Source organism: Paenibacillus sp. S-38, from assembly GCF_049942825.1.
Classification (GTDB): Bacteria; Bacillota; Bacilli; order Paenibacillales; family NBRC-103111; genus Paenibacillus_G.
Genome location: NZ_CP187970.1, coordinates 7,117,723 through 7,233,065, shown reverse-complemented (window position 1 = coordinate 7,233,065; position 115,343 = coordinate 7,117,723). Strand labels below are relative to the sequence as shown.

Sequence of the window (115,343 nt, the reverse complement as noted above, 5' to 3'; positions counted from 1 at the left end):
ACGGCCGTCCGGCCGTTGTCGAGTATACGGATGTGCCGCCCGAGCTGATGTATGAGCGGGACAGCCGGAGCCGGTATGTGTATGGGCTCGGCAATATCTCGATCCACCTGTTCCGCACGGATTTCATCGAAGCCCAGGCGGAGACGGACCTGCCGTACCATGCGGCCCACAAAAAGATCCGGACGCTGGACAGCGCCGGAGAGCCTTACACCCCGCAGGAGCCCAACGCGTACAAGTTCGAGCGGTTTATTTTCGACTTTTTCCCTCTTATGGAGGAGATGACGGTGCTGCGGATGGCCCGGGAGCGGGAGTTCGCCCCGGTGAAGAACAAGGAGGGGGCCGATAGCCCGGCCACGGCCCGGGAGCTCGTGCTTGCGCTGCATCAGCGCTGGCTGCTGGACGCGGGAGTTCAGCCATCCCGGCTGGAAGGACGGGAGATCGAGATTTCCCCGCTCGACTCTTACGGCGGCGAGGGACTGACGGAGGACGTGCTGAGGAAGTACGGCTTGTAATATTTTTGGCGGATTCGGGTAATGGTACAGGGGTCCGTTTTCTGGAAAGCCCAATGATGATAGAGATAGGAGAGAAGCTCATGAATACATTTACATTTCACAATCCGACGAAGCTGATCTTCGGCAAAGGCACGCTGGAGCAGCTCCGCACGCAGGTGCCGCAGGGCAGCACGGTGCTGCTCGTCTATGGCGGAGGCAGCATCAAACGCAATGGTGTCTATGATGGCGTCCTCGGACACCTGAAGGAGCTGGGGGCGAAGGTGCACGAGCTGAGCGGTGTGGAGCCGAATCCGCGGCTGACCACGGTGCACCGGGGCGTGGAGATCTGCCGCAGCGAAGGTGTGAATTTCATCCTTGCCGTAGGCGGAGGGAGCGTCATCGATTGCACGAAGGCGATTGCAGTCGGGGCGAAATACGAGGGCGACGTCTGGGAGATCATCACCCGCAAGGCGGCGGCTCATGATGCGCTGCCGTTCGGTACCGTGCTCACGCTGGCCGCGACCGGCTCCGAGATGAACTCGGGCTCGGTCATCACGAACTGGGAGACGAAAGAGAAGTTCGGCTGGGGCTCCCCGCATACCTTCCCGCGGTTCTCGATTCTCGATCCGGAGTTCACCTTCTCCGTGCCGCGGGACCAGACGGTGTACGGCATGGTCGACATCATGTCGCACGTGTTCGAGACCTACTTCAACCACACGGGCAACAGTCCGGTACAGGACGGCTTCTGCGAGACGATCCTGCGCACGGTGATCCATACGGCGCCAAAGCTGCTTCAGGATCTGGCGAGCTTCGAACACCGTGAGACGATCCTCTACAGCGGCACGATGGCGCTGAACGGCGTACTGGCCATGGGCGTCCGCGGCGACTGGGCGACGCACAATATCGAGCACGCGGTCAGCGCGGTGTACGACATCCCGCACGGCGGCGGCCTCGCCATCCTGTTCCCGAACTGGATGGAGCATGTGCTGGACAGCGGCGTAGGCCGGTTCAAGCAGATGGCGGTCAACGTCTTCGGCGTCGATCCGTCCGGCAAATCCGACCGCGAGGCGGCGCTCGAGGGCATCGCGGCGCTGCGCGCGTTCTGGACCTCCATCGGCGCCCCGAGCCGCCTCGCCGATTACAAGATCGGCGACGACCGTCTCGAGGAGATGGCCGACAAGGCGATGGTGTACGGGCCGTTCGGCCACTTCCAGAAGCTGGACCGCGAGGACGTACTGGCGATCTACCGCAGGTCGCTGTAAGCTCAAGGGAGCTGCCGCCAGCGGGGCAGTACAGCAGCGGGAGAGCCTTTCGGGGCCGCAAGGGCGGGAGTATCAAGGCTGGGCTGGAGGGCAGAAGGCTAGAGGCTGGAAGGCTGAGGTGCAGCAGTGCTGGAGACGGAAGGCTGAGATGCCGCAGCGCTGGAGGGCAGAGGGCTAGAGGCAGAAGGCTGAGATGCCGCAGCGTCAGAGGGCAGAAGGCTGGAGGAGTGGGAGCATACTTCCCCGTCTCTGTTTCACAGCAGGGCGGCATGTGTCACGTCATCTCTTGAGTGTCGCAACCAAGGGTATAAGGGCAGAAGGGCTGCAGGACAAAAGGCTAGATGGCGTGGGGGACGGGTACACCCTTCAGTCCACAGCAGAGCGGCAAAGTTTTCACGGCATCTCTCGAGCGTCGCCGTCAAGGATTGGGGGCTGCTTGAACGGGCTGCAAACCGCCGGCGTTTGTCCTGATCCAGGATCCTACCCTGAGCCCGCCTTAGTAGGCATACGTGAACACTTGCGTTCTCTTCAGGAGGCTGTCGCGGGAAGAACGCGCTGGTCGTAAAGAGGAAATGGCTTTTTAGCGGAACTCAGGTTCCTTATCCGGCTCAGGGAAAGGCCTGATTTACAGATAGCGGAACTGAGGTTCGCTATTTGGACTGATCGGGGGGCTTGGGGGTGAATTCAAGACCGATAAGACATCTGAGTTCCGTTATATCTCGGGAAATGCCGGGAAATACTCGGATAAGGCATTGGAGTTCCGTTATTTTTTAGAAGAGTTCCCCCTGAGGATGTTGGATGGTTTGCCTAAAAGCTGCCATGGGCCGAACGCTCTTCAGACTTGGCATACATGGGATCAAGCACCTCTGCTAACAGGCAGGGGTGTTTGACGTGCCGCCGGACCTCGGGGGATACGTCTTATATGATACCGCAGACTGGGAGGTGTTAGTTACTGCTGGTTGTGGCCGCCGGAGTGCAGATCCGTGCGGAGACAGCCGGGGGCTTGTGCCAGTGGCCACCGGACAACCGAAGCAGTTAGGCCGCGGCGGCCTCCCCATTCCCAAGAATACTGCAGGGCAGTGTTCCTGTGCTTCACACCGTCCGGAGGTTAGAATGGGTGCGGGCTTCCTGGCGGCTCCCCATACAGAAGGGGATGGCTTGGCATACACTACTGTGTACCTACAATGACCAGCAAAGGAGAATGCGATATGCCGACAAAGAACATTCAGGGTTGTCCGATGCCGCGCCCGATCACTTTGCAGCAGAGGCTTCGACTGTTACTGGGAAAGAAGGTCACCGTGTTTTCTCCCGGCTTCCCCAAGCTGACACGTACGGTTGGGGTGCTGACCGCCGTTTCCCAGAGGAATTTTAAGGTAGGCCGCCGGGTATTCGATTTTGACACGTCGTTTTACATCGTCCACGGACGGAGGACCAGCCAGCGGCTGCCGTATGAAGTGGTGGCCACGGCTGAGGACATCGGCAGTCTTACCGGCAAGCTGCTCTTCGTGGGGCGGGGCTTCGTGGAATTCATCCAGGTTCCGGGGCGCCGCGTTCCGACGATCTTCCCGCTGAACCAGTTTACAAGCGTCACCTGCAGTAAAGAAGGGGAAGAATAAGCGGCAGCGCAGTAGATCGGGACAAGATTCAGTTCATACAGCGGCACCCCCGGGGAACATGGCTCCGGGGGTGTTTGGCGTCATACGGAGGCCGGGGTCTGCGCCCCCTGAGGCAGCCGCTTGACGACCTTGTACATGCCGGGCACCGCGACAAAACCAAGCCGGTCCCGGTTGATCCGCAGCATCGGGGCGTTCAACGAATCGTTATGGGTGCGCATATAAGCTGCCCCGCGTTCCAGAGCATGCTGGATCGTGCGGACCTTCAGCGCCAGGGCGATGCCCTTCCCGCGGTAGGCGCGGCGGACGGCCGTGTATTCGTGATACATGCTGGAGGTGGCTTCAAAATGAACCAGGCTCGCCACCCCGGCAAACGTGTCGCCGTCCAGAGCGATAAAGATCTGAGCAGGGCTTGCACCCGGCAGGTCCAGTGTCCATTTGCGCCATTCGCTGCGACTGAAATAATCGCCGCTGAACCCGGGGATGTCGAAAGCGGTCTCACGGTACAGCTCGTAGAGCCGGGCTTCGGCTTCGTCTCCCGGCAGGTCTGCCAAAGTAACGACATGCAGGCCATGATCGCTCAGGCGCCGCAGGGCAGGAAGGCGCGGCTCCAGATCAAACGCCGGAAGCTCGAGCACGGATTCGAACGAATGACGCTCGATCTCGTAATGCCGGGCGAGGGCGAAGCGCAGCGAGGCTTCGCTTTGCTCACGGATCTCGTAATTGATCTTGGAGGCGCCGACCTCGTAGGCCCACTGCTCGAACCGGTCGTACAGGTGCTGTCCGGCTCCTTGGCTGCGGTGGTCCGGGGAGACGATGAGCAGATTGTTGAGCTCGCCGGGGGCCGTCCACGGGGCTCGCCAGGAGATGCCGTAAGCGACAGGCACATCCTGCTCATCGACGGCGACGAGTCGATATCGGTCGTGGCCGGTGAGCCGGCCCTGGTCGTCCCGGCCGAGATTGCCGTGGGCAGGGATTTTGGAATCTTCCAGTGCGAGGTTCTCCGCTGTGGTCGGTTCGGAGAAAGCGTGGCTGAGCAGCTCGGCAATGGCCGGGTAATCCTGCGGAAGACGCAGCTTGCGGATCGAATATTTCATGGATACACCTCGGTTTTGGGATGGGGATCATAAAATAGAAAAAGAAATATGGACGATATTACCAATATTTCCATCTTACCACATGCACGCCGGCAGGTCATGGGGGAGATTGGTTATACCTTTTTTGTGCAGGATGTGGAGTGCTCCGGTCATAGCTGCCAGATGACATACCCGAGCCAGCCGAACAGGCAGCAGACCGGAAGAATGGGCAGCGAAGCAGCCCAGAGCGGCGCTTTTCGCAGCAGCAGCCAGGCCGCACCGATATAGCCCATGGGGAACAGCAGGCCCCACCCGAGGAACCTTGGAGTCATGGCCAAGTAAAGACAGGTCGGGACGATGCACAGCGCGGCGGCATACAGCAGGGCAGGGGAGCGCAGGACGAGACCGGACAGGGCCAGCGGGACGGATAAAATGACCAACGGCCAAGTGAACAGGGTCAGCATCATCGTAACACCTCCAAATCAAAAGTGGGAGACCCGAGCCTGGGCGGCACAGGATAATCTCTACAGAGCCTGCGGCAGCAAGCCTGCAGCAGGGATTGACGACGATGAAGATAGAGCTACTGAGGAGACTTCGGTCGGTATGAGCCACTCCACTCTCCAAGAAAGCGCCGGATAGGAGGCCTATCGTACTACATAATAGACGATGGCAAAGAGGGAAAGGAAACGTTTGCCAAGCCCTGTGGGGGGTAATAAATACGGAAACCTTGCGGAGGTGAAAACCATGGAACAGCGAACATTCGGCAGAACGGATATGAAGGTGTCGGTGCTTGGTTTTGGCGGAGCGACGATTGGGCTGGAGGATACGCCTCCAGATGAGGTGAAGAAGCTGCTGAACACGGCACTGGAGCTGGGCGTCAATGTGATCGATACGTCGGCGAGCTACTTGAGCAGCGAGGAGCTGATCGGACAAGCCGTCTCTCACCGGCGGCAGGACTATTACCTGTTCAGCAAGTGCGGCGAAGGCACTTCGGTCGGTCTGGAGTATCCGGATTGGGACCCGAGGAACGTCCGGCCCAGTGTGGAACGCAGCCTGAAGCGTCTGCAGACGGATTATCTGGATCTGATTCTGATCCACAGCTGTACCGAAGCGGTGCTGCGTCAGGGGGGACTCGTGGAGGAGGTCAAAAAGCTGAAGCGCGACGGCCTCGTCCGCTATATCGGCTACAGCGGCGACAGCACGGATATGCTGTATGCGCTGGAGCTTGGGTTCTTCGACGCGATCGAGACGTCGGTGAACTTCGCGGACCAGGAGGCTCTCGAGATGACGCTGGGACGTGCGGCCCGGGATGGGCTGGGCGTGATAGCGAAGCGTCCGGTGGCTAACGTCGCCTGGAGCCGGGGGAAGGAGGAGCCGAACAACCCGGACGAGTACAGGGAACGGCTGGACAAGCTGAACTACCCGTTCCTCGAGAAGTCGCCGGAGGAGATCTTGGAGACGGCATTGCGCTTCACCCTGTCGGTACCGGGCGTGCACACGGCCATTGTCGGGACAACGAAGGAAGAGCATCTGCGCAGCAATATCGAGATGGCGGCCCAAGGCCCGCTCCCTGAGGCAAAGATGCGCGAGATCCGGGAGCGCTGGCAGTCCGTGCGGGAGCCGGCGTGGGCGGGCTTGAAGTAAGCCGACAGGCAGTGCGGGGGTGACGGACGAAGGCTGTATGAAATGTGCTGAAAACATCACGGCCTGCCGGTAGTTCTCCCCGGCAGGCCGTTTTTGCTGAAATCAAAAAAGGAACTTCGGTGCGCTATTCATCGAAATCAGAGTCGCATGAAGTAAGTAGAGGAACTCTGATTTCCTATCTTCCGGATCAGGCAGCCTGCGTCACCCTACAGAAGCGCCTTGTAGAACCTGCCGCACCATGGATAAGCTTTTCCGGCAGGCCGCTTTCTACCGGCAGCTTCCAGCAACAAGCAGCATGCGGTCTGATTGCCGGCCTACGCCAAAATGGCCTGCGCCAGCAGCTCGTAGGAGCGCAGCCGCTGCTCATAGTGCGGGACCGGGGTGACGACGAGGAACTCGTCCACACTGTACTCCGCCGCCATGGCCTCGAGCCGGGCCTTCACCTGCTGCGGCGTGCCGGCCAGGAGCCTGCGCTCCTCCGCCGGATCGGGCTCGCCCCCAGGCGCAAGGCCCGCCGGCAGAGGAGCGGCCTGCTGAGCCTTCGCATCCTCCGCCCCAGCGCTCACCGCCCCAGCGTCCGCTAGGCCTCCGCCGGCCTCCGCCCCAGCGCCGGCTCCCGCCGAGCCGCTTCCGCCGCGAGCGGTCTCCCCGGCCCCGGGCCGGAACGCCCGCTGCCCTTCGGCGGCCAGACGCCGGGCCTCGGCCTCGGTCTCGGCGCAGACTACGCCTACGGCCACAATCGCCTGCGGCCGGGGAGCACGCTCCGAGGGCCGGTAGGCCTGCCGGTACGCGGCCAGCGTCTCAGCTGCATCCTGGTCGCTCATGAACTGGCCGAAGACATAGCCGGTCCCGTGTTCCGCGGCGAGCTCCGCGCTCTTGCGGTTCGTGCCGAGCAGCCAGACCTCCGGCGGGATGCCGGGCATCGGCCGCGCCGTGACCGGCTCGTTCTCCACGCGGAAGGTGCCTTGGAGCAGCTGAAGCAGGCTGCGGAGGGTGTCCGGAAGCTGCCGGACACCCTCCAGGAAGTTGCCGCTCAGCGCAATCGCCGCGTGGGCGGACCCGCCGGGAGCCCGGCCGAGACCGAGATCGATGCGCCCCGGGTAGAGGGCGGCGAGCATGTTGAACGTCTCGGCGACCTTCATCGCTTTGTAATGCGGCAGGAGGAGCGCGCCGGTGCCGAGGCGGATCGTCTGCGTCTGTGCGCCGATATGTGCAAGAAGCACCTCGGGCGCCGTGCAGGCGAGGCCCGGCAGGTCGTGATGCTCGGCCGCCCAATAGCGGTGGCAGCCAAGCGCTTCGGCCGTCCGTGCGAGCCGCAGGGCTTGCCCAAGTGCCCCGGCATTATCGGTACCCTGCAATACAGGGACAAGATCAAGAACGCTGAGCTTCATCGTTTATCCCCCGGAATTTTGATCCCCCAGATCGTATCCTTCTTGTGCCGCGACGCTTCCTCCAGGGCGGGCAGCCGCGGGTCCTGCGGGTAATGCTGCTGCAGGAAGACCGTGAACGCCCCCGTAAAGTCGATCTCCTGATTGAGCTGATTATAATCCGACGGGTAGCTCTCCAGCAGCGGCAGCCACCGGTCCCACTCACCGAGTTCTCCGGCGGAAGCTTGTCCTTCCCGCACCCGTCCGGTCAGCCGCCGGAGCTCTCTCGTCGCCTCCCCGAGACGTCCCGTTCCGCGGTACACCCGGTTGACGATATATAACACGAGGCACAGGGCTGCAAAAGCCAGCCAAATGAGCGTATCCTTCATGAAGTTCACCTTGCGCTTTCCCATAGTCGTGATCCGCTTCCAGTATATCACGTTTGCCGTAGCGGAACCCATCCTCCCCATGCATATCCCGGTATTCCTATGTCTCTTCACTGCGATGAAGCAAATCTGCGTTAAATCATGTTCTTGCGCCATTCGGCCTGGACGGGGTACAATCCTTTCAAATCATTCCCAAAAGGCAATGAAGGAAAGAGTAAGCGGACCGGATTTCATGACAGGGACGGCGTGCCGGAGACTGAGAGCACCCGATCGAAGCCCGCCGCCGAAGTTCACTCCCGAGCCGGTTCCTGAAGCGTCCGCCCCGAATTCCCTCAAGCGGCCGACGTCTAGGGTCTCCCGTATGCCCTGCGTTAAAGGGACCAAAGTGAGAAGAACGCGGGCTCCCCCGCCCATTTGGCGGCAGATCGGCGCTTCTTCTAATAAGGGTGGTACCACGGCTCCTCGTCCCTTGCGGCGGGGGGCTTTTTGTGTTTTTCCATATTCATATTTAAAGTGGCAAAGGAGAGGTACGACGAATGGGACAAGCAAGGCTGGATGAACTCAGAGGAAGATTGGACGAAATCAACGGGGTGCTGCTGGAGCTGCTGTCGGAGCGGGCGAGGCTTGCTCAGGAGATCGGGCAGGAGAAGGAGCTGCAGGGCGTGCCGAAGTTTGATCCCGTACGCGAAAAAGCCATGCTCGAGGATCTCGTCTCCCGCAATCAGGGGCCGTTCTCCCATGAAACGGTGCGCCATCTGTTCAAGCAGATTTTCCAGGCTTCGCTGAGTCTGCAGCAGACCGATCATAAGAAGCAGCTGCTCGTCTCTCGCAAGAAGCAAAAAGAAGACACCATCGTCGAGCTGGCCGGCGTGTCCATAGGAGGCGGCCGTCCGGTTATGGTGGCGGGGCCGTGCTCGGTCGAGAGCTACGAGCAGGTGCGCCAGGTGGCTGCCGCCCTGAAGGAAGCGGGGGTCACGGTCATGCGGGGAGGGGCGTTCAAGCCGAGAACGTCACCGTATGATTTTCAGGGGCTCGGCATCGAAGGGCTCAAGATTCTGAAGGAAGTGGCATCGGAGTTCGGCCTGAAGACGATCAGCGAGATCGTGGACCCGGCGCATGTCGGGCTGGCGTCCGAATACATCGACGTCATCCAGATCGGCGCACGCAACATGCAGAATTTCGAGCTGCTGAAGGCGGCCGGCGAGGTGCGCACGCCGATCCTGCTCAAGCGCGGCCTTGCTGCGACGATCGATGAGTTCCTGCATGCGGCGGAATACATCCTGGCCGGCGGCAATACGCAGGTGATGCTCATCGAACGGGGGATCCGCACGTATGAGAGAGCGACCCGCAATACGCTCGATATCTCGGCCGTGCCGATCTTGAAGCAGGAGAGCCACCTGCCGGTGCTCGTCGACGTCACGCATTCCACGGGCCGCAAGGACATTCTCGCGCCGTGCGCCAAAGCGGCCATCGCAGCCGGCGCCGACGGCATTATGGTGGAGGTCCACCCGGACCCGGCCACCGCGCTGTCCGATGCGGCGCAGCAGCTGAACATTGAGGAGTTCCACCGGTTCTATGCGGAAGTCACGCGGGCGGGTTGGGGCATGTAACGACAAAAGACGCTTTAGACCCAAGCAGTACAGAAAGCCCGTTCCGCCATCATGGCAGGACGGGCTTTCTGCTGTTAGGATGGCAAGCGCTGGGATCGCACATAACAGAGCGCATACCCCGCCAGAGCCAGCACGAAAAACGATGTGGCCAGCAGATGGAAATAGACCAGCGACAAGGCCGTCAGCAGCAGGCAGGCGACAGCGTTGAACAGTGCGGCCGCGCGCAGGGCAGGAAGAGGGAGGGAGCGGGAGACGAGCAGGTTCAGGGTGCCCAGCAGGATGAGGAGACAGCCCATGGTCAGACTGAAGCCGTCATAGAACTTCAGCAGACTGTGTGTACCGATCAGATCGATCTTATACTCCTTCATGCTTTGATACACCGGGCTGCTCTGCCGGCGGACCACGTTCAGCATGGAGCCGGATACAAACACCGCGTTGTGGAGCAGCCCGAGCAGGATGACCAGCCACGAAGCCAGGGTATACCATCGCTGGGCATGGGGGGCCGGACGGACGTGCGAAGCTGGGGTCAGCATAAAAAATCACCGTCTCTTTCCTTCATTAAATAGAGAAAATCAACTAGAGAAAATCGATTGGTCAGGGAGACCCTGACATGCGAGTGTGCGTTCCTGTACAGGGGTTCAGTCCTCGATGGGAATCGTGCCGTCGGTTCCGTGCGCATCCCGGTGCTTCCCCGGTCCTTGGGCTGCAGCCCCTTGTCCCCCCGGCCTCTCCTGCGTCCTCTCGATCGCTTCGTCGATCAGCGAGCGGATGCCGAGCAGGGCTTCCCTTCGCGCCGAGCGGAAGTGGGAGCGGGTCTGCTCCGGAATCGCTTCGTTCAGCACTTCTTCCTGCAGCTCCATCAGCGTATCGAGCAGGCGGGCGGTTAGCGGTGTTTTTGCCATTGTACCAAGCCTCCTTCCTCTAGGATTCATCTCCAGCCCGTTCTCCGAAGCGGATCGAGAGCTTGCCGTCCACGAAGCGGGCGCCGGCAATCGGGCAGCCGAGCAGCATGCGGGGGAGCAGCACCTTGCGCTTATAGGGGCCGGCCTGGATTGTCAGCTCGTCACCCTTCTGGCTGAGCTGCAGCTCCTCCTTGGCGGCGAAGGGCAGGGTAATGTCGAGATGGCGCTCCCCGTTCTCAATGCGCAGCTCCTGAATATTGCCCTGGTACAGCACCTCGCGGGGATTGTGCTCCGCGAAGGCGGCGTCGCCGACCCGGCGGAGCATCTCCAGTCCATGCACCTCGGAGGGCATCAGCGGAATCCGCAGAATGGGCAGCGGGGCGAAGCAGGCGCGGATCTCCTCCTCGTACTTCCCGTGCACTTCGCGCCAGGCGGCCCAGTAGCCCGTGCCGGCTTCCTCGGGAAGGACCCGGTTGACGATGACGGCATCGGTGCGGAAGCCGAAAAGATTCAGGTACGTGAAGGTGCGACGGGCTTCGGCCACGACCATCTTCTCGGGGTTCATAACGATGCGGACCGTCGTCGTCTCCGGCTGGAGAAGAAGCTCCTGAAGCTCTTCGAGCTCGCGGACGAAGGCTTCGATGGAGTCCATGACCTGGTCGCTCGGCAGCTCCAGGTTTCCGCGGGTGACCGCCTTGGCGACCGGCCGCACGAGTTTGACCAGCCGGCGCTCGTAGGGGAAGATCTTGTCGATCCACCAGCCGAGGAGCTGCGGGTAGCTCAGCAGCCGGATCGTCTCGCCGGTAGGGGCGCAGTCGACGATGAGGCAGTCGTACCGGCCGCTCTGCGCATGCTCCTTGATCCGCAGGAGGCTGAAGAGCTCCTCCATGCCGGGGAAGACGAGCATCTCCTCCGTCGTAATGTCGCTGAGCTTCGCCCACTGCAGCATGCCCTGCAGCCAGCTCTGAACCGAACCCCAGCGCTTCTCAGTCTCCCGCAGGGAGTCGATCTCCTGCGCCCACAGGCACTCGGCCACCAGGGCGGGTTCACTGCCGAGCGGGATGCCGAACGAGTCGGAGAGGCTGTGCGCCGCATCCGTGCTCATGACGAGGGTCCTGCAGCCCTGCGAGGCCAGCTTCAGACCTGTGGCTGCGGCCGCGCTGGTTTTGCCGACGCCGCCTTTGCCGGTATAGATGAGAATGCGCATATGATCCGCTCCTTTGATATTATTACGATTTCGTACTAATTGAGCAAAAAAAGAGGCCGGCTCTCAGTCCTCTATGCTGATTTTCCGAAAAGCCGGCTTCTCCGCTTCGGTCTGCTCCCGGGTACCGTCCTGCAGCGCTTTGGCGATCTTGAGGAACAGCGTGAAGAACTGTTCGGTCTCTCCGGGGGTCAGGACCTCTTCGATCCGCTTCAGATAGGCGGCCATCGTTGCCTTGGCCTGGGACGCCATCTCCCGGCCTTCCGCGGTCAGATCCACCAGCGTAATCCGCTGGTCGACGGGCGATGGCCGGCGGGCGATGAGGCCTTTTTTCTCCAGACGTTTGGCCAGCGAGGTCAGCGTACTGAGCGGCGCTCCCAGCTGGACCGCCAGCTCGGACATCGTCAGCTCTCCGCGCAGCAGAAGCAGCAGCAGGGCGGTCAGCTCGGAGCGGTTGACTTTCTTCTCGAGGTCGGCGGCATCGGCGAACAGGCTTAAGGGACGCAGGCCATTCCTTAGAAAAAGCTCCAGCAGCTGATCCATGATGTGTTCCTCCAGTGGCTACGAAATGGAAATATGAACTGCCATCAGATTACTACGAAATCGTACTATTGACAAGGGGGATTTGGAAAATGGGTGGATGTGGCGATGATGCGTTGAATAAGCTGGGACAGGATGCGGTGTCTCTGGGCCGCGGTCCTCTTGGATTTTAAGGCCGGACATGGTATTTTGGTGGGGTGCCCCTGCGTCAGACGGAGGAGTTACGATTCTAACGAAATAAGGAGTTTCCTGCCATGGCCTATAACCGCCGTCTAGAGACGGATCAGGATTTTCAGGAAGCCCTGGAGCGGCAGGTGCCGATCCGGGTATTCAAGGACGATCATGTCATTGATGCGGGAGGCTGTGTCATCCGCTTCGACGATACGACGGTCGTCATCCAGTCCGGCGTCTCCGAGCTGGCCTATCATCCGCGGAAGGGCTGCGAATTTTTCGGTATGAAAAAGCGGTAGGACTTCTGTACTGCAGCCCGCCCCCCTTGGACAAGCTGCGATCCGGCATACCGGGACTGCAGCTTGTTTGAATATGCATAAGGGGGCGCCCGCAGACTTTCAATCCAGGCATGTGTCTTTTATATAAACGATGCACCGGCCTTAAAGCGGGTGGCGAAGTTCGGGTGATCCCGCACCTGCTTTTGTTTCAAAATCCGCCCGGAGGCTGAAGTAAGAGAAGCGGGAACGCGTCTGGTATTATGGAACGGCTTGCAGATGGGGGATTGGAAGATGTTACAATGGAATCGAGTAGGTAAAATGGACTATATTCTCGTTGCTTTCTGGGTCGAAGGGCGGTAGTATTATGGAGAAAACACCATCGATCCGACCACCCGAAGGGCATGATGACCATATGTTTGAAACGGCCTTGCTTTACCGCAAGCTGACGCCCTCGTTCCTGCGTCCGGCTGTATGGTTTCTTGTTTTTTTTACTCCGTTCTATTGGGTGATGCTCCTTCTGGTGCCTGCGTCCCTGAAGGGAACGGCAGCCGATATCCTCAGCCCGCTTGGGGCGGCCGGCGCCCTGTGGATTATTTGGAAAGGAATGAAGTCCAAGGGTCCGGGGGAGCGCAGGCGCTGGCAGTTCTTTTTTATCGGAAGCTGCATTTACCTCGTCCTCGAGTGCCTATGGAGGGGGACCGATCTGCTGGTCTGGAAGGGCCACAGCCCTATCTCTTCTGTCTACGATGTTCTCTATGTGTTCATTCCCTTATGTTATTTTGTCGGCATTATTTATTCCCTGAATCGACCCGGCCGTTCCGACGTTTTGCGGGTCTTGTTCGATCTTGTCATTATTATGGCTGTTGCCTGTACGCTGGAGTGGCAATTTCTGCTGGCTCCGTACCTGACGGGGGCCTCCGATTCCGAGAAGGGGTCCATGATACTATCTTTCCTGTATCCGGTGCTGGCAGCCGGCGGCTGGATCGGGTGTCTGCTGTTCTATCTGCGCTATCGCGAGCACAGCCGCAGGAATGTCGGGGAGCTGTGCGCCATAGGAGCCGTCGGATGCTGGACTGCGGCGAATCATCTCTATTTTATCCAGAATATACAGGGCAATTATGCATCAGGAAGCTGGGTCGATCCGCTCTGGTCGCTCGGACTTCATCTGCTTGCCCTGGCCTCGATCCTGCCGGATTCACCGCGGACCTCCCCCGCCAAAGCCCGCCCCAAGACCCAACGGATCGAGCACCGGCTGCAAACGCTGCTGCCTTACCTGGCCGCCGGCACCTTGATCTGCTTCGTCCTCTTCGAATTCAAGCGGTGGCAGCCGCTGACGATTGGCATGATGGTTACCACTCTGCTGGTGCTGGCCCGTCAGGTGGTGGTGATTGTAAGCTACGAGAAGCTCCTCGGCGTCGTCTCCCGTTCGCACGACGAGCTGGAGCGGCTGCACCGCGAGAATCTGTATCATAAGGAACAGCTGGAGCGGACGATCGGGCAGCTGAACGAGCTGAACGCTTCCCGCGAAGCGGAGGCCCGCACGGACTTCCTGACGGGGCTGAGCAACCGCCGCAGCATTAACGAATGGCTGCACAGGCATGCGGCAGCCCAGCGCAGGCTGAGTGTGGTGCTGCTCGACGTCGATCATTTCAAAAGGATCAACGATACGTATGGCCACGATACGGGGGATGTCGTGCTTGCCGAGATCAGCCGCCTGCTTAGGGACTCCGCCGGACCGGCGGATCTGGTGGGCCGCTTCGGCGGAGAAGAGTTCATCGTGCTGCTTCCAGATGCGGGACCCGAGCAGACCGCAGTCTTCGCCGAGCGGCTCCGCCAGCGGGTTGCCGGGCATTCGTTCCAATACATCCCGGGCGGCCCGGAACGGGTGACGGTATCCATCGGCATTACCGTATGGAACGGGGAGAAGGATGATATTCCGGCGATGCTGAAGCGTGCCGACCGTAGCTTATACATGGCCAAGCGTCAGGGGCGCAATACGGTCGTCAGCATGTAAGAAGAGGCTGTCCGGGAAGGTTCCGGGCAGCCTCTTCTGTTTGGTGCAAAGGGATCGATGCGGGGCGTGCAGGGCTGGGAGCGCCAAGCCTGCGGATGCAGGGTGCAATGCTCGGCGGGCAGCCGTTCATTCCGCAGCGGAGCGGGGGCCCCCCGGCCCTGCAGCCTGCGCGCTTACTTGGAGAACATCTTCTCCGCCTCGTCAAGCGACATCTTGCTGCCGAGAGCGGAGTAATCGAGCCACGGCTGCTCGGGAATCAGATACACGTGGCCTGCCTTCACGGCCTTGAGCCCCTGCCACAGCGGGTTGCTCTGCAGCTGTTCGAACACTTTCTTGGCGTCATCCTCCACGTTGACGATCACAAAGATCGCATCGGGGTTATAATCCGGCAGCACTTCCTGCGAGATGACTTCGTAAGCCTTATTGATCTTCTCGACGCCTTGGGCAGGCTTCAGTCCGAGGTCCTTGAAGAGCAGCGGCCCCAGCGGGCGGGCCATGCCCATGACGCGCAGCTCCTTGGCCGAGATGCGGATGGCCATAGCCGTGCCGCCCCCGATTTTTGTCTGGATCAAGGCGCGGACCTTCTCCGCCTGTTTCTCATACGCGGCGATGAAAGCCTCCGCCTGGGCTTCGCGGTGCACGCTCTTCCCGATGAGCTTCAGGTGATCCCGCCAGGTGCCCTCGTCGAGCGAGATGACTTCGGTCTTGGCGATTTTCTCATAGCTCGAGAGGTCTTTGCCGGCGAACGCTTCATCCGCATAGATGGTCTCGGGCTTCAGGGCCAGCAGAGCTTCCATATCCGGCTCTGCGGCTACGCCGAGCTTCTTCGTGTCCTTCAGACGGTCAGCCACATGGGGCAGGAAATCCTTGGCTTTGCCCCCAAGGACCGAGCCGGCGGGCGTAATGCCAAGGGCCAGCAGGTTGTTCGTCAGGTGGATGGACAGGGAGGCGACCCGCGGCTGTGCGGCAGCCGTCTGCTCTGCAGCGGCCTTCGGCTGAGGGGCTTCCGCCGGCTGGGCCGCTGGGGTGCCGCAGGCGGCCAGTCCGAGCAGGGAGAGGATGGTGAGCATCAAAGCAGGCTTTTTCATAGACATCGGATTCGGGTCTCCTTCTGTATGACTGTATTCTAGTGGGAAAGCCTCCAAGCTTTCCTTATTTGGTGCGTGTGAGCAGGTATAGAAAATAGGGCGCACCGACGGCGGCAACCACCACTCCTGCCGGGATGGAGCTGGGCAGGAACAGCGTGCGGCCCGCCGTGTCGGCTGCTGTGAGAACCGTCATGCCGATAAGGCCGGCCAGCGGCAGCAGGTGCTGGTGCGAGTTCCCGGCAAGTCTGCGCGCCAGCTGGGGAGCGAGCAGGCCGAGGAAGCCGATCCCGCCGGCCATCGCCACGCTTGCGCTGGACAGGGCGACGGCCGCAAGCAGCAGCAGGATGCGCTGCCGGTTCACCGGCAGTCCGATCCCGGCCGCTACCTCGTCGCCAAGCGAGAAGGCATTCAGGGCCCGGGCCTGCAGCAGTGTATACGGCACGAATACGGCGATCCAGGGGAGCAGCGCGGCCGCATGCTCCGGGGCGCGGCCCCATACGCTGCCGGCCAGCCAACGGGAGGCGAAAGCATATGTATCCTCATCGAGCTGAAGCGAGAGGAAGAGCGTCAGTGCGCTGAAGCCGGCGGCGACGGCGATGCCCGTGAGGATCAGCCGGATCGGAGTCATGCCGAGCCGGCGGTCGTAGGCCAGCAGCAGGATGAGCCCTGCGCTCAGCACGGCGCCTCCGAACGCGAATAAAGGAATGAGCAGCGACACCGGTCCCTTCATGGAGGCGAAGAACGAGACGAAGATCATGAGTCCGAACCCCGCCCCGGCGTTCAGTCCCAGAATGCCGGGGTCCGCCAGCGCGTTGCGCGAGAGACCCTGCAGGATCGCCCCGGAGATCCCGAGGCCTATACCGGCCATCGCCGTGACAAGGATGCGGGGCAGCCGGTATTCGAACAGGACCAGGTTCTCGTCCGGGCTGCCGAAACCAAGCAGCGTGCGAAGAACGCTCAGAGGAGGGATGCTCATCGATCCGGTATTCAGGGAGAGGAGCACGACACAGGCGCCAAGGGCGGCCAGCGCCGCACCGGCAGTCCAGGCCCGCCTCCCTTTGGCCGTGAATGAGACCATGCTAGAGACCGCTCCTTTCTTTGCGGGCGAGATACAGGAAGAACGGAACGCCGATCATCGCCACCATGACCCCGAGCGCCAGCTCCCGGGGCGGGTTCACCGTCCGGGCGGCGAGATCCGCCAGCACGAGCAGCAGGGCGCCGAGCAGTGCGGAGAGCGGCAGGAGGCGCCGGTAATCACCGCCGGTCAGCTTGCGCGCCATATGCGGGATGACCAGTCCGACGAAGCCGACGGGGCCGACGGCGGACACGGAAGCGCCGGCGAGCAGCACCGCCGTGCCGATGGCAAGCACCCGAACGCGGCCGGTCTTGATCCCAAGGCCCGACGCGGTTTCCTCTCCCAGGGAGAGGAGGGAGACGGAGCGGGCGAGAGGGATGGTGAAGACGAGGGCGGCGAGAATCACGGGGGCCAGCAGCCGCAGATGCATCCACTTGATGCCTGCGGCGCCTCCCGCATACCAGAACGCCAGATCCTGGCTCAGTTCATAATAGATGGCGATCCCCTCGCACAGGGAGCCGAGCAGGGCGGCCACTACTGAACCTGCGACCGTCAGCCGCAGCGGAGTCAGTCCCCCGGGAACCGAGGAGGCCAGCAGATAGATGACGAGGGTGCTGCACACGGCCCCCCCGAAGGCAAGTGCGATCATGCCGGCATACGGGAGATTCGGGAAGAAGGCGAAGCTGAGCGCCACCGCCAGCATGGCCCCCGAATTGATGCCGAGTATCCCCGGATCGGCCAGGGAGTTGCGGGTGACGCCCTGCATAAGCGCACCGGCCACCGCGAAGGCGGCGCCCAGCAGCGCGGCGCCGAGCACACGGGGCAGGCGCAGCTCGTGGATAATCTGATGGGCCGGAAGCGCCCGATCATACGAGACAACCGCATCCCATACCGCAGCGAAGGTCATCTCCTTGGCTCCGAAAGAGACCGCAAAGAACAGGGACAAGAGGAGTCCGAGCAGGGCGGCAGTGAAGACCAGGCTGTGCAGGGTCCGGGATAGGCGGATGCGGCCGGCGGCAGAGAAGGAGGAGCTGTTCATATCGCAGGCCCCTTTGGCTATGTATTAACGATAATAATTCTCATTATCAATTACCGATTATAAGGGGGGATATCTTCCATTGCAATATCCAATTGTCGAAGAACCGGATCATTTTCATAGGTAAGTAGAATGATAGCCCTGAAACAGGCGGAAACTACCAGGTATAAAGTCCTATTTTCTCTATTGCCAAGCCTACGGTGCTGTGATAGATTTTAGTAGCTATGGAAACTTGAAGCGGGGAGAATCAGCGTAAGATGAAGACAACAAAGAGTTGGGGTACGAAAGTAATGCATGCTTCCGCAGCGGCGCTGCTCCTGGCAGCTCTGGCGGGACCTTCGGCCGTGTTTGCCGAGACGGCGGCAGCGGCCAAGACCGGCAATGCGGCGGTCATCGAGAAGACGACGTCCTCGGTCGTCGCCATCATCGGTAAGCCGGGCGAAGGCAAAAAGGTGGAGAGCCGCTATCAGCTCGCGCATGGAACGGGAGTCATTGTGCGCAGCGAGGGGTACATTCTGACCAATGCGCATGTCGTCAAGGATATGCGCAATATCACCGTCGTGACCTCGGACGGGAAGTCCTATGCGGGCCGCACCACGCATTACGACGAAGAGAGCGATCTGGCCCTCGTCAAGATTGAGGCAGCCGGACTGACGCCGGCTACCTTCGCCTCGGCGTCCGACATTCAGGTAGGGGAGCAGGTCATGGCGATCGGCACGCCGCTTTCGTTTGCTCTGCGCAATTCGGTAACATCGGGGATTGTGAGCGGGATGGAGCGCTCGGTTCACTCGTCCTACAGCCTGATCCAGACGGACGCGGCGATCAACCCCGGCAACAGCGGCGGAGCCCTCGTCAACATGAAGGGTGAGGTGATCGGGATCAACACCCTGAAGTATGTGGAATACGGGGTGGACAGCCTGGGCTTCGCGATTCCGGTGGATACGGTGCAGCATGTGCTCGAGCATTTCTTCAAGTACGGCAAGGTGAAGCGTCCTTATCTCGGGGTGGAGCTCAGCGAGAGCTGGGAAGCGGTCGTTGGCATTCCTTCCGGCAGCGGGCTGGAGGTAACGTATGTGGAGGCCGATTCGCCGGCGGCGAAGGCGGGACTCAAGAAGGGCGATATCGTGCAGTCCATCGGCCAGACCGGCGTTCACACGCTGGTCGGCTACAACGAAGCACTGAAGAAGTATCTGCCGGAGGAGAAGATTGGTCTTACGCTGCTCTCCGGAGGCCAGTCGAAGACCGTCGAGGTTGTGCTCGGCGAGGTGAAGACGGCTGACGTCAAGCTCGTCCAAGATGCTGCCGGTTCGTATATCGACTCGGACCAGGGCAAGACGCGGATCGGGGACAGCCACTACGGCTGGTCCATGAGATATCCGGCCGGTCTGATCCAGATGAACCAGTCCGATGAAGGCTCCGTGACTTTCCGGGATGCGAAGGAAGAGTATGCCATCAGCGTTCGCGTCGAAGAGAACCAGAGCACGGATCTGTCTCCTTACGGCCTGCTCCGCAAGCTGGACGGCGAAGCCGAAACCGTGCTGGAGAAGCGCTATGTGGAGGAGGGCTCCCAGCCTTACGCCAAGCTGGTGGGCAAGACCGACGGGGAGTATTATTACCAGGCCAGGGCCTTCCATAAGGGGGACAAAGTGTATTACCTCACCCTGGTGGTTTCGGAAGAGGCGAATTACCAGAACAACGCGAAGCGCAGCTCCTATGAAGACCTGCTTGATACGTTCACGCTGGCCTTCGACAAACAGGACAAGGCGCTCAAGGATATTTCCTCCTATGAAGACAAGAATACGATCGCGACGGAATACGGGCTCTCCTTTGACCTTCCTGCGGATTGGGAAGAGAACTATGGGGAAGGAATGAGCTATTCCCACAGTGAAGCGGGCGTGGATCTTTCCGTACGGGTGAGCTCCGCCGCGTCGGGCGATACGGTCAAAGACTGGGCGCTCCGGGACGAGGAACGGTTCAAGCAGCGGTTCGTGGAAGAGTACCGCGAGGTCGAAGCTCCGGTGGAGACCACCGTGGACGGCGTGCCGGCCCTGAGCCAGAAGTTCTCCTATACGATGGGTGACGAATGGCAGCATGCGGTCGTTCTGTACATCTTCAAAGACAAGTACAAGTACGAGCTGCAGTTCGAGTATACCGAAGGGGATGACCAGGAGGCTGCGGAGAAGACGATCGCGGACCTTACCGCCTCGGTTCATTTCCCGAAGGACAGCATGAACGCATCCATCGGCTTTATCCAGGATGAGAACGAGCTTCTGAAGGATACGGATACGGTGACCGTCACCAGCGAGAAGTATGGGTATTCCATTGTTGTACCGGAAGATTGGACCACCTCCAGCCGGGAGGATTTTGACGGCCGGTACGCCGAGTATCTCAGCAAGCTGGGCCTGGGCCGTTCGTTCTTCTTCTACGGCGGCAGCATCAAGCTTACGGCCGTGGAGGACGGCAAGCTGGCGGAGACGGTCAGCACCATAGAGCAGGAGCACCAGACGAATCACGGGATCGATGCGGATTACGTATATACCGTAAGCGATGAGTCGATCTCCGGTCTGCCGGTGAAGAAGTTCGCCCTGCAGTATATAAGCAGGGATATTCCTTACACGCTCAATCAATATGTGTTCGAGAAAAGCGGAGTGGTGTACACTCTCGAAGTGCGGGTCAATGAAGCGGTGAAGACGGATGCGCTGTGGGCGCAGATCCAGAAGGCCGTCGGCTCGATCACGTTCCAGGACACGAAGAAGTAAGCGGCGTCTCTGCCGTTAAGCCCCCATCGCTCACAGAGCGGCGGGGGCTTTCTATATTCCGTGAACCGCCGGGCTGTTCCGTGAATGCGTCCTACTTCATTTTATCCAGTGCCACATGGAAACAGGGTCATGAGCAGCCTTTGTTGAAAATAAGAATATAGATCTCACGAGACCGCAGGTCCCAAGGGGAATTGGTCACCTCTACAGGATGAAGCGGCAGGCCTGAAGATTATTCCAGACGGGAACGCGCGGGACCTTAGGAACGCCCACCAGGAGGCAATCCTGATAGATGGAGAATGCCTTCGAAACCGCCAAAAGCCGTTCCTCCCAGGGGGAGGAACGGCTTGGCTGAACCACTGTTGCGGACAACGATGGTTATCGGCGGTTGCGGTTGATGAGCTCTTCGTCGGTATCGACGAGATCGCCCTTCACCCGGGTCTCGCCCGTGCTGTCGATCACGGCTTCTTCCCGCTTCACCGTATCGGATACTTGGCGGTTTTCTGTGACTTCCCGCTTGCCGATCGCGACCTCACCGGTAACGACCGGCTTCTTGGTGACTTCCACGCGCTCTTCCGTCACCGGAATGCGGATGACTTCATCCTCGCCGAGCGGAGTGTTGTCCGTGCGGCCGTCCGTGACGTCACGGCGCTCGATGTACACTTCCTCGCGGCTCACCGGCACGTTGATCGTCTGCTGCTCCTCGATGACTTCCTTACGCACGCTGACTTCACCGGACTGCACGCGCTGTTTGTCCACCTGCAGACGCTCTTCACGCAGACGCAGCTCGCGCTCTTCTTCGGTTTCGTTCAGAGGGGCGTTCAGGTTCGAGCGGTTCAGGTCCGCCGTGGCCGTACCGTCAAGAGACTGGCCGTAGACGCTGACATTCGCGGTATCCGCATTGCCGACATACGGACGGTCCACTTCACCGTCGAGGCGGTCTACCGCGTCGGCCGTCTTATCGGCGGCGCTGCCTACCGCATCCTTCGTTTTCTCCCAGCCGCGCTCGATCGCATCGCCTGCACGGTCGGCGGTACGACCAATCGCATCACCGGCGCGCTCCAGGGCGCTGTCGCTGTCCGCACGGTAGGCATAGTCCGTGCCGTAGCGTTCAGCGTTCAGCGAGTTGTTGGAACGGAACGTACCGAAGGCGTGCTCGTCACGTACGGCGTCGGACTCTACGAGCACCAGGATCTTGCCTTCCTGGACGTAGGCGTCGTAGTCACGCGCTTCGTCTTCCGGGATTCCGAGGCCGATCAGGCCGCCCACGATCCCGCCGGCACCGGCACCCACCGCTGCGCCCGTCAGCGCCGCCGCGATAGGGCCGGCTGCGATAATCGGACCTACGCCCGGAATCGCCAGTGCCCCAATCCCCGCCAGCAGGCCGGTTACTCCGCCGAGCATCCCGCCGGCTGCGGCACCTGTAGCGACGCCTTCCTCCGCTTTCGAACCCGTCTCGTCCTCGATCAGGTCGAGTCCGCCGCGGTTTTTGCCGACAACGGAGATATCGTCCGCACTGTACCCTTGGTCCTTCAGCTGGTCAATGACGCGAATCGCTTCTTCTTCCGTATTGAATACCCCGACAATTTGCTTGCTCATTTGAATAACCTCCCATACCGTCAATTGGATTGTGGGGCCCCTCATCCAGCAGCCCTCTCACGATTACGCTATGTATTTACCCCTGCTTGTCCCGCCTCAAACAAAGACCGGAGGGCGGAGGCATAACCGTTCTATTGACGTAATATAAAATAGACAAGATAATGAAAGCAGTTCATGATATGGAAAAAGGAGGCTGTCTCATCTCATGCAGCAGCAAACGTTAACGTATTCGGACCGGGGGAGCTTGGGTCTTATTCTCCGCATGTTCTCCGTGTCCCTGCTCGTGTCCTTCGTGGGCACCCTGCTCGGCGCGGTCTTCGTGCCGCCGGCCCTGGTGCCGGCCTTCATTGTGGCCGAGCTGGTGATGCTCGTGGCCGCATTCGTCCTCCGGATGAGGGGCAGACACATCGGCTACGGGTTCCTCTATAGCTTCACCGCCATCTCGGGTGTAGCTCTGTATCCGGTCATCATGCATTATGGCGGCGTCCTTGGCGCCAACATCGTGTCCGGCGCCTTCTTCGCCACCACGGTGATCTTCGGCGCTCTGGCCTGGTACGCGTACCGTTCGAAGAGCAGCTTCTCGTTCCTCGGCGGCTTCCTGTTTGCCGGCACGATCGGCCTGATCCTGATGAGCGTGATCGCCATCTTCGTTCCGATGGGTCCTGCGGTCAATCTGGTCTGGTCGACGCTGGGCATTCTGATCTTCAGCGGATGGGTGCTCTATGACGTAGCCCAGTACCGTGACGGAGTGGAGCCGGAGGAAGTGCCGCTGGCCGCACTGAACATGTACCTCAATTTCATCAACCTGTTCCTCTACATTCTGCGCTTCCTTGCGGCGATTGCCGGCTGGAACCGGGATTAAGCGGGAATCCATATCAGGCATGCGGCGGTCCTTCGGAGTAATCCGGGGGACCGCTTTTTTGGTATAGAGCTGTGGCGACGCGGCTGCTGCCGTCCCATCCGATGTAGTCCCGTCCGATGGGCGAAAAACCAGTCCGGCCGCCTCGCGCCTGTGCTTCCCCGGCCGCTTCGTCATCTTCCTCATTTGCAGATGTTCAGGTATTCCCTTTCGTGTGAGCTGGAAGCCCGTTTTTTTGCATCCAAAAGCAGCCGAAGCGGTTTCCGGATGGATCCACCCTGGGGTACAATGGGGGAACAAGGAGGGATACGGAGATGAGGATAGGGGAGCTGTCGAGAATAACCGGGGCCAGTACCCGTTCGATCCGGCACTATGAGAAGAAGAACATTCTCGCATCCGTGCGCCAAGGCAATGATTACCGGGAGTTCGATGCATCCGCGGTGGAACGGATCCGGATCATCCAGCTTTACCTCGGGCTGGGCCTGACGGCGGAGCAGATCGAGAATATACTCCGGGGCGAGAACAGTGGACCGGAGGAGTACGAATTCTGTGAGGAGATGCTGGAGCTGTACAGGCGGAAGGCGGAGCAGATTCAGGAGCAGATCCTGGCCCTGGATGTGGTGAGGCAGCGGTTGGACCGCCAGATCGAATCGATGCTGGACCGAAAAAGAGCCAGGGAAAGAGAAGACGAGAGGGCTGGAGCGCAGCAAACCTCACCGGCCTGATGTCTTTTGATGACCAAAGAGCCCCCGATCCGGCAAGGATGGGGGCAGGCTGCAGGGCGGAGAGCTGGCGATGCCGATCCGTACGACGGGGTTCCGCCGAAGCGTTGGTTTAGGGCGTTCCCTCCGGAATGGAATGTTCGGAAGGCTGCGGCAAGAAAGCGGCGTTCTGTAAAGATGTCTTCTCCAGGAGAGCGGCCAGGCGTGAAAAATCATCCTTTCCATACCCTCTGTCAACGGCCGTCCGGACCCAGGCTCCGGCTGCTTTCATCACGCCGGCATCGATACCGTGGTCTGCCGAGGCTTCGATGATGTGGTCCATTCCCGCTGCGGCGGAGCTCAGGTTGGATTTGTCGCCAGGATGGTGCCCCACCTCCAAGTGAGCGGCCATGTATTCCATAATGTCCGGCAGAATGGAGGCGATGCCCTTGGCGTATGCCGCGAACTCCCGCGGGGCGATCTGCTCGGCGCGGGCCAGGGCCAGAGCATGGGTATATCCGCTCATCGCCGTCCAGAAGACATCGAGCAGGGCCACATCATAGGCGGCGGCCCGGCCGGGGTCAGACCCGAGATACGTAGCGGTGCCGCCAATAGCCGCAAGTGACGGCCGGGAAGTCTCATACAGGGCTTCCGGACCGCTGTACAGCACGACCGCTGCGGGCGTGCCGATGGTCGGCGTAGGGGTCATGATCGCCCCGTCGAGATAATCGATTCCCTTTCCGGCCGCCCAGGCGGCCATCGTCCGGGCGCGCGAGGGGGTGTCGGCCGTCAGGTTCACGAAGGTGCGGCCGGCCATCGCCCGAGCGGCCGGTCCGAGCAGGGTGCGGACAACGTGATAGTCCAGAACGCAGACGACCACGAGCGGGCTGGCCGAGACGGCGGCGTGGATGCTGTCCGCGAGGGAGGCCCCCAGCTCCAGGAGCGCACCCGCCTTCCCGGCCGTCCGGTTCCACACCGTGACGCGGTGGCCGCTGCGGAGGAAGGCGCCGGCCAGCGCCCGGCCCATGGGTCCGAGGCCGATCACGGTGACGGGCGGACGCTCCTCATGGTTCTGTTCAGCCTGCAGCTGATCGTTGCTCAGCATTGCAATCATCTCCTTATCGGTGGGATGATTCCTATTCTAGAGATTGACACTAGTGCCAAGGTCAATACCGAATTTGACCGGCGCTGTGCCGGCCCCGAAGGAGGATGACGAATGCCGGACTGGTCCTATCAATCCTTGTTCCGCCCGCTTCTGTTCCGTCTGCCTTCCCTTGCGGCCCGTGATCTTACGCTGGGGGCGATGGGCCTGCTCAGCCGGATCCCGGGCGGTACGTTCGTGATCAAGACGCTCGGCCATATGGAATCGCATCCCATCCTCGAAGGGGAACTGTGCGGCGTTCCCGTGAATTATCCCGTCGGGCTCAGCGGCTCGCTGGATGTGCACGGGGGAGCACAGAAGGCGCTGGCACAGTTCGGCTTCGGCTTCATGGAGGTCGGGCCGGTCACCGTGAGAGAGATCCGGGCGAGCCGTCCGGTGGGCCGGGATGCCGGAGGGGAGACGCTGCTCTATCCGGAGCCGGCCGTAAACGTTGGGCTGGAGCGTCTGCTGCACCGGCTGGCCCGGGGGGAGGGGCATTCCCTGCCCCGCTTCTTCCGGCTTCGGCCCCTGCCCGGCGCTTCCCCGGCGGAGGCGGCCGCGCAGCTGAAGGAGATGGCGGCGAAGCTGGCCCCCTACGCGGCCGGCTTCCACATCGATGTGCTGACCCCGGAGGTGAGGGACAGCTGGACGCTGGAAGAGGCGGCCGGGGTCCTGCAGGCGGTGCGGGAAGCTGGGACCGCCTCGCCGGAGCAGGGCGGCCGCCCGATGCTGTTCTACCTGCCGCTGGACTTCACGGCGTCCGGCTTCGCGGCGCTGCTGCCCTTCCTGCGGCAGCAGGCCTGGGACGGCCTGGTGGTCGGCGAGGCCATCCACACGGCCGAAGGGGAGGCCCGCATCGGCCGCGGAGGCCTGGGGCCCGCGCTGGTGCAGCTGAAGCGGGTCCGCAGCGCGCTTGGCCCCGGAATGCCGCTGGTCGCCGCTGCGGGAATTCACCAGCCGCAGGATGCGCTGGATGCCGTGGAGGCCGGAGCCGATGCGGTGCTGCTGCACAGCGGGCTCGTCTTCTCGGGCCCGGGCCTGCCCAAGCGGATCAACGAGGCGCTGATCTTCGAGAAAGTGCGGGGGACGCAGCCTCCCCCGTCGCCTTCCTTCTGGGCGCACTGGGGCTGGATGTGCCTGCTCGCGCTGGGCATGATCATCGGCGGGGTGCTGGCCTGGATCATCGCGGCCACGACCGTCGTGCTGCCGTATGATATCGGCTTTCTCGGCATGGACCCGGCGCTGCTTGACCTGGCGAACGGCGGCATCCTGCGCTTCATGTCCCATGACCGGGTCACCCTGGCGGGGACGATGATCTCGATCGGTATCGTCTACTTTCAGCTCGCTTACCACGGCCTGCGGCACGGGCAGCACTGGACGCGTACGGCACTGATGACCTCCGGGCTGGTCGGATTCAGCTCCTTCTTCCTGTATCTCGGCTACGGCTACTTCGATCCGCTTCATGCGCTCGCCGCGGCAGTGCTCCTGCCGATGTTCGTGCTGTCGATGCGCGCGCCGGCGGATCTGCCGTCTTACGAGCCGGTGAACCGGCTGAACAGCCCGGAGTGGCAGCTGGCCCAGCTCGGGCAGCTGCTGTTCGTCGTGCTGGGCTTCGCCCTGGCCGCGGGCGGGGTCATGATTGCCGGCATCGGCGTTACCCGGGTGTTCGTTCCGACGGACCTCGAGTACTTGTGTGCAACCCCGGAGATGCTGGCCGCGATCAACGAGCGGCTGATTCCGCTCATCGCCCATGACCGGGCGGGCTTCGGGGGCGCGCTGTTCTCCGATGCGCTGGCCGTGCTGATCATCGCCCTGTGGGGCATCGGTGAAGGCCGGCGCTGGGTGTGGTGGACGCTGGCGTTCGGCGGACTGCCGGCTTTCCTGGCGGGCTTCAGCGTCCATTATACGATCGGTTACACGAGCTTCATCCACCTGCTGCCGGCCTATTTTGCCTTCGTGCTGTATGCGGCTGGGCTGGTGCTGCTTTATCCCTATATGATGGGGCGGGCGGCCGCCCGGCAGGAATGAGGTATTGTGAGGGAGCCTTCGGCGGGCCACCCGGCGGCTTGGCTGCAGGCGAATCCTCGGGGAGGCGCCCCTGCGGCCGGCGCTAGGATATTTCAGCCGCAGGCTCTATAATTGAAAGCGTGCATCATTTACGGACAATAGGATGGGGCACAGCCTTAAGGTACGCTGCCGCCTCATCCCCCGGGGAGAGGAAGTTGGACTTGGAGACGAACAAAACGGAGCTGCTCATACAGATCATCTCAGAGGGCGGAGCGTACAAGTCCCTGTATCACAATCATCCCGATGCCATCTATGTCATGGATACGGCCGGCAGGTATATCGACGCGAACCCTTCGATGGAGCGGATTACGGGCTATACGCTGGACGAGTTCATCGGGCTACCCACCTGCAGACTGCTCAGCGAGCAAAAGCTCGAGAAGCGGGTGCGGTACTTTGCGGAGGCTTTGGACGGGCGCTCAAGCACCTTTGAGATTGATTTTTATCGCAAAGACGGCGTCGTCATCGACCTGCAGGTGACCTATGTGCCGATCACCGCAGGGGATCAGGTCGTCGGGGTCTATGGGCTGGCCAAGGACATTACAGGACAGCTGGAGATGGAGCGAAGGTGGAGGGAATCGGAGGAGCTCTACCGCCTCATCTCGGAGAATGCGCAGGACATCATCTCCTACAGTACGCCGGACGGAGGCTGCCGCTACATCTCTCCATCGGTTGAGCGGCAGCTGGGATACCGGCCGGAAGAGCTGATCGGCACACAGCTGAGGGATCTGTACCATCCGGAGGATGCCGAGCAGATTACCAAGCAGACCGGGGAGAGCAGCTTGCTGAACACCGGGCGTGTGCGGCATAAGGACGGGTACTATGTCTGGTTCGAGACCACCGTCAAGCTGATCCGTGATGCCGGGGGCCGGGTAGACAAGGTGCTCAGCATCGGCCGTAATGTCAGCGAGCGCAAACGGGCGGAGGAGGAGCTTCGCCGCAGCGGGGAAAGCCTCGCCCAGGCCCAGGAGGTAGCGAAGCTTGGGTACTGGAGCTTGGACCTGGAGTCAAGGAACTTCTTCTGTTCGGACTACCTGAGGGATATGTACGGTCTGTCGCCCGGAGAGGCCGCTTCAGGGTACAAGGTATTCCTTGAGCATATCCATCCGGAGGACCGCCCCGGATTCGAAGAAGAGGTCCGGTGTTCAAGGGAAGGGTCTCCTTCCGGGATGGAGTACCGGATCTGCCTGGGGGACGGTACGGTGAAGTTCGTCCACTCGAAGTGGAGCACCATACGGGATGGGCAGGGGCATGAGGTGAGGCGCATCGGAACCGTCCAGGATATCACGGAACGCCGGCGGATGGAGGAGCGGGTGCGTGAGAGCGAAAGACGCTACCGGCTGCTCTCGGAGCATTCGATGGACCTGATTTCCCTGCACGCGGCCGATGAAAGGGCGCCCTACCTGTACGCCTCTCCTTCATCGCTCACTCTGCTGGGCTACGAGCCGCAGGAGCTTGTGGGCACCAGCGCTTACGATTACTTTCACCCGGACGACGCGCCGCTTGTGAACGATTATCTCTCCGCGAACCTCCAGGCACAGGGCATCTATACGGTAACGTACCGGATTCGGCACAAGAGAGGACATTACGTCTGGTTTGAAAGTACAGGCAAATATACTTACGATGAGGCGACGGGAGCGGGCCTGGAGATTATCGCGGTGTCGCGCGAGATCACGGAGCGCAAGGAAGCGGAGCAGCGCCTTCAGGAGAGCGAGCAGCGGTACAAGTCCCTCTTCGAGTACAACCCGGCGAGCGTGTATTCATTCGACCTGGAGGGGCATTACCTCTCCGTGAACGCCAACCTGCAGCAGCTCACCGGGTATACCAAGGAGGAACTGCTCGGCATGTCGTACGCGGATGTGGTGGATTCCCGGGAGCTGATGCGGACGAAGCTGCATTTTGAACGGGCCGCGGCGGGAGAGCCGCAATATTACGAGACGGTGGTCACTCACAAAAAAGGGCACCTGATCGATATCAGCGTGGCCAATGTGCCGATCGTTGTAGGGGGCCGTGTGGTCGGGGTGTACGGGATCGCGAACGACATTACCGAGCGCAAGCGGTATATCAAGCAGATCGAGCAGCTGAGCTACCGCCACACCCTGATTCTCGATTCCGTGTCCCAGGGCATCTTCGGAGTGGACCGCGCCGGACGGATCATCTTCATGAATCCGGCGGGCGCGGAACTGGCCGGCTACCGTCTTCACGAACTGCTCGATGCGGATGCCTTCCGCCTGCTTCAGCATGCGAAGGCGGACGGAAGTTCTTACACCGCCGGCGAAGCCCCCATACACCGCACGCTGCAGGACGGGCGGAGCCGCCAGGTGAGCGACGAGGTGTTCTGGCGTAAAGACGGCTCTAGCTTTCTTGCCGAATACAGTGTGAATCCGATGCTGGACGGGGGGAGTATCCAAGGCGCGGTTGTCGTCTTCAGGGACACGACCGGGGAACGGGAGATTCTTCGCGCCAAGGAATCGGCGGAGAGGGCAACGCATGCCAAGAGCGAATTCCTCGCCATGATGAGCCATGAGCTGCGCACCCCGATGAACGGAATCATCGGCATGACCGACCTGCTGCTTGAGACGGAGCTGACCCAGGAGCAGAGGGAGTACGGGGAGATCGTCCGACAAAGCTCGCAGGCGCTGCTTCTTCTGCTGAACGATGTGCTCGATTTCTCCAAGATTGAGGCGGGCAAAATGCCGCTGGAGCCGGAGCTCTTCGAGCTGCGGCCCCTGCTGGCAGGCGTCCTTGAATTATTCCGCCCGCGTGCGGCCGAGAAGGGCCTTGAGCTCTCGAGCCGGCTGGCCCCGGACCTTCCGCTCACCCTCACCGGGGACAGCGCCAAAATCCGGCAGGTGCTCGTCAATCTTGTCGGCAATGCCGTCAAGTTCACCGAGCGGGGCGGCGTCCTCGTCACGGTCCGAAGCATTCCGGCCCGGGAGCCGGAGGGGCTGCTCGTCGAATTTGCCGTGCAGGATACCGGCATCGGGATTCCCCCGGACCGCCTCGGGGAGCTGTTCCAGTCGTTCTCCCAGCTGCATCCGGTCATAACCCGCCGATACGGCGGAACGGGTCTGGGCCTTGCCATCTGCAAAAAGCTGACGGAGCTCATGGGCGGCTCTATCTCCGTAACGAGCGAATGGGAGCAGGGTTCCACGTTCCGCTTCGTGCTTCCCTTTGGCGCAGACGGCACACCCGGGGAAGCGGCTGCGCTGCCCGAAGGAGATGACGACGGGACGGACCCGGACCAGAGCGGGCTGCACGGTCTGCGGGTGCTGGTGGCCGAAGACCACCCGGTCAACCGCCAGCTGCTCCTGCGCATCTTGGAGAAGCTGGGGTGCCGGGCCGACTTCGCGGAGAATGGGGCGGAGGCCGTGGAGGCGGTTCTCGCGAGGACGTACGATGCCGTGCTGATGGACATTCAGATGCCGGTCATGGACGGCACGGAGGCTGCCCGCACGCTCTTCAGTCGTCTTCCGGAGGACCGGGTGCCGCCGATCATCGCCGTCACGGCCCATGCACGGCCGGAGGACCGGGACCTCTGCCTGCGCAGCGGCATGAAGGACTTCCTGCCGAAGCCCGTGCGCAGGCAGGACGTGGAGCGGGCGCTCCGCCGGTGGGCGGGAAGGCCGGCCGGGGACGAGAGCTGACCGCCCGTATCGGCGGCCGCCGATGCGGAGGCCTTGGCGCCGGCGCAGGGTCAGGCCGCTCGGCGTGTACCTGCGGGCGGCACCATGCGGCTCGCTCATGGGTGCAGGCTGCTTGCGGGGGCATCCGGCAGCCGGGCTGCACCGCAAGTGGCTGTGCCCCTTGGTCCCGCATGGGCGGCCGGGAATGCGCATCCTTGGGATGCCGGTGCGCCGAAGTGTCCGCCCGTCAGGCCGCTGTCCGGCGGATGCTCCAATAGACGGCACGGCAGCAGACCTGCGCCGCCAGGATTGAACAAAGGAAGGCCTCAGCACCGACAGGCGGTATGTCGTCGGGCCGAGGCCTTTTTGTGCCGGCGCCAAGTGATCTTGGGCCGCGCCCCGAACGCGTCAGCCTGAACCTCAGGGCTGGTCCGGCACCGTACCGTTTCCGCCGGAAGCGGTATTTTTTTTGCGCTTGTAGTGCAGGCCGACCTTGATGCGGTTGCCGCAGCCGGCCATGGAGCACCAGCGGCGCGATTGATTGCGGCTGTTGTCGTAGAAGTACAGGATGCAGGCGGGGTTCTCGCACCGCTTCAGCTTGCCGGGCTCGAGGGACTGCAGGAACAGGGCGGCTTCCTCCCAGAACAGCCCGGGCAGATGCTCCAGCGTATAGACGCGCTCCGTCCGGAAGGTGGCACCCTCCGAGCGGACCTGAAGACAGCCGGGATGGCGCTTCAGGGCTTCGTTCCAGAGGCTGCGCATGTCTTCCGGAGGCCAGGGCTGGCCCCGGAGGAGGTGCTCGAAGCCTTCCTCCAGCCGCTGGCGCAGTTCGAGGATTTGGTCGTACAGCTCCCGTTCCCGGCCGTCCGGAAGCGGAGTATCTCTGCCCTGGATCAGGGCGGAGCGGCCGCTTTCCTCCACCCAGCGGAGAAGATCGCTGAAGGCGGGAATCAGCTCCACACGAGCTCCCGAGGCGATGATCCGGGTATTGACGAAGTCGACGACCCAGTGGTTGCCGATCCATAGGAAAGGTATAGGCGATTTGAATTCGTTCATAAGAGCGGACCTCCTCTTGTTGTCCTTTTATTCTAACCTGTAAATTAGGTATTTACAAGTTAACCGAATCCACGTATTATAATACCCGTAAGCACAATTTGGTGGTTAAAGGGAGATGGCGGAGCATGAAAACAGGGCATGTCGGATTGAACGTTACGGAGCTGGACCGGTCGGTTGCTTTTTACGGGAAGGTCTTCGGGTTTCAGGTGAAATACCGTTCGGATGAGGCTGGCCGTGCTTTCGCCTTCCTGGGGGATGACAGCGGACTGGTCCTCACGCTGTGGCAGCAGAGCGAGGGTTCGTTCGATACGGGAAGACCGGGCCTGCACCACCTGGCGTTCGAAGCGGCATCGATCGAACAAATCCGGAGCATCGAAGAACGGCTGCGTGCCGATGGCGTAGAGCTCATCTACGACGGGATCGTGCCGCATGGCGAAACCGCGAATTCCGGCGGCATTTTCTTCCTGGACCCGGACGGCGTCCGCCTGGAGATCTATGTGCCTGAGGGAGTACAGGGGCACGTCCATGCCCCCACCGAAGGGCCGGCCTGCGGGTTCTTCTGATGATGTTCCATGAAGGGGAGCTGCGGATGCAGGAGGAGGCGGGCGTCCTGGAGCCGGCCAGGCGGGTCGGCGGATCGATCCGTGACTGGATACCCGAGCCGGCGAAGGCCTTCCTGGAGGAGCAGCCTCTGATTATCGCGGGGGCGGACGCCGGGGACGGCCGGGTGTGGGCTTCACCGCTCTGCGGGGAGCCCGGCTTCCTCAGCGCTCCGGACGAGAGGTCGGCACGGATCGGGGCACTCCTGCCGCCAGAGGATCCTCTGGCGGCCTCTGTGCAGCCCGGCCTCCGGGTCGGGCTGCTCGCCATCGAGTTCGCCACCCGGCGGCGGATGCGGCTGAACGGGACGGTCCGGGAGGTGGGGGAAGATGGATTCACCGTGGGGGCGGAGCAGGTGTATGCGAACTGTCCGAAGTATATTCAAGCAAGAATCGTGGAGCCAGCCGGCAGCAAGTCCCTGGCTCAGCGCCAATCCGGAGACGGGCTCCTGATCGGCCGTGAGCTGACGGAACGGCAGGCGGAGTGGCTCTCCTCGGCCGACACCTTCTTCATTGCGACCCGCCACCCGAGGGAAGGGGCCGATGTCTCCCACCGCGGCGGGCCGCCGGGCTTCATCCGGGTGGAGAACCGGCGAACGCTGCGCTTTCCTGACTATGCCGGCAACGCCATGTTCAACACGCTCGGCAACCTCTGGTCCGCTCCGGAGGCGGGACTGCTCTTTCTCGATTTTGAGCGGGGTGACGTGCTGCAGCTGACGGGCCGGGGAGCGGTGGAGCCGACAGCGGACTCCCGCCCGGCGTTCGCGGGAGCGGAGCGGGTGGTGCGGTTCGACGTGGAAGAGGTAAGGCAATGGAGGGGGAGCCTCCGCTGGAAGTGGAGGTTCAGAGGCTATTCCCCCTTTCTTCCCCACTAGGGAAAGGGGAGGCGTCAGGGGCCGCAGGCCCCGCATAAAAAAGCTTAACCGGCGGCTGAAGCAGTCGCTTGGTTAAGCTTTTTTGGTGATCCCGGCGGAGCAAACCTAACGGATAGAAGCGCGGGCAGAACTAGGGAGCAATCGGATAGTCGATGACAACCACGTTATCAAGTATGCCGCCCAGGGACTGGACGAACTGTTGATGAACCGGGTGCGGACCGTAGGCGCGGAGCGCCTCCAGGCTCTCGAAGGTGACCCGCAGGCCCAGGGTGTAGCCGTGAATGTTGCCGTACTCTTCGGTGGCATTCACGCCGGCCGTCAGCTCGATAATGCCGGGAATCCGTCCTTTGAAAGAATGCAGCTGCGCAAGCAGCTCGCGCTCCTTCTCCGGAGGGATCCCTTCTTTGAACCTGAAAGCTACGATATGTTCGTACATGGACAGACTCACTCTCCTTTGGTGCTCATGATACGCTGTCCGGATGCGGGATTCAAGGGAAACCGTCCAACTAAAAAAGTATCTGCCCCGTGTGAAACCATCCGGAGGCTCGTCCGTATGAACGGGTATCGGGCGGCACTGCCGGCCCAGGCTACATAAATCAGGGAGGGTTCCACTCATGGGTTTGTTCGATATGTTCAAAGGCGATAAATCAACGGAAGGCATGACACCCCACTTCGCATTCGCGACTTCGCTGCTCTACATGATGCAGTCCGACGGCGAGATGGATAACGAGGAAGTAGGCCAGCTGCTGGCCGTGCTGGGCGGCGAGAAGAGCGGCGGGACGATCGGCGTAGGCGCGAACAACCGCGCACTGCTCGACCGTGCGCTGAAGTACATCCGCTCGAATTCCGTGGACACGTTCCTGAAGGAAGCGGCTCCGATCCTGACCGATGCGCAGAAGATGTGTATTCTCGTCAACCTCGTCGACTCCTCGCTGGCTGACGGTGAGCCGGAGCGCCAAGAGCAGGAGCTCTTCGCGAAGTTCCTGACGGCCTTCAACATTACGGAGCAGCGGTTCACTCCGTTCTTCGAGGTCATCATGCTGAAGAATGACCGGTCCGTCTTCATGGATCAGAGCCATCCGAAGAACCAGCCGGGCTATCAAGTCAGCCTGAACGTATAAAGGAGCGGCTAAGAGAGCGCCCAAGAGAAGGTCTGCCGATCCGTTGGGCTGTAAGCCACAAGTCAAAGGGCCGGCAAGCAGGGAAGCCTGGCAGCGCAAAGTGCGCTGTCAGTTTTTTTTTATTCGCTTTAGCTCGTTTCGGTCGGGCGAAGAGGCCGCTGCCCCGGTACAATTCCGTTTATACCCAAGCTCTCCCTCCACAGCGTGCCTGCGGGGCTGTATCATAAGCCTAACTCATACGACAAGGAGGCCGGACGCGATGAGAAAAGAACGGAAAGAGGGATGGATCCATTGGGGTCCCCCTAGATTCACCGGCCTCTACGGGCCCCAAACGTGAACGACGTGGACGGTAGTGGTAATAATGCGTGTCGCTTACGGCCGCTGAGGCCTGATAGAACCGTGTTGATCTCCTCTGGCCGGCAGGCTTGGCTGGGGCGGGTTGAAGAGAGCGGTGCAGGCATAGCGTCCCGGGCCGTCACGCTTCACCCGTCTCTTCACCCATCTCCGATTTCCAGGCGCAGGAAGAACTCGCTAGACAAGCAGGCTGGATGGTGGACTGCCGCATTTTAGCTTTTATTCGGGACCCGAATCATTCACCGTATGAATATCTCTTAGGGAAGGCAGGAAGACTGCCGCGATCAAGAACGCTGAAGGAGGAAGTTGACTTTCTTTATTATGAACGACATTAAGAACCAAGCAGATGCGCCGGAAGAAGTGTATTACCGCGCGATGCGGCTGCCTGCGGGAGATCTGCACGTGTATGCGAACCGGGAGCTGTTCGAGGCGATGGAGACGCAGGTTTTCACCATGGCGAACAACAGCCTGCAGATTCCGGCTCGGCATTACCTGAGCTATACGCCCGACGTTCATGTGGGCGTCGGTACCTGCATCGGTACAACCGCAGTATGGAGGGCGGAGGACGCTTACATCTCGCCGTCGATCGTCGGCAGCGATATCGGCTGCGGCATGCGGGTGCATGTGACGAATCTGCAGCGGGAGGAGCTGCGGGATGTCAAGCTGCGCCGGAGGCTGGTGCGGGCGGTGGAGAAGCTGCTGCCGGCTGATACCCAGGCCAGAGGGCAGTTCTCGGACTTCCGGCTTGAAGAGGTGGTGCGCAGAGGACTTCACGGCCTGCCGCGCAAGTATGTGCCGGACGCCTATACGCCCAAAAAAGCCACCTCGCTGACGCATGTAGAGCACAGCCGGTTCCGTTTCGACGAAGAGTACCTGGACCGTATGCCCGAGGCGGCCTGGCACCGGGGCCACCGGCAGCTCGGGACGCTGGGGAGCGGCAATCATTTTGCGGAAATCCAGGCCCTGGAGATTCCGGAGGAAGGCCGCTCCACGGCGGAGCAGTGGGGCCTTAGGGACGGACAGATCATCGTCATGATCCACACCGGTTCCCGGGCGTGGGGCGGCGCGGTCAACGAGCTGGCGGGCCGGGAGGTGGCGCGGTGGATGCGCAGCAGCGGCAGGGGCACGGCGGACCCCAGGCTCGCCTTCGCCCCGCTGGACAGCGAAGCCGGACAGCTGTACCTGCACCTCATGTACTCGGCGCTGAACTATGCCGTCGTGAACCGGCATCTGATCGCCTATGCGATCCGCGAGGCGGCGAAGGATGTGCTCGGCTCCCGCTTCGAGATGCGGACGCTGTACGACCTTATGCATAACTATGCATGGGAAGAGGAGCACGAAGGCGAAGCTTACTTCGTCCACCGTAAAGGAGCGACCCGGGCGCTGCCGCCGGGCCATCCGGACAACCCGGAGCCCTACCGTGCGACGGGTCATCCGGCGCTGATCCCCGGCTCCATGGGGACGGCGTCCTATCTCATGGCAGGCCTGCCGCAGGGGCGGGCGAATTATCACTCGATCTGCCACGGCGCCGGCCGGGTCCGTTCGCGGAGCGCAACAAAGCGGCTGGTCAGCGTCAGCGACTTCGAGGCGTCCCTGCGCGTCGGCACACCGGAGGAGATTGTCGTCAATCAGCGGAGTCTGGAGGCGATCGTCGACGAGTCGCCGCAGGCGTACAAGGATGTGGATGCGATTATCGACAGCGTCGTCGGAGCAGGTCTTGCGTCGGTGGTGGCGAAGTGCGTGCCGCTGGCCGTAATCAAGGGAGTATAGAATCAAGGGAGTATAAAAGCAATGAAGGATAAAATCAATGAAGGATAAAATCAATGAAGGATAAAATCAATGAAGGATAAGGCGGTTTTTAACTTAACGGAAAGGATACGATACGTATTTTGGTAAGAGGCGTAACAGGAGTACCATTTCAAGCTGGCAAGCTGAATCGGCAGGCTTCGGGAGGGCGCGCTGCTTGTCCCGAGGCGTTGGCGGAGTGGCCGCTGTTCCGGCAGGAGGCAGCCTCCGGGATGCAGGGCATGGGGGATTATCCCCAATATGCGCGGGTGATGGGGAGGATCGGGGCTCTGCTCCAGGAGCTCACGGGGGATTCCTACACCCTGTACCTGCAGGACGATTACGGGCGGCAGTTATGGCAGGTGCTGGAGGAGGACGTCAAGAAGGGAAGCGGGAGCGTCCGGCATCTGGCCTCCATCTATGAAGGGCTTGAGACGAAGGCCTTCCTCTACGAGGAAGAGAGCGGTACGCAGGCGCCCCGGGTGTTCCCCACGCTGCGCAATAATCTGTTCTTCTACCCGGAGCATGGCGTAGCGCTGGCACAGGTGCCGGTATTCCGCAGACAGGGCCTGGATACGGAGGACTTCATCTGGGCGCGTGACGATGCCTGCATGAACGGATTTGCCGCCTATGTACGGAGCAGGCAGCGGGACACGGACCGGCGCCGGGTAACCGTGTATACCGATACGAGGGAAGGCCTCGAGATCGAGAAGCTGAGCATCACCCGCGCTGTCGGGCGGGACGAGGTGGTGATGGACCCGGCGCTGAAGACCGAGATCTTCCGGTCGATCGACGAATTCTTTGCCGGGGACCGGCAGTTCTTCCAGGATTACGGCATTCCGTATAAAAGGGGACTGCTTCTCTACGGCCGGCCGGGCAACGGGAAGACGACGCTCGTGAAGTCGATCGCCGGCAGTGTGCAGGCGCCGGTGGCGTATTGGCAGATTACCGAGCATACGTCCTCCTACTCGGTGCAGCAGGTCTTCTCCCATGCCTTGGCTCTGTCACCCATGGTGCTGGTTATTGAAGACATCGACTCCATGCCCGAGCATGTGCGCTCCTTCTTTCTTAACACGCTGGACGGGGCGACCTCGAAGGAGGGGATCTTCCTTATCGGTACGACGAATTATCCGGAGCGCATCGACCCCGCGCTGATGAACCGGGCGGGCCGGTTCGACCGCGCTTACGAGATCAAGCTGCCGGATGAGGCGCAGCGCCTTCAGTACCTGACGCTGAAGCGTCTTGGGGAGCTCTGCGGCGACGAAGCGCTTGCTGCGGCGGCCCGGGGGGCTGAGGGCTTCTCGTTCGCCCATATGAACGAGCTGTACGTATCGGCGGCACTGCGGATGCGTTACGAGCAGCGGGTGGACATCTCTGAGCTCGTCGCGCAGATGCGCGCAGACCTCGGCCGGGCGGCGGCCCAGGTGTGGCATTCGGCGGATGTGGTGCCGAAGGTAGGGTTCAGGTAGGGGCGGCGCTGGGCCGTCCGCCGGTGTGTCCGGACCCCGCGGGGACGGTAAGGCAAACGTAAAAAAGGAGACAGGCCCCTTGGCCATGTCTCCTTTTGCGGTACGCCCAGCATGGGCGTCATCTCTAGGGTGAAAGTCCCGAACGGGGGCTGGCGAACGCCAACCGTTAGCCAAGAGCAAGGGTGTCCACCGTGAGGTGGAATCTGAAGGAAGCTGGAGGCAAATGCACGAGCCAAGGTACACGAACTGGATTTGAGGCAGGGCTAGCCGGATGAGTCACCCGCACATGACAAAATCCTAAGTCGCCAAGGGCTGCTCCTGTATACTCCAGTGGTTGCGGGCAGAAAGATGACGTTCTTATCTGGGGAGGCCTGCGGAAGACGCGAAGTTCCTTCGTAACCGCGGCTGAGAAGCCGCGCTGAATCCGCAGGAGTCAGCAGAGGTCATAGTACGGGAGTAGGGGACGCCTGAAACCGAAAGGAGAGTGGAAACCGATGCGTTCGTATGAAGAGCAAAGACAGCAGAACATCTCGCAAGAGAGCTTGCGGCAAAGAGAAGCGGTGAAGCCGTTAGGGTATGCCGGAGCGCCGAGTTCTTCGCCGGCACAAGTCGCCCCTTCCACTCGCGAAGACCAATACGAGCTGCTGGAGCGAATGCTCGAAGGGGACAACCTTCGGCTTGCCTATAAGCGAGTGGTGCAGAACGGAGGAGCACCTGGTGTGGACGGCGTAACGGTAGCGCATCTACAAGTTTACCTGAAAACCCACTGGGAAGCAGTGAAAGCTGCACTCCTGACGGGTACCTACAGACCCTCGCCGGTCAAACGGGTGGAAATCCCCAAACCCGGAGGTGGCGTAAGGCTGCTCGGTATCCCGACCGTAATGGACCGTTTTCTCCAGCAGGCACTTCTACAAGTGATGAATCCGATCTTCGACGCACACTTCTCGTGGCACAGCTACGGCTTTCGTCCGGGAAAACGAGCACATGACGCGGTAAAGCAAGCACAGCGCTACATTCAAGACGGCCATCGATGGGTTGTCGATATGGATTTGGAGAAATTCTTTGATCGGGTAAACCACGATATGCTGATGGCAAGGGTAGCCCGGAAAGTGACGGACAAGCGAATCCTGAAATTGATCCGGGCTTACCTGAACGCTGGTGTTATGGCGGATGGAGCGTTGGAGCGAACAGACGAAGGAACGCCGCAAGGCGGTCCGCTGAGTCCGCTACTGGCAAACATCTTACTGGATGACCTGGACAAAGAACTGACCAAACGAGGCCTGCGATTCGTCCGCTACGCGGACGATTGCAACATCTTCGTGGCAAGCAAGCGTGCAGGAGAACGCGTCATGAAGTCGGTGACAGACTTCGTGGAAAGAAAGCTGAAGCTGAAAGTGAATCGAGACAAAAGCGCGGTGGACCGGCCATGGAACCGCAAGCTCCTTGGCTTTAGCTTCCTGAGCGACAAGAAAGCGACGATTCGATTAGCACCGAAGACGATCTCCCGATTTAAGGAGAAGATCCGCGAGCTAACGAGCCGGACACGTTCCATCCCGATGGATGAGCGTATTAGCAGGTTGAACCGCTACATGATGGGATGGGTCGGTTACTTTCGACTAGCGTCGGTGAAGAAACACTGTGGGAAATTTGACCAGTGGATTCGCCGAAGGCTCCGCATGTGCCTATGGAGACAATGGAAACGGGTACGCACCCGAATCCGCGAACTTCGGGCACTGGGCGTGCCGAACTGGGCTTGCTTTGTGATGGCAAACTCAAGACGGGGAGCATGGGAAATGTCTCGAAACACAAACAATGCCCTTCCGACTTCCTACTGGGAAGCGAAAGGGCTGAAGAGTTTGCTTTCTCGATATCTGGAACTTCGTTAACCTTTTGGAACCGCCGTATGCGGACCCGCATGTACGGTGGTGTGAGAGGACGGGGGCTAGACGCCCCCTCCTACTCGATGTGATGCATGCGCTACTGATCTTTCGGTGAGGTGGTCCCCAAAGCCTTGACGGACCCGAGCTCGTCTGGTGATTTGCTTCAGGGAAGTAATCGAGCTTCAGCTCGGAGGACTTCTTCTGGTAGCCTGTTTTGGTGTAAGCGTAGAGCAGCGGGCCGTAGTATGTCGGCACAAAGCATGGATCGGCTCCCGCCAGCTCTCCCCTAGAGGGAATCGTTAGAGTCCCTGGACTTCTGCAGCATCGGCAGCAGCAGCCGGCCCAGCCTGTGGTCCGCGGAGACCAGTGAGACCGTGCGGCGGGCCAGCGGTTCGTCCAGCGGGACGCAGACCAGCGGAGCGGGAAGTCGGCGGGCGGCCGTCTCCGGCACGATGGTGCTCCCGGTACCGGCAGCCGCATAGCCGAGGAGGAAGTCGCCGAAAGGCACCTCCATGCGGATGCAGGGCTGCAGTCCGTGGGCTCCGAAAGCGTCGGAGACCCGGGCTCGGATCCCGCAGGAGGGAGGGTACATGACCAGGGCCTCTCCGGCCAGGTCATTGGCCCGCAGCGAAGCGCTCCGCGCCAGCGGGTGGTCGCTGCGCAGAACGACGCAGAAGCCCTCACGCAAGAGCTCCGCGCTCCACAGGCGGGACGAAGCGGAAAGCTCCATGACGGCCGCCTGCACGGCCTGCGTCTCCAAGGCCTCCCGCAGCTCCTCCGACGTATGGCGGATCAGAAGGTCGGAGGCCAGACCCATCTGCTCCATGCGGCCCAGCGCCGGCGGCAGGTAATGGGCGGCGAGGCTGGGGAGCGCCCCGAGTCTCAGCCGGCCGGGAACGCGGAGCCGGGCGAGGCTCTCTTCGATCGCCTGCAGCCCGTCCAGGATGGCGGGTATCCGTTCGCAGAGAAGCCTGCCCCCCTCGGTGAGCTCCACGCCGCCCGGCGAGCGGTGGAAGAGGACGACACCGTAGTGGGATTCCAGCCTGCGAAGCTGTTTGCTCAGGGCGGGGTGGGAGAGATGCAGCTTCTCGCTGGCCTTGGCGATGCTTCCGCAGCGGGCTATCTCCAAGAAGCTTCGGTACAATTCGATATCCATAAAGTTCCACCTCGGGAGTTGACAGGGTTGTGCTTCCCATGGTAACACAGCGGTAAGACACCGGATAGATCCCCCTTCGGCTGCAGGCGGCCAATCCTGAGGCTCCATGTATACCGGAGCCTTTCTCCTTGTCTAAGCTGCAACCCGCGGTTGCAGCCCTGTAACGAAACGGACATTCCGACACTGTGGAGTGCAGGGTATGATGGTCCCATCAAGGGAAAAGGGGAGATCATGGATGGCAGGATGGAATGACCGCACGGAGGGCAGCGTGAGTGTGATAGGCACGGGGCGGATGGGAAAAGGGCTGGCGGCACGGCTTCATCCCCACTTGAAGGGGATGTGCTGGGGCTCGCGGTCTAAGGAGCGGGCCGCAAGGCTGATCAGCGAGAGCGGATGGGAAGAAGGGCAGATCCGTGCCGTAGGTCTTGACGAGGCAATGGAGGCGGACATCCTGATCCCCGCCATGTGGCTGCGGGACCTGCTCCCTTGGGCGGAGGCCAACGGGGAGCGGCTGGCCGGCAAAATTCTCGTGGATATCACCAACCCGTTCACGGAGGACTTCAGCGGGTTTACAACCGCTTGGGGCACATCGGCGGCGGAGCAGCTGCAGAAGGTCCTCCCTCGCACACAGGTGGTGGGCGCGTTCAAGAATACGTTCTTCCGGGTGCTGGAAGAGCCGCTGCACCAGGGACTTCAGAGTGATGTGTATGTCACCGGCGACGATGAAGCCGCTAAGCGGGCCGTCATGAAGCTGCTGCAGCCGCTGCCCTTCCGGGTGCTGGATGCCGGCAGGCTGGAGAATAATCGGACGATCGAGCGGATGACGCTGTTCGAACGGGAGCTTGCGGTCCGCTACGGGTCGTACCCGTATGTATCGTTCCGCCTGTTCGGGGTAGAGGCGTGAAGCGGAATGTACCCATTCGATTATTACACTGTTGAGAGGAGAAGGAACGCTATGTTTTTCGTAAAGCTGACGTATAAGATGCCGCTTGAGGTGGTGGATATATGGGTGGAGGAGCACCGAGCCTTTCTGAGGCGGCAGTATGAGGCTTCCAGGCAGATCCTCTCGGGACCGCGGACTCCGCGGGAGGGCGGGGTGCTGCTGCTGGATGCCGGGAGCCGGGAAGAGGCTGGACGGATTCTGGCGGAGGATCCGTTCCACCGCGAGGGCGTGGCCGATTATGAACTCGTGGAGTTCAAGGCCACCATGTATGACGAGCGGTTGAAGGAAGTGTTCGGCTGAAGGTGCCGCTTCGGTGAAGGGCTGTCACACGGACGGCGTGAGCGCTGCCTTGTCCAGGCCTGGGGCTGGAGGCGGCCGCCCTGTGCAGTGAGAGAAGGTAAGTCAGGCTGAGCATGACCGGCTCCTTCTTCAGCCTATTCTCTCAGAGGGTGACAAGCCGCCTTGCACTCCAACGATAAGAGGGATGCGGCATAAAGCCGCATCCCTCTTATGATGGAAGCCTCCACGCCGGCCTCCGCCCGGTCTTACTTATATCCGCCGAGCAGGTAATTGTAGAACGGCTCGTCGACCCAGAACGTGTACGAATCGACGCCTGCGTCCGGCTTGATCTTCTTGATGCCGTCGGCAAAGGCCTTCTCCTGGTCGACGAGCGTGAACGTCTGCGCATAGTATCCGTCGCCCTGGATCACATTGTTCGCAATAAGCTTATATTCCGTCAGCTCCGTCAGCGAATAGTAGAGCGGCTGCCACCACGAGCCGGTGATGAGGCCGGGCTGGTCTTCGCTGTTCTTTTTGGCATAGGCGGAGATGACCCCGTTGAACATCTCCTTCTGCTCCGCGGTATCGAACTCGAAGGAGAGATCGTACTCGCGGGCATAGGCGATGCCGTTGCCGTTCTCCAGCGGCACGACCTTGTAGTCCGGCGAAGTCTCGGGCTCGCCCCACTCTTTCAGATAGAGGAAGGCGGAGGTCTTCGGCTCGAGCTGGATCTTCGCATGCAGCCCTTCGCTGCGCAGCAGGCCGATCAGCTGAACGGCATGGGCGATGTCGCTGTGCCCGTACGTGAGGGAACGGGCCTTGTCAAAGTGCGGGGCATACCGCTCATCCTTCAGGTTGTAGCCGGTGATGAGCCCTTCCTTCAGCGCCTGGTCGACGGCAGGCTGCAGGGCCGGCACCTCGATCAGCACCTGGGTGCGGTAGGCCTGCAGCAGCTTCGCATAGACCTCGTTGTCTTCGGTCGTCGTCAGGTATTGCTTGTATTCGCCCCGCACTGAGAGGACCTGCCCGAGCAGCACGGCGGTAAAGTCTTTGCCGGCCGGCGCCCAAGGGTCGAAGGACGCGGTGTAGGCGTCAGGCAGCAGGCCGCTGTCAGCCGCCGCCGCCAGCTCCTGGGCGGCCTGTAGCGTCAGCCGGCCGTCGCCGGGGTAAGCCAGGCCGAGACGGGAGAGCGAAGCCTGCACCTTCTCCTGCGGGTACGTGTAGGCAAGCTCCTTGAGACCGGCAGCCTTCACGGACAGATAGAGGGCGGTGCCCTGGGTGAGCGAAGCGGCAGCGCCCACGGTGTCCGAGGTCAGGATGCCCTGGCTGTATAAGGCGAGAGCCGGACGGTACACGACGTCGCTCACGGATACATCCGTGAAGGGGCCGGCGATGGCGGCGTCCCCGAGCTCCAGGATCTCCGCCGTTTCGGCGATAAAGTCCCCTTTGGTAGGCGCTGCAGGCAGGCTCAGCCCATAGCGGTTCTGCAGGAAGGCTTCGATGGCTGCGGGCGTCTCGACCGGCCCCGCGGCCGCAGCGGCGGAAGCCGGGTGGGCAGACGGGAGGCCGTAGGGGAGGGAGAGCCCCGAGAAGGCGAAAGAAACGGATAAAGCGAGGAGCGTACGAGTCCGGAACGTGAAACGGTGCGGCATGCGAATTCCTCCTAATCAATATTAGTTATTCCTATATGTATAGTATGTTATGGAAGATCTTACTTGGCCCCGGACCGGCTGTCAATACTAAAGTAGGAAGCCGCCGGAGAAAAGAGGGTTGACATTTTGTTCAATATTGTCATAATGATATTATAAAAATGAAAATAAGGTGGAGGAAGCGCATGGCAGCTGAGAACGAGAAGAACTACTCGGCGAAGAATTACCGCACCCCGGACGGGGCCCCGGCTGATATCGTGATCTTCACGATCACTTCGGAGTCGCAGATGACCTCGACCAAATCGCTGCCGAAGCGGGAGCTGAGGGTGCTGCTCATCCAGCGCAAGGTATGGCCGTACGAGGGGCACTGGGCTCTTCCCGGCGGCTTCTCGCGGGAGACCGAATCGATGTACGAGACGGCGCGGCGGGAGCTTCAGGAGGAAGCGGGCGTGGGGAACGTGCATATGGAGTACCTCAACGTCTACAGCAGCCCCGGGCGGGATCCGAGGGGCTGGATCCTCTCCCATGTATTCTGCGCGCTGGTCCGGGAGGAGCAGCTGGCGGAGCGGAGGGCTTCCGATGATGCCGTGGATGTAGGGCTGTTCAGCGTGGAAGAAGCCCTGACGCGGATGGATCTGGCATTCGACCACAGAGAGATGATCGTCGAAGCGCTGGAGCATGTGCGGGAGCGGATGCTGCTGACGCCACTGGCCAAGGAATTCCTGCCGCCGGAGTTCACCCTCGGGGAGCTCTATCAGGTGATCCGCACGGTGGTGCCGGCCTTCGAAGAGGCGAATTTCATCCGGAAGATGAAGTCGACGCAGAGCCGCAGCGGCATCCTGGAAGAGGTGCGGGACCACAAGGGTGAGCTCAAGAAATCGAACGCCTACTCCCAGCGTGCCGCGCAGCTGTACCGATTTACCGGGAATGTGCCGAAGCTGTCGCTGTACGGGTGACCAATTTTTTTTAATTAACAATATAGTCAAATTGATAGTATAAAAAGGAGAGTATGCTTATGAGCCGGACATGGGAATGGATTCTTCTGATCTTGGGAGCGGCCGGGTTCGCCGCGGCCACCTCCTCGTCGCTGCTGGAAGGGGCGGCGACCGCGACGGGACTGATGAGCGTCTGGCTGACGGCCCGGCAGAACCTGTGGTGCTGGCCGGTCTCGCTGGTCAACGTCGTCTGCTTCTTCTTCCTCTTCCGCGATGCGAAGCTGTATGCGGATATGTCGCTGCAGCTGCTGTACTTCGTGCTCAGCATTCAAGGCTGGATCGTGTGGTTGACGGGGAGAGGGGAGGCCAGGGTGCGGCCGACCCGCCGGCTGACCGGCAGGCAGGCTGTCAGTGGGGTCCTTCTCCTCGCAGCCTTGTCGGCCGGATGGGGCCATGTGCTCGCCCGGTATACGGACGCTTCGATCCCGTATCTCGATGCGTTCATCGCTTCGCTCAGTCTGCTCGCCCAGTTCCTGCTCTCGAGCAAAGTGCTCGAGAACTGGCTGCTCTGGATCACCGTCGACGCGCTGTCGGTGGGGATGTACGCTTATAAGGAACTGTATGGGGTGGCTCTGCTGTATGCCGTGTTTCTCGGCATTGCCGCGGGCGGCTGGGTACAGTGGCACAGGGAATACCGCAGGCAGCGGACGGCCCTCCTGCAGGTTAGCGATGCGGAGGTGGGAATATGAATACCGGTGATACGGGTGCAAAAGCAACCCTCGGCCTCACGCTGGGCAAATTCGCCCCGCTGCACAAGGGGCATCAGTATATGATCGAGACGGGGCTGCAGGAGACGGACCATCTCATCGTCGTCATCTACGACTGCCCCGAGACGACGGACATTCCGCTGACGGTGCGCGCCGGCTGGATCCGGAGGCTCTACCCGGAGGCCGAGGTGATCGAAGCGTGGGACGGTCCCGCGGAGACAGGGTATACGCCGCGCATCCAGAAGCTGCAGGAGGATTATATCCTTGGGCTGCTCGGCGGCCGGCGCGTGACGCATTTCTTCTCGAGTGAGCCGTACGGCGATCATATGAGCCGCAGGCTCGGGGCCGTGAACCGGCAGGTCGATCCGGCGCGGACCGTCTTCCCGGTCTCAGGGACGGCGGTCAGGCAGCAGCCGTACGCGAACCGCGCCTACGTGGACGGAGTCGTCTACCGCGACCTGATCACGAGAGTGGTGCTGCTCGGCGCGCCTTCCACGGGCAAGACGACGCTGGCTTCCGCCCTGGCCGAGGCGCACGGCACGGCCTGGATGCCGGAGTACGGACGCGAATACTGGGCCGCGCACCAGCAGGACCGGCGCCTGACCCCCGAACAGCTCGTCGAGCTGGCCGAGGGGCATGTGGAGCGGGAAGAGAAGCTGGCGGGCGAGGCGGACGGGGTGCTTTTTACGGATACGAATGCGGTCACGACCTATCTCTTCTCCCTGGATTACCACGGCATGGCACTGCCACGGCTGGAGGAGCTGGCCCGGAAGGCGGCCGCCGCTTACGACCTTGTCTTCCTGTGTGGTGACGATATTCCTTACGACGACACGTGGGACCGGTCGGGAGAGGTTCATCGCGGCAAGTTCCAGAAGCGGTTCACCGCGCTGCTCAAGGAGTGGCGCGTGCCTTATATTGAAGTGAGCGGCACGCTTGAAGAGCGGGTGGCCGCGGTGTCGGCCGTGCTCCAGGCGTACCGCAGGTATGAGAGTCTGGGCAATCGGTGGGCTTCGGGGCTGCAGGCAAGCAGGTAGAGGGCCCCTGTGCGAAGGGAGAGGAGAGATGCAGATGAATATCATGGATCGAATCCGAGGCGGCTTATACGGCACGGCTGTAGGGGATGCGCTTGGCGGCACGACGGAGTTCATGACCCGGGCGGAGATCCGGAAGAAGTACGGCAGGCTGACGGAGATGATCGGAGGAGGGGTATGGGACCTCGACCCTGGGGAAGTGACGGACGACACGATGATGACCCTGTGCGTGGCCGAAGGCATCCTGGCCTGCCCGGAGGACCCGATGGGAGCGATCGGCGAGCGGTTTCTGGATTGGTACCGGTCGGACCCAAAAGACATCGGCAACATCATCCGGCGGGCCCTGCAGCGGTACAAGGGAGACTGGTTCGAAGCGTCGTTCGTCACCGATCAGGATCTCGGAGGCTTCACTGCGGGCAACGGCTCCCTGATGCGCTGTCTGCCGGCGGCCCTGATCTATACCGATAGGGAGCGGATGGAGACGGTCACGCGGATGCAGTCGAAGATGACGCACTGGGATGAGCGGTGCAGCGAAGCCTGCGTGATGTACAACCGGATGGCGTACCGCCTGCTGCAGGGGGAGGAGCTGGGGCTTGTGCTCGCATCGGAGACGGCCGGCACTCCTTATGCGGAGGCGCTGGGCGGCGAGCCGGACTGCGGACCGACCGGGTATGTCGTGGATACGTTCCGGTGGGTGCTGTACATTTTGAATACGACGCATAGCTTCGCCGAGGCCGTGCAGGAAGCCGCCAACCTCGGCGGAGATACGGATACGATCGGGGCCATCGCCGGAGGCTTGGCCGGCGTGTATTACGGATATGGCGGCATTCCGGAAGCCTATGCCGGGAAGATTCGGATCAAGGAGCGGCTGGATGAGCTCGCGGAGCGGATAGCTGCGTACCGAAGGGAAGCCAGCGACAGGTGAGGAGCTCTCTGAAGAGTTGCGAAATTTACTGAACGTGCTTCAAGAAAGGATGGAACAACCCATGAACCGATCGGGGAGAGCGGCGGTGGCCGCGCAGACGTTGGAGATTCTGGAGGCGGGCGGATACGGGAACCCCAAGGGCGAATGGGTCGACCTTCACGCGGCGCAGGAGGCGGCCGTGCGGGGCTCGGTCCTGTACCGGCCGGGCACCGATGAGGAGCTGCACGGGCGCGCTTCAGCGCTGCAGGCAGCGGTATCCGGTGCAGACGGACGCAGCCAAGCCGCGGTGCGCATCGAGCTGACGCCCGAGACGACGCTGGCCGCGGCTTACCGCTGCTGGCGCGAGGACGGCGGGCCGGCCGCCTGTCTGAACTTCGCCTCCGCGAAGAATCCGGGCGGCGGCTTCCTCGGCGGGAGCCAGGCCCAGGAGGAGAGCCTGGCCCGCGCGAGCGGCCTGTATCCCTGCATCGTGCAGATGCAGGAGATGTACGAATACAACCGGGGACGGCGGACGGCGCTCTACTCGGATTACATGATCTACTCGCCGGCCGTACCCGTCTTCCGGGACGATGAGGACCGTCTGCTGCCCGAAGCTTACCCGGCGGCATTCATCACGGCGCCGGCCGTGAACGCGGGCGTGATCCGGGAACGGGAGCCCGAGGCCGAAGCGCAGATCGGCGCCGTCATGCGCGGCCGCATCCGGCGGGCGCTGTACGCGGCTGTGCTGCACGGGCACCGCACGGTGGTCCTCGGAGCCTATGGCTGCGGGGTATTCCGCAACCGCCCTCAGGAGGTGGCGGTCTGGTTCCGCGAGGTGCTGGTGGAAGAGGTGTTCGCCGGGGCGTTCGCGCGTGTCGTCTTTGCGGTCTACGATCGCTCGGCCGGGCAGGCGGCGTACAAGGCATTTGAGCGGGAGTTCGGCGAGTAAGCCGGGGCGTCCGCCTGTACGAACCGCTCCAGCTGGAGCAGGCAGTACTCGATCATCTGCTTCCGGCGCTTTTCAGCCCCAGCCCTCCGGCTTGGCCTTGCGCCGCAACCGCTGCCACCTCTCCCCACTTCCCAACCCTGCGGGATTCTGGTACAGTGATTACACCATAATGATGACATGCCGGGGCGGCAGAGGGGAGTCCATCCCGCTGCCGAACTCCGGACCGGAGGAATACCGGCCTGGCCTATGCCGGGCTATTGGTATGTCCTGCGATAGAGAGGACCGACTATGTACAAATTACTGCTTGTGGAAGATGAAGCGGACGTAAGGGAAGGCATTCTCGCGGAGATCGATTGGGCGGCCTGCGGCTTCGAGCTCGTGGATGCGGCAGAGAACGGCCAGGAGGCGGTCGAGCTCATGGAACGCTTCGTGCCGGACGTGGTTGTGACGGATATCCAGATGCCGTTCATGGACGGGCTGCAGCTCTCCGAATGGATCCGCGATCATTATCCGACGACGAAGATCATCATCCTGACGGGCTTCGACGAATTCGAATACGCCCAGAAGGCCGTCAAGCTGCATATTGATGAGTATTTATTGAAACCGTATTCGTCGGAGGACTTGGTAAGCATGCTCGCCAAAATCAAGAGCCAGATCGACGACGAAGCGGCGCGCAGGGAGAACGTGCAGACGCTGCAGGAGCATTACCGCAAGAGCCTGCCGGTGCTCCGTGAGGTGTTCCTTGCCTCCCTGGTGACCCGGCGTTTGCCGCTGCGGGAGATCCAGGAGAAGTGCGAGAGCTATAATCTCGACCTGCAGGGCTGCGGGTTCGCGGTGTCGCTGCTGTCGCTCGACAACCTCGGAGCGGATGATCAGGAGGGGCCAGCCGATTCCGGCTCGCTGCGCCGCTCCAAGGACACGGAATTGAAGCTCTTTGCCGTGCTGAACATTGCTGAGGAGATTGTGGCCCGCCACGATCTCGGCCTGGTTTTCGTTCACAACCGCCATGTGGTCGTGCTAAGCGCGGTCAAAGGGGCACAGCGTGAGCCGCTCATGGAGCGTACGCTCGCGGTGCTCGAGGAGATCCGGCAGAGCATCGACAAGTACCTCAAGTTCACGGTGACGATCGGGGTCGGCACCTTCTGCCCGGCGCTGCCCGAGGTAGCGTACTCTTTCCAGGACGCGGTGCTCGCTCTCGACTACCGGCCGATCCTTGGCGACAACCGGATCATTTGCATCAGCGACGTCGAGACGCGCTTCGTGGAGAAACTGCGCTTCGACGAGCTCAAGGAGCATGCGCTGATCCGCTGCCTCAAGGTGGGGACGCCCCAGGAGATCGGGGAGATCGTCGAGAGCCTGTTCGAGGGCATCGCCGACATGGGCGTATCGTTCAAGGACTATCAGATCTACCTGATCGAGATCCTGACGGCGATCCTGAAGGCGGCCAAGGATTCCAATGCGGACCTGGACGCCATCTTTGGCCCGGATTTCGTGCCCCTGGCGGAGCTGCACAAGTTCACGAACCCGCAGGAGGCCAAGAACTGGGTGCTCGGCATATGCACGAATATCATGAGCCGGATCGCCAGCGAACGGCAGTATGCTTACAAGTCGCTGGTCGACCAGGCGAAGGAATACATCCAGCAGCATTATCATGAGACGGACATTTCGATCAACAAGGTGTGCGGGATGCTGCATATTTCGGCGGGCTATTTTTCGTCGATCTTCAAAAAAGAAGCCAAAACCACCTTCGGCTCCTACCTCAGCCAGATCCGCATGGAAGCGGCGAAGGAGCTGCTGCGCACGACGGATCTGAAGGCGTTCGAGATTGCCGAGAAGGTCGGTTATGCGGAGCCGAACTATTTCAGCTTCTCGTTCCGCAAGTATGCGGGCGTTTCGCCGAAGGAATACCGGAGCGCGGCGGCCGAGGGCCAGCGATGAAACGGCGGGTTCCGCAGCCGCCGGGCCGGGGACCTTTGTCTTCCCTAATCGACATCTGGAAGGTGAAGAGCATCCAGTTCATCATCACGGCGTCCTTCATGCTGATGACGCTTCTCGTGATGGTCGTCGTCTCAGTCCTGCTCTACGACAAGTTCGCCCGGACCGCGGAGCAGAATGCGTTCATCGGCAATGAGCAGATCGTAGAACAGGTCAAGCTCAATGTGGAGATGTATCTGGACGGCATGGCCCAATCATTCAAAATGGTCGATGAGCGGATCCGCGCCTCGAAGACCGTGCCGGACGCGAAGCTGGAAGAGCAGCTCGCGACCATTCTTGAAACCCGCAGCGATGTAGTCTCGATGGCGTTGTTCACAGCCGAGGGCTCCCCGGTGGCTCATCTGCCGGAAGTGGAGATGCGGCGTAACACGCGGATTACGGAACAGAGCTGGTTCCGGTCGGCCGTTGAGAATCCGGGCCATGTGTCCGTTTCGCTGCCGCATGTGCAGAACCTGTACAAAGGCAAGTATCCGTGGGTCGTCTCGATGAGCAGGAGCATCATCCTGGAGCGGGACGGCGTGCGGGAGCCGGCGGTGCTGCTCGTGGATTTTAACTTCAAGACGATTGACGACCTGCTCAGCCGGGTCAGCCTGGGACAGCGCGGCTATGTGTATATCATCGATGAGTCGGCCGGGAACATGGTATACCATCCCCAGCAGCAGCTGATCTATGCCGGTCTGAAATACGAGAATGTCGAGCAGGCGATGAAGTATGCTTACGGCAACTACGTGGACGACAGCACCGGGGAGACACGGCTCATCACGATCCAGACCGTCAATAACATCGGGTGGAAAATGATCGGCGTCTCCTACATGAACGAGATTGTCACCGCCAAGCGGGAGATCGGCTGGTTCCTCGCCTGGCTGATGCTCGGGGTGCTCGTGTTCGTGCTGCTCCTGTCGGCGTTCATGTCGGCGAAGATATCCCAGCCGATCCGCCGGCTGGAGCGTTCGATGAGCAAGGTGGAGCAGGGCGTCTTCGACATCCATATCCAAGAGGGCGGAGAGGATGAGGTCGGGCGGCTCTCCCGGCGCTTTAATCTCATGGTCGCCCGCATCCGCGAGCTCATGGAACAGAGCGTGAAGGAGCAGGAGGCCAAGCGTAAGAGTGAGCTCGAAGTGCTGCAGTCGCAGATCAACCCGCACTTCCTTTATAACACACTGAATTCCGTGGTCCGCCTGGCGGGCAGCGGGAAGAGCGAGGAGGTCATCCGGATGATCACCTCCCTGTCGAAGTTCTTCCGGATCTCCCTCAGCAAGGGTAAATCGGTCATCACGGTGCAGGAAGAGCTTGAGCATGTGCGCAACTATCTCATCATCCAGATGATGCGGTACAAGAACAAATTCCGCTTTGAGATCGAGTGTGAGGACGAGGTAAAAGACTGCCCGACCGTCAAGCTCATCCTGCAGCCGGTGGTGGAGAATGCGATCTACCACGGCATCGAGATGATGGTCGACGAAGGGTTCATCTCCATCCGGGCGGAGCGGGCCGGCGACCGGGTGCGCATCACGGTCGCGGACGACGGGCTCGGCATGCCGCCCGAGAAGGTGCGGGGGCTGCTGCAGGCGGAAGCGGTTGAGGGCGGAGGGACCGGCACCGGTGTCGGCATCCGCAATGTGCATGAGCGCATCCGGCTGATGTACGGGGAAGAGTACGGTCTCGAGATTGAGAGCCGGCTGGAGGAGGGCACCACGGTAACGTTGTGGATTCCATACCAGGCGGGCGCGAGAGGAGGGGAGAGCGGATGAGCAGACGCCTCCCAAGACGGAGTATGCTTCTGTTTTCGCTGCTGGCGGCCGCGGTCGGTGTCACCTCATGCGGCACGCTGACGCAAACGGCGGGAGCGGGATTACCCGCAAGGAAAGAGATAGCCCTGATCGTCAAATCGAAGAACAGCGACTACTGGAAAGCGGTCATCAGCGGGGCGGAAGCGGCGGAAAAAGAATTCAATGTCGATGTCCTGGTGGAAGCGCCGGAATCGGAGCAGGATATCAAGGGGCAGATCGCCTTGGTCTCCGATGTCATCAACTACAAGCGCAGCGCTTTGGTTCTGGCTCCGAGCGATGACACGGAGCCCGCCGAGGTGGTCGCCAGAGCCGCGGCGAACAATATCCCCGTCATTACGATCGACTCGCGCCTGAATTCGCCGAAGCCGCTCAGCTATATCGGTGTCAACCATTATGAAGCGGGCGAGAAGGCCGGCCTTAAGCTGGCCGAGCTGCTGGGCGACCAGGGCCGGGCGGCCGTGGTGGGCTTCAAGCCGGACGGCCAGGCCGCCGCCGAGCGGGAGCGGGGCTTCCTCGACGAGATGGCCCGGCACCCGAAGATCCAGATCGTCGAGAAGACGTACTGCTATGCGGACCCGGAGGAGTGCGGCGAGGGAGTGCGACGGCTGGCCCACGCTTTGGACACGCCGACAGGCATCGCTGTGCTGCACGGCTCATCGACCCGCGGGGTCGTGGCGGAGATTGTGAAGGAAGGGCTCGAGGGCCGGGTGAAGCTCGTGACCATGGACAGCACATCTGAAGATATCGAATACCTGCAGGAAGGGATCGTGCAGGCGACGATCATCCAGAACCCGTTCTCCATGGGCTATCTCGGCGTTCAATACGCGGTCGAGGCGCTGGAAGGCAAGCGGGTGAAGGATGCCTTCTATACGGATACGAAGGTGATCGACCAGGCGAATATGTTCTGGTCCGATAATCAGAAGCTGTTGTTCCCCTTTGTGAAGTGACCTTATCGAGTAGGAAGTGTTGGATAGGCAATAAAGTCAAGAACCCGCAGCGGCCGCTGCGGGTTTTTTGCTCTTTTCGAGCCCTTCCGGCTTAGGCTTTGTGCTAGAAGCATCTGCGGACGTTTGGGCAGAGGAAATAGTTATAATGAACGAAACCGACTACCTCTTTGCATCACGTAGGTTGAAGTTGGAAATGACTTGGAATGAATAAACCAATCATATCCAAAACAGAGCTACAAACAAAAAGGAGTCGGTTAGTAATGAGTATGTCCACAAAGTATGTAGGGTTAGACGTATCCAAGGAAAAAATTGCCGTTGCCATAGCCACGGAAAATCGAGATGAGCCCGTGCGGTTCTGGGGGACGATTCCCCATACCAAGGAGGCCGTGCGAAAGTTAGTCAAGCAGCTTGCAAAGGACGATGAGATCAAACTCGACGTTTGCTATGAGGCCGGGCCTACAGGGTTTCAGCTGTATCGTTGGTTCCTTGAACTCTTTGTCAATTGCAGCGTCGTTGCGCCCAAAGCATTGGATGGCAACAAGCGCATTAAAACCGACAAAAGGGATGCTATACGTTTAGCGCAGCTCTACAGGGCCAGAGAGTTAACCGAAATCTACGTACCTACACCCGAGGACGAAGCACTGCGGGATTTGGTTCGGGCCCGGGAGGATGCGGTTCAGGATATGAATCGGCACAAGCAGCGGCTAACGAAGTTCCTGCTTCGGCACCAGCTTCATCCACCGGGCGGCACGAAGTTATGGACATCGGCCTACGAGAACTGGCTGGATACCTTGCGCTTTACGGATGCGTGCGAGGATATAGTCTTTCAAGAATACCGCAACACCATCAGGGAGGCCGCAAACCGGATTGGGCGATACGAAAAGGAAATGGAACGGCAGGCTTCGGCAGGGTGCCAGGCTACCATGATTCAGGCGCTGCAAGGACTTCATGGTATTGCTTTAGTTACGGCCACTACTCTTGCGGCCGAACTCGGAGATCTCGCAGGAAGATTTGCTTTTGCGCCGCAGCTTATGAGTTATTCCGGATTGGTACCTTCGGAAAGTTCAAGCGGAGGCAGCCGCTGGCAAGGGCGAATCACGAAAGTCGGTAATGCGCATATTCGACGGGTACTGGTCGAAGCCGCCTGGACCTACCGGAGCAAACCTGCTGTAAGAAGAGCCCTGCGGGAGAGGCAAAAGGAGCTCAGTTCGGAGATTATTGAGATCTCTTGGAAGGCGCATAAAAGACTGCATCATAAATTTAATAGGTTAAGCTTCAGGGGAAAGAACAAAGGAACCATCGTTACCGCCGTGGCCAGGGAGCTCCTGGGATTTTATCTGGGCTATAGCCAAGGAAGTCCAGAAGCAAAGGGCGGCAGCATAATCGCTTGTGCTTGTAATAGAAGTTTGAAAATACGAAGAAGGAGGTGGTAAGAGAACGGATTTGAGGAAGATGCGTTACATTCTTTGGCTTACAAAGCTAGGCAGAGAGAAATCCGCGTAGTTCCGCTGCACAAAGCAAGGGAACAGGAGCTTTATGTGCGTTGATAGTTAGCAGGAAACTCTCTGGTCGTATGTAATCACATGTGAGAACCCACGAATATCAGGTTGCCAGCCGGCGCAAAGAACCATTTTGCCCTCGTGCCAAGGAATGTAGACATGTCCCGTTGTTCTCAGGAAAAAACATTGCAGGGAGCACCGCCCCCTGCACCCCGTTACTCGCCGTAAGGCGGGGTCTGACTTGATAGTCAGACACGTATACAAGTATGGGAAGAAAGAGGTAGCCTGTCAAAAAGAGCACCTTGACAGGCTTAGTTTGGAGTACAAAAAAACAGGGATACGTGCTGGGAGTTGCTCGGTTACGTTCATATCAGCGGAACTAAGATTCGTTATGTTGGTCATCGAAGGGAAGTTTTAAAGATAAAGGAACTCAGATTCGCTATTAGGGGAAATGAGGCTGTTTTTCGCTAAAACGGGACTGTTAAGGAACCTGAGTTCCGCTATTCCTTGGGAAATGACGGGAAATAGAAGAATAAAGAATCTCAGTTCCTTTATTTGTGAGATTTCCGATTGCCCAGACCGCCGGGTCGGAACCGCGCCATCCGCCGGGTCGCAGAACCGCGCCGTCCGCCGTCTCGCGGAACCGCGCCGTCCGCCGGAACGCGGAACCGTGCCGTCCGCCGGGTCACGGAACCGCACAGGCCGCCGGAACGCAGAACCGCGCAGTCCGCCGGGACGCGGAATCTCGAAGACCCGCCTGTCCACTCGGGGGTGCGGGACAGTCCTATTTTCCATGCGACAAAAGTCTGAAATTTTCGACATAATCTTAGCTTTTTCATAACACATGAGAATTTCGATAGAACACATGAGGATATTGCATGGGTTTTTGGCACAAAATTAACGATAATGAAAGGGTAAAGCAATCCAGTAAACAAAAAAAGAAATAACGGAGGTCTTTTACGGATGAACAAAAAAGTGGTTTCCATGATGCTTGCTGCTGCACTCGCGACAACAGTTGTAGGCTGCGGAAATAAAACGGACACTAACGCCGGCACAGCGAACAACAACGCAGGCGGCGCGAAGACCGAAACCGGTACGACGGCTGGCAAACAGCCAACGATCGGCGTAGCGATCTACAAATTCGACGATACGTTCATGACGGGTGTTCGTAACGCGATCAGCGCTGCAGCGGAAGGTAAAGCCAAAGTCGATATCGTAGACAGCCAGAACTCCCAGCCGACCCAGAACGATAAAGTCGACCTGTTCATCACGAAAAAAGTTAACGGCCTTCTCGTGAACCCGGTTGACCGTACGGCAGCGGGCGTTATTATTGACAAAGCGAAAACGGCAAACATTCCGGTTGTCTTCCTGAACCGCGAACCGCTGGCTGACGATATGAAGAAGTGGGACAAAGTATACTATGTAGGCGCGAAAGCCGAGCAGTCCGGTACGATGGCGGGCCAGCTGGTAGCCGACTACTTCAAAGCTCATCCGGAAGCGGATAAGAACAAGGACGGCAAGCTCCAATACGCTATGCTGAAGGGCGAGCCTGGACACCAAGACGCCGAGCTGCGCACGAAGTTCGCAGTGAAAGCCGTAGAAGACGCTGGGATCGGCGTAGAGAAGCTGGCAGAAGACACAGCGATGTGGGACCGCGTTAAGGGCCAAGAGAAAATGGCAGCCTTCCTCGCATCCCAAGGCGACAAGATCGAAGCGGTATTCGCGAACAACGACGACATGGCTCTCGGTGCGATCGAAGCCCTCAAAGCCAAAGGCTACTTCCAAGGCGGCAAATACATGCCTGTTGTCGGCGTAGACGCTACGGCTCCAGCTGTAAAAGCGCTTGAAGAAGGCACGATGCTCGGTACGGTACTGAACGATGCGAAGAACCAAGGTGCGGCATCCTTCGCCTTGGCGAACGTCCTCGCTTCCGGCCAAACGCCAAGCAAAGAGAACACGGGCTTTGAAATCACTGATGGCAAGTACATCTGGGTTCCTTACAAGAAGATCACGAAAGAAAACATGAACGACGCGAAATAATTCGTTCAGCAATCCGCTCTGCAGGAAACAACGGCAGGGGGCCAGGTGAAACAGGTGCCTGCTCCCTTGCCTTTTTCATGAAATGATTCACCGGGAAGTGCGATCCACGGATTATACGAATCACCGCTGCTGTCATCCTCACTATATACAAACATACACATACTGAATTCGGGTGCCTCTGACAGGAGATTCCAGTCCCCTGACGGAACTGGGAGGAGGCGTATCCAATACGCAGGGGGGCGTTACCATGACTGATACGAAATACTTGCTTGAGATGAACGGCATTGTCAAAGAGTTTCCCGGCGTGAAAGCGCTGGACGGAGTAACGATCAAAGTGCGTCCCGGCACGGTGCACGCGCTGATGGGAGAGAACGGCGCCGGCAAATCGACGCTGATGAAATCGCTATTTGGAATCTACAAACCCGATGCGGGCGAGATCATTCTCGACGGCGAGAAGGTGGAGATCAACAACTCCAAGGATGCGCTGAACTACGGCGTATCGATGATTCACCAGGAGCTCCATCCGGTACCGCACCGCAATGTCATGGAAAACATTTGGCTCGGGCGTTTCCCGCTGAAGGGATTCGGGCCGTTTAAAATAGTGGACCACCGAAAAATGCTCGAGGATACGAAGAAGCTGTTCGAGGATCTCGAGATGGATATCGATCCGAAGGAGCTCGTAGGGAATCTCTCGGTATCGAAGATCCAGTCCCTGGAGATCGCCAAGGCGGTATCCTTCAATTCCAAGATTATCGTGATGGACGAACCGACGTCCTCGCTCACGGGCAATGAAGTAGAAGCCCTCTTCAAGATCATCAACGAGCTGCGCTCCCGCGGTGTCAGCATGATCTATATCTCGCACAAAATGGAGGAGATCCTCCGCATCTCCGATGATGTCACGATCATGCGTGACGGCAAGCTGATCGGCACCTGGCCGGCAGCCGACCTCACCACGGACCTGATCATCCAGCGGATGGTCGGACGCGATCTCAGCCAGCGCTTCCCGGACCGAACCAACGTGCCGGGCGGTGTTCTGATGAAGGTGGAAGGCCTGACCTCCCCGCTGCCGAAGTCGTTCAAGGACGTATCCTTCGAGCTGCGCAAAGGCGAAGTGCTTGGTCTCGGCGGGCTCGTCGGCGCCCAGCGGACGGAGCTCATCGAAGCACTGTTTGGCCTGCGGGCGGTGGAGTCGGGCGAAGTCTCGATCCACGGCAAGAAGGTCAAGATCAAGTCGCCGATCGACGCGAAGAAGCACAAGATGGCGCTGCTGACCGAAGAACGCCGCGTTACGGGGATCTTCCCGGTGCTCTCGATTCACGAGAATGCGATGATCGCGAACATCGACCGCTACGAAACTCCGTTCAAGCTGCTTAATGAGCGCAAGGCCAAGGAAGAAGTGGCCCGGAGCGTGGAGAAGCTGAGAGTCAAGACGCCGTCGGTCCGCGAGAAGATCAAGAACCTGTCGGGGGGCAACCAGCAGAAGGTGCTGCTGGCCCGGTGGCTGCTCACCGAGCCGGATATTCTGCTGCTTGACGAGCCGACACGGGGGATCGACGTCGGGGCGAAGTTCGAGATTTATTCCATCATCAACGACTTGGCGAGCCAAGGTAAGAGCATCATCATGATTTCGTCCGAAATGCCGGAGCTGCTCGGGATGTCCGACCGGATCATGGTCATGTCGGAAGGCAGAATGACCGGCATCGTAGAAGGCAAGGGCGCAACGGAAGAAGAAATCATGCGGCTGGCCGCCAATCACTGAGAGGTTCACCGGAGGAGGAGCTACTACTATGAATACCAAAAAACTCGGCGGGTTTCTGACACAGAACGCCATCTATATCGTACTGATCCTGCTTGTCGTCGGGATCGCCATCAAGGATCCGACGTTCCTGTCGATCAACATCCTGCGGGATATCCTGCTGCAGAACTCGACCCGCGCCATCATCGCGCTGGGCGCCGCCTTCATCCTCATCACGGGCGGAACGGACTTGTCATCCGGACGTATCGTGGGCCTAAGCGCCGTACTGTCCGCTTCCATGCTGCAGGCGAGTGACTATCCGCGCCTGTTCTACCCGGAGCTCGGTGAGATTGCGCTGATCATTCCGATTGTAGTGGGGATTCTGGCAGGTTTGGTTGTCGGTCTGATTAACGGTTGGGTTGTCGCGAAGCTGAGCGTACCACCATTCATCGCCACCCTCGGCACGATGGTTATCGTGTACGGCGTCAACTCGCTCTACTTCGATATGAAGCCGAACGAATCGCAGCCGATCGCAGGCCTTCGCAAGGACTTCACCAATATCGGTACAGGCTTTATCGGTCCGAACGGTCCGTACTCGATTCCTTACATCGTCATTATCGCCATCATCATCGCCGTGATCGTGTGGGTCGTCTTCAACAAAACGCGTCTCGGCAAGAACATGTACGCCATTGGCGGCAACATCCAGGCAGCTACCGTTTCCGGTATCAACGTGGCACGCAACCTGATCTATATCTATGGTGCAGCAGGCGCCCTGTATGGTCTGGGCGGTGTGCTCGAAGCGGCAAGAACGGGCGGCGCAACGAACAACTACGGGAACATGTACGAGCTTGACGCCATCGCAGCGTGCGTAGTCGGCGGCGTGTCGACGGCAGGCGGGATCGGTACCGTACCGGGCGTACTCGCCGGTGTTCTGATCTTCGGTGTCATCAACTACGGTCTGACCTTCATCGGGATCAGTCCTTACTGGCAGCTGATTATCAAAGGTCTGATCATCGTCGCTGCGGTAGCATTTGACATCCGAAAGTACTTGGCGAAGAAGTAAGAATAAAGTAGAATAATGTTGAAAGCTGTCGGGCTCTCCGGCAGCTTTCTCTTATAAAACAATTGTAGGCGTTTTCATATTTTTAAAGGAGAGGGTCCCGTGAAGATTAGTGTCAGACAGAAAATTGTAGGGGCATTCGTTGCAGTCGCGCTGCTGACGGGGGCGGCCAGCGGTATATCGTATTCCTTCCTGAACAAGATTGACCGTTCCTACTCATCCCTGCTTGAAGACAACTCGAGAATGCTGGAAGGGGTAGGCCAGGTGCTGGCGTTTACCCAGCAGCAGAATGCGATGCTGTTCGGATATTTGGTGGAGCCGACCAAAGAGAAAGAGGCGTCGCTCCAATCGCTGAACGAGCAGCTGTCCGGCAAGATCAAGGAGCTGGAGGGACTGGCCTCCGGCGAGGACGCGCTCAGCGAAGTGCAGAAAATGGGAGAGTCGAATCAGACGTTCGCCCGCTTAACTCAGAAGGTAACGGAATATATCGACCGCAAGGAGCCGGGGCTGGCGCGCAGCGAAGCGCTGATATGGGCGGTTCCGACCACGCAGACGCTGGAGCAGGCGGCCGCACATATCAGTGAGCAGCAGAAGGCTCTGATGGCTCAGCGCCAGGCGGAGAATGCGGATGTGGTATCGGCGACGGAGACCTCGCTGCTCATCGTCAGTTTGTTCGTCCTCTTGTTCGCTATAGCGATCGGTCTTCTGCTCTCCCGCAGCATCGTCCGTCCGATGCGGGAGATGGTCCAGGCCGCAGGCCGGATCGCGGACTGTGATCTGACGGTAGGCGATCTGCGCATTGCGAGCCGGGATGAGATCGGCGAGCTGGCCGGCGCGTTCAACCGGATGAAGGCGAGTCTGCATGAGATGGTCTCGCGCGTGGGCCAGTCCGCCCAAGAAGTGGCGGCTGCGGCAGAAGAGCTTAACGGCAGCTCGGGTCAGGTAAGCGAGGCGCTTCAGCAGATCACCGAGATCGTGCAGGACATCTCAGCCGGCACCGAGCAGCAGGTCGGCAGTGTACAGGCCGGCGTCGGTATTATTGAAGGCGTGTCGTATCAACTCGGCAGCATCACCGGCATCACGGAAGCGGCGGATGCCACTTCGGCCGAAGCGCGCCGTACGGCGTCCTCCGGCGATGAAGCAATCCGCTCGGCCATGGAGCAGATGCAGTCCATTCTCGCCAAGATGCAGGAGCTCACGGCGGCCGTTGAACGGCTTGGCGGCCGGTCCTCGCAGATCATGGCGGCCAACGAGCTCATCGCCGGCATCGCCCAGCAGACGAACATGCTGGCGCTGAATGCCTCCATCGAGGCGGCACGGGCCGGGGCGGCCGGACGAGGCTTCGCCGTCGTAGCCGATGAAGTACGCAAGCTGTCGATGCAGACGACGGATGCGGCGGGAGAGATTGCCGGCCTGATCGAAGGCATCCGCTCCGAGACGGCCGCGGTAGTCCAGGGCGCAGCGGCGGGAACCCAGGAAGTGGCCCGCGGGATCGGCATCGTGGAAGAGGCCGGATCGGCCTTCCGCCGGATTCACGAAGCCGTCGATGATGTCGCACGTCAGATGCTGCGGGTATCTGAGGAGACCAAGGCGATCGCTGCGGAATCCCGCAGTGCCGTCTCGACGATGCACTCCGTTCAGGAAGTCGCAGCGGCGGCGGCGGAGAGCACGCATTCCGTTTCCCACCACGTGGAAGGGCAGTTCGCTTCGATGGAGGAGATTGTCTCCTCTTCTACGATGCTCAGCCGCATGGCCGAAGATTTGTCTGACCTGATCCGTAAATTCCGCGTGTGACCGTTGAGGCGTCTCCCACCTTAAGGTTTTGGCCGGGCGGGGGGCGTCTTTTTTGCTGGGGAGGGTGCTTAGTCTTAGGCAAGGAGGAACGGGCCGGCTTATGGGGCCCGTGGTCCTACATAGGCCAGGCGGGAGCGGAATGGCTGTTCCGTATCCCCAGCATCATGACGTTCGCACCTTGTTCGTGTACAATGGAAATATAATCCTCCGGCAGCGGCACCGCCGTTCCTATTCCTAATCGCACCCGAGAAACTCCGCCGGTAGAACCAAAGGGGACCGAATGTTGAAAAGGAAATTGCTTATAGCCCATGGGCAGCCATTCTTCCGTACTTGGCTGCGCACGTTAGTGGAAGACAGCAGGACAGGCTGGTCGGTTGTAGGCGAGGCGGGCAGCGGTGAGCAGGTCTGGGATCAGATCCGGCACACCCGCCCCCATCTCATTCTGTGCGATCTTGCAACACCGGAATTGGAAGGCGGGGAGCTGGCCCGGGGGCTTCAGGAGCTCCGGATGAAGCCGCTGCTTGTCGTCATGGCGGAGGAGAAGGAGCTCGCGGAGGCAGAGGCGGCCTGGAAGCATGGGATATTCGACATGATCGTCAAGCCCTGCAGCCAGGAGAGAATTCTCCGGCTCCTCCGCAGGGCCTATGTCCATAGTCTGGTCAAAGAGAGGCGGCAGGCAGCGCAGGAGCCCGGCCCTGCCGGGGCCGACGAACCGGGGCCGGCCGCCGAGCGGCTTGTCCGGTGGCGGGAATACCTGCAGAGCGGCAGGTTCACCCTCTGGAAGCGGGAGGCCGCTTCCCTGGCGGAGCAGCTGGCTTTCCTGCCCCACGCGGAGGCGAAACTGGAAGCGCTGCAGCTGGTGGCCGGCGCTCACGCTTCGCTGAAGCGGCATCTTGGGCAGAGCGCGCCCGAGTTCGACTATGAAGCGGGCCTTGAGCAGGTGCTTGCCCTCTACTCTTCGAAGGAGGCTGCGGAGTGGGCCGGGGCGGTGCTCGCCCGCTTCGCCAAGGGGCTCAGCAGCCGGCCCTCCCATGCGGACCGGGGCATTATCCGTCAGACGCTTGCCTATTTGACGGCGCATTACATGGAGCCGTGCAGCGCCGGCGATATGGCGGACCGCTTTCATATGAGCCAAGCTTATTTCAGCAAGCTCTTCAAGCGGGAGACCGGAGAGACGTTCTCCGGCTGCCTGACCCGCCTGCGCATGGAGCAGGCGGAGCGGCTGCTCGCCGGATCCGATCTGCTGATCTCGGAGGTGGCGGCCGGTGTGGGGTACGATGATCCGAACTATTTTGCCAGTGTGTTCCGTGAGACGCACGGCGTTACGCCTACGGAGTTCCGCAGACAGAACAAGGAACGGCAGGAATCTGCTTTTCAGTCGATGAAGTACCAATCCATCCCCTAGCCGCCCGGCAGGGGATTTTATTTTTCTCCCCTATTCGCCCTGACTAGGGCTGGAGAGAACTTCAGCCGTGCCGTTTCGCGGACCTCCGACATATAATTCCTGATAATCGACAAAAAATTCAAGGTCCTTAGCCCTTCCCAATTGTAAAATTATCTTTAGGATTGGAGACCACATATAAACAAAGACAAAAAAAGAAAATCAAAGGAGATCGATACTGTAATGAACGTAGGTACTTCCACAAGCCGTAGGCATGAAAGCAGGCTGCTGCCTTCATGAACAAGCATACCGTCAGAACCGGGCTGCTGCTGAGCGCTATCCTGTTCGGTCTGCCGGCATTCCCTCCTCCTGCAGCAGCAGAGTCGAGGCCGATCGCCGTGATTGATGATCTTCAGAACTGGGATACGGCATTCAAGCGGTCCTCCACGCTCAGCCTGGCTTCCAATATGACCAATGCCGACGATCCTACCCGTGTGCAGCGGAGCGCCGCCTACAATGAATATCTGATCTACCAGGCTCCGGGCGGATTCGGGTCCTTCACTGTGTATACTTATGTGAATGAAATGTACAAACCGTACGACCATCTCCAATTCTTCACTTCCTCAGACGGTGTGACCTACCAGGAGGTTATCCCGCAGCAGTATGAGGACGGAGGGCATTTGAGCCTGCTGGTCTATGAGGCTTCAGGTCTTCCGGAGGGGGCTCGCTATCTCAAGATTCGTTATAGAGGCGGGGTCATCCTCAAATCGCCTTCGATCGGCAAGGTCGTGCTGGGCAGCCCGGCTTCCGTACAGGCTTCGGTCCCATCCGGCATCGTTGCGCTAGGTACTCCCGTTACGCTGGCGACACCGACGGAGGGTGCCGCGATCTATTACACGACCGACGGCAGCGACCCCAAAACCTCATCGGCACGCAAGCTGTATTCGGCTCCGATTGAGATCCCGGGGGCGGAAGTGCTGGATCTGGCCGCTTACGCCGAGGTCACGGACGGGATGGGCCGGAAGATCGGCGGGCGAATCTCGAGATTCAACTATGCGGCGATGGGGCCGGAGGATATCCGGACTGCGGCTTCGGCCGATACGATGGTGGATGAGGCCCAGCCGGACAAAGCCTTCGGAAATGCCCCGGCCGTGAACGTGCGCCGAAGCCGGATCAAGGACGCCTATTTCACCTTCAGCCTCCAGAATTTCAACGCCCTGTCGGATACGGCAAAGGTGCTGCTGCACGGGTATGCCGCGGACAGTACGCGCGAGCCGGCCAATCTGCAGCTGTATCCGGCTGCGAGCGGCTGGTCGGAGGCTTCGGTGACTTATCAGAGCCAGCCGGAGCTGCTCTCGGAGACGCCGCTTGCGGTCAAGCCGCTTGCGTACGGTCTGCCGGGCTGGATCCAGTTCGATGTGACCGAGTATGCGAGAGAGCAGAAGCGGCTCGGACGGAATTCGATCTCGGTAGCCCTGCGCAACGGCACCCAGGGAACGACGAAGATTGACTCCAGGGAGAGCGGTGGAACGGCACCGTTCCTGAAGATCACCTCGGGGGGCGGGCTCTCGCCGTCCGGTCTGGTCGACGGTCTGGATTCCTTTGCCCTGCTGTACAAGCGGTCGAATATTCTCATCTCTTCCAACGACACGCCTTACTTCGGCGGAGATGCCAGCCGGTTCACCCGATTGAGCACACAGCCCGGCTTCATCGTCTATAAACTCGATTCCGGCCTGCGTTCGTTCATGGTATCAAGCTATTTTTATACGGGGATCCCGATCGTTCACAACAAACTCTATACTTCCTCGGATGGGGTGAATTATAAAGAACTGCCGGTTACGGTGTATCCATCCGGTTCTGCGGTCGGGAACTGGCAGCAGTATATCTATGAAGCTTCTTCGCTGCCGGAGGGCACGCTTTATCTCAAGATCGAGATGCTGGGAGAGAGCAAATCCTGGACGCCGCAGCTCTCTAAGGTTAGTCTTAACCAGCATACCTCCTCGGTGCAGGTGAATACGTCCTTCGTAGACAGCTCGCTCAAGATCGAGCTGATGACGCCGTCCGCACCGGCGCGGATTTTCTTCCGCACCGACGGGGAGGGCGGCTTCAAGACGTATCCGGGTCCGATTACGCTCTCGGGCTACCACACGCTGGAGGCGTATGCCGTGAAGAACGGGCTCGAAGCCAGTCCGGTCCGCCATTTTAGAATTAATGCCACGGGTCAGGCCCAGGTCGACCGCTTCGGCCAGATGATGACCAGCGATTTTGCCGGGAAGGTCAGGTCGGATGAGGAGCTTGCCGCAGATGTGAAGGCGGATGAGGCGTACTATGCATCCCTGCAGGCACCGGCCGACCGGGATGCGTACGGCGGGCTTAAGGGAAGCTCCTGGACCTATGGCATCCCCAAAACCGGGTTCTTCGATATCCGCAGGGCAGGGGGCCGCAAAGTGATGACGACCCCGGAGGGGAATGTGTATTTTTCCCTCGGGATGAACGGAGTTACGCCGAACGAGACCTATACGAAGGTGACGGGCAGGGAGCAGACCTTTGAATGGATCCCTCAGTATACCGGTGAATACCGTGCCGCTTTCCTCGGCTCCCAAGACAATTTCTCGTATTATCTGGCGAACAAATTCCGCAAGACCGGCAGTATTCCCTCCTCGGTCAGCTTCTATACGGAAGCAGTGGAGCGTCTAAAGAAGTGGGGCTTCAACGGGGCCGGCGCCTGGACTCCGGTGCAGGTGGTCCGCGGCCAATCGTTCCCTTATACGGCCATGCTTCCGATGGCAAGCATCAGTGCCGGTAAGCTGGAGGGGCTCTCGCTCTTCGATATATTCGCGCCGGACGCCGCGGAGCAGATGGAGAAGGTCTTTGCCGCGGCACTCCCTGCGCTGAAGGATGATCCGATGCTCATCGGGTACTTTATCGATAACGAGTACGATTACCACAAGTTCTACACAGGGGTGCCGAAGCTCAAGGGGCACACGGCCATGAAGCGCAAGCTCGTGGATATGTTCCGCAGCCAATACGGTACGATGGACGCCTTCAATGAGGCTTGGGACACGCCCTATACCTCGTTCGACGAGCTCTATGACGCCGAGCTGACGGTGCGTCCGGGTCAGGCGTATCTCGATATGGATGCCTTCTTCCGGTTGTATCTCGATACGTTCTACGGAACGGTCTCCCGGCTTTTCCACCAGTACGACGGGAATCATCTGCTGCTCGGGGACCGGTGGATTACCATGACGGCGGCGAATGTGAGGGTGAGGGGGCTGCTCGCCGAAGCCTCCGGCAAGTATCTTGATGCGATCTCGATCAACCATTACAGCGCACGCCTGGACAAGGATATGCTGAATGATGTGCACACCAAGTCAGGCGGCAAGGCGATCCTGCTCAGCGAGTTCAGCTTCGGCACGGCCGAGCAGGGGTTGAAGCCGATCGTGCCGGGGGCGGCGTCGAGCCAATATGAGCGCCAGCTCCGGTACCGAAGCTACGTGGAAGGGGCCGCATCCCTCGGCTATGTAGTCGGAGCCCATTGGTTCGATTATGTGGACCAGGCGGCTTCGGGCCGCTACTGGGAAGGCTACGGGGGGGAGCGTTACAACTCAGGGCTCGTGAATGTGGCGGACCGCCCGTACAAGGAGCTGCTTGAAGGAATGATGGCGACACACAGGAATATCTACAATGTCGTCATGGGGAAGACGCGTCCGTTTCAGGAATAACGGGTGAGAACTGAGGCGGAGGGCCTCTAGGCATGAGACATTAGTAGAGGAAAGAGCGGAGAGTAGGGGGGGGAGAGGTGCTTAGGCACCTCTTTTTTTGGTTTTTCTTGGAGCAGCCTATGAAATATAAGTCGAATTTTGCCGATGGTATAAGAGAGAATGCGCAGTTATAATGAGATGGATCTTCTTTAATTCGACTAAATTCGACTTTTGTATATCCCGTTCATACACCGCTCCCATGCCACTCGGAAGTCTGCGGATTCTCGGAAGAAATCAGAGCTTTGTGCAGTCAATTGTTCGTTATAAAGAACATTCTCTATACTGTACGCCCACAAAATCCAACGAGAATGGATGGATCGATTATGACCAAGCGTTGTAAGCCCCTCCTGCCGCCGCTGCTCACCATGTCCTTGTTCGCTTCCCTGCTCCCTACATCCGCTATGGGCAGCGGGAGCTCTTCCGAGATCGTCGTGGACGAGCTCAAGGATTGGAGCCGCACCTACAAGTACGCGAACACCCTGAGCCTGCAGACGGCTGCGGACGCCGATGATCCGACACGGATCAAGAAATCCTCGGCATTCAGCGAGTTCGTCGTCTACCGTACGAACGGCCCTCTGCAGTCTTTCACTGTCTACGCGTATTACAATCCCGCTTATAAACCGTATGACCACCCGTACTTCTTCGTTTCGAGCGATGGGGTTAAATATACTAAGGTCATCCCTCAAGTCTATGACAATGGGGGCAACCTCAATCAGCTGGTGTACGAGACGGACGGCCTGCCTGCGGATACCCGGTATCTGAAGATCCAGTATTCTTCGGCCGTTCTGGCCAAGGCGCCGTCGATCGGCAAAGTGGTTCTTAACGGTCCGGCGGCCGTACGCTCTTCGCTTCCAGCCGGCATCGTCGCCGAAGGCAGCTATGCCGCCCTCAGTACGGCGACTCCGGGCGCGGCGATCTACTACACGACGGACGGCACGGATCCCCTGACCTCCGGCACCCGCCGGAAGTATGAGTCGCCGATTGCCGTGGAAGACTACTTGGCACTCAAGGCGGCGGCGGAGATGACCGCACCGGACGGCTCAACCGTGACGGGCAGTGTATCGACGTACCGCTACGCCGGCCGGAATGCGGAGAAGCCGGTAATTGAGGCGAAGGAAGACGCCTTCGTCGACAGCGGCGCATCCGGTTCCAATTACGGCACAACCGCTGCTCTGCAGGCCAAGTCGAGCCGGGACCGCCACACTTACCTGAAGTTCGATCTGACGAACATCGGAGAAGACGCGCAGTCCGTCACGCTGAACGTCTACGCCTCGACGAACGATACGGTGCGGACACCGGCCAGACTGCAGGTGTATCCAGTGGCGGGCGCCTGGACCGAGAGTACCCTCAAGTATACGAACAAGCCGCTGAACAAGACCGCGGTACAGCCACTGACCGAGCAGACGCTCGAGATGGCCCCGGCCGGCTGGCTCCAATTCGACATCACGGCTTATGCCCGAGAGCAGAAGGCGCTGGGGAAGTCGGAGCTGAGCCTGGCGGTCGTCAACGCCTCGGACCGGATGACCACCCTGGCCAGCCGCGAGACCGGCAGTACAGCGCCGTTCCTGAAGATTACACCCGCCCTGCCGCCGTCAGGTCTCGTGGATGAGCTGGCGGACTTCACCAAGCTGGCCAGCCGCGCCAATATGCGTATCGAAGGGGCCGATTCGGCCTACTTCGGCGGGGATACCAAACGCATGACACGGAGCACGACGGCCCCGGGGCATGTATTGTACAAGCTCGATCAGGATATCCGTTCATTCACCGTCTACACGCATTTCTTTACCGGCGTAGCGAACGAACCCCAGCGGATCTATGCTTCGGCGGACGGCAAAAATTATACGGAAGTCAGCACGACGATCTATCCCGTCGGCAAGGCGATATCGAACTGGCAGCAGTATGCGTACGAGGCCTGGGGCCTGCCTGCCGGCACCCGCTACCTGAAGGTGGAGATGACCGGTACGGCCAAAGCCTGGACACCGCAGATGTCCAAGATCACGATCAACCAGCATACGGCCTCCGTCGATCTTCAGACGTCCCTGGCCTCAGGTGCCATGAATGTCACGCTGTCTTCGGCGGCGAATCCGGCCAAGATCTATTACCGCAGCGATTCCGCCTCCGCCTTCCAGCCGTATACCGGACCAATCGTCCTCTCGGGATACAAAGAGGTCGAGACCTACGCCGTCAAGAGCGGCTATGAGAAGAGCCCGGTCCGCTCGTTCACCGTCAACGGGAACACGAACATTCAGGTGGACCGGTACGGCCAGATGGTATCCGCAAGCTTCCCGTCCAAGGTCAGCAGCGACGCGGAGCTGAGGGCGGACGCCCAGGCGGACGCACTCTACTACGGATCGCTGCAGGAGCCGCAGAACCGGGACCGCTTCGGAGGCCTTGCCGGCAGTGCAGCACAGTACGGACTCACGGCCACCGGCTTCTTCGGGGTTCAGGAAGCTGCCGGCCGGGAGGTGATGACCACCCCGGAGGGCAACGTGTATTTCTCCCTCGGGATGAACGGCATCACGCCGAACGAGACGTACACGATGGTGGCCGGCCGCGAAGACCAGTACGAATGGCTGCCGAGCTACACAAGCGAGTACAAGCCGGCGTTCATCAATTCGCAGGATAACTTCTCGTACTATCTCGCCAACAAGTACCGCAAAACCGGCAAATTCCTGCTGGGCAGCAGCTTCTACGCCGAGGCGGTCAGCCGGATCAAGAAGTGGGGCTTCAACGGGGCGGGCGCCTGGGCCCCGACGAACTATGCCCAGGAGAACAGCTTCCCTTATACGGCGATGCTGCCGCTTGCGAATATGACCTGGGCGAAGCTGCCTGGCATCTCGCTGTTCGATATTTATGCGCCGAATGCCGAAGCGCTCATGGACAAGGCGTTCGCGAGCATGCTGCCCGCGATGAAGGACGATCCGCTGCTCATCGGATACTTCATCGATAACGAGTACGATTACCATATGTTCAACACAGCCGTACCGAAGCTCAAAGCGAGCACGGCGGCCATCAAAGGCCGGCTCGTGCAGTTCCTGCAGGAGAAGTACGGGACGATCGGAGCCTTCAATACGGCTTGGGGGACGAAGTTCTACTCGTTTGAAGAGCTCAAGGAAGCCGAGTTGGTCACGAAAACTGGAGCGCCGACGACGGATATGGACACGTTCTTCAAAATGTATCTCGATACGTTCTACGGCACGGTGAACAAGCTGTTCCGCAAGTATGACGGCAACCACCTGCTGCTCGGTGACCGGTGGCTGACCACGCCTTCGCAGAATGTGAAGGTTCGCGGCTTCCTCGCCGCCGCGTCCGGCAAGTATGTCGATGTCATCTCCATCAACCATTATAGCTACTCGCTGGACAAGACGATGATGAACGATGTGTACGCGAAATCCGGCGGCCGTCCGATTCTCCTCAGCGAGTTCAGCTTCGGAACGGCGGAGCAGGGGCTCAAAGCCATTGTGACTGGCTCTGCGCTGACCGAGAACGACCGCCAGCTGCGCTACCGCAATTATGTGGAGGGAGCGGCTTCGCTCGGCTTTGTCGTCGGGGCGCACTGGTTCAATTACGTCGATCAGGCCGCTACCGGCCGTTACTGGTCCGGGCTTTACGGGGAGCGCTATAACTCCGGTCTCCTTAACGTCGCCGACCGGCCGTACAAGCAGATGCTTGCCGGCATCACCCAGACGAATAACGAGATCTACGATGTGCTCCTGGGTGCGCGTGCGCCGTTCTTCTTCGACTTCAGCCTGCCGAGATAAATTCGGGCGCAGGCCGGGCCGGGTTGTGCGCACCGTCCGATGGGCAGGCGCGGAGACTCAGGGCAGGAGCTCCGGCCGGCCCGGCCACTGCGTGCGCTTCAGCGCGTACGATCATACAAGAAGCCTCACCTTCCGCTTCCGGAGGGTGAGGCTTCTTTCTTCTTTGCTTTTTGGTTGTTCGAGTGGAGTGCGGTGCGGGCGGGGCTCTTCAGGCCGCGCGCCGCTTTTAAGGCTTGGATACCGGTGCGGTGCCCTTCACATACTCCTCGAGCGTCATGCCGCCCTTGGTGATGGCCGATGCGGCTTCCAGTCCGACGTAACGCAGGTGCCAAGGCTCATATTGGTAGCCCGTGACGGACTCCTTGCCCTTCGGGTAGCGGATGATAAAGCCGAATTCGTGCGAGTGGGAGGCGAGCCAGGCCGCCTCCTTCGTGGACGCGAAGCAGTCGCTTGCGGCGCACTTGCCGCTGCGGCTTGTGACGTCGATGGCCAGGCCCGTTTCATGCTCGCTGTGACCCGGCTTCGCGCTGTATTTGCCTGCCGCCTCCTCGCCGTCCTTCAGCACATAATTATGATACAGCGTCTTCTGTGTCTCATGCGAGCGGTAAGCCGACACGCCGGACAGGGGAAGACCCGCTTTCTCCGCCGCTGCGAACAGCTTCTCCAGGGGCTCGGCGGCTTCCTTACGGATTTTGCGCTTCTCCAGCTTCCCCTCGAAGATGAAGGGAATCTTCGGGTCGACGAGATCCGCCGGGCGGTAATCCTCCGGCAGTTTGTTCGTTTTGTTGACGAGCACCGCAATGGAAGCGGGATCCGCAGCCACCTGGACGGCCGGCGGCTTCTCTCCGGTCGGGGAGGCGTCGAGCTGCCCCGTGCTGCCCGTATCCGGTTTGGCCGGATTCGTACCGGACGGCTTCCCCGCCGGGGTTGGAGCGGACGGGGAAGTCTGCCCGGTTGTGCCGGAGGAAGCGGTCCCGGACGGCGAGCCGGTGCCGGAAGAAGGGGACGGAGCGGCAAGGTTCGCACAGCCGGAGGCGGCGAGCATGGTGCAGAGGAGCAGCAGGGCGGCTGTAGAGCGGCTGCGCATTCCATGGTGCAGGATAGACATAAGTTCCAGGATCCTTTCATTTATGCTGCGTGAAGCGCACTTCGGCAGCGTACTCTATAACATGTGACGATACGGAAGAGGATAAGGTTGCAATGACCTCCGGAGGCATACACTTCATTGTACCCCCGGAAGCGGATTTTTTCCATTCCATGGGGCTTGTTCGGCTGCAATGCATTCGGTACATTAGGGGAAGTTATGGATTCAGGAGGCGGGCGGCTGTGGAAACGTACAAGCATGCGAAGGAGTATGCGGGAGCCCTTCAGGATTATCTTAGGGCTCACGCGGATGGAGAACAGGCGCTTCCCATGGAAGCCTATATGCGCGGCCAATTCCCGTTTGTGGGAATCCGGTCGCCCCAGCTTAAAGCTCTGATGCGGGAGTGGGTACGGACGCAGGGGGCTCCCCGGGGTGAAGAGCTCCGGGAGACGGTAAGCTTGCTGTGGAGCCAGCCGGAGCGGGAGATGCAGTACGCGGCGATGGCGCTGCTCGAGAAGCGGCGCCGGGAGACGGGTCCCGCTGAGCTTCCGCTGCTGCAAGAGCTGATCGTCACCAAGTCCTGGTGGGACACGGTCGATCTCTTGGCAAGCCACCAGGTCGGCGGTATACTCGCTGCATGCCCGGAAGAGATTCCCGCAACCGTGGACGTTTGGATCGCCTCCGGGCACCTCTGGCTGCAGCGTACGGCCCTCCTGTACCAGCTCGGCTACAAAGAGCGGACGGACACCGCGCGGCTGTTCGGGTACATCCGGCAGGTCAGCGGTTCCACGGAGTTCTTCATCCGAAAGGCGATCGGCTGGGCGCTCCGGGAATATTCGAAGACGGACGAGGCGGCCGTGCGGGCGTTCGTCGCTTCGGCCTCCTTGTCTCCGCTGAGTGTGCGGGAAGCGCTTAAGGCCGTCGACCGCAGCAGGGCTGCCGGCAGGTCCGCTCAGGAATAACGCGAGTTTCGCCCAGAGGGGGCGGCAGGTTCCCCTTCTCAGTTCCCGGGGATCAAGCGGCAAGTCCGGCGCCCATGGGGCAGGTCCAAACCGTGCGTGCCACGCAGCCCAGCCTGCTTCGGGGAACGGTGAATCGGAGAAGAGCCCCATGATGGCAGCAGGCTGCTTCATGGGGCTCTTGCGATGAATCCCCCTCACCGGCGGCTGAGTCAGCTCAGGCGGAAGCCGCGTGCTTCCAGGAAGGGGCGGATATGGGCGCGGACCGGCTGCTTGTGCTTGTCCGCTATTCCTCTGGACCAGGTGGTCAGGGTGCGGCCGCCGGTCCGTTCTTTGTAATAGGCGTAGGTGATGTCATCGTACGCCCGGATTCCTTCGCGGACAGCCTCCTCGCTGTACGCATCCGGATGCAGAACCGCCTCGCGGGGCATGCGCGGGCGGATGCCGGGCTCCTGGTCGGGCACGCCGACGCATAGGCCGAAGACCGGATACACGAGCTCGGGCAGGCCGAGCAGGGAGCAGACCTCCTCCGGCTGATTGCGGATGCCGCCGATATAGCAGACCCCGAAGCCGAGCGATTCAGCGGCAACGGCCGCATTCTGGGCCGCCAGCGCCGCGTCCACGGTTGCGACGATGAAGCTCTCGGTATTCTGGTGGAACGTTTCCCCGTTCTGCTCGGTGGCGAGCTTCAGCCGGTATTGGTCCGCGCAGAAGACGAGGAAGAGGCCGCACTGCTCGACATAGGCCTGGCCGCCGGCCAGACGGGCAAGCTCCGCCTTCTTGGCGGGATCGGTGACGGCAATGATGGTGTAGGCCTGCACGTTGGAAGAGGTGGAGGCCATCTGCGCCGAGGAGACAATCGCCTCGGTCTGCTGCGGGGTCAAGGGATCGGGCTTGAATTTGCGGATGGATCGGTGATTCTGGAGCAGTTCGATGACGGCATTCACGGGCCGGTACCTCCTGTAATGGAATGCCCCTATTGTATCGAACGCTTCTTGAGAGCGTCAAATGAAGGGGATACAAACCCAACTTTATCCTTGACACCCGGAAATATCCCTGATATGATCCTATCCATAGTTAACAAGTAGGAATTAAAGGAATATAAGAGCAAATCCATCTACCGGTAAACCGGAGACCATTCACACCTGAACGGGGTGGGACTGCGTCTCCTTTTTTTGTGCCCAATATCGCTGAACTGTACCCGCGTCTTGTACGAAATAGAAGGGGAGTAGAGAAGATGAAGCGTAGAGGATTGTACCGTATTCGCACCCATGCGGCCATTGCACTGACGCTGGCCGCGAGTCTGGCGCTGGCGGGGTGCGGCAAACAAGCCGGGGACACGGCGGCAAGTGCGGGAGCGGCTGCTGCAGGCGGCGAACCGGAAGTGCTGGAGCTCCGCTACCAGGGATCTCCCGGGACCGTCACCCTGCCGGAGCTTGCTGAGGATCTGGGATATCTCGCGCCGGTCAAGCTGAAGTGGATCGGCAACACGACGAGCGGGCCGCAGAGCATCCAGGCCGCGACCACGGGCGATACGGACTTCGGCGGCGCCTTCAACGGGGCGGTTGTTAAGCTCATTGCCGCCAAGGCGCCGATCACCGCGCTGTTCGGCTATTACGGCGAAGACGCCAAAACCTACAACGGCTACTACGTGCTCGAAGACAGCCCGATCAAGGAGCCGCGCGATCTTATCGGCAAGCAGATCGCGATGAATACGCTCGGCGCCCATCACGAATTCATGGTGAAGGAATATCTGCACCGGGCCGGGCTGACGAATGAGGAGATCAAACAGGTCACCCTGCTCGCGATTCCGCCTGCGAACGGGGAGCAGGTGCTGCGCCAGAAGCAGGTGGAAGTCAGCACCCTCGGGGGCATTTACCAGGATAAGGCGAAGGAGCGGGGAGGCATCCGCCCGGTGTTCACGGACCTCGAGCTCTTCGGTGAGTTCACCGCAGGAAGCATTATCATGACGAACAAGTTCATCAAGACCAACCCGAACACGACGAAGAAATTCGTCGAAGGCGTAGCCAAAGCGATCGAGTGGTCGAGAACGACACCGCGGGAAGAGGTCATCGCCCGGATGGAGAAGATCGCCAAGGACCGGGGGCGCAGCGAGGATACCTCCAATATTAAGTATTGGAAGAGCTGGGGGGTTGCGGGCAAAGGCGGGCTCATCGCCGAGAAGGAATTCCAGGTGTGGATCGACTGGCTCGTAAAGGACGGCCAGCTTAAGGAAGGCCAAGTCAAGGCGGCGGACCTGTACACGAACAAATTCAATCCGTTCTTCGAGGAAGCCAAAACGGCCAAATGACGCTCTGCCGGCCCGGGGACCATGCCGGTGCTGCTGCAGGCCAATCTTAACGGAGGTGCAGGACAATGAGCGTAAAGATCAGGATCAGCCAGGTCAATAAGGTATTTCAGGTGAACCGGACGGAGTCGTTTACCGCACTGCAGGATATCGATCTCGAGGTGCGGACCGGAGAGTTCATGGTCCTCGTCGGTCCGAGCGGCTGCGGCAAATCCACGCTGCTCGATCTGCTCGGAGGTCTTACGAAACCCACCTCCGGTGAGATCCTGCTGGACGGCCGCCCGATTACGGGACCGGCCCTCGACCGGGGCATCGTGTTTCAGCAGTATGCGCTTTTCCCGTGGAAAACCGCCAAAGGCAATATCGAATTCGGCCTCGAAGCCAAGGGCGTGCCGAAGAAGGAGCGGGAGGAGATTGCCCGCACGTACTTGTCGCTGGTCGGCCTTACGGGCTTCGAGGACCGGTACCCCCATGAGCTCTCGGGAGGCATGAAGCAGCGGGTCGCCATTGCCCGAAGCCTCGCCTACGATCCCGAGGTGCTGCTGATGGATGAGCCCTTTGCGGCCCTGGACGCCCAGACCCGCGAGACGCTCCAGAGCGAGCTGCTGCGCATCTGGGAGCAGACGGGGAAGACCATTGTATTCATCACCCACGGGATAGATGAAGCGGTGTATCTCGGCCAGCGCGTGGCCGTGATGACTTCCCGTCCCGGCCGGATCAAGCAGGTGGTGGACATTCCGCTCGCCTCCCGATCGAGCGAGGAAGACCTGCGGAGCGACCCGGAGTTCATCCGTACGCGGCATGAGGTCTGGAGTCTGCTGCGCGAAGAAGTGCTGAGAGCACAGGAGTACGAGAAGAACAAAGCCAGAATCGGACAGAAAGCGAAAGGGGTGGCTCTCCATGGCTAGTATCGGTGAATCCGTCGCGCTTGGGAGAAGTACCAAGCCGGTAGCATTCAAGTTATCATCCGCCAGCCGGTTCCTGCAGAAGTGGATTGCGATCATCGCCGTCCTGGTACTCTGGGAGGTATTCCCGAAGCTCGGACTGGTCGATACGACGTTCCTGCCGCCGTTCTCGGAGATTGTCAGCGCGTGGTGGGCGCTTGCCGCATCGGGGGAGCTCTACAGCCACGTGGAGGCCAGCCTGATCCGCTCGCTGACCGGCTATTCGCTGGCCCTGCTCTATGCCATCCCGCTCGGAATCGCGATTGGATGGTATAAGCGTTTCGCAGAGATCATCAATCCGCTGCTCGAGACGATGCGCAACACGGCCGCGCTGGCTCTGCTGCCCGTGTTCATCCTGCTGCTCGGGATCGGGGAGGCCTCGAAGATCGCACTCGTGATCTACGCCTGCTCCTGGCCGATTCTGCTCAATACGATCTCCGGCGTGAAGCACGTCGATCCGCTTCTGATCAAGTCCGCGCAGTCCATGGGACTGTCGAATGTCCAGCTGTTCCGCAAGGTGATTCTGCCTGCGGCGGTGCCGACCATCTTCGTCGGCGTCCGGCTGGCCGGGGCGTCCTCGATCTTGGTGCTGGTGGCCGCCGAGATGATCGGGGCGAAAGCCGGGCTCGGCTATCTCATCACCTATACCCAGTACAGCTTCATGATTCCGCAGATGTATGCGGGCATCATCACGATCTCCGCGATCGGCTTCCTGTTCAACTTTGTGCTGGTGAAGCTGGAGCAGCGGTTCACCGCCTGGAAGACGACGCAGGCGAGGGAGTAGAGGGACGCTGCAGGAGTACGTGGGCGGCGGAGCGCTTACCTTTTTTCACATCTTAATTTACAGACAAAGGGGATTTGACGGTTATGAGTAAAAGTCAGCGGCAGATGAAACTGGGTGCGTTTTTCATGATTCCTGGCCACCACGTGGCAGCCTGGAGGCATCCGGAGGCCGAAGCGCAGGGCGTGCTCGATTTCAAATTCTACAAGAAGCTCGCCCAGACGGCCGAGCGCGGCAAGTTCGACATGGTGTTCCTCGCGGACGGCCTTGCCGTATGGGACCGGTTCGGCACCGGCATCTCGCATACGGTGAATGCCCGGCCGGAGCCCCTTACGCTGCTCTCCGCCCTCTCGGCGGTCACGGAGCACATCGGGCTGGCAGCTACCGTCTCGACGACCTATAACGAGCCGTTCCATGTAGCACGCAAATTCGCCTCGCTCGACCACCTCAGCAGCGGCCGGGCGGCCTGGAATGTGGTGACCTCCAGCGGGGAGAACGAAGCTTACAACTTCAGCCGGGATTCGCATCTCCTGCATGAGAAGCGGTATGAGCGCGCGCGGGAGTTCGTGGATGTGGTCCGCGCCCTCTGGGACAGCTGGGAGGACGGCGCGCTGCTCATCGACAAGGAGTCCGGCCTCTTCGCGGACAAGGACAAAGTGCACTATGTCAACCACCAGGGGGCGGCCTTCTCCGTCAAAGGGCCGCTTAACATCGCGCGTCCGCCGCAGGGCCATCCGGTTGTGATTCAAGCCGGTTCTTCGGAAGCCGGCAAGGAGCTTGCCGCCGAGACCGCAGAGGTGATCTTCACCGCGTGGCAGACCCTCGAGGAGGCGCAGAAATTCTACTCGAACGTCAAGGGCCGGATGCTGCAGTACGGTCGTACGCCTGACGAGCTGAAGATCATGCCGGGCGTGTTCCCGATCATCGGCCGCACCCGGGCGGAAGCGGAGGCGAAGGCGGAGCAGCTGAAGGAGCTCATCCATCCGACCGCCGGCGTAGGCCTGCTCTCAGCGCTGATCTCCTACGATCTGACGCCGTATCCGGTGGACGGCCCTCTGCCCGAGCTTCCGGATATCCGGGACATCAACGGGGGCAAGAGCCGCTTCCAGCTGCTGAAGGATCTCGCGGACCGCGAGGGACTCACGATCCGCGGGCTGTACCAGCGGATCGCGGGCGCAAGGGGGCACCGTGAGATCCTCGGGACCCCGGTGGAGATCGCCGACCAGCTCGAAGAGTGGTTCGTAAACGGGGCGGCGGACGGCTTCAACATCATGCCGCCGACCCTGCCGGGCGGGCTGGACGACTTCGTCGAGCTGGTTATCCCCGAGCTGCAGCGCCGCGGCCTGTTCCGCACCGAATACGAGGGGGCGACCCTGCGGGAGAACCTCGGCCTGGCCCGTCCGGCCAGCCGATTCGCGGCCGCACCTGCCGTGCCTCAGACCCAAACTTCATAAGCAAGGCCTGATCGGACCGGAGCCTCTTGGGGGCTCCGGTCTTTTGGCGTTCCAAGGTCTGCAACTTTCATGCAGATAGTGCCGTCCATTCCAGTGAAACTAGAGACGGAACCGGAGGATGAGAGAGGATGAGCAAGAAAATCTTGGCCCCGCTCGCGGCATGCACGATGTTCCTGGCGCCGGCTGTGCTGGCGGACAGTTCAGTGGATGTGCGTGTCGGGCTCGAGCGGCTGCCGGGTGAAGCGATGGCCCGGCTTGAGGACGGAAGCGTCCGGGTGAACCTGAGGGCGCTCGCCGAAGCGCTTGACGCCAGCGTGGTGTGGGATGCGGAGCACCGGGCCGTCAGCGTGAGCCGGCCGGACGACGAACTGCAGCGGCAGCGGATCGCGCTGCTGGAAGAAGCGCTGGCCGCCCGGACGGCTCAGGAGGCGGCTCAAAAGTACTTGGACGGTATCCGGGAACGCAACGGGGCCAAGCAGTATGCCGTGCTGTCGGCGGAGCTGCAGAGCGAACGCCGGGCCAGCATGGAAGCGGTCGGCTGGCGGACCGGCAGCTCCAGCCCGTGGTGGGAGTTCTATACAGCGGATGAGGGGAGGCAGCGGCCGGACGGGACCTGGGAGTTCACGGCCCGCGGTGTGCTGGCGGATTCCACCGGCACGCGGGAGGAGCGGGAGGGAACCCTGCTCGTGAAGGAAGAGGCGGGCCGCTTCGTCATCGTGGATGACGGGTTTGCGGAGCGGGAGAACCGGCAAGAGTAGCAGGAGGGATGGACGAATAGGAGGACTGCTGCTGTTTGCACTGCTCGATGAAGTCCGCAGCCTCTTCACCCGCCATGCGCCGCAAGAAGAGGCTGGGTGAAGCTTCCGCTCCGCCGGCCGTTTACGGCTCCCCGGGCTTTCCGGTATAATGATAGGGAAGCAAGAAGGAAGGGAGCCTATCTCATGGCCGGAAGAAAAGAAGACGAGCTTGACCTGACGCTGCTCGGCAGCGAACGCACGAAGTACCCGATGAACTACGCGCCGGAGATGCTGGAATCGTTTGATAACAAGCATCCGTACCGCGACTATTTTGTCAAATTCAACTGTCCGGAATTCACGAGCCTGTGCCCGATCACGGGGCAGCCGGATTTTGCGACGATCTATATTTCGTATATCCCGGACCAGAAAATGGTCGAGAGCAAATCGCTCAAGCTGTACCTGTTCTCGTTCCGCAACCACGGGGATTTCCATGAGGACTGCATGAACATCATCATGAATGACCTCATCAAGCTCATGGATCCGAAGTATATCGAAGTCTGGGGCAAGTTCACGCCGCGTGGCGGGATCTCCATCGACCCTTACTGCAACTACGGCCGCCCGGGCACCAAGTACGAGGCCATGGCCGAACACCGCCTGCTGAACCACGATCTCTATCCGGAGAAAGTGGACAACCGGTAAGGTGCAATGAGCAAGAGCCGCAGGTTCCTTTAGAGGAGGCTGCGGTTTTTTGTGCTGGAGAGAATAGGATAGGGTATGGAGCTCGATGATCATTGGCGTGTTCGATAAAAGAAGAGGGACAAGGCTCGCTGCTATCCCACGGAGATGAAATACGGACGCAACCCTGCGCTCAGGCAGCCGGAAGGGGGTCCCGTCTGCCGGGCCGCGGTGCGAGTGAGGAAGGGAGCTGCGGGGAAATCGTCGCTGAGTCTGCGGAGGAGGCCGGTTTGGCATCGGACATGGAAAGGGCTGGGGTGGCCTTTGCGCGGGGAGAAGCCGGAAGCGGTGGGGGGTGCAGGGGGCGTGATCAGCAGAGGCCGGAGGTCTATGTATGGAGGAAGTCCAGCCGAAACCGGTCATTTGCTTTTGACATGGTTCAGTATATAAGGGAAAGAGAGACTGGCAAAGTACTATCTTGAGCTAGTACCGGACAATAAGTCAGGGTCCGTCTGTCGGATCCCCTTTATATCATCAAAAAACGGCCCCCGTGCGGCAGCCTGACTGCCCGCGGGGACCGTTTCTATTTCAGCCGGGCCCGGGAAATCTAGGGATGTCAGTCATCCCTGGCAGCGGGTAGAGGTCTGCCGCTCGCTCACCCCTGCTTCGTCAGACCGACGAAATACCAGCTGCCCTCCCGGATGATCGGGGAGACGGTGTCGACGGTATAGCCTTCCTCCTCGGCGCAGCCGGCCAGTTCCTGCTCCGTGGGGAACGGATGCAGGTTGTTGTGCGCCGCCATGAAGGAATTGAACGCCGCCGAGAAGGGCTGCCCGCCCGGCGCCAGATACAGCGGCGTTACCAGGGTGATCGAGCCGCTGTCGCTGAGCAGCCGGCGGGCTTTGCGCAGCAGCTGTCTGCGGCGGCCCGGCTCGAAGTAATGCAGGATGTTGTTCATCAGAATGAGGTCGACCGGAGCGGATGGCCCGGCCCACTGCTCGATATCCGCGTGCATGAGCTCGAGATTCGGCAGCGCTTCGGCCCGGGCCTTGCGGATCGCCTCCTTCGCGACGGCTTCGTTCGTCTCGATGCCGAGCAGCCGCAGGTCGCGAAAGTGCCGCCCGAGCCGGATGAGGTACCCGGCATGCCCGCAGCCGATATCGAGCACGGAGCGGGCCGAATGCTCCCGCAGCCAGCCGGCGATCTTAGGGTACGCCAGCTTCTCGAGCAGCGAGGAGGTCTCGGCTACGGTCGTGCCGTGCGTCTCCGGCTGGAAGTCCAGCCGCTGCCTGCCTTGGAGCAGCCGGGGATACTGCAACAGCGTCGGCATATGCAGCTCCATCATCTCCCGGATCAGCGCTCCGACGGAGCTGTGCCGTCCCCCTTCGATGTACTCGAGCATCTCTCGTTTGGCGCAGACGCGCCCATCCTTCAAGCGCTTCAGGTGGCCGACGGCGATGCCTGCATCGACCCACTTGGCGAGCAGCTCGGCGTCGAGTCCGTACTTCCCGGCGATCACGGGAGGGAACGCCCCGTCTTCGAACCGTTCGAACAACCGCTCTGTGATGCCGACGTAGATGTGCCAGGCCGGCAGGAAGCGGGCATTGCTCTTCATCCACTTGCGGGCGAGCCATAACGTTTTCCATTCCTGCAGCTTTTCCACCACGGTCATGGGGCTTCCTCCTCTCCAAGATTCAACCAGGGATAATCGTCTTTGGCGCTGAACCGGCTGCGGGCCCGTTCCTCCTCTGAGAGAGGGCGGCGGTCCGGCCATAGGCCGGCCTGCCGCAGAAGGTCGGCCGGGGAATCCGGCCACAGGCCGAGCCCCGAGATGTTCAGCATATATTTGTAGTGCAGATAGGGCGACCGTTCGATCGCCTGCAGCACTCGGGTGCGCATCCGCTCCCAAGGTCCGGCTTCGTAAGCATAAGCCAGGGCGGACAGGTGGCTGAGCCGGGAGATATAGCTGGCCCGCGGCCGGCGGACACGCTCGTACCACGACAAGCCGGCCGGCGAGCGGTGCCTGCAGCGCTTCAGCCAGACGAGCAGCGAGCCGAGCACATCGGCGTCCTGAATCGCCATGTTCATGCCCTCGCCGGCCATCGGATGCACGTTATGGGCCGCATCGCCGAGGATGGCCATGTTCCCGGCTACATAGTGGTCCGCGTGGGAGCGGAAGGGGATCATGAGCTGGATTTTGCGCCACTCCTTGACCTGGTGGACATACCCGCCGAGCTCCGGCAGCAGGGAGACATACTCGCGGTAGAACGACTCGAGCCCTTCCGTGCGCATCGATTGGAACTCCTCCGGTTTGATGAGCAGCACCGTACGCACCTGCCCTTCCGGCAGGGGGAACAGGCCGAGGAAGCGGCCGCCCCGGGAGAGAATGAGCGAGTCGTCGAGCGAAGGCGGGGAAGGGAACGACACCGTGAGAAAATGGTGGTTATACCCGCTTCTGCGCATCCGTACGCCCATATGCATCCGTGTCGGTGAAGTGCGTCCTTCGGCACCGATAAAATAGTCCGCCGCAATCCGTTCACTGCCGCTGCCCGTCTCGACGACGGCTTCTTCGGCCAGTCCCCAGACGCCCTGCACGAGCCCCGTGCACCGCCCGGGCCGCAGCAGCTTGACGCGCCCCGTACGCACCGCATGCTCCTCGAGGCAGCTTTTGAGCTTCTCATGGGGCACCATCAGCGCATAGTTGTAAGGGGTCCCCAGCACGCCGTACTCGAAGCGGATCTCGGCCTGAAGGCCGGGTCTCTCCTGGGCGGAGCGCGCGTCCTCGAGCTCCCTCATGTGGATCGTATGTACCTTTCTTCCGCTTTGGAGCAGATCGTCCAAGGCGCCCAGCTTGTCCAGAATGGCGAGGCTTTTGGGCTGGAGAAGTTCTCCCTTGTAGAGGGCGAGCGGGCCGCGGGTCTGCTCGGCCAGCACGACCGACAGGCCCTTCTGCGCCAGAAGGAGAGCCAGCGTCAGACCGGCCACGCCGCCGCCCGAGATGAATACGTCGCTTCGCATGGCGTGTACCTCCTTCAGGCTGCGATAGGAGCGAATACCGTCCGGCAGGATCTTACAGTGAAAATACCCGCTGGGCTTCGCTGCGAAACGGCAATGTTATACAAACCTTATACATGGAGTAGAGAAAAGGAGGAAGGGGAAAGAAGCCTGCTTGTTCTTTTTCCTGGGGTTCCCGGCATAGAGTGGAGAAGATGGATGCGCAACTTCGATGTTCGGAGAAGGGGGCGGATAGGCAGTGAACGCTGGAGCGGAGCTGAGCGTGCTGGAAGAACATCTCTTCTGGCTTGAGATTCTGCAGGATCATGCTTACTTTGTAAGAGATGCTTTGTCGCCGGACGCGGTTCGGGAGGTGGAGGCGGCACGCTGGTATATCGCTGCATTCGAACAGCGGATCAGGGAACTGCTCGCTCTGGACCCGGCCCTCGGGCCTGAGTCGCCCCAGATGAGGGCCTTCGCGGAGGCGGCTTGGATGGTGGCCGAAGGGTATTTTCGGTTTGAGGGAAGGCTGCAGAACCTCAGGATCAACAATGAGCTCATCGTGAATTTGACTCCGACTTATTTTAACGGCACCTTGGCGGAGAACCAGGAATACCTAAGACAGCTTGCGGCGTTCCGGGAGGGGCGCTGGGCTGAGGATCTGCCTCTCTGGTCGCTCCTCGACCTGTGGCTGGAGGATCAGCTGGGGCATGCCGTGCTCCTGCGCAACATCACCGATCCGGTTGAGGTCGGAGTGTTGGTCAAGGCGAATGAGTATGCGGAGAAGTTTCAGGGATTCATTCTGCAGAATCATCATATCCGCGGGTATCTGCGGTTTACGCCGCCGGGTATGCCGCGCCAGCAGCTTCTGGCTTCGGAGGTGGGACAGGTCGCCCTGGAGATGAACCAGTTTATCCGCGGGGTGATCGCCCGGTACAAAGCCAGGCAGCTGCTCAGCCGGACGACGCTTCGCTTCCTGGAGCATCATCTGCCGGAGGCCTGCTATTTTATCCGGAAGCTGAGCGTCTTCGCCCCAGGGATCGCCGAAGAGGCCCGTACCTGCTCCATCCGGAGAGTGTCGGGCCCCTGAGGAGTGAGCGTCAGGGAGCCGGGTGGACGACCCGCTGACGAATGGTCACATCGAGCCTGCGCGGGTCGATCGCCGGGTTGCCGGCGTTGATCCGCGGAATGGCCAGGGGATCGCTGTACCGGGTGGCCATCTCACCTACAATGGTGAAGGCGTACCGGAAGCCGGCAGCCGAGATGATCTCCTGCGTCCGCTGCGTATAGATCCCATAGGGATACGCGAAAGTATCGCCGGCTCCGTCGCGTCCATACAGTCCGTCGAGCTTGTGGGCACAGGCTTCGCTGTCCTGCCGCACCCGCTGCTCGGCCTCCTCCGCCGTTTCTGTCCGGCCTCCCTGAAGCGGGAGCCTGCCGGTCAGGCCGGCGTATTTTCCTTCCTTGAAGTGGAGAGCGTTGGTATGGCACTGGGCATCGATGAGACCGGGCATCTCCCGCATCATCGCCTGGATCTCCTCCGGCGATAAGGCCGGAATCGAAGGGGCGAGCGGGGTATCCAGGTCCTTCGTGATGATGAAGTTCACGGCCGGCACCTGCAGCTCCCGGAGGATGGGGTAGGCGAAGTCGTGAAAGCTTTTGTACCCGTCGTCGAAGGTGACGAGCACCGCTTTGTCGGGCACAGGCCCGCCGGCCAGGAACTGCTTGAAGTCCCCGAGCGAGATGAAGTGGTATCCGCGCGAGAGCAGATAGCTGAGCTGCTCACGGAACAGCGCCGTACTGACCGTGCTCGCGCTGTGGTCCGTATCATGCACGTGATGATACATGAGCACGGCTACCTGGTCGCGGTACGTGCCGTCTGCCTTGGGCGCCAGCGTATCGTATCCGGCATAGAGAATGACGGCAAACAGCAGGCAGGTCATCAGAATTCGGGTGGGCATGGAAGAAAGCTCCTATCGTTAGGGCGGCTGCTCCGCCGTTGGTTGATATGCGGTGGTCGGGCTTCATGGGGAGGGTCAAGGAAAACCCTTGGTAAAAAGAGCCTATAGTCAGTTATAGCGATTCCTGCGGCGGAATTCAAGCGCGGCCGCAATTCAGGTTGCTATCCGCAGACCGGGGTGTGAGAATATAGGTGGTCGAATTTGGTAAAGCGGAGGGAGAATGAACGCATGGTGCTCGGAGATAAGATCGGCGAAGGGCGTACGGCCGATGTCTACCGGTGGATGGAAGATCGGGTGATCAAGCTGTACAAGCCTTCCATGGAAGAGTGGGCGGAAAAAGAAGCGGAGACCGCCCGGCTTGTGGCGAGTGCCGGGCTGCCGGTGCCGCAGGTATACGGCTTGCAGGAGACGGCCGGCCGCCTTGGCGTCGTCTATGAGCGGGTGGAGGGCGCACCGCTGACCCGCCGTTTGTTCGAGGGGGCGTCTTCGCCGGAAGCGGCTGGAAGACAGCTGGCCGGACTGCATGCACGCATTCATGCCGGGGAGGGGAGAGGGCTTCGGCCGTTCGATGAGGTGCTCAGGGAGCGGATCGGTCATGCGCCGGCTCTGGCGCCGGAGGCGAAGGAGGAGCTGCTCCGGCGCTTGGACAGGCTGTCTGCAGGTGAAGAGCGGCTGTGTCACGGCGATTTCCATCCGGACAATGTGCTGCTCGCCTCCAACGGGCCGGTCGTCATCGATTGGATGACGGCGGTACGCGGGGCCCCTGAGACGGATGCCGCCCGGACCTGGCTGCTGCTGGAGCACGGCGGGATGCCGCCGGGACTTCCGTCAGCGCTGCAGGAGCAGCTGACGCGGGTCCGCAGCCGGCTGAGCCGGTGCTACCTGGACGAATACTGCTCACTTACGGGGAGGAGTCGTGAGAACATCGAGACGTGGGTGCCTCTCGTAGCGGCGGCCCGGCTGGTCGAGCTGGAAGAAGGCGAAAAGCGTTCCCTGCTCCAGTTGATCGACGAATGGCTGCGGGAAGGATAATGCACGGTGGGAGCCTAGCGGATCTTGCCGAAGCAGCAGTACATAACATGACTAACGCAGATGGAGAGGCTGAGGCCGATGGAAGTAAGCTGGATTCAGGAAGAAGTGCCGGGGCTTGAGCGTGCTTCACGGATGGTGCCGCTGACCAAAGGGTTTTCGTCCGACCGCAAATACATCGTATATGACGCTGCGGACCGGCCGGTGTACGTGGTGAGAACGGCGGAGATCGGGAAGGAGGAGGCCAAGCGCCGAGAATTCGAAGTGGTAGGCAGAGCTGCCGCCGCCGGTGTCCGTACGCCCGCACCTGTAGCTTTCTTTATGCTGGAGGAGCGGCGGATATGCGGTATGGTGCTCGAGTATGCCGAAGGGACCGACGCTTCGGAGGCGCTGCCCCTGCTGAGCGGGGACGAGCAGTACGCAGCGGGCATGGCAGCCGGCCGGGAGCTTCGGCTGCTGCATACGATCGGGGCGCCGGAAGGCATGCGGCCGTGGCATCTGCTCCGCGAGGCCAAGCACCGCCGCCAGTGGCAGGCCTACCGGGAGTGCGGGGTGAAGCTGCCGGCGGAGGAAGCCGTGGAGCGGTATATTGAAGCGCACCTCCCTCTTATGAAAGGGCGGCCGAACGGGTTTCAGCATGACGACTTTCATCCGGCGAACCTGCTGATCGCAAGCGGCTCGTATGCCGCCGTCATTGATTTCAACCGGTTCGACTGGGGAGATCCGTACCATGATTTTCTGAAGATCGCCTACTTCAGCCGGGAAGTCTCCGTTCCCTTCAGCATCGGCCAGATTCACGGGTATTTCGACGGCCGGGTCCCCGAGCCGTTCTGGAAGCTGTACGCGCTGTATACGGCGATGATCCTGGGCGGAACGATTACCTGGACGCTGCAGGTGGTGCCGGAGCAGCTTCCTTCCATGATGGACCGCATCCGTGTTGTGCTGGAGGACCACCGTCATTTCGAGTGCGCGGTTCCGCTGTGGTATGAGGAGTAGGGGGGCGTCCGGGAGGCCGGCTGTTTCGGCCGATTGGGCCCGGTGTTGGTGACAGTGTGGGAGTCGGGTAAGCGATGACCCTACAATCGGAGGATACACAGGAAGGCCGGTTCGGTGTAGAACCGGCCTTGTTTGCCGTACCGCTTATCTGCCGGATGCTCTAAAAGGGGCGGATGCAGAGGAGGTTGGCCTTCTCTGCAAATCGGATTGCTTCTTGGATTAAGCCTGTGCCGTGCGGTCGTCAAGGGCTTCAGCCTTTGGAAGCGCCGTGCACAGCGAGGGCCGCAGGGAGATGGAGCGGCGGGTCAGCTCAAATGTAGTTCAAGCCGTTGGCATGCGGGAGCGGCAGCACTGGCAGGCCCAGAGTGCCGTATGCCTCCGACCCGGCGGCTCCCGGGTCGAACAGCTGCCGGACCAGCTCGTCCGGAGACAACAATACTTCGGCTTCGCCGTCCCGCGTCAGCCGGTATAGTCCGTCATCGGTAAGGCTGAGGGAAGGAAGAGGAGCTTCCCCCCAATACGGGGCCGCCTGCTCCAGCAGGCGACCGGCGTTCACCAGGTAGAGCGTGCCGCCGTTCGTACCGCTCTCGGACGGCAGGCCGGCTTCGTGGAGCAGGCGGAGCAGGGCTTCTTCATGCCAGGCGGCGGTGATGCCGAGCGAAGAGAGCCCGAAGCGCTCCGGGGCTTCCGCGAACAGCAGGGCGGCGGCTTCCGGTTCCCCGCCCCATTCTAGGGCGAACGGCTCCTTACGGGCGGCGGCCGCCGTGCCGGGGACGGCGAAGACTACGTATGCGGCCGGTGAGCCGTCGCTGCTCCAGGCGACCAGCGTGCGGTGCGCCAGCTTGAAGCAGCCGGCATAGGCTTCGGCGGCGAGCAGCCGGGGCAGGTCGGTGATGCTCTGCTCATAGGCGACGCTGCGCGCTTCCGCCAGCCGATGCACGGCTGGCAGGTCGGCAGGCTGGAGCTCGCTGATGTGCAGAGCGCCTGCACCGGAGCGGTGCTTCAGCCGGGGGGCGGCTGAAGCCTCCAGCGTGAAGCGCTCCGTGCGCCCGAATGGGCAGCAGTGGGCCCGGGTGTAGAGAGAGCGGTCGCCGGAGATGAGAATCAGGGCGGCGCCGGCGGCATCCGCGTGCGTTTTGCACAGGTCGAGCAGCCGGCTGCCGATACCCTGACCGCGGGCCTCCGCAAGGGTGCAGACAGCCCCCATCGAGAAGATGCGAAGGCGGGCCGGACCGACCCGCAGGACAGCCGGGGCAAGACCCATGAACGCCACAAGTCTTCCTTCCTCTGTGAAGGCACCGTAGGAATGGCTGATTCCCGGGGAGAAGAGGTCCGGGAAGGCCTCGCCCATCGATGATTGTTCGCCGTCCCGGAAAATGCTGTCGGCCAGTTTGGCGGCCTCCGCCAGCTCGCGGGGCTGCATGAGACGTAGATTCATTGCTTTTCCTCCTCGCTTGTTTGGGATCTTGAGACTAGTCACGAATTTCGGCGATGACTTCAATTTCGACTGGCGTGTGAAAAGGCAGCTCGCTCGTACCGATCGCCGACCGCGCATGCTTGCCTCGCTCGCCGAATACTTCCACGAGCAGATCGGAAGCCCCGTTCATCACGTAAGGCTGCTCCGCGAAGCCGGGTGCCGAATTGACGAATCCGAGCAGCTTTACAATGCGCTCTACCCGGTCGAGATCGCCGAGATAGCCCTTCATCACCGCCAGGCAGTTGATGATCGTCTGGCGTGCGGCTGCCTGCCCTTGTTCGATCGTGACCTCCCGGCCGAGCTTGCCGCTGTATAGGAGCTCGCCGTCGATTCGGCAGTCCTGGCCGGAGAGGTAGATGAGATTTCCCGTGCGGCTGCAGGGAATATAGGTGAAGCGCGGCTCAGGGGACGGGGGTAGGGTAATACCGAGCTCCTGCAGACGCTGTTCGATTTTGGACATGGTAAAGCACCTCCGGGAATGGTTTGGTCGAAAGCTTGGGGCTGCATGCAAGGTAATACTGCGCATAAAAGGTTAAGATGGTAAGCCATCCAGGGGGTAAAAGAACTCGGGCCGCGGAAGCATGTAGTTCAGTAAATGATCAGCTGCCTGAAGGATACGGGAAGTTAAAGGTTCGATGCTTAAATGCTGTAGGAATCCACCACGATTGTTATACCGGAAGGTTCATTCCCGAGCGCTCCACGGTGCTGCCGTCCGGATCGGTAAGTACGCCGACCCGGCTTTGGGCACAGACCTGAGTAGGGGAGGCCGGGTTTTCCTCGCGTGCCCTAATCCATCGGACGATGATAGCAGGACGGGTGGGGGTTTCCGCTTAGTGAGAGCAGCAGGAGACCGCCCGAATCAGGCCGCCGGCCCGGACGCGGGTATGTACTCCGTCTTGAAGGGTGGGGCGTCCGCCGACAAGCACGCGGGAGATTCCTTCAGGGAACCGGCGTGGATCCTGGTAGGTGGCATAGTCTTGGATGCTCTCCGGATCGAATACCGTAATGTCCGCCGCATAACCGGGAACGAGCAGACCGCGTTTGCCGAGCTTGAAGCGCTGAACCGGGAAGGAGGTGACCTTGCGGACCGCCTGCTCCAGGGAAAGCGCCCGCTCCTCCCGCACATACTTGGCGAACAGGCGTGGGAAGGTGCCGTAGAGCCGCGGATGCGGCTTGCCGCTCTCGCAGGTGAGACTGTCCGAGGCGATCAGGGACTTGTCGTACCGCACGACTTCCCGCACGTCATCGTCCGACATATGGAAGTAGACGATGGAGATGCGGCCACCTTCCTCCAGCAGCAGGTCCATCATGGCATCGGCGGGCGGGACGCTTCGTGAGTCCGCAATATCGGCGATGGAGCGCCCTTCCAGAGCGCGTCCTTCCTCCGTATGCATCGCTGAGATTACGACGCTGTCCCAACCGGTGGAGCAGACGAGGTTATCCCAGTCGTCCTGTTCTTCCGCCAGTTCTTTGTGTATGCGCTTTCTCGCAGCTGGGTCGCGGAACACTTCCAGTGCGCCTGCAATGCCCCGCTCCAACACCCACGGCGGCAGCACCGTCGTCAAGGTGGTGGAACCCGCGGCATACGGATACACATCGCAGGTGACATCCAGGCCCCGGGCCCGCGCTTTCTCGATCTCTTCAATCGCCTCAAGCACCTGTCCCCAGCTGCGGCGGCCGGCCGCTTTGAGATGGGAGATGTGCAGCGGTACGCCGGCCCGTTCGGCGATCCAGATCACTTCGCGCACCGAGGGAAGCAGGGAGCTGCCTTCACCACGGATGTGTGTGGAGAACAGGCCGCCGTAACGCGGCAGCACGGAGCAGAGCTCCGCGAGCTCCTCCTTCGACGTGTAGCTGCCGGGAGCATACAGCAGGCCGATCGACAGACCGATGGCCCCGGCCTGCATGGCTTCGGAAAGCAGCTGCTTCATGCGCTCCAGCTCATGCGGTGCGGCCGGGCGGTTATCGAAGCCCATGACGGCGATGCGCAGCGCCCCGTGGGCTGCGTAGGCGGCCACGTGGCTGGACGGTCCGCTTCGGGCCAGGGTATCCATATAGCCGGGGAAGGTCTCCCACGGCCAGGCCCATGCCGTGCGGCCCAGGACCGGCTGCACGTAGGTCCGCAGCAGCTCCGCGCGTTCGGGTACCAGTGGGGCGGGGGCGAGCCCGCAGTTGCCGACGACCTCTGCGGTGACGCCCTGCGAGAGCTTGATCAAGCTGTGCGGGTGGTCCAGCAGCATCAGGTCGGAGTGGCAGTGCCCGTCGATAAAGCCGGGCGCGATCACCTGGCGCTGTACGTCGATCACGCTGCGGGCTTCCTGATCCACCCGGCCGTCCTTGATGCCGACGTCGCCGAGGAACCACGGGTTCCCGCTGCCGTCGACGACGCGTCCGTTGCGAAGAACAAGGTCGAGCATATGCGAAGCCTCCTTGGCTTGAATGATGCGAAGTCAGAGCCGAATTCCCAGGCTGCGGCGGCATGCTATCTGCAGGTGCTCATGTAAGCGCAGCCGCTGAGAACGAGCAAGGTAGCAAGATTTGGGGGAATGGCAGGTAAGTGTCAAGGCATCGGGAACAAGGGATCTTACATACTGGGAAATCTCCTCTTGTGGGGGCTTCACGCTTAAATGCTTTCAGCGCTTATCCCGTCCGTACTTGGCTATCCAGCCGTGCTCCTGACGGAACAACGGGTACACTAGCGGTACGTCCATCCCGGTCCTCTCGTACTAAGGAGAGCTCCTCTCAAAGGACACTTCAGGGCGAAGTGGTACCTAGCGGCAGTGCTGAAGAGTTGATCTGTAAAAGTTCCTGAGCATAGGTGCTAAAATGATAGGCTTAGCGGCTGGCTGCAAGAAAATAGCGGAACTGAAGTTCGCTAATAGCCTTCCCAAGGGGCGATTGAATGAAATAGAGGAACTGAGATTCGCTATGGGACACCAGCAGGGGAGAAAAAGTCGAAATTTGGGTAAATAAGGCATCCTAGTTCCTCTATTACCGTAAATGGGCTGATAATAGGGCGAATAGCGCATTATAGTTCCGTTATCGCTGATTTTCGGCATAATTCGCCCCGGCGCCACAGACCAACTTATCTAAAAAAGCGACGGGGAGCAGGGGAACAGAGGGGAGACGACCAGCCGTATGCAAAAAATTGGTAAGTGTGGTCTTGGGAGTCAATATGGGCGTGAGAGTGGAGTGACCGACCACATTGCCCGCATGGCTGCTGCACCGGCTCGCGTCGTCGCGCATCGGCCACATCAGCCCGCCGCATTGCCTTACAACGCCTGTGCTGTACGCATCAGCTCGCATCGTCGCGCATTAGCCTCGTCAGCCCCCCACACACATCGCCTTACAACGCCTGTGCTGTGCGCATCAGCTCGCATCGTCGCGCATTAGCCTCGTCAGACCCCACATATCGCCTTATAACGCCGCGCCGTTCCACATCAGCACGTGTCGCCGCGCACAGCCGCCTCAGTTCGCTCGCCCGCATGGCCTTACAACGCTGGGGATGTTCCGCATCAGCTCGCGTAGTCACGCATTGGTGTACCGGTCCGCATCAGCTCGCGTAGTCGCGCATTGGCGTACCGGTCCGCATCAGCTCGCGTCGTTGCGCATTGGCCGTACCGGTCCGCCCGCATGGCTTTACAACGCTCGTGCTGTGCTGCACATCAGCTCGCGTCGTCGCGCATCGGTCACATCAGCCCGCCCCGCCGCCTCAGTCCGCCCGCCGCATCGTCTTACAACGCCGTGCTGTACCGCATCGACTCATCACGTCGCCGCGCCCCGCTCCCTCAGCTCGCCCACTCGCATCGTCTTACAACGCCCGCATCGTACCGATCGCTTACACCGTCCGCGGGTATCCCACGCCAACCGCCTACTCCAGCATCCCGCGCGCGAGGACGGGCTGGACGGTGTACCGGCCGTCCTTCCCGCGGAACCAAACCTGGTTGTGCAGATTAACCGTGCTGCAGATGTGGTTCGGCACCAGATGCAGCACATCTCCCACAGCCGGCGCGGAGGCCTGGGCACCAGGACCGAGTCGCAGCATGCCGTGCTCCTCGGTCAGGCGCTCAAGTACCGCGTCCGGCAGCTCGGCGGAATAGCCGAAGCCCTGCAGGAACAGGGGCGCGGTATTCGGCTGCACATCGGTGGCGAAGGTCTTGCTGCCGCCGTCGACGATGGCAAGGTCGGGCGCCGGGCGGCTGACGACGGTGACGCGCACGCGCCCGGCACAGTCGTCCAGCGAGCATACGCCAAGCCGGGCCTGCATCCGGTCCTGGTATACGTAGGTACCGGGCCGGATCTCGGTCACGCCGGGGACAGCGGCCGCGAATGCGGCGGTCGGCGTGGAGCCGACACTGACGTCCGCCACGTGTATGCCCTCGCCGCGCAGCCGCTGTGCCAGGTCGGCCATCAGGCGGCCTTCCTGCTCGCCGGCCGCCGCAAGATCCAGCGTCGGCGCCCCGTCCAGCAGCGCCCCGCGGAAGGTGTAGATGCCGGTGAGGGACAGCCCGGGCATCGCCGTGATCTTCGCGGCAAGCGCCGGCGCTTCGTCGTAGGGTACGCCGGTGCGGCGCAGCCCGGTGTCGATCTCAAGGCGTACCGACAGCGGTGCGCCGCCGTGGTTCACGGCCGCCTCGGACAGCAGGGCGGCACCTTCAAGCGAGTCGACGCCGAGGATCAGCTTCACGGACTCATGCAGCGCAAGCGCGCGGCGGATTTTGCCCGGGGTCACCAGCGGATACGCGATGAAGATATTCCGGATGCCGTGGGCTGCCATGACCTCGGCTTCGGATACCTTGGCCACCGTGATTCCCGCTGCGCCGGCGTCGAGCTGGAGCCGGGCGACGGAAGGAAGCTTGTGCGTCTTCGCATGCGGCCTCAGGTCCACGCCCAGACGCCGTGCCGTTATGGCCATAGCGGCAATATTGCGCTCCATGATCTCCGTATCAATGAGGAGGCAGGGGGTTTCGAGCGCTTCGGCTCCCCTGGCCCGTTCCGCTGAGACGTCTGGATCCGGGCCGGCGGCGCCCAATCCGCTCTGTCCTCCGGCATGCTGCAATCCCCCATCAGCACTCATGGTGATTCCTCCTTTGGTTCCCCGGCAGGCCCGGTTTCCGACTGCTTAGCCTCTTCGAGGTAGTTGTACAGCGTATACTTCGAAATGTTGAGGTATGCGCAGATTTTCTCGCCGCCCTTCTTGATCAGGAAGGCACCTTTGCGGTCGAGCAGAGCGATCATCCGCATCTTGTCCTCCTTGGTCATGAGGGCGACGGGACGGCCGACATCCTCCTGCGCCTCCTGGATGAGCGCATCGAGCAGATCGCTCACGTTGCTGACGAAGGATTCCCTCACCTCGGGCTGCAGATTCGCCGCGGTCAGCGAGTGGAGGGTACGCTCGGCCACCATAAGATCCGTAATGTCAAAATTAATGCAAAGGGCCCCGACGGTCCGCCCCTCGGCGCTCTTCATGTACATCGAGGTGGAGCGGAGCATCCGTCCGTCCTTGGTCTGGGTCACGTAGTTGAACCGGTTGCCGTCGACCTGGCTGCCGCGCAGCAGCTCGAGACCCAGATTCGTTCCAGGATCGCCGACCTTCCGGCCGGTGATATGGCCGTTCTCAATGGCGACGATCGTGCTGTCGTAAGAGCCCGTCAGGTCGTGCAGCACCACCTCGCAGTTCTCCCCGAATTGGGCGGCAATGCCCTTCACCAGCACGGTCAAAAAATCAAATTCATCCCGTATGGACTCCATTCGTCCGCAAAACTCCTTTTTGGCTGTACCCTTAATCTTGGCTGTGTTATGAGTCTGATGGTAGCATATTCCATTACCGATTCAAACAAAAAGTTTGTTGAGCTAAAAAAAGTCTGTCTAGCGTACGGGGCGTTGTGTGAGGATAAAACCATTCCGGAGGGAGCCCCAAGGGAAGTGGGCTGCTCGCCCGGTAAAGCGGTACGTGCTGGATTCAGAACGCCGTGAGACCGTTCGGGCATGATCTGCCGAATCGGCGCCCCTGCCCTAAGCTGTCCGATAGAGGATAAGCCAGCTACCCATGAGGGTGCTTTCAAAGTCTGTCCCGCCAACGATTTGCGCCTTCATTCTCTTCTTGTAGCGGATCGTGAATGGGATGAAGGGGGGGAGCTGTCAAGGGATAAATTCGGACACGGGACAGGGCACTTTTTTGCAATTAACAGGGCTGGCGGATTGTGGTAGTCTACAGGGGAAAGGGGAGAGGGCTGTGGGCAAAGTACGGATCGGGGTTATCGGAGCGGGTTCCATCTCGGAGGCGCATCTCAGCGCTTATGTGCAGAATCCGCATGTCGAGCTGGTGGCCGTCTGTGATCAAAAGGAGGACCGGGCGACTGCGGCAGCGGCCCGCTTCAAGGCACACCGGGTATACACGGATTACCGCGAGCTGCTGGCTGACCGGGAGATTGACGCGGTCAGTATCTGTACCTGGAACGACACGCACGGGGAGATCTCCATCGCGGCACTCGAAGCGGGCAAACATGTACTCTGTGAGAAGCCGCTGTGCACCACCGTGGAGAAGGCGCTGGAGGTCGAGGCTGCCGTCCGCCGTACCGGCAGGCTGCTGCAGGTCGGTTTCGTCCGCCGGTACGGGACGAACACAAAGGTGCTCCGGCGTTTCATCGACGCGGGGGATCTGGGCGAGATCTACTATGCCAAGGCGTCGTATCTGCGCAGGCTCGGCAATCCCGGCGGCTGGTTCGCGGACCGCGAACGCTCGGGCGGCGGACCGCTGCTCGATATTGGAGTGCACGTGATCGATCTGTGCTGGTTCCTCATGGGCCGGCCGAAGGTAAAGTCGGTGACGGGGAACGTGTATACGAAGCTCGGCAACCGTTCGAATGTCGAGAACCTGAGCTTCTACCAAGCGGCCGACTATGATGCCGCGCTGAACACGGTCGAGGATATGGCCAATGCCCTGATCCGCTTCGAGAACGGAGCGTCGCTGATGGTCGACGTGTCGTTCACCCTGCACGCGAAGCAGGACGAAGTGACGGTGAAGCTGTACGGCGACCGGGGCGGAGCGGAGGTGGAGCCGGAGCTGTGCATCGTGACCGAGAGGCATGACACGATCCTGAACGCCGCGCCGCAGATCGACGAACGTACCTTCGACTTCATGGGCGGCTTCCGCAGCGAGATCGACTACTTTGTGGAATGCTGTCTCGGCCGGGCGGAGCTCATCGCGCCGGTAGAGGACGGCGTAGAGCTCACGAAGATCGTCAGCGCGATCTACGAGTCGGCGGCGAAGGGCAGTGAAGTGGTCTTTTAGTTGGAACCGCTCCCATAGAGGGAGGGGGCGAACCAAGCGGGCCTTTGACGGCAGTAACCTATGAGCGGGTGTCTTGTTCCTTATTCTGAAAGGCAGTCCATCCCGCAGGAATGAAGTACAATCTACCCCGGGCAGGGGTGAGGGAGGCAGCTTCCATGGCAGGCAGGCTTACGAATAAAATCGGCGTGATTGTCGACAGCTTCGGTGTCGGTGTAAGGGAAGGCTTGAGAAAAGCCCGCGAGGTCGGAGCGGAAGGTGTGCAGATCTACGCGGTCTCCGGGGAGATGGACCCGGCGAATCTTTCGGCGCAGGACCGCCGGGAGCTGCGGAGCTATATCGCATCGCTGGGCCTCGAGATCTCCGCGCTGTGCGGCGATCTGGCGGGACACGGCTTCCAGGACGGGGCGGCGAATCCGGCCAAGGTCGAGAAGTCGAAGCGCATCCTGGACCTGGCGCTCGAGCTCGGTACGAATGTGGTGACGACACACATCGGCATTGTACCCCATGACGAGCCGGATGGAGCGGTCTACGACAGCCTGCGGACGGCGTGCGAGGAGCTCGGACAGTATGCGACGAAGTGCGGTGCGTATTTTGCCATCGAGACGGGACCGGAGCCGGCGGCACACCTGAAGGCGTTCCTGGACACGCTGAGCACCAAGGGGGTGTCGGTCAATTTTGACCCGGCGAACATGGTGATGGTGACTGGAGACGATCCCGTACAGGGCGTCTACCTGCTCAAGGATTACATTGTACATACCCATGTGAAAGACGGGATCCGGTACCGGGAGGTCGACCCGCGTCAGGTGTACGGCGCTCTCGGCTATGAAGGCATGGAACATGAGAAGATTGCGGAGATGCTTGCCTCCGGCGAGTTCTTCCGGGAGGTGCCGCTCGGGGAGGGGCGCGTACCGTTCGATGCTTATTTTGCTGCCCTGCAGGACATCGGGTACGAAGGGTACCTGACGATCGAGCGGGAAGTGGGCGACAGTCCGGAAGCCGACATCCGGCGGGCGGTCGAATTCATCCGGGGATACCGGTAAGAGGAGGGGAGCGGCGAGTATGAAAATGGCACTGAGCATCTGGAGCTGTCACACCTACCTTCAAAAGGGGGAGTGGACCAACGCGGATTTTATCCGGTTCGCAGCGCAGGAGACGAAGGCTGCGGGCGTGGAGCTGCTTACGCACTTTTGGAAGGGGGAGGAGCTGGATGAAGTCCGGGCGGCCTTGGCGGAGCACCGGATCCAGGTAGCGGCTGTAGGCGCTTCCAACAACTTCTCGCACCCGGACCCGCAGCGGCGCCGGGCGGAGGTGGACGAGATTCTCTCCGCGGTGAATCTCGCCGAGACGTTCGGCGCACAGGTCGTGCGGGTGTTCGCCGGCGACCGGCCGCCGGACGGATACGCCTTCAACGAAGTGAAGGCATGGATCGTCGAAGGCCTGCGCGAAGCGGCGGCCGCAGCCGCGCAGAAGGACATCGTCCTCTGCCTTGAGAATCACGGCGTCTTCGCAGGCAAAGCGGAGCAGGTCCAGGCGATCCTGGGCGAGGTGGGCTCCCCTTACCTGCGCAGCACCTTCGACACGGGGAACTTCCTGCTCGTCGGCGAAGATCCCTCTGCGGCTTTGGAGGCCCTCAGCCCGCAGGTAGCCCACGTTCACTTCAAGGACTTCGTACCCGTGGATGAAGGCTTCGAAGGCCGGGCTTACACCGGCCTGACGGGCGAACGGTTCGCCGGAAGGATCGCCGGCGAAGGTACGATCGACCTGCCGGGGCTGCTCGGCCGCCTGCATCAGGCCGGCTACCGCGGCTGGCTTACGGTCGAGTATGAAGGCGACGACGAGCAGAAGCTTGGCTCAGCCGGTTCTCTCGCCAACCTGGCCCGCATCCTCGAAAGGCTGCCGGCATAACGCAACCACCCTCCGAATCCGATGCAAAAGCGGAAACGGAGGGTGATTTTGGTTTGCCGTTATTCTAGTTCCACCGTGAGTATAACCTCTTAGTTGCTCACAACCGTACGCTGATTCAACGGCTGGACAGGGCGGTGGTTATCCGGGAAGATCGCGGCGAACGCTTCGATCTGTTCCTTCGATACTTCGATCGGGTCGGCCAGCACGATCCACTTCACATGCTCGGAGCACGGAGGCGTCGTCAAGGAGCCTTCATACCGGAACGCGTGAGCCGTGGAGGGGAGCAGGCCGGGCAGGTCCACAGGCTGCTCGAGCTTCACGTCTTCCTTCGTCTCCTGTTTCGGCAGCTTCGACCACATCTCGGCGAGGGACTTGTTTTCTTTGCCGGCGGTCAGCAGAAAGCCGACCACAGCAAGACCGCCGTCTTTGCTTTTATGAACGAGATGGCCTTCCATCTCGAAGTTTTTCCCGTTGATCTGATTCTCACTCGGGTGGTGGAAGTGCATCTGGGCCAGTGTGTACTCGGTTCCGTCCACCGTAATCGTATTGCTGCTGCCGGCTGCCGCATTCGCCTGAATCGTATGTCCGTTATTCATCAGGGTGAAGGCGGAAGGCTGATAGTGCAACTCTACCTGAACCGCCTTCTTGTCGACCTTCGTCTGAGTCAGCTCGATATCGACGGGCGACTGCTCGGTTCCGTTCGCACAGGCTGCGAAGCTTTGGTCCAGCTTTGCCCAGCTGGCGGGGCCTGTATCGCCTTCATAAGACCAATGAGCGGCAGGAGTGGTTTCTGTCTTTTTAGGTGTTTCCGCCTTAGATGTCTCCGCTTTGGGAGCTGCGGCCGGAGCGGCGGAGTTGGCGCCGCAGGCGCTGAGGGTCAGAGCCAGCGAAGCGGACAGCACAACGGGAAGCCATTTGCGTTGAAGCACAGGAATCTCTCCTTTACGACTCAATAATTGAATGGTAAATATTTCATATCCAACACATTATCATACCGAAAACGCTTAAGAGTGTGTATATTTCGTTACAGAAATTAGGAGAAGTTTGGGGGCAGCTCTCTTCGCGGCAAGCCCGGGGGATGAACGTTCCGCTCTCCCTATGCGCAGCGCAAAGAACCGCTCTTCCGGTCACGTGCTTCCGGAAGAGCGGTTCTTGTTCCAGGGGCTGGGGCATTGAATGGTCATCGAGAAGGGGACTTCAGGCTATTCGGCGAAACGGTCGGCCACGCTGCTTGCGCCGAATGACATCGGCTTGATGCGTGCCTCGTAGCCGACCGAGGTGACCCAGCCGCAGATCTCCTGGATGAGCACCTTCGTATCGCCCTGCTGGCCGATATCGATATGAATCTCCAGGGGCCAGTCCGCAAGCAGGCTGCTCATGCCTGCACGGTTGAGAATATCCACGAGCTCGAGGCTCAGCTCGGTTTCCTTATAAATCCGCGTCCGCAGATCGTGCAGAGGGCGCGAGCTCTTTTTACGGTAGAAGAAACGGGCTCCCTTGCCGAGACGGTGGATAATCACCGCTGTAACGAGTGTCGTCACCCGCCTCGTCGTATGGGAGTCCGTGCCGATGATGACCTTGTACTTCGCTTCCGTATCTTCCTTGACATACTCCTGCAGCTGACCGATCATTTCTTCCATGGTGACGGAACCTTTCGTAGGGCTGAGAAACATCATCGTAACCAAGCTCCCTTCCGGTTGAATGTACCGCTGATCCAAGGTATGATCCTGCACCGGCTCCTGGACGGAGGCCGAAGGAGGAATAGCGGCTTTCTGAAGCGTTCACCGCCGTTATATTCTAGTTTACGCCATTTCACGTTAAAATAGTTTAAATTTCCGAAAATGTGAATTTCGTCACGTTTACAAGGAATTCACAAGCGATTTTGTGCGATGCTTACAAAAATTTAAAAATTCAGAAAAATCAGTGGATAAATAGAGCGCTTTCATCATATAATGGGGATAGGCTAATCAGCGGTCGCCCGCTGAAGAAGGAGGCATCGCCATGGAGGGAAGATTGTCTGTTGGATTGGTTGTAGGTGTGATGCTGAGTATACCTCTGTGGATGTCCATGTGGGGATGGATGCAGTTATTTGGGTCCGCTTTCAACATGCTATCGAGGCTTCATATATTACCATAACCGGCATCCCGTGAGGTGTCTGAACTTATAAGGCCGCTTTCCCCCTGTAAGGGGTGAGGCGGTCTTTTCTTAAGATATAAGAATGTTCAGCCGGCCGAGCGCATGCCGTCCTTATCGGTCGGCGAAGGCATTCTTCCTTACGGAAAAGCGGTGAATGCCCGCTGCATCCGCCCGGGAGCAGGGTTGCCCTTCCTGTTCCTTTTTGTCGAGAAAGCGGGTAATATAGAAGTATATCAAACCCGTATTGCTAGAATGACAGACGGGCCAAGGGGAGATGGGAATGGCGTCAGAACAAATCCGGGTTGGACGATTCCGTAATACGCGGGGAACCGGCTTCATGCGCAGGGTCGGGCTGGCCGCCGTGTTGCTCTCCGTACTCATGCCCTGGCCCTCTGCGCAGGCGGGATTCGTGGATCGGGTCAAAGACATCTACGGCATGCCGGAGAAAGTGGAGGAGCTGCAGCAGCAGTACGACGCCGCCCAGGAAGAGCTGGACGCGTCGGTGAAGCGCTCGGAGGAGACGATCCGGCAGTTCCGGCAGACACAGGAGCAGCTCCTTCAGGAGAATCAGGAGCTGCGCAGCCGCAACGCCCGATTGGAGGAAGCGATCGGGCAGATGGAGGCCGCCGAACGTGCGGGAGCCGAGCGCAGCCGCAGGATTACGCGTACGGCGCTGGCCGCGGGAGGCCTCGTCGTGCTGTATTTCGTTCTAATGCGTGTTGTCCGGCTGGCCGTATGGCGGCGCACCAGATAGAACGGCATCCGCAGGAGGAAGAGGAGGGAAGCGGTTTTGCATATCGAGACTGACGGCGCGGGAAGTGAGGGGCAGACCGCCTCCGTCCGGCTGGACGCCGGAGAAGCCTGCCTCGTGCTGAGGCCGGAGCAGATTATCGCCTATCAAGGTGTACCGCAGGGAAGGGAAGACCGGTTCCTGAATCCGGCAGGCGTGTACCGCAAGAAGCTCTGGGTCGAGTCCCGCTTGTCGGGCCCGGCCCGTTTTGTGCTGGGCGTGCCGCCCGGGTATGTTCTGAAGACCGTGGCCCTTGAAGAGAACAGCTCCCTTCTGTTCGATATGGAGCATGTCCTTTTCTACAGTGAAGGGCTGCGGCTTCAGAGCCGGCTTCTGCACACCAAGGAGGCGCTCGTCTCCAGGGACTGGATGCGGATGAAATTCTCGGGCGGCGGCACGCTGGGCCTCGTCTCGAGCGGGCCGCTCTGCGAGCTGACCCTGCATCCGGAGCATCCCTTGTATGTGGATACCGGCTGTCTCGTCGCTTACCCGGAGGAGGCGAAGCTGCGGCTGTGCGTCTACGGCAATACGCTCGCATCCCAGCGGATGAATTACCAGTGGGAGATGACCGGCATCGGAAGCATCCTGGTGCAGCCGGCCGGCGAGAGAGGGGGGCGGGGCGGTCCCCTGAAGCGGGATTCCCTGCTGCGGCGCGTGCTCCGCGAGGTGCTGCCCTTCGGCAGCGTCTGGATCAAATGAGGGTTCCAGCATCAGGGAATGAAGGCGATATTTAAGAAAACTGTCACAAAAAGCAGGAATCCGGCTGCTTCGGTCGAATGCTAAAGGGTAAGGAATCGGGTCCAAAGAACCCGAAGATTGAGGTGATGGCATGGAACACCTGCAAGGGACGTACAGCCTTCCTCTGGTTCTCCTCTCTTTCGTCATTGCCGTTTTCACTTCTTACTGTGCGGTGGAGCTTTGCTGCCGCCTGTGGCAGGTGCAGGCCCGGACGAAAGCGGTACGGATGGCGCTCGGCTCCCTGACGCTGGGTCTCGGTTTCTGGTCGATGCATTTTGTAGGGCTGCTTGCTCTTCGCCTGCCCATAGAAGTTCGCTATAACGCACTATATATTTTTCTGTCGATGCTCCTGCCCGTAGCAGCCGTCTTGGCCGGCTTGTCCGTGCTGACGGACGGCCGCCCTTCACGGGTGAAGATGGCGGCGGCCGGCTTGTTCATGACCCTGGCGGTCGGCGGCATGCATTATATCGGAATCACCGCCATGATTATCCCCGCCCAAGTCACCTATGATCCGCTCTTCGTCCTGGTGTCCTGCGGGATTGCGGTAGGCGTTTCCTTCGCCTCTATCTTTCTGCTGCAGCGCCACCGGTCACGGGGCGGCGGACCGCCGGGACTGCGGGTGCGGATCGCTTCCTCCCTGCTGTTCGGCGTCCTGCTTGCCGCGATGCATTACACAGGCATGCATGCCGCCTCCTATGAGGCCTACCCCGCCGCTCCACTGCTGCCCGACCCCGATGCAGGGTTCAGCGAGGTGGTACTGGCGACCTGCGTGGGGGCGGCGTCGCTTCTCATTGTGCTGGTCGTATCGGGCAGCCAGATGATGGACCGGCGGTTTGCCCTGCGGCTTGCGAAGCAAAGCCGGCAGCGGTATGATTCCATTTTCGAGCATAATCCCGATATGGTGTGCCTCTTCGACCTGAGAGGCCATCTGCTCCGGGTGAACCCCGCCGTAGAACGCATTACGGGCTACAGTGCCGAGATCTTCCTGAGCCGCTCGTTCACCTCGCTGCTGAACCGCAGGGATGCGGCGCGGGTGCGGGCCTGCTTCACCCGGGTGCTCGAGGGGAAGCCTCAGACGATCGAGTGTACCCTGAGACATAAGAGCGGCCGCAAAATTCACTTAAGCACCACGATCGTCCCCATGGTGGCCGGCGGGCGGATCGTGGACATCTATACGATCTCCAAGGATATTACAGAGCAGAAGGAATCCGAGCGTCTGCTGCTGCAGGCCAAGATGGAAGCGGAACGGGCCGCTAGGGTCAACAGCGAATTTCTGGCTGTCATGAGCCATGAGATCCGGACGCCGCTGAACGGGATTCTCGCCATGAGCGATCTTCTCCTGGAAGCCGGCCTTCAGGGGGAGCTCCAGGAATACGTCAGCATTATCAACAAAAGCGGGACCGCCCTGTTGTCGGTGATCGGGGACGTTCTGGACTTCTCCAAGATGGAATACGGTACGGTAGCGCTGAAGGAGGAGGCTTTTTCTCTGCAGGCCTGCGTGGAGGAGAGCATGGGCTTGTTCGCCCCGCAGACCCAGCAGCGGCAGCTCCTGCTCCTCTGCGATTGGGATGAGCGGCTTCCCGGACAGCTCTATGGGGATGAGGGAAGGCTGCGCCAGGTCCTCATCAATCTCATCGGCAATGCCGTGAAGTTCACGGAGCGCGGGGAGATCCGGGTGTCCGTCCGCGAACGGCGCCGGGAGGGGGAGCGCGTGGAGCTGGAATTCGCGGTGTGCGATACAGGGGTCGGGATCCCGGAAGAAGCGCTGCCCAGCCTCTTCCAGCCCTTCTACCAGCACGATGCCTCCGCGAAGAAGCATGGCGGTACGGGGCTCGGACTGGCCATCTCGAAGCGGATCGTCGAGCTTATGGGCGGAACGATCCGTGCGGAGTCCCAGCCGGGCCAGGGCTCGCAGTTCATCTTCACGGTCCAGATGAAGAACGCCCCGGTGCCGCTTCCGGTCGAGCTCAGCAGCTGAGGATCGGGTTCTGCCCGCAGGCAGAGGAAAAAGAGGAACAGCGCCGTCCGGCGGAGCCGGCGGCGTTTTGCTTTGTTAAGTTCTAAACATTGGCCGTGCCTCCGCGCATGAGGTATACTGGAATAGACATCATTATGCGGATTCAGGGGAGAAACGTTACGGAACATGGATACGATTACACACACGCTGTTCGGTCTTACGCTTTATGGCTCCGTGGATAAGACCGGCATGACGAAGACGGAGCGGCGGGCTCTGCTCTTCACGACGGTGGCCGGCTCGCAGATTCCCGATATCGACGTGATCTCGTCCTGGTGGGATACGGCCGGAAGGTACCAGATGTGGCACCGGGGGCTGACGCACTCAGTGTTTCTGGTGCCTGTATGGGCCGCGCTGCTGGCCGGACTCGTCCGCCTTTTCGCCAAGGTGCGGGGCTGGAGCTGGTTTGTTATCGCGCTGATTGCAGTCTTCATTCATGATACCAGCGACCTCTTCAATGCGTGGGGGACGGGGTACTTCGAGCCCTTCTCCACGATGCGCATCACCTTCGGCACGATCCCGATCGTCGATCTGGTCTTCTGGGCGCTGATGCTCGGCTGCTACCTGCTCGTCCGCTTCAGACGCGGGGCCCGGGTGCCGCACAAGGTCTACCGTACGGTCTGGCTCCTGATGGGGCTGTATGTCGCAGCCCAATCGGCTCAGGGGTATTCCCTGTACCAAGACGCCTCCGCGCGCTACGAGCAGGTGGCTTTGTCCGCCGACTTTGTGCCGGGCGTGTTCACCGTCATCGGCAAGCAGGGGAATACGGTCGACCTGCTCCGCGGTAGTGTATTCACAGGCGTCAAGCCGCTCGCCACGCTGACGTCGGCGGAACCCGAACAGGCGGACCTTGACCGCCTCTTCGAGCAGAATCCGAAGGCCCGCACCTTGTACGAATGGTCGCCGTTCGTGGTGATGGTGAACGACGAACAGCGGATCGGCCTGTACGATCCGCGGTTTTACCGGAACGGCCAATCGTTCCTCTTTGAATACATGGAGAAGAAGAGGCTGTAACCGGCCCTGCCTACACCCGAAGTACAGACAGCGCCTCCAAGCTCTAGAGCGATTCTAGAACCCGGAGGCGCTGTCTCGTTTATCGGCCCGGCTGTCGTGCTGCCGCACTTTCCAATTGAGTTTCTTTCTAACTGAGTTTCAAGAAGGGCTCCTGTGGGTAAAAGTGGTTTTGGAGCCCTTGGTCCGAAACCCAGCGTATCCGGGGGATCAGGGCGTCAGGAAGTTCTGCGTGTAATACACGCTCATCTTGCCGCCGAAGGCGACGCCTACGCCCAGCTGGGAGATGCCACTGAGCAGATTCTTGCGGTGGCCGGACGAGTTCATCCAGCCGTGATGGGCATGGATGGCGCTGGTTTGGCCGGCGGCAATGTTCTCCGCGGCGCTGCTGTAAGAGAGGCCGGCTGCTTCCATCCGGTCGAACGGGCTCTGGCCGGCGGGATTCGTGTGATCGAAGTAGCCCTTGGCGGCCATGTCGGCACTGTGCCCCCGGGCCGTGGCGGCGGCACCCTCATTCCAGGCGAAGGGCTTCAGTCCCAGCCGGACACGGGCGGCATTCGCCAGATCGAAGCTCTGGAGCTCGAAGGCGCGTGCCAGTGCGTCACTGCCCTGCGGATAGAAGGATGCCATCGCCAGTTCGGTTGAACGGTCAATGACGAGAATGCCTGTCACATCGCCTTCTTGATGAATGTCATAGAAGAAGGTAATGTAAGCGCCGGCCTCCTCATAGGTGCCGTACTCGCCTTCTCCGTAATTCGTCATGTAGCGGGTATTGCCTTTGAGGATGTAGGAGAGCGGCTGGCCGTATACGCTCTGCACCTCGGTGCCCGAAGCGCCGTCCGTGAGTCCTTTATCGGTGCTCCAGCCGCTTGGAGCGTACAGTCCCGTGACCTTGCCGCCGCTGATGCCGACCTGCATGTACCGGCTGTAATCGCCGTTGTAGATGTACCACTGCATACCGGCGTAGCCGCTCGGATCTTTGCGGGCCGGCGGGCCGAGCTTGCTCAGCACGGAAGCTTCGCTGTCGCCGATCGCGATGCCGCGCACGGAGATGGCGGCGGATGACGCTTCAGACGCTGTCCCTCCGGGAGCGGGCTGGGCGGCTTTCAGCGCAGAGACGCTGCCCTTCAGGTTGCGTATGAACTGCACCGCTTCGGCCCGGGACAGCGGATCGGCCGCGGCATAGCCCTGCACGGTGGCGCTGCTCTTGCCCTGCGACAAGCCCTGATCCAGCAGAAAGCGGATCGAATCGTTCAGGGGGAGCGCAGCGCCCTGCTGGGTGCCGGCGATCAGACGGGCGACATGCCCGCGGTTATAGCTCTGGCGGTCGGGGCTGCCGAGCAGCGGCCAGTTCATCTTTGTCGCATAGTCATAATATGGCGTGTACCAAGGCGTGCCGGAAGCGGCGGAAGCCGGCTGGCCGCCCGGGTAGGCGCGCAGGAGCATCGCAAGGAATTCGGGCTCCGATACGGTCTGGTTCGGACGGAATGTTCCGTCCTCATAGCCGTCGACGATCCCGATGCCGACCGCCCATTTGACGGAGTCGGCGCTCCAGTGGTTCCGGGTATCGGAGAAGGCGGCGGGTGAAGCCGCGCAGGCGGTGGCCGCCAGGGACAGGACCGACGAGACACTCAGGACAGCGGGAAGCGCATAAGACATCCATCGTTTATTCATGGGGTTCCCTCCTTAAGGTTTCTATAGCCATTCGGTTCCAGTACATGATATCGGTCCAACGGGGCGGAGTCTATGGGAATCACCCCCAGTGGAACGCTCCGGGAGAGAGAATGCGAGATGGCGGAGTTCCTGGGAAAGATTCAATTGACAGTAGGTTAAAAAGCGATATACAGTAATACTGTCAATGAAAGCGTTTGCCAAATCTATATTACCTCTCTTTTGAATTTATGAAAACAGCATTGAAAAAAAAGAGGATGCCATGTATCATAGTTTTTGTAGATATATGTTATTAATAATTACTTACATATAACATATATATTACATAACAATAGGCTTGCATCGTGAGGCGTAAGGGGGAATAACATGATAGAGTTCCGCGATGTGAACAAGCACTACGGCGCATTTCACGTACTCAAGAACATTAACCTTACCATCGGTCAAGGGGAAGTGGTCGTGGTGATCGGCCCTTCGGGCTCCGGCAAGAGTACGCTGCTGCGCTGCATCAACCGTCTGGAGACCATCTCGGACGGCGAGCTTACGGTAGATGACGTGAAGATTAACGATAAGCGCACGGATATCAACCGGCTGCGGCGCAATATCGGCATGGTGTTCCAGCACTTCAACCTGTATCCGCACCGGACGGTCCTCGAGAACATCACTTTAGCCCCGATGAAGGTGCTCGGGGTCTCCCGCCAGGAGGCGGAGGAGACGGCGATGCATTACCTGACGAAAGTCGGCATCCCGGAGAAGGCGAAGGTGTACCCGTCCCAGCTCTCCGGCGGACAGCAACAGCGTGTGGCCATTGCCCGGGGGCTGGCGATGAAGCCGAAGATTATGCTCTTCGACGAGCCTACCTCGGCGCTGGACCCCGAGATGATCGGGGAGGTGCTGGACGTCATGCGGGACCTGGCGAAGGAAGGGATGACGATGGTGGTCGTAACCCACGAGATGGGCTTTGCCCGTGAAGTGGCCGACCGGGTCGTATTCATGGACCAGGGACAGATTCTGGAGACTTCCGCGCCGAAGGACTTTTTCGAGAATCCGCGTGAGGAGCGGGCACGTACTTTCCTCAGCCGGCTTCTGCACCATTAATATCATAATCCGAGTAGAGAGAGGGGTAATCAAGTATGATGAAGAACAAATGGGTTTCGATCGGAATGACGCTCTGTCTGGTTCCTGCACTGCTGGTAGGCTGCGGTACGAAGCCGAGTGAAACGAGCCAGGGGGCTGGCGGGGGGACTCCAGCGGCGGACACGACGAAGCCGGCGGATTCGACGGCACCGGCAGGCGGGGGCGCGCTCGAAGCGATCAAGGCCCGCGGCAAGCTCGTAGCCGGCGTCAAGTACGATACGAAGCTGTTCGGTCTTAAAGATCCGGCCACGAACAAGGTGGAGGGCTTCGACATCGACATGGCGAAGGCGCTCGCGAAGAAGATCTTCGGCGACGAGAGCAAGCTGGAGCTGAAGGAAGTCACGTCGAAGACGCGGATTCCGATGCTGAACCAGGGCGAGATCGACATCATCATTGCGACGATGACCATCAATGAAGAGCGCAAGAAGCAGGTCGACTTCACGGATGTCTACTTCAAGGCCGGCCAGTCCCTGCTCGTGAAGAAAGGCAGTGCGATCAAGTCGGTCACGGACCTCAAGAAAGGCAATAAGGTGCTTGCGGTGAAAGGCGCTACCTCCGGTGCGAATGTCAAGGCCAAGTCTCCGGACGTCACGGTTCTCGAGTTCGACAACTACCAGGATGCCTTCACTGCACTGAAAGCGGGCCAGGGCGACGCGCTGACTACGGACAATGCGATTCTGTACGGTATGGTGAAGCAGGACCCGAACTTCGAGGTCGTCGGCGGTACGTTCACGGATGAGCCGTACGGCATGGCGATCAAGAAGGGCGACGCGGAGTTTGTGAAGTACGTCAACACGTTCCTCAGCGACATGAAGGCCAGCGGAGAATACGACAAGCTGTACGAACAGTGGATCGGGGAAAAGCCGGCGAAATAACAGCAACCGGACTGAAATATGGGGTAGGATGGACCCGGGATCCGGGCTTCGTCCTACCTTTTCTCCTTACGTAGGGGATGGAGAGGATACATAGGGAGGGGGAGGCAGAGCGTGGAGAGCTTACTCCAGTGGAATATCTTATTCGAGCATTGGGACACTTACATGCAGGGCTTCGCCAACACGGTCAAAGCCAGTCTGATCGCTCTGGTCGCCAGCTTTATTCTGGGTGCGGTCATCGCCGTTTTCCGGATCTCGCCGGTCAAGCCGCTGAACTGGTTCGGCGCCGCTTACGTCGAGTTTTTGCGGAATATTCCGCTGCTGCTTATTGTGCTTCTGATTTTCCTGGCGGCTCCGAATTTCGGGTTGTCCTTTATTGACGGTTTCGTTGCGGGGACCATCGCGCTCTCCATCTACACCTCGGCGTTCATCGCAGAAGCGATCAGGGCGGGAATCCAGGCCGTCCCGAAGGGGCAGATGGAAGCAGGACGCTCATCCGGTCTAACCTACATTCAGACGATGCGTCATATCATTCTGCCGCAGGCGCTGCGGATCGTGATTCCGCCGCTCGGTAACCAGTTTCTTAATCTCGTCAAAAATTCCTCTGTTCTCGGGGTGGTGGCGGGGCTTGATCTCATGTACTTCGGCGATATCATTTCAACGCAGGTCTTCGTCACATTCAGCGTATATATTTTCGTAGCGATGTTCTATCTTGTGCTGACCATTCCGATCTCCTTCGGCGTACGCTATTTGGAGAAGCGGCTTGCGCGATAAGACCAGAGGAAAGGAGGAACCCCAATGGACTTTACCGGAGCTTATGCACCGGAGAATATGCGATTTTTGATGCAGGGGCTGTATGTAACGCTTAAAGTGGCCTTCTTCTCTACCATCTTCGCCTTTCTGATCGGCTCGCTCGTGGGAACGCTCCGTTTCGCACGGATTCCGCTGGTGGCGCAGGTTCTCGCCGTCTTGGTGGAGATCATCCGGAACCTGCCGCTGCTGCTCATCATTTTCTTTACCCGCTTCGCCCTGCCCGAAGTCGGTCTCAAGGTATTCCAGAATGCGGAGTACGCGGCTATTGTGGCTCTGACGCTCTTCGAGGCGGCCATGATTTCGGAGATTGTCCGAAGCGGTCTGCAGTCGATTGAACGGGGGCAGATGGAGGCGGCACGCTCCTCGGGTCTGACCTATGCCCAAGCGCTTTGGTATATCCTGCTGCCCCAGGCGATGCGCAGAATGGTGCCTCCGATGGTCAGCCAGTTCATCTCGCTGCTTAAGGATACCTCACTGGCCACAGTGATCGTTCTGGCCGAACTGACGCACAATATGCAGCTGATTGCGGCGAAGAACGCCAACTGGGTCATCCCCATCTTCATCCTCGGCGCGCTCATTTACTTCGTTGTAAACTATACGCTGTCCATCCTCGCCAAGAGGCTGGAAGCCAGACAAGTTTGACAAGGGTAAGCTGCTGCACAAAAACCGTCCGCACGGCGCATGGAGCGCCGGATGCCGGACGGTTTTTTTGGACATATCAGAAAGTGGGTGCGGGCAACTCGCTTCTGTTATCTGATATGTTTACTGAACGCGCATCGGCCTTATAAGAACAAGGCGGCGCAGCGAAAGCCTTAAGAGCGCTTGTCCGTATCGCAGGCTTCTGCGGCTTCCCGTGACACCGTATCGTCTGCGAGCTTCTCGCCGAACTGGTCGAGTCGTCCCGGATGGCCGGCCGGTCCGCGGTTTTTCGGTTTGCTGTTGCGTCCTGTCATGATGAATCACCTCCAGCTTTAGCGTGCCAAGAACGGCAGGGCGCTATTCCGGCGGGTGCGGTACACCGGCCCGGATGGTCCTGCTTGAAGAGGGACAAACTGGGGTAAAAGAAGGTACATGCTGCGGCACCTGCATCAGATTGGTACAGCCAATACCTTTAAGGAGTGATTGCGATGATGATCCCGATCGAAGCTTACTTCCATACCGAGAATGACGCGGAAGATGTGAGAATCAAGCTGCAGGCTTACCCGGTCGATTCCATTGAGGTAGGAGAGCTGGCGGAGCCGCTGGACCGCGGTATTCCGCTCCTGCTCCCATTCGCCTTGGCGGGCGGCACGACGGGAACGGCGACGGGGGCCGGTTACCTCGGCGGCGTAGGAGCGGTGAATACCGGAGCGGATGCTGCAGGAGCGTATGTCGGCCTGCGTACGGCGGATGACGCTCTTCACGACCGCGACGGGGACGGAAGAGACGACAGGGAGCTGAGGTATGTGCTGACAGCAAATATCGGAGCGGAAGCCTACGAAGACGTGGTCGATCTGCTGCGCCGCAGCGGCGCGCATGTGCACAGACGGTCGTAGGAGGCAGAGCCTCAAGCCGCCAGGAACAAGGGGAGGACCCTCCATACGGGTTCTCCCCTTTGTCATTCATTCCAGGCGGGCGTATGCGACCCCTTGCCCAAGACGAAGCCCCCAGCCTGTGGAAGGCTTGGGGCTGATTCACGATGCATGCGTGCTTGCCGGTCAGTGTGAAGCTCGGCCATGGCCTTTCCAAAGAGCGCCTGAGGCCAGCAGCCGGAGGGCGAAGAGCACGAGCAGGGCGGCTGCCCCCCATGCGGTGTAGGAGATGACGGTCTCCGCCCGGTTGGCGGCACCGATGGCGACGAGAGCCCATGCGATGACGAGGGCATAGGCCGGGTCGCGGAAGCGGAAGCCAACCAGCAGGCCGAGCAGCATGGCGGCCAGGATCCCGAGCACCGTCCAAGTCACCGGAGAGAGCCCGAAGCCGTCCCAGCCAAGCAGCTTAAGGCCAATCGTAACATTGACGAGGGAAGCAACCGTGATCCAGCCCAGATAGATGCTGAAGGGCAGCTGCACGAACCAGCGGATCACCCTGTCCGGCGACCAGCCGTCCGGACGCGTATTCACGTAGGCCCCGATCAGGGAGAAGAGCAGACCCAGCATGGCAAAGACGGAGGACACCGTATAGAGGTAATGCCACAGCAGGATCCAGGTGCAGTTGAAGAAACAGCTCACGAGAAACCAAGGGTTCGCCCCGAGGACTTCCTCCTGGTTCCGTTTGCCCGGCCACAGCTGAACGATAATGAACGCCACAAGCAGCGCATAGATCAGTCCCCAGATCGAGAAGGCGTATGAGGCAGGCGTGATCCGCACAGGGAACATGGCGGAGATCTGGCCGGTGGTCAGGTTGTTCAGCGGCAGGGCATTGGCCAGGTAATTGAGGATAAGGCCGGCGAGCAGGCCGGCAATATTCAGCCAGCGGATAATGGTTGTTTTCATAAAGCGCCTCCCAAGGAATGGATATACCAACTTTTAACCTATCAAGTGATAAGCGAATCTTAGCCGGATGTCCTTCTAAGTATATGGGGGGGAGGAGTTTGGCATGCCAAGCCAACGCATAAGAAGCTCCGGTCCATAGGACACGAAGCTTCACGCTGTATATTTGCGCTAGAACGTAGTGAACCCGAGCCAGCCCTGCAGCTGGTAGACCAGTTTCTTGAGTGGGTATGTTTTCTCCTTATAGGCCTCATAATCCAGCGTATAGCTTCCGTCCCGGTTCTCCCAGAGCCGGTTGAAGTAGGCTTCGACGTTCCTGAAGACCTCGCTGTCCACAGGGCCGGAGATAAGCAGGTCCGTCTCGAGATTGAGATCATCGAGATTGCGGGTCGTGAAGTTGGTGGAGCCGCTAAGGATCGACATGCGGTTCGTGCCGGTCACCATCATCATTTTGGTATGATACTGCTCCTCGCCCGTGTTATACCACCGGACCTTGATGCGGCCGTCCGTCCCATTCACGAGATCTTCGGCCACCGGGCGGTTCGGCAGCCCGATCTTCTCATTGCCGAAGGCATTCTGGTTGGGATCCAGGATCAGCCGGACCTCTGCTCCGCGGTTCGACGCTTCCCTCAGGGCCTTCAGCACGTCTGGATCGGCCAGATAGAACATGCCCATCCAGACGGTATTCCCGCTGCCGGCTTCGGAGAGCAGGTGCAGCAGGTGGGCGTTGACCTTCCCTTCGCTCAGCAGCCGTACGCTAAGATCGCCACTGTCCTCCCCCTCGCTGGGCGTGTACTCCGGGAAGGAGGCACCCCCGCCAAGATTCGCAGCCGCCTGCTCGGAAGCGAGCACATCGGCAATAATCGGTCCGCCGACCGCAAAGGCAGCGTTGGAGTGTTTCGCGCTGGCATCGTGCACATTGCCTGAGGAGACGATGGCGATATCCTCGGTGGCAATGACCTTGCGGTGGTTCGCTTTTACGTTGAACAGCTTGGCGTACGAGCGGACGGTCATGTCGGGCGCCGTATCGGCCATCGGGTTGCTCACCCAGCCGCGGCCTTCCGTCCCGTAGGGCCGGAAAAAGAGGCGCCACAGCGCCGAGTAGAGGGGAGTAGAGTCCCTGAGGGCATCGGTATCCGTGACGACGGTTTGCACGCCTGCCGCCTTCAGCCTCTCGAGCTCGGGCGAGGGATGGGAGCCGTAGGACGTGTTAACCTCGTCCGTTATGAAGACGGCTTGGAGCTTCGGATGCTGCTGTTTGCGCTGAATGAGCTTCTGCGTCAGCTGTTCCGTGATTTTGGGGAACGACTGGCCTTCATTCACATAGCTGTTGAAGAGGAACATGTCGATGACCACGAACGAATCGGCTTCGTCGACCGCCTGCAGAATCCGCTTCAGGATAGCTTCCTCCCGCATTTCTTTATCTCCGTTCTTGTCCTTGTAGGTCAGATCGTAGAGGAACTCCACCGAATCGGTCCGGTGAACGGGACCTTCATAAGAGAGGCCGGGAGGCAGTGGCTTGCGGCTGTTATAGATCAGCACGGCGGTCACGATCACAAGCAGGAGTATGGCCAGGGAGCGCAGGATCCAGCGAATGACATGCTCGGTATCACGGCGCGGGGCTGGTGCCGGCTTCCGGCCGGCCGGACGAGGGGGCTGTGGGTAGGCCATGGCTATCGCTCCGTTTCTGCAAGAGTAGGTTGTACCCTATTTAAAGCAAAAGACGGACGAATGAAGCAGCAGGCGAGCGAGGGGATAGCAGCAGACTGGAGTTCGGACACAAGTGGGGGCAGCAAAAAACGGAGGGCCGCATGGACCGCTCCGCTTTGGTTTACCAGATAGAGACTAGGAAGACCTGCGCCGGGACAGGTGAATGAATGTTGCGGCGAGAGCTGCCACCAGCACCGCGCCTTTGATGATATCGAAGGCGTAGTAAGGGAGGTTCAGCATTGTCAGGCCGTTGAGCAGCACGCCGATCAGGACGGCGCCGAAGAAGGTGCCGATGACGTTCGGCTTGCCCGCTCCAAGCACGGAGTAGCCGACGAATACGGCGGCCACCGCCTCCATCAGCAGCGGGGAGCCGGCGTCAATCTGGCCGGAGCCCACCCGTGCGGAGAACAGGATGCCCCCCACGGCGGCGAACACGCCGGAGAGCACATAGGCTAGCGTGCGGACCCGGTTCACGGCGATCCCGGAGAGCCGGGCCGCTTCCCGGTTGCCGCCGGTCACATACATCTGGCGGCCCCAGCGCGTGTAGGTAAGGAACACATGCACGAGGATGACGGCTCCGATCATGAGCAGCACGGGAACCGGAATGCCGAGCAGCTTGCCTTGGCCGATCCACAGAAACTCACTTGTGAACTTGCCCGGCGCTTTGGTGCCGTCGGTCATCTGCATGTTGTTGTAGATCGAGAAGCCCTTCGTGTAGGTCTTGTGGACGCCGCCGATAATATACATCACGGCCAGTGTGGCCAGCAGATCCGGTATACGGATCTTGACGATGAGCAGGGCGTTGAGCAGCCCGACCAGAACCCCGATGAGCAGCGGAAGTGTCAGCACGGCGATCAGCGGCATCTGGTACCAGACCATGAGCGTGGCCGTGACGACCGTCGTGAGAGATACCGTGGACCCGGCCGACAAGTCGAAGCCGTCGACGATCTGCGAGAAGGTGACGCCGATCGCGATGAAGGTCACGATGGAGATGGAGCGGAGGATGTCCGCCATGTTGTCGTAGGACAGGAAGTTCTCATTGAGAAGGGAAAAAATGACGATAACGCCGGCAATGACAAGCAGGGCGCCGTATCGGTATAGGTAGTCCAGCTTGGTCGTATTCGTATTCATGTGTGCAGATTAAGCCTCCCCGCTGCTTGCATAGTACAGAATTTGCTCCTGAGTCGCCTCGCTGCGCTGCAGCTCCTTGACGACCCTGCCGTAGCTCATGACGAGAATCCGGTCGGCGATGCCGAGAATTTCCGGAATTTCGCACGAAAAATAGATGATGCCGTTGCCCTCTCCGGCGAGCCGGCCGATGAGCCGGTAGATGTCGCTCTTCGCTCCGACGTCGACGCCTTTGGTCGGCTCGTCGAACAGGTATACCTTGGCGCCGGTCGGCAGCCATTTGCCGACGGCCACCTTCTGCTGGTTGCCTCCGCTGAGGTGCTGCACGAGCTGCTCCCGGTGCGGCGGCTGGATGCCGAGCTCGGCGATCCGTTCCTCGGCATTCGAGATCTCCCGCTTCCGCGAGACGAAGCCGAGCCGGCTGAAGGACTTCAGCAGCGGCAGGGCGAGGTTGCTCATCACCGACTGGGAGACGAGCACGCCCTGCTTGCGCCGCTCCTCCGGAATGAGCGCGATCCCGGCCCGCACGGCATCCGTCGGCGAGGAGAGCTTCAGCGGCTGCCCGCCGAGCCGGATCTCGCCGCCTTCGAGCGGGTCGGCGCCGAAGAGCAGGCGCGACAGCTCGGTCTTGCCCGCGCCGACGAGCCCGACGACGCCGAGAATCTCGCCGCGGCGCACGGTCAGGTCCACACCGCGCACCTTCGTGCCGAAGGACAGGCCGCGCGCTTCTAGCACCGTGTCCCCGATCGGCACGACGGCCTTCGGGAACTCCTCCTCGAACGGCTTGCCGAGCATCTCTTCGATGACGCGGTGGGCGTTCGTGTCCGCCGCGGGCTTCGTGGAGATGTGGCGCCCGTCCCGCATGACCGTGACGCGGTCCGCGATCCGGAACACTTCGCCGAGCCGGTGTGAGATGAAGATACAGCCCACGCCGTCGGCCTTCAGCCGGTTCATCAGGGCGAAGAGCTGTTCGGCTTCCTCGCCGCTGAGCGGTGCTGTAGGCTCGTCGAAGATGAGGAAGCGGGCCTTCTGGGCGAGGGCCCGGCCGATCAGGACGAGCTGCTTCTCGGCGATGGACAGGGAGCCTGCCTGGGCCCTCACGTCAAGGCCGGAGAGGCCCAAGTCGCCGAGCACGCGGGAGGCTTCCTTCTCCAGCGCGCTCCACTGCAGCCAGCCGGGCCCGGAGGTCAGGCGGTCGAGCATGATGTTCTCTGCAACAGAGAGCGTCGGCACCAAGGCCGTGTCTACTTCTTGGTACACGCATTGAATGCCACTCCGAATGGCGTCGATGGGAGCCTGGACGGCTAGACGGCGTTCTCCGATGCGCACTTCGCCGCTGTCAGGGACATAGGCTCCGGACAGCACTTTCATGAGCGTGCTTTTGCCCGCCCCGTTCGCGCCGAGCAGGGCGTGGATCTCGCCCGGCCGGACGTCGAAGTCGACGCTCTGGAGGGCCAGTACGCCGGGGAACGATTTCGTGATGGACTTCATCATCAGCAGGCCTTCCGTGGGAAGAGGGTTCTGGTGCGGAAGCCGGTCATTGGACGTTACGGTCATGGATGGAGTACGCTCCCTTCATCGGTATGGCGGTGGACCGGCGGCAGGACCGCCGGCCGTGATAAGCAAAATCCCACCGGAGCGGTGCCGGTGGGATGGTGTCATTACTTCGCAGCAGGCGTTTCGGCCGCTTTGAGCCAGTCGGTGTATCCCTGCTGGCTGTTGCCCCAGCCTTTGACGTGCTCACTGAGCTGAGCCGTGGAGATCTGTTCCTTCGGCAACTGGTCACGGGCGACGAAGACCGGCTCGAGGACGACCTTGTCCGGCGTTTGGTCGCCGTGCAGCTTCTGGTACAGATAGCGGACCTGAATGCGTCCGATATCCTTAGGATCCACGGCGGAGGATGCGATCCATGGGCTGTTCGGATCCTGGATCATCTGCAGATCCTCATCGCTCATGTCAATGCCGTAGACTTTGATTTCGGTACGGCCTGCCTGCTGGATGGCGCGGGCAGCGCCTTTGGCGAACTCATCCCAGGAAGCCCAGACGGCGGAGATATCACCTTTGTTCGGATACTTCTTCAGGATGGCTTCCATCTGTGCCTGCGTGTCCAGCGCCGTATTCTGGGAAGCGGCGCCGAAAGCGGCGACTTCTTTGATGTCCTTATACTTGTCCTGGAATGCCTTGTACGCGATCTGGCGGCGTTCCATCGGAGCAAAGCCGGCAACCCAGATCTTCACGATGC

At 60.6% G+C, this 115,343-nt stretch carries 95 protein-coding genes and 1 other annotated feature (2 of these 96 only partly in view); of the genes, 59 read left to right on the top strand and 36 right to left on the bottom strand.

What is annotated here, in order from left to right; translation table 11 throughout:
• The 3 genes from ACP26L_RS31560 to ACP26L_RS31550 all read left to right on the top strand — a co-directional run.
• A protein-coding gene (locus ACP26L_RS31560; protein ID WP_426449531.1) for a UTP--glucose-1-phosphate uridylyltransferase crosses the window boundary here: on the top strand, positions 1-512 show its final stretch. 847 nt of this gene lie to the left of the window's left edge; the window shows 512 of its 1,359 coding nt (coding positions 848-1,359); its start codon lies beyond the left edge, outside the window; its stop codon occupies positions 510-512.
• 80 nt (positions 513-592) lie between these two features.
• Entirely contained in the window at positions 593-1,753 is a 1,161-nt protein-coding gene (locus tag ACP26L_RS31555) for an iron-containing alcohol dehydrogenase (protein WP_426449529.1), read from the top strand.
• Positions 1,754-2,961: 1,208 nt separating this feature from the next.
• Positions 2,962-3,369, top strand: a complete 408-nt coding sequence (locus ACP26L_RS31550) for a hypothetical protein (RefSeq protein WP_426449527.1) — start codon at positions 2,962-2,964, stop codon at positions 3,367-3,369.
• A gap of 80 nt (positions 3,370-3,449) precedes the next feature.
• On the opposite strand, the gene ACP26L_RS31545 is transcribed toward ACP26L_RS31550, so the two are convergent.
• Positions 3,450-4,463 carry a GNAT family N-acetyltransferase gene (locus ACP26L_RS31545; RefSeq protein WP_426449525.1) on the bottom strand — a complete coding sequence of 338 codons (1,014 nt, stop codon included), beginning with the start codon at positions 4,461-4,463 and terminating at the stop codon, positions 3,450-3,452.
• A 149-nt stretch (positions 4,464-4,612) separates the two neighbouring features.
• Complete coding sequence (locus ACP26L_RS31540; RefSeq protein WP_426449523.1) at positions 4,613-4,909, bottom strand: hypothetical protein; 297 nt, start codon at positions 4,907-4,909, stop codon at positions 4,613-4,615.
• Between the two features lie 277 nt (positions 4,910-5,186).
• On the opposite strand from ACP26L_RS31540, the gene ACP26L_RS31535 reads away from it, so the two are divergent.
• Positions 5,187-6,086 (top strand): aldo/keto reductase, encoded by a 900-nt coding sequence (locus ACP26L_RS31535; protein ID WP_426449521.1) that lies wholly within the window; start codon positions 5,187-5,189, stop codon positions 6,084-6,086.
• 314 nt (positions 6,087-6,400) lie between these two features.
• On the opposite strand, the gene ACP26L_RS31530 is transcribed toward ACP26L_RS31535, so the two are convergent.
• Positions 6,401-7,477, bottom strand: coding sequence for an MsnO8 family LLM class oxidoreductase (locus ACP26L_RS31530; protein WP_426449520.1), 1,077 nt, complete (start codon positions 7,475-7,477; stop codon positions 6,401-6,403).
• On the bottom strand, positions 7,474-7,866 hold the full coding sequence (locus tag ACP26L_RS31525; RefSeq protein ID WP_426449519.1) for a hypothetical protein: 393 nt from the start codon (positions 7,864-7,866) through the stop codon (positions 7,474-7,476). The genes ACP26L_RS31530 and ACP26L_RS31525 overlap by 4 nt, the downstream gene beginning before the upstream one ends.
• A 509-nt stretch (positions 7,867-8,375) precedes the next feature.
• Between ACP26L_RS31525 and ACP26L_RS31520 the strand changes: the two genes are divergently transcribed.
• Complete coding sequence (locus tag ACP26L_RS31520) at positions 8,376-9,449, top strand: bifunctional 3-deoxy-7-phosphoheptulonate synthase/chorismate mutase (protein ID WP_426449518.1); 1,074 nt, start codon at positions 8,376-8,378, stop codon at positions 9,447-9,449.
• Positions 9,450-9,523: 74 nt separating this feature from the next.
• On the opposite strand, the gene ACP26L_RS31515 is transcribed toward ACP26L_RS31520, so the two are convergent.
• The 4 genes from ACP26L_RS31515 to ACP26L_RS31500 all read right to left on the bottom strand — a co-directional run bounded on the left by ACP26L_RS31515 (position 9,524) and on the right by ACP26L_RS31500 (position 12,098).
• Entirely contained in the window at positions 9,524-9,982 is a 459-nt protein-coding gene (locus ACP26L_RS31515) for an LIC_13387 family protein (RefSeq protein WP_426449517.1), read from the bottom strand.
• A gap of 105 nt (positions 9,983-10,087) precedes the next feature.
• Complete coding sequence (locus ACP26L_RS31510) at positions 10,088-10,351, bottom strand: hypothetical protein (protein ID WP_426449516.1); 264 nt, start codon at positions 10,349-10,351, stop codon at positions 10,088-10,090.
• A 19-nt stretch (positions 10,352-10,370) separates the two neighbouring features.
• Positions 10,371-11,558 carry an ArsA family ATPase gene (locus tag ACP26L_RS31505; protein ID WP_426449515.1) on the bottom strand — a complete coding sequence of 396 codons (1,188 nt, stop codon included), beginning with the start codon at positions 11,556-11,558 and terminating at the stop codon, positions 10,371-10,373.
• Positions 11,559-11,621: 63 nt separating this feature from the next.
• On the bottom strand, positions 11,622-12,098 hold the full coding sequence (locus ACP26L_RS31500; protein WP_426449514.1) for a MarR family winged helix-turn-helix transcriptional regulator: 477 nt from the start codon (positions 12,096-12,098) through the stop codon (positions 11,622-11,624).
• 251 nt (positions 12,099-12,349) lie between these two features.
• Between ACP26L_RS31500 and ACP26L_RS31495 the strand changes: the two genes are divergently transcribed.
• Positions 12,350-12,565: a hypothetical protein gene (locus tag ACP26L_RS31495; protein ID WP_426449513.1), complete on the top strand. Its 216-nt coding sequence runs from the start codon at positions 12,350-12,352 to the stop codon at positions 12,563-12,565.
• A gap of 343 nt (positions 12,566-12,908) precedes the next feature.
• Positions 12,909-14,558, top strand: coding sequence for a GGDEF domain-containing protein (locus tag ACP26L_RS31490; protein WP_426449512.1), 1,650 nt, complete (start codon positions 12,909-12,911; stop codon positions 14,556-14,558).
• A gap of 173 nt (positions 14,559-14,731) precedes the next feature.
• Here the strand turns inward: ACP26L_RS31490 and ACP26L_RS31485 are convergent, their stop codons facing one another.
• From ACP26L_RS31485 to ACP26L_RS31475, 3 genes are read right to left on the bottom strand one after another with little or no spacing between them, the layout of a single operon-like run.
• Entirely contained in the window at positions 14,732-15,652 is a 921-nt protein-coding gene (locus ACP26L_RS31485; protein WP_426449511.1) for an ABC transporter substrate-binding protein, read from the bottom strand.
• A 58-nt stretch (positions 15,653-15,710) separates the two neighbouring features.
• The gene (locus tag ACP26L_RS31480) at positions 15,711-16,724 is read right to left on the bottom strand and encodes a FecCD family ABC transporter permease (protein ID WP_426449510.1); all 1,014 of its coding nucleotides are present in this window, start codon (positions 16,722-16,724) and stop codon (positions 15,711-15,713) included.
• A 1-nt stretch (position 16,725) separates the two neighbouring features.
• Positions 16,726-17,760 carry a FecCD family ABC transporter permease gene (locus ACP26L_RS31475; protein ID WP_426449509.1) on the bottom strand — a complete coding sequence of 345 codons (1,035 nt, stop codon included), beginning with the start codon at positions 17,758-17,760 and terminating at the stop codon, positions 16,726-16,728.
• Positions 17,761-18,014: 254 nt separating this feature from the next.
• Between ACP26L_RS31475 and ACP26L_RS31470 the strand changes: the two genes are divergently transcribed.
• Entirely contained in the window at positions 18,015-20,516 is a 2,502-nt protein-coding gene (locus tag ACP26L_RS31470) for a trypsin-like peptidase domain-containing protein (protein ID WP_426449508.1), read from the top strand.
• Between the two features lie 375 nt (positions 20,517-20,891).
• On the opposite strand, the gene ACP26L_RS31465 is transcribed toward ACP26L_RS31470, so the two are convergent.
• On the bottom strand, positions 20,892-22,112 hold the full coding sequence (locus ACP26L_RS31465; protein ID WP_426449507.1) for a YsnF/AvaK domain-containing protein: 1,221 nt from the start codon (positions 22,110-22,112) through the stop codon (positions 20,892-20,894).
• 205 nt (positions 22,113-22,317) lie between these two features.
• Between ACP26L_RS31465 and ACP26L_RS31460 the strand changes: the two genes are divergently transcribed.
• The gene (locus tag ACP26L_RS31460) at positions 22,318-22,974 is read left to right on the top strand and encodes a Bax inhibitor-1/YccA family protein (protein WP_426449505.1); all 657 of its coding nucleotides are present in this window, start codon (positions 22,318-22,320) and stop codon (positions 22,972-22,974) included.
• 311 nt (positions 22,975-23,285) lie between these two features.
• Positions 23,286-23,696, top strand: a complete 411-nt coding sequence (locus tag ACP26L_RS31455; protein WP_426449503.1) for a MerR family transcriptional regulator — start codon at positions 23,286-23,288, stop codon at positions 23,694-23,696.
• Positions 23,697-23,805: 109 nt separating this feature from the next.
• Here ACP26L_RS31455 and ACP26L_RS31450 read toward each other — a convergent pair whose 3' ends face one another.
• On the bottom strand, positions 23,806-24,777 hold the full coding sequence (locus ACP26L_RS31450) for an NAD(P)-dependent oxidoreductase (protein ID WP_426449502.1): 972 nt from the start codon (positions 24,775-24,777) through the stop codon (positions 23,806-23,808).
• A 111-nt stretch (positions 24,778-24,888) separates the two neighbouring features.
• Between ACP26L_RS31450 and ACP26L_RS31445 the strand changes: the two genes are divergently transcribed.
• The 3 genes from ACP26L_RS31445 (at position 24,889) to ACP26L_RS31435 (ending at position 30,816) form a co-directional block, all read left to right on the top strand.
• Positions 24,889-26,841, top strand: a complete 1,953-nt coding sequence (locus ACP26L_RS31445) for a hypothetical protein (protein ID WP_426449500.1) — start codon at positions 24,889-24,891, stop codon at positions 26,839-26,841.
• 200 nt (positions 26,842-27,041) lie between these two features.
• Positions 27,042-30,524, top strand: a complete 3,483-nt coding sequence (locus ACP26L_RS31440) for a PAS domain S-box protein (protein WP_426449499.1) — start codon at positions 27,042-27,044, stop codon at positions 30,522-30,524.
• A 22-nt stretch (positions 30,525-30,546) separates the two neighbouring features.
• Positions 30,547-30,816 carry a hypothetical protein gene (locus ACP26L_RS31435; protein ID WP_426449497.1) on the top strand — a complete coding sequence of 90 codons (270 nt, stop codon included), beginning with the start codon at positions 30,547-30,549 and terminating at the stop codon, positions 30,814-30,816.
• Between the two features lie 107 nt (positions 30,817-30,923).
• Here the strand turns inward: ACP26L_RS31435 and ACP26L_RS31430 are convergent, their stop codons facing one another.
• Entirely contained in the window at positions 30,924-31,559 is a 636-nt protein-coding gene (locus ACP26L_RS31430; protein WP_426449495.1) for a CGNR zinc finger domain-containing protein, read from the bottom strand.
• Between the two features lie 125 nt (positions 31,560-31,684).
• Between ACP26L_RS31430 and ACP26L_RS31425 the strand changes: the two genes are divergently transcribed.
• Together ACP26L_RS31425 and ACP26L_RS31420 are read left to right on the top strand one after the other, a co-directional pair.
• Positions 31,685-32,122, top strand: coding sequence for a VOC family protein (locus ACP26L_RS31425; RefSeq protein WP_426449493.1), 438 nt, complete (start codon positions 31,685-31,687; stop codon positions 32,120-32,122).
• The gene (locus ACP26L_RS31420; RefSeq protein WP_426449491.1) at positions 32,122-33,033 is read left to right on the top strand and encodes a pyridoxamine 5'-phosphate oxidase family protein; all 912 of its coding nucleotides are present in this window, start codon (positions 32,122-32,124) and stop codon (positions 33,031-33,033) included. Before ACP26L_RS31425 ends, ACP26L_RS31420 begins: the two co-directional genes overlap by 1 nt.
• A 130-nt stretch (positions 33,034-33,163) precedes the next feature.
• On the opposite strand, the gene ACP26L_RS31415 is transcribed toward ACP26L_RS31420, so the two are convergent.
• A complete protein-coding gene (locus ACP26L_RS31415) occupies positions 33,164-33,469 on the bottom strand; it encodes a Dabb family protein (RefSeq protein WP_426449489.1) in 306 nt (101 codons plus the stop codon).
• Between the two features lie 178 nt (positions 33,470-33,647).
• Here ACP26L_RS31415 and ACP26L_RS31410 point away from each other — a divergent pair, with 178 nt between their 5' ends.
• The 4 genes from ACP26L_RS31410 (at position 33,648) to ltrA (ending at position 39,648) form a co-directional block, all read left to right on the top strand.
• Positions 33,648-34,154 carry a TerB family tellurite resistance protein gene (locus ACP26L_RS31410; RefSeq protein ID WP_426449488.1) on the top strand — a complete coding sequence of 169 codons (507 nt, stop codon included), beginning with the start codon at positions 33,648-33,650 and terminating at the stop codon, positions 34,152-34,154.
• A gap of 675 nt (positions 34,155-34,829) precedes the next feature.
• A complete protein-coding gene (locus tag ACP26L_RS31405; RefSeq protein ID WP_426449486.1) occupies positions 34,830-36,278 on the top strand; it encodes an RtcB family protein in 1,449 nt (482 codons plus the stop codon).
• Between the two features lie 206 nt (positions 36,279-36,484).
• Positions 36,485-37,762, top strand: a complete 1,278-nt coding sequence (locus ACP26L_RS31400; RefSeq protein ID WP_426449484.1) for an AAA family ATPase — start codon at positions 36,485-36,487, stop codon at positions 37,760-37,762.
• A gap of 494 nt (positions 37,763-38,256) precedes the next feature.
• Positions 38,257-39,648 carry a group II intron reverse transcriptase/maturase gene (ltrA, locus tag ACP26L_RS31395; RefSeq protein WP_426449482.1) on the top strand — a complete coding sequence of 464 codons (1,392 nt, stop codon included), beginning with the start codon at positions 38,257-38,259 and terminating at the stop codon, positions 39,646-39,648.
• A 280-nt stretch (positions 39,649-39,928) separates the two neighbouring features.
• On the opposite strand, the gene ACP26L_RS31390 is transcribed toward ltrA, so the two are convergent.
• Entirely contained in the window at positions 39,929-40,798 is an 870-nt protein-coding gene (locus ACP26L_RS31390; protein WP_426449480.1) for a LysR family transcriptional regulator, read from the bottom strand.
• Positions 40,799-41,033: 235 nt separating this feature from the next.
• Here ACP26L_RS31390 and ACP26L_RS31385 point away from each other — a divergent pair, with 235 nt between their 5' ends.
• Together ACP26L_RS31385 and ACP26L_RS31380 are read left to right on the top strand one after the other, a co-directional pair.
• Positions 41,034-41,702, top strand: coding sequence for an NADPH-dependent F420 reductase (locus ACP26L_RS31385; protein WP_426449478.1), 669 nt, complete (start codon positions 41,034-41,036; stop codon positions 41,700-41,702).
• 51 nt (positions 41,703-41,753) lie between these two features.
• A complete protein-coding gene (locus tag ACP26L_RS31380) occupies positions 41,754-42,041 on the top strand; it encodes a YciI family protein (protein WP_426449476.1) in 288 nt (95 codons plus the stop codon).
• 245 nt (positions 42,042-42,286) lie between these two features.
• Here ACP26L_RS31380 and ACP26L_RS31375 read toward each other — a convergent pair whose 3' ends face one another.
• The gene (locus ACP26L_RS31375) at positions 42,287-43,672 is read right to left on the bottom strand and encodes a hypothetical protein (RefSeq protein WP_426449475.1); all 1,386 of its coding nucleotides are present in this window, start codon (positions 43,670-43,672) and stop codon (positions 42,287-42,289) included.
• Positions 43,673-43,854: 182 nt separating this feature from the next.
• Between ACP26L_RS31375 and ACP26L_RS31370 the strand changes: the two genes are divergently transcribed.
• From ACP26L_RS31370 to ACP26L_RS31295, 16 genes are all read left to right on the top strand, one after another.
• A complete protein-coding gene (locus tag ACP26L_RS31370; protein WP_426449473.1) occupies positions 43,855-44,625 on the top strand; it encodes an NUDIX domain-containing protein in 771 nt (256 codons plus the stop codon).
• A gap of 59 nt (positions 44,626-44,684) precedes the next feature.
• Entirely contained in the window at positions 44,685-45,353 is a 669-nt protein-coding gene (gene pnuC / locus ACP26L_RS31365; RefSeq protein ID WP_426449471.1) for a nicotinamide riboside transporter PnuC, read from the top strand.
• Positions 45,350-46,405 (top strand): AAA family ATPase, encoded by a 1,056-nt coding sequence (locus ACP26L_RS31360; RefSeq protein WP_426449470.1) that lies wholly within the window; start codon positions 45,350-45,352, stop codon positions 46,403-46,405. Before pnuC ends, ACP26L_RS31360 begins: the two co-directional genes overlap by 4 nt.
• Before the next feature lie 34 nt (positions 46,406-46,439).
• Positions 46,440-47,327 carry an ADP-ribosylglycohydrolase family protein gene (locus tag ACP26L_RS31355; protein WP_426449468.1) on the top strand — a complete coding sequence of 296 codons (888 nt, stop codon included), beginning with the start codon at positions 46,440-46,442 and terminating at the stop codon, positions 47,325-47,327.
• 61 nt (positions 47,328-47,388) lie between these two features.
• On the top strand, positions 47,389-48,255 hold the full coding sequence (locus ACP26L_RS31350; protein WP_426449466.1) for a TIGR02452 family protein: 867 nt from the start codon (positions 47,389-47,391) through the stop codon (positions 48,253-48,255).
• A gap of 288 nt (positions 48,256-48,543) precedes the next feature.
• A complete protein-coding gene (locus tag ACP26L_RS31345) occupies positions 48,544-50,193 on the top strand; it encodes a response regulator (protein WP_426449464.1) in 1,650 nt (549 codons plus the stop codon).
• Complete coding sequence (locus ACP26L_RS31340; protein ID WP_426449462.1) at positions 50,190-51,998, top strand: sensor histidine kinase; 1,809 nt, start codon at positions 50,190-50,192, stop codon at positions 51,996-51,998. Before ACP26L_RS31345 ends, ACP26L_RS31340 begins: the two co-directional genes overlap by 4 nt.
• Positions 51,995-52,984: a substrate-binding domain-containing protein gene (locus ACP26L_RS31335; RefSeq protein WP_426449460.1), complete on the top strand. Its 990-nt coding sequence runs from the start codon at positions 51,995-51,997 to the stop codon at positions 52,982-52,984. Before ACP26L_RS31340 ends, ACP26L_RS31335 begins: the two co-directional genes overlap by 4 nt.
• 260 nt (positions 52,985-53,244) lie before the next feature.
• On the top strand, positions 53,245-54,417 hold the full coding sequence (locus tag ACP26L_RS31330) for an IS110 family transposase (protein WP_426449458.1): 1,173 nt from the start codon (positions 53,245-53,247) through the stop codon (positions 54,415-54,417).
• 1,029 nt (positions 54,418-55,446) lie between these two features.
• The gene (locus ACP26L_RS31325) at positions 55,447-56,523 is read left to right on the top strand and encodes a galactose ABC transporter substrate-binding protein (protein ID WP_426449456.1); all 1,077 of its coding nucleotides are present in this window, start codon (positions 55,447-55,449) and stop codon (positions 56,521-56,523) included.
• A 247-nt stretch (positions 56,524-56,770) separates the two neighbouring features.
• Entirely contained in the window at positions 56,771-58,282 is a 1,512-nt protein-coding gene (locus ACP26L_RS31320) for a sugar ABC transporter ATP-binding protein (protein ID WP_426449454.1), read from the top strand.
• 28 nt (positions 58,283-58,310) lie between these two features.
• Positions 58,311-59,321, top strand: a complete 1,011-nt coding sequence (gene mglC, locus ACP26L_RS31315) for a galactose/methyl galactoside ABC transporter permease MglC (protein ID WP_426449452.1) — start codon at positions 58,311-58,313, stop codon at positions 59,319-59,321.
• A gap of 99 nt (positions 59,322-59,420) precedes the next feature.
• A complete protein-coding gene (locus ACP26L_RS31310) occupies positions 59,421-61,112 on the top strand; it encodes a methyl-accepting chemotaxis protein (RefSeq protein ID WP_426449451.1) in 1,692 nt (563 codons plus the stop codon).
• Between the two features lie 280 nt (positions 61,113-61,392).
• The gene (locus ACP26L_RS31305) at positions 61,393-62,517 is read left to right on the top strand and encodes a helix-turn-helix domain-containing protein (RefSeq protein WP_426449449.1); all 1,125 of its coding nucleotides are present in this window, start codon (positions 61,393-61,395) and stop codon (positions 62,515-62,517) included.
• Between the two features lie 272 nt (positions 62,518-62,789).
• The gene (locus ACP26L_RS31300; RefSeq protein ID WP_426449447.1) at positions 62,790-66,215 is read left to right on the top strand and encodes a DUF7594 domain-containing protein; all 3,426 of its coding nucleotides are present in this window, start codon (positions 62,790-62,792) and stop codon (positions 66,213-66,215) included.
• A 362-nt stretch (positions 66,216-66,577) separates the two neighbouring features.
• On the top strand, positions 66,578-70,015 hold the full coding sequence (locus ACP26L_RS31295) for a DUF7594 domain-containing protein (protein ID WP_426449445.1): 3,438 nt from the start codon (positions 66,578-66,580) through the stop codon (positions 70,013-70,015).
• A gap of 226 nt (positions 70,016-70,241) precedes the next feature.
• On the opposite strand, the gene ACP26L_RS31290 is transcribed toward ACP26L_RS31295, so the two are convergent.
• Positions 70,242-71,123 (bottom strand): M15 family metallopeptidase, encoded by an 882-nt coding sequence (locus ACP26L_RS31290; protein ID WP_426449443.1) that lies wholly within the window; start codon positions 71,121-71,123, stop codon positions 70,242-70,244.
• A gap of 218 nt (positions 71,124-71,341) precedes the next feature.
• On the opposite strand from ACP26L_RS31290, the gene ACP26L_RS31285 reads away from it, so the two are divergent.
• Positions 71,342-72,061, top strand: a complete 720-nt coding sequence (locus tag ACP26L_RS31285) for a DNA alkylation repair protein (RefSeq protein ID WP_426449441.1) — start codon at positions 71,342-71,344, stop codon at positions 72,059-72,061.
• A gap of 209 nt (positions 72,062-72,270) precedes the next feature.
• Here the strand turns inward: ACP26L_RS31285 and nfsA are convergent, their stop codons facing one another.
• Positions 72,271-73,005 carry an oxygen-insensitive NADPH nitroreductase gene (nfsA, locus tag ACP26L_RS31280; RefSeq protein ID WP_426449439.1) on the bottom strand — a complete coding sequence of 245 codons (735 nt, stop codon included), beginning with the start codon at positions 73,003-73,005 and terminating at the stop codon, positions 72,271-72,273.
• 290 nt (positions 73,006-73,295) lie between these two features.
• On the opposite strand from nfsA, the gene ACP26L_RS31275 reads away from it, so the two are divergent.
• The 6 genes from ACP26L_RS31275 to queF all read left to right on the top strand — a co-directional run bounded on the left by ACP26L_RS31275 (position 73,296) and on the right by queF (position 78,981).
• Positions 73,296-74,369 (top strand): ABC transporter substrate-binding protein, encoded by a 1,074-nt coding sequence (locus ACP26L_RS31275; RefSeq protein ID WP_426449437.1) that lies wholly within the window; start codon positions 73,296-73,298, stop codon positions 74,367-74,369.
• Between the two features lie 65 nt (positions 74,370-74,434).
• The gene (locus tag ACP26L_RS31270; RefSeq protein ID WP_426449435.1) at positions 74,435-75,274 is read left to right on the top strand and encodes an ABC transporter ATP-binding protein; all 840 of its coding nucleotides are present in this window, start codon (positions 74,435-74,437) and stop codon (positions 75,272-75,274) included.
• A complete protein-coding gene (locus tag ACP26L_RS31265) occupies positions 75,267-76,094 on the top strand; it encodes an ABC transporter permease (protein WP_426449433.1) in 828 nt (275 codons plus the stop codon). Before ACP26L_RS31270 ends, ACP26L_RS31265 begins: the two co-directional genes overlap by 8 nt.
• Before the next feature lie 83 nt (positions 76,095-76,177).
• Complete coding sequence (locus tag ACP26L_RS31260; protein WP_426449432.1) at positions 76,178-77,545, top strand: LLM class flavin-dependent oxidoreductase; 1,368 nt, start codon at positions 76,178-76,180, stop codon at positions 77,543-77,545.
• Between the two features lie 128 nt (positions 77,546-77,673).
• Positions 77,674-78,303, top strand: coding sequence for a stalk domain-containing protein (locus tag ACP26L_RS31255; protein WP_426449430.1), 630 nt, complete (start codon positions 77,674-77,676; stop codon positions 78,301-78,303).
• A gap of 183 nt (positions 78,304-78,486) precedes the next feature.
• On the top strand, positions 78,487-78,981 hold the full coding sequence (gene queF / locus ACP26L_RS31250; protein WP_014372252.1) for a preQ(1) synthase: 495 nt from the start codon (positions 78,487-78,489) through the stop codon (positions 78,979-78,981).
• Positions 78,982-79,612: 631 nt separating this feature from the next.
• Here the strand turns inward: queF and ACP26L_RS31245 are convergent.
• Together ACP26L_RS31245 and ACP26L_RS31240 are read right to left on the bottom strand one after the other, a co-directional pair.
• Positions 79,613-80,629 carry a class I SAM-dependent methyltransferase gene (locus ACP26L_RS31245; protein WP_426449428.1) on the bottom strand — a complete coding sequence of 339 codons (1,017 nt, stop codon included), beginning with the start codon at positions 80,627-80,629 and terminating at the stop codon, positions 79,613-79,615.
• Complete coding sequence (locus ACP26L_RS31240) at positions 80,626-81,975, bottom strand: FAD-dependent oxidoreductase (protein WP_426449426.1); 1,350 nt, start codon at positions 81,973-81,975, stop codon at positions 80,626-80,628. Before ACP26L_RS31240 ends, ACP26L_RS31245 begins: the two co-directional genes overlap by 4 nt.
• Positions 81,976-82,210: 235 nt before the next feature.
• On the opposite strand from ACP26L_RS31240, the gene ACP26L_RS31235 reads away from it, so the two are divergent.
• Positions 82,211-83,041, top strand: coding sequence for a DUF2935 domain-containing protein (locus ACP26L_RS31235; RefSeq protein WP_426449425.1), 831 nt, complete (start codon positions 82,211-82,213; stop codon positions 83,039-83,041).
• 10 nt (positions 83,042-83,051) lie between these two features.
• On the opposite strand, the gene ACP26L_RS31230 is transcribed toward ACP26L_RS31235, so the two are convergent.
• Positions 83,052-83,912, bottom strand: a complete 861-nt coding sequence (locus ACP26L_RS31230) for a polysaccharide deacetylase family protein (RefSeq protein ID WP_426449423.1) — start codon at positions 83,910-83,912, stop codon at positions 83,052-83,054.
• Positions 83,913-84,140: 228 nt separating this feature from the next.
• Between ACP26L_RS31230 and ACP26L_RS31225 the strand changes: the two genes are divergently transcribed.
• The gene (locus ACP26L_RS31225; RefSeq protein ID WP_426449421.1) at positions 84,141-84,944 is read left to right on the top strand and encodes a phosphotransferase family protein; all 804 of its coding nucleotides are present in this window, start codon (positions 84,141-84,143) and stop codon (positions 84,942-84,944) included.
• Positions 84,945-85,004: 60 nt separating this feature from the next.
• Complete coding sequence (locus ACP26L_RS31220) at positions 85,005-85,937, top strand: phosphotransferase family protein (RefSeq protein ID WP_426449419.1); 933 nt, start codon at positions 85,005-85,007, stop codon at positions 85,935-85,937.
• A 310-nt stretch (positions 85,938-86,247) separates the two neighbouring features.
• Here ACP26L_RS31220 and ACP26L_RS31215 read toward each other — a convergent pair whose 3' ends face one another.
• The 5 genes from ACP26L_RS31215 to ACP26L_RS31195 all read right to left on the bottom strand — a co-directional run bounded on the left by ACP26L_RS31215 (position 86,248) and on the right by ACP26L_RS31195 (position 93,165).
• Positions 86,248-87,375, bottom strand: a complete 1,128-nt coding sequence (locus tag ACP26L_RS31215; protein WP_426449417.1) for a GNAT family N-acetyltransferase — start codon at positions 87,373-87,375, stop codon at positions 86,248-86,250.
• Positions 87,376-87,409: 34 nt separating this feature from the next.
• On the bottom strand, positions 87,410-87,874 hold the full coding sequence (locus tag ACP26L_RS31210; RefSeq protein WP_426449416.1) for a RidA family protein: 465 nt from the start codon (positions 87,872-87,874) through the stop codon (positions 87,410-87,412).
• Between the two features lie 370 nt (positions 87,875-88,244).
• Complete coding sequence (locus ACP26L_RS31205; RefSeq protein ID WP_426449414.1) at positions 88,245-89,831, bottom strand: N-acyl-D-amino-acid deacylase family protein; 1,587 nt, start codon at positions 89,829-89,831, stop codon at positions 88,245-88,247.
• Positions 89,832-90,013: 182 nt separating this feature from the next.
• Positions 90,014-90,161: a sequence feature (23S ribosomal RNA rRNA prediction is too short), on the bottom strand.
• A 1,124-nt stretch (positions 90,162-91,285) separates the two neighbouring features.
• A complete protein-coding gene (locus ACP26L_RS31200) occupies positions 91,286-92,491 on the bottom strand; it encodes an alanine racemase (protein WP_426449413.1) in 1,206 nt (401 codons plus the stop codon).
• Entirely contained in the window at positions 92,488-93,165 is a 678-nt protein-coding gene (locus ACP26L_RS31195; protein WP_426449411.1) for a helix-turn-helix transcriptional regulator, read from the bottom strand. Before ACP26L_RS31195 ends, ACP26L_RS31200 begins: the two co-directional genes overlap by 4 nt.
• A 484-nt stretch (positions 93,166-93,649) precedes the next feature.
• Between ACP26L_RS31195 and ACP26L_RS31190 the strand changes: the two genes are divergently transcribed.
• The 3 genes from ACP26L_RS31190 to ACP26L_RS31180 all read left to right on the top strand — a co-directional run bounded on the left by ACP26L_RS31190 (position 93,650) and on the right by ACP26L_RS31180 (position 96,613).
• Positions 93,650-94,708: a Gfo/Idh/MocA family protein gene (locus tag ACP26L_RS31190; RefSeq protein WP_426449409.1), complete on the top strand. Its 1,059-nt coding sequence runs from the start codon at positions 93,650-93,652 to the stop codon at positions 94,706-94,708.
• Positions 94,709-94,863: 155 nt separating this feature from the next.
• Complete coding sequence (locus ACP26L_RS31185) at positions 94,864-95,748, top strand: sugar phosphate isomerase/epimerase family protein (RefSeq protein WP_426449407.1); 885 nt, start codon at positions 94,864-94,866, stop codon at positions 95,746-95,748.
• Between the two features lie 19 nt (positions 95,749-95,767).
• Positions 95,768-96,613, top strand: coding sequence for a sugar phosphate isomerase/epimerase family protein (locus ACP26L_RS31180; protein WP_426449406.1), 846 nt, complete (start codon positions 95,768-95,770; stop codon positions 96,611-96,613).
• A gap of 89 nt (positions 96,614-96,702) precedes the next feature.
• Here the strand turns inward: ACP26L_RS31180 and ACP26L_RS31175 are convergent, their stop codons facing one another.
• Together ACP26L_RS31175 and ACP26L_RS31170 are read right to left on the bottom strand one after the other, a co-directional pair.
• Entirely contained in the window at positions 96,703-97,542 is an 840-nt protein-coding gene (locus ACP26L_RS31175; RefSeq protein ID WP_426449404.1) for a carbonic anhydrase, read from the bottom strand.
• Between the two features lie 273 nt (positions 97,543-97,815).
• Positions 97,816-98,289, bottom strand: a complete 474-nt coding sequence (locus tag ACP26L_RS31170) for a ribonuclease H-like YkuK family protein (RefSeq protein WP_426449402.1) — start codon at positions 98,287-98,289, stop codon at positions 97,816-97,818.
• A 740-nt stretch (positions 98,290-99,029) separates the two neighbouring features.
• Here ACP26L_RS31170 and ACP26L_RS31165 point away from each other — a divergent pair.
• From ACP26L_RS31165 to ACP26L_RS31150, 4 genes are all read left to right on the top strand, one after another.
• Positions 99,030-99,503 carry a hypothetical protein gene (locus ACP26L_RS31165; RefSeq protein ID WP_426449400.1) on the top strand — a complete coding sequence of 158 codons (474 nt, stop codon included), beginning with the start codon at positions 99,030-99,032 and terminating at the stop codon, positions 99,501-99,503.
• A 36-nt stretch (positions 99,504-99,539) separates the two neighbouring features.
• On the top strand, positions 99,540-100,238 hold the full coding sequence (locus tag ACP26L_RS31160; protein ID WP_426449398.1) for an AIM24 family protein: 699 nt from the start codon (positions 99,540-99,542) through the stop codon (positions 100,236-100,238).
• 130 nt (positions 100,239-100,368) lie between these two features.
• Positions 100,369-102,255, top strand: a complete 1,887-nt coding sequence (locus ACP26L_RS31155) for an MHYT domain-containing protein (protein WP_426449397.1) — start codon at positions 100,369-100,371, stop codon at positions 102,253-102,255.
• Positions 102,256-102,420: 165 nt separating this feature from the next.
• On the top strand, positions 102,421-103,305 hold the full coding sequence (locus tag ACP26L_RS31150; RefSeq protein ID WP_426449395.1) for a metal-dependent hydrolase: 885 nt from the start codon (positions 102,421-102,423) through the stop codon (positions 103,303-103,305).
• A gap of 207 nt (positions 103,306-103,512) precedes the next feature.
• On the opposite strand, the gene ACP26L_RS31145 is transcribed toward ACP26L_RS31150, so the two are convergent.
• Positions 103,513-104,976, bottom strand: coding sequence for a CAP-associated domain-containing protein (locus ACP26L_RS31145; RefSeq protein WP_426449393.1), 1,464 nt, complete (start codon positions 104,974-104,976; stop codon positions 103,513-103,515).
• A gap of 363 nt (positions 104,977-105,339) precedes the next feature.
• Here ACP26L_RS31145 and ACP26L_RS31140 point away from each other — a divergent pair, with 363 nt between their 5' ends.
• The 4 genes from ACP26L_RS31140 (at position 105,340) to ACP26L_RS31125 (ending at position 108,434) form a co-directional block, all read left to right on the top strand.
• On the top strand, positions 105,340-106,068 hold the full coding sequence (locus tag ACP26L_RS31140; protein ID WP_426449391.1) for an amino acid ABC transporter ATP-binding protein: 729 nt from the start codon (positions 105,340-105,342) through the stop codon (positions 106,066-106,068).
• Positions 106,069-106,103: 35 nt separating this feature from the next.
• Positions 106,104-106,982: a transporter substrate-binding domain-containing protein gene (locus ACP26L_RS31135; protein ID WP_426449389.1), complete on the top strand. Its 879-nt coding sequence runs from the start codon at positions 106,104-106,106 to the stop codon at positions 106,980-106,982.
• Positions 106,983-107,144: 162 nt separating this feature from the next.
• On the top strand, positions 107,145-107,753 hold the full coding sequence (locus tag ACP26L_RS31130; RefSeq protein WP_426455170.1) for an amino acid ABC transporter permease: 609 nt from the start codon (positions 107,145-107,147) through the stop codon (positions 107,751-107,753).
• Between the two features lie 24 nt (positions 107,754-107,777).
• Complete coding sequence (locus ACP26L_RS31125; RefSeq protein ID WP_426449387.1) at positions 107,778-108,434, top strand: amino acid ABC transporter permease; 657 nt, start codon at positions 107,778-107,780, stop codon at positions 108,432-108,434.
• Positions 108,435-108,604: 170 nt separating this feature from the next.
• On the opposite strand, the gene ACP26L_RS31120 is transcribed toward ACP26L_RS31125, so the two are convergent.
• On the bottom strand, positions 108,605-108,745 hold the full coding sequence (locus ACP26L_RS31120; protein ID WP_013920574.1) for a hypothetical protein: 141 nt from the start codon (positions 108,743-108,745) through the stop codon (positions 108,605-108,607).
• 174 nt (positions 108,746-108,919) lie between these two features.
• Here ACP26L_RS31120 and ACP26L_RS31115 point away from each other — a divergent pair, with 174 nt between their 5' ends.
• A complete protein-coding gene (locus tag ACP26L_RS31115) occupies positions 108,920-109,327 on the top strand; it encodes a hypothetical protein (protein ID WP_426449385.1) in 408 nt (135 codons plus the stop codon).
• Positions 109,328-109,489: 162 nt separating this feature from the next.
• Here ACP26L_RS31115 and ACP26L_RS31110 read toward each other — a convergent pair whose 3' ends face one another.
• From ACP26L_RS31110 to ACP26L_RS31090, 5 genes are all read right to left on the bottom strand, one after another.
• Positions 109,490-110,266, bottom strand: a complete 777-nt coding sequence (locus ACP26L_RS31110) for a hypothetical protein (RefSeq protein ID WP_426449384.1) — start codon at positions 110,264-110,266, stop codon at positions 109,490-109,492.
• A gap of 168 nt (positions 110,267-110,434) precedes the next feature.
• On the bottom strand, positions 110,435-111,934 hold the full coding sequence (locus tag ACP26L_RS31105) for a phospholipase D family protein (protein ID WP_426449382.1): 1,500 nt from the start codon (positions 111,932-111,934) through the stop codon (positions 110,435-110,437).
• 174 nt (positions 111,935-112,108) lie between these two features.
• Entirely contained in the window at positions 112,109-113,104 is a 996-nt protein-coding gene (locus ACP26L_RS31100; RefSeq protein ID WP_013920568.1) for an ABC transporter permease, read from the bottom strand.
• Between the two features lie 9 nt (positions 113,105-113,113).
• The gene (locus tag ACP26L_RS31095) at positions 113,114-114,658 is read right to left on the bottom strand and encodes a sugar ABC transporter ATP-binding protein (RefSeq protein ID WP_426449380.1); all 1,545 of its coding nucleotides are present in this window, start codon (positions 114,656-114,658) and stop codon (positions 113,114-113,116) included.
• A gap of 104 nt (positions 114,659-114,762) precedes the next feature.
• Positions 114,763-115,343, bottom strand: partial view of a sugar ABC transporter substrate-binding protein gene (locus ACP26L_RS31090; protein ID WP_426449378.1) — the 3' portion only. 520 nt of this gene lie beyond the right edge of the window; the window shows 581 of its 1,101 coding nt (coding positions 521-1,101); its start codon lies off the right edge, out of view — the gene reads right to left on this strand; the stop codon is at positions 114,763-114,765.

Coding starts and splice junctions, on each gene's coding strand:
- ACP26L_RS31420 (WP_426449491.1), top strand. CDS start 32,122: ATGATGTTCCATGAAGGGGAGCTGCGGATGCAGGAGGAGGCGGGCGTC.
- ACP26L_RS31425 (WP_426449493.1), top strand. CDS start 31,685: ATGAAAACAGGGCATGTCGGATTGAACGTTACGGAGCTGGACCGGTCG.
- ACP26L_RS31300 (WP_426449447.1), top strand. CDS start 62,790: ATGAACAAGCATACCGTCAGAACCGGGCTGCTGCTGAGCGCTATCCTG.
- ACP26L_RS31150 (WP_426449395.1), top strand. CDS start 102,421: ATGGATACGATTACACACACGCTGTTCGGTCTTACGCTTTATGGCTCC.
- ACP26L_RS31305 (WP_426449449.1), top strand. CDS start 61,393: ATGTTGAAAAGGAAATTGCTTATAGCCCATGGGCAGCCATTCTTCCGT.
- ACP26L_RS31140 (WP_426449391.1), top strand. CDS start 105,340: ATGATAGAGTTCCGCGATGTGAACAAGCACTACGGCGCATTTCACGTA.
- ACP26L_RS31325 (WP_426449456.1), top strand. CDS start 55,447: ATGAACAAAAAAGTGGTTTCCATGATGCTTGCTGCTGCACTCGCGACA.
- ACP26L_RS31335 (WP_426449460.1), top strand. CDS start 51,995: ATGAGCAGACGCCTCCCAAGACGGAGTATGCTTCTGTTTTCGCTGCTG.
- ACP26L_RS31480 (WP_426449510.1), bottom strand. CDS start 16,724: ATGGTCTCATTCACGGCCAAAGGGAGGCGGGCCTGGACTGCCGGTGCG.
- ACP26L_RS31405 (WP_426449486.1), top strand. CDS start 34,830: ATGAACGACATTAAGAACCAAGCAGATGCGCCGGAAGAAGTGTATTAC.
- ACP26L_RS31180 (WP_426449406.1), top strand. CDS start 95,768: ATGAAAATGGCACTGAGCATCTGGAGCTGTCACACCTACCTTCAAAAG.
- ACP26L_RS31410 (WP_426449488.1), top strand. CDS start 33,648: ATGGGTTTGTTCGATATGTTCAAAGGCGATAAATCAACGGAAGGCATG.
- ACP26L_RS31125 (WP_426449387.1), top strand. CDS start 107,778: ATGGACTTTACCGGAGCTTATGCACCGGAGAATATGCGATTTTTGATG.
- ACP26L_RS31240 (WP_426449426.1), bottom strand. CDS start 81,975: ATGCGAAGCGACGTATTCATCTCGGGCGGCGGCGTGGCCGGTCTGACG.
- ACP26L_RS31525 (WP_426449519.1), bottom strand. CDS start 7,866: ATGGGAAAGCGCAAGGTGAACTTCATGAAGGATACGCTCATTTGGCTG.
- ACP26L_RS31435 (WP_426449497.1), top strand. CDS start 30,547: ATGCGGAGGCCTTGGCGCCGGCGCAGGGTCAGGCCGCTCGGCGTGTAC.
- ACP26L_RS31360 (WP_426449470.1), top strand. CDS start 45,350: ATGAATACCGGTGATACGGGTGCAAAAGCAACCCTCGGCCTCACGCTG.
- ACP26L_RS31485 (WP_426449511.1), bottom strand. CDS start 15,652: ATGTCTATGAAAAAGCCTGCTTTGATGCTCACCATCCTCTCCCTGCTC.
- ACP26L_RS31205 (WP_426449414.1), bottom strand. CDS start 89,831: ATGCTCGACCTTGTTCTTCGCAACGGACGCGTCGTCGACGGCAGCGGG.
- ACP26L_RS31155 (WP_426449397.1), top strand. CDS start 100,369: ATGGAACACCTGCAAGGGACGTACAGCCTTCCTCTGGTTCTCCTCTCT.
- ACP26L_RS31170 (WP_426449402.1), bottom strand. CDS start 98,289: ATGATGTTTCTCAGCCCTACGAAAGGTTCCGTCACCATGGAAGAAATG.
- ACP26L_RS31500 (WP_426449514.1), bottom strand. CDS start 12,098: ATGGATCAGCTGCTGGAGCTTTTTCTAAGGAATGGCCTGCGTCCCTTA.
- ACP26L_RS31495 (WP_426449513.1), top strand. CDS start 12,350: ATGGCCTATAACCGCCGTCTAGAGACGGATCAGGATTTTCAGGAAGCC.
- ACP26L_RS31295 (WP_426449445.1), top strand. CDS start 66,578: ATGACCAAGCGTTGTAAGCCCCTCCTGCCGCCGCTGCTCACCATGTCC.
- ACP26L_RS31275 (WP_426449437.1), top strand. CDS start 73,296: ATGAAGCGTAGAGGATTGTACCGTATTCGCACCCATGCGGCCATTGCA.
- ACP26L_RS31115 (WP_426449385.1), top strand. CDS start 108,920: ATGATGATCCCGATCGAAGCTTACTTCCATACCGAGAATGACGCGGAA.
- ACP26L_RS31515 (WP_426449517.1), bottom strand. CDS start 9,982: ATGCTGACCCCAGCTTCGCACGTCCGTCCGGCCCCCCATGCCCAGCGA.
- ACP26L_RS31450 (WP_426449502.1), bottom strand. CDS start 24,777: ATGCTGAGCAACGATCAGCTGCAGGCTGAACAGAACCATGAGGAGCGT.
- ACP26L_RS31550 (WP_426449527.1), top strand. CDS start 2,962: ATGCCGACAAAGAACATTCAGGGTTGTCCGATGCCGCGCCCGATCACT.
- ACP26L_RS31110 (WP_426449384.1), bottom strand. CDS start 110,266: ATGAAAACAACCATTATCCGCTGGCTGAATATTGCCGGCCTGCTCGCC.
- ACP26L_RS31370 (WP_426449473.1), top strand. CDS start 43,855: ATGGCAGCTGAGAACGAGAAGAACTACTCGGCGAAGAATTACCGCACC.
- ACP26L_RS31105 (WP_426449382.1), bottom strand. CDS start 111,934: ATGGCCTACCCACAGCCCCCTCGTCCGGCCGGCCGGAAGCCGGCACCA.
- ACP26L_RS31455 (WP_426449503.1), top strand. CDS start 23,286: ATGAGGATAGGGGAGCTGTCGAGAATAACCGGGGCCAGTACCCGTTCG.
- ACP26L_RS31145 (WP_426449393.1), bottom strand. CDS start 104,976: ATGAATAAACGATGGATGTCTTATGCGCTTCCCGCTGTCCTGAGTGTC.
- pnuC (WP_426449471.1), top strand. CDS start 44,685: ATGAGCCGGACATGGGAATGGATTCTTCTGATCTTGGGAGCGGCCGGG.
- ACP26L_RS31165 (WP_426449400.1), top strand. CDS start 99,030: ATGGCGTCAGAACAAATCCGGGTTGGACGATTCCGTAATACGCGGGGA.
- ACP26L_RS31535 (WP_426449521.1), top strand. CDS start 5,187: ATGGAACAGCGAACATTCGGCAGAACGGATATGAAGGTGTCGGTGCTT.
- ACP26L_RS31375 (WP_426449475.1), bottom strand. CDS start 43,672: ATGCCGCACCGTTTCACGTTCCGGACTCGTACGCTCCTCGCTTTATCC.
- ACP26L_RS31530 (WP_426449520.1), bottom strand. CDS start 7,477: ATGAAGCTCAGCGTTCTTGATCTTGTCCCTGTATTGCAGGGTACCGAT.
- ACP26L_RS31390 (WP_426449480.1), bottom strand. CDS start 40,798: ATGGATATCGAATTGTACCGAAGCTTCTTGGAGATAGCCCGCTGCGGA.
- ACP26L_RS31220 (WP_426449419.1), top strand. CDS start 85,005: ATGGAGAGGCTGAGGCCGATGGAAGTAAGCTGGATTCAGGAAGAAGTG.
- ACP26L_RS31510 (WP_426449516.1), bottom strand. CDS start 10,351: ATGGCAAAAACACCGCTAACCGCCCGCCTGCTCGATACGCTGATGGAG.
- ACP26L_RS31245 (WP_426449428.1), bottom strand. CDS start 80,629: ATGACCGTGGTGGAAAAGCTGCAGGAATGGAAAACGTTATGGCTCGCC.
- ACP26L_RS31520 (WP_426449518.1), top strand. CDS start 8,376: ATGGGACAAGCAAGGCTGGATGAACTCAGAGGAAGATTGGACGAAATC.
- ACP26L_RS31270 (WP_426449435.1), top strand. CDS start 74,435: ATGAGCGTAAAGATCAGGATCAGCCAGGTCAATAAGGTATTTCAGGTG.
- ACP26L_RS31470 (WP_426449508.1), top strand. CDS start 18,015: ATGAAGACAACAAAGAGTTGGGGTACGAAAGTAATGCATGCTTCCGCA.
- ACP26L_RS31445 (WP_426449500.1), top strand. CDS start 24,889: ATGCCGGACTGGTCCTATCAATCCTTGTTCCGCCCGCTTCTGTTCCGT.
- ACP26L_RS31210 (WP_426449416.1), bottom strand. CDS start 87,874: ATGTCCAAAATCGAACAGCGTCTGCAGGAGCTCGGTATTACCCTACCC.
- ACP26L_RS31460 (WP_426449505.1), top strand. CDS start 22,318: ATGCAGCAGCAAACGTTAACGTATTCGGACCGGGGGAGCTTGGGTCTT.
- ACP26L_RS31505 (WP_426449515.1), bottom strand. CDS start 11,558: ATGCGCATTCTCATCTATACCGGCAAAGGCGGCGTCGGCAAAACCAGC.
- ACP26L_RS31290 (WP_426449443.1), bottom strand. CDS start 71,123: ATGTCTATCCTGCACCATGGAATGCGCAGCCGCTCTACAGCCGCCCTG.
- ACP26L_RS31260 (WP_426449432.1), top strand. CDS start 76,178: ATGAGTAAAAGTCAGCGGCAGATGAAACTGGGTGCGTTTTTCATGATT.
- ACP26L_RS31130 (WP_426455170.1), top strand. CDS start 107,145: ATGCAGGGCTTCGCCAACACGGTCAAAGCCAGTCTGATCGCTCTGGTC.
- ACP26L_RS31120 (WP_013920574.1), bottom strand. CDS start 108,745: ATGACAGGACGCAACAGCAAACCGAAAAACCGCGGACCGGCCGGCCAT.
- ACP26L_RS31255 (WP_426449430.1), top strand. CDS start 77,674: ATGAGCAAGAAAATCTTGGCCCCGCTCGCGGCATGCACGATGTTCCTG.
- ACP26L_RS31230 (WP_426449423.1), bottom strand. CDS start 83,912: ATGCCCACCCGAATTCTGATGACCTGCCTGCTGTTTGCCGTCATTCTC.
- ACP26L_RS31135 (WP_426449389.1), top strand. CDS start 106,104: ATGATGAAGAACAAATGGGTTTCGATCGGAATGACGCTCTGTCTGGTT.
- ACP26L_RS31380 (WP_426449476.1), top strand. CDS start 41,754: ATGTTTTTCGTAAAGCTGACGTATAAGATGCCGCTTGAGGTGGTGGAT.
- ACP26L_RS31545 (WP_426449525.1), bottom strand. CDS start 4,463: ATGAAATATTCGATCCGCAAGCTGCGTCTTCCGCAGGATTACCCGGCC.
- ACP26L_RS31195 (WP_426449411.1), bottom strand. CDS start 93,165: ATGGAGTCCATACGGGATGAATTTGATTTTTTGACCGTGCTGGTGAAG.
- ACP26L_RS31225 (WP_426449421.1), top strand. CDS start 84,141: ATGGTGCTCGGAGATAAGATCGGCGAAGGGCGTACGGCCGATGTCTAC.
- ACP26L_RS31355 (WP_426449468.1), top strand. CDS start 46,440: ATGAATATCATGGATCGAATCCGAGGCGGCTTATACGGCACGGCTGTA.
- ACP26L_RS31385 (WP_426449478.1), top strand. CDS start 41,034: ATGGCAGGATGGAATGACCGCACGGAGGGCAGCGTGAGTGTGATAGGC.
- ACP26L_RS31415 (WP_426449489.1), bottom strand. CDS start 33,469: ATGTACGAACATATCGTAGCTTTCAGGTTCAAAGAAGGGATCCCTCCG.
- ACP26L_RS31320 (WP_426449454.1), top strand. CDS start 56,771: ATGACTGATACGAAATACTTGCTTGAGATGAACGGCATTGTCAAAGAG.
- ACP26L_RS31475 (WP_426449509.1), bottom strand. CDS start 17,760: ATGAACAGCTCCTCCTTCTCTGCCGCCGGCCGCATCCGCCTATCCCGG.
- ACP26L_RS31200 (WP_426449413.1), bottom strand. CDS start 92,491: ATGAGTGCTGATGGGGGATTGCAGCATGCCGGAGGACAGAGCGGATTG.
- ACP26L_RS31430 (WP_426449495.1), bottom strand. CDS start 31,559: ATGAACGAATTCAAATCGCCTATACCTTTCCTATGGATCGGCAACCAC.
- ACP26L_RS31265 (WP_426449433.1), top strand. CDS start 75,267: ATGGCTAGTATCGGTGAATCCGTCGCGCTTGGGAGAAGTACCAAGCCG.
- ltrA (WP_426449482.1), top strand. CDS start 38,257: ATGCGTTCGTATGAAGAGCAAAGACAGCAGAACATCTCGCAAGAGAGC.
- queF (WP_014372252.1), top strand. CDS start 78,487: ATGGCCGGAAGAAAAGAAGACGAGCTTGACCTGACGCTGCTCGGCAGC.
- ACP26L_RS31540 (WP_426449523.1), bottom strand. CDS start 4,909: ATGATGCTGACCCTGTTCACTTGGCCGTTGGTCATTTTATCCGTCCCG.
- ACP26L_RS31340 (WP_426449462.1), top strand. CDS start 50,190: ATGAAACGGCGGGTTCCGCAGCCGCCGGGCCGGGGACCTTTGTCTTCC.
- ACP26L_RS31490 (WP_426449512.1), top strand. CDS start 12,909: ATGGAGAAAACACCATCGATCCGACCACCCGAAGGGCATGATGACCAT.
- ACP26L_RS31350 (WP_426449466.1), top strand. CDS start 47,389: ATGAACCGATCGGGGAGAGCGGCGGTGGCCGCGCAGACGTTGGAGATT.
- ACP26L_RS31345 (WP_426449464.1), top strand. CDS start 48,544: ATGTACAAATTACTGCTTGTGGAAGATGAAGCGGACGTAAGGGAAGGC.
- ACP26L_RS31100 (WP_013920568.1), bottom strand. CDS start 113,104: ATGAATACGAATACGACCAAGCTGGACTACCTATACCGATACGGCGCC.
- ACP26L_RS31330 (WP_426449458.1), top strand. CDS start 53,245: ATGAGTATGTCCACAAAGTATGTAGGGTTAGACGTATCCAAGGAAAAA.
- ACP26L_RS31185 (WP_426449407.1), top strand. CDS start 94,864: ATGGCAGGCAGGCTTACGAATAAAATCGGCGTGATTGTCGACAGCTTC.
- ACP26L_RS31215 (WP_426449417.1), bottom strand. CDS start 87,375: ATGAATCTACGTCTCATGCAGCCCCGCGAGCTGGCGGAGGCCGCCAAA.
- ACP26L_RS31465 (WP_426449507.1), bottom strand. CDS start 22,112: ATGAGCAAGCAAATTGTCGGGGTATTCAATACGGAAGAAGAAGCGATT.
- ACP26L_RS31095 (WP_426449380.1), bottom strand. CDS start 114,658: ATGACCGTAACGTCCAATGACCGGCTTCCGCACCAGAACCCTCTTCCC.
- mglC (WP_426449452.1), top strand. CDS start 58,311: ATGAATACCAAAAAACTCGGCGGGTTTCTGACACAGAACGCCATCTAT.
- ACP26L_RS31555 (WP_426449529.1), top strand. CDS start 593: ATGAATACATTTACATTTCACAATCCGACGAAGCTGATCTTCGGCAAA.